At 67.6% G+C, this 111,787-nt stretch carries 111 protein-coding genes (2 of these 111 cut by a window edge); 64 read left to right on the top strand and 47 right to left on the bottom strand.

The features are described 5' to 3' along the window. Positions 1–1,331, bottom strand: partial view of an MFS transporter gene (locus C1924_RS05310; RefSeq protein ID WP_108764353.1) — the 5' portion only. The gene continues 157 nt to the left of window position 1, outside the view; only the first 1,331 of its 1,488 coding nucleotides appear in the window; its start codon is at positions 1,329–1,331; its stop codon lies off the left edge, out of view. Then, positions 1,328–3,535: a Six-hairpin glycosidase-like protein gene (locus C1924_RS05305; RefSeq protein ID WP_108764352.1), complete on the bottom strand. Its 2,208-nt coding sequence runs from the start codon at positions 3,533–3,535 to the stop codon at positions 1,328–1,330. The genes C1924_RS05310 and C1924_RS05305 overlap by 4 nt, the downstream gene beginning before the upstream one ends. A 235-nt stretch (positions 3,536–3,770) precedes the next feature. On the opposite strand from C1924_RS05305, the gene C1924_RS05300 reads away from it, so the two are divergent. Next, a complete protein-coding gene (locus C1924_RS05300; protein WP_108764351.1) occupies positions 3,771–5,822 on the top strand; it encodes a glycoside hydrolase family 97 protein in 2,052 nt (683 codons plus the stop codon). A gap of 368 nt (positions 5,823–6,190) precedes the next feature. Continuing rightward, a complete protein-coding gene (locus C1924_RS05295; protein ID WP_174208941.1) occupies positions 6,191–8,956 on the top strand; it encodes a TonB-dependent receptor in 2,766 nt (921 codons plus the stop codon). Between the two features lie 787 nt (positions 8,957–9,743). Here C1924_RS05295 and C1924_RS05290 read toward each other — a convergent pair. Then, the gene (locus C1924_RS05290) at positions 9,744–10,181 is read right to left on the bottom strand and encodes a hypothetical protein (RefSeq protein WP_108764350.1); all 438 of its coding nucleotides are present in this window, start codon (positions 10,179–10,181) and stop codon (positions 9,744–9,746) included. A 153-nt stretch (positions 10,182–10,334) separates the two neighbouring features. After that, complete coding sequence (locus C1924_RS05285) at positions 10,335–11,948, bottom strand: alpha-glucosidase (RefSeq protein WP_108764349.1); 1,614 nt, start codon at positions 11,946–11,948, stop codon at positions 10,335–10,337. Positions 11,949–12,163: 215 nt separating this feature from the next. Between C1924_RS05285 and C1924_RS05280 the strand changes: the two genes are divergently transcribed. After that, positions 12,164–13,162: a polyprenyl synthetase family protein gene (locus C1924_RS05280; protein ID WP_108764348.1), complete on the top strand. Its 999-nt coding sequence runs from the start codon at positions 12,164–12,166 to the stop codon at positions 13,160–13,162. 63 nt (positions 13,163–13,225) lie between these two features. Here the strand turns inward: C1924_RS05280 and C1924_RS05275 are convergent, their stop codons facing one another. Beyond that, positions 13,226–14,011: a dienelactone hydrolase family protein gene (locus C1924_RS05275; protein ID WP_108764347.1), complete on the bottom strand. Its 786-nt coding sequence runs from the start codon at positions 14,009–14,011 to the stop codon at positions 13,226–13,228. A gap of 131 nt (positions 14,012–14,142) precedes the next feature. Here C1924_RS05275 and C1924_RS05270 point away from each other — a divergent pair, with 131 nt between their 5' ends. Continuing rightward, entirely contained in the window at positions 14,143–14,736 is a 594-nt protein-coding gene (locus C1924_RS05270; protein ID WP_108764346.1) for an SMI1/KNR4 family protein, read from the top strand. A 54-nt stretch (positions 14,737–14,790) separates the two neighbouring features. On the opposite strand, the gene C1924_RS05265 is transcribed toward C1924_RS05270, so the two are convergent. The 4 genes from C1924_RS05265 to C1924_RS05250 form a co-directional block, all read right to left on the bottom strand. Continuing rightward, on the bottom strand, positions 14,791–15,324 hold the full coding sequence (locus tag C1924_RS05265; protein ID WP_108764345.1) for a hypothetical protein: 534 nt from the start codon (positions 15,322–15,324) through the stop codon (positions 14,791–14,793). Positions 15,325–15,605: 281 nt separating this feature from the next. Continuing rightward, positions 15,606–17,015, bottom strand: coding sequence for a UDP-N-acetylmuramoyl-L-alanine--D-glutamate ligase (gene murD / locus C1924_RS05260; RefSeq protein WP_108766974.1), 1,410 nt, complete (start codon positions 17,013–17,015; stop codon positions 15,606–15,608). Continuing rightward, a complete protein-coding gene (gene murL / locus C1924_RS05255) occupies positions 16,996–18,348 on the bottom strand; it encodes a UDP-N-acetyl-alpha-D-muramoyl-L-alanyl-L-glutamate epimerase (RefSeq protein ID WP_108764344.1) in 1,353 nt (450 codons plus the stop codon). Before murL ends, murD begins: the two co-directional genes overlap by 20 nt. Positions 18,349–18,434: 86 nt before the next feature. Continuing rightward, on the bottom strand, positions 18,435–21,029 hold the full coding sequence (locus C1924_RS05250) for a bifunctional aspartate kinase/diaminopimelate decarboxylase (RefSeq protein ID WP_108764343.1): 2,595 nt from the start codon (positions 21,027–21,029) through the stop codon (positions 18,435–18,437). 75 nt (positions 21,030–21,104) lie between these two features. Between C1924_RS05250 and C1924_RS05245 the strand changes: the two genes are divergently transcribed. Then, positions 21,105–21,983 (top strand): PhzF family phenazine biosynthesis protein, encoded by an 879-nt coding sequence (locus C1924_RS05245; RefSeq protein WP_108764342.1) that lies wholly within the window; start codon positions 21,105–21,107, stop codon positions 21,981–21,983. Positions 21,984–22,095: 112 nt separating this feature from the next. Next, positions 22,096–22,974 carry a PhzF family phenazine biosynthesis protein gene (locus C1924_RS05240; RefSeq protein WP_108764341.1) on the top strand — a complete coding sequence of 293 codons (879 nt, stop codon included), beginning with the start codon at positions 22,096–22,098 and terminating at the stop codon, positions 22,972–22,974. Between the two features lie 124 nt (positions 22,975–23,098). Here C1924_RS05240 and C1924_RS05235 read toward each other — a convergent pair whose 3' ends face one another. Next, the gene (locus tag C1924_RS05235; RefSeq protein ID WP_108764340.1) at positions 23,099–23,530 is read right to left on the bottom strand and encodes an OsmC family protein; all 432 of its coding nucleotides are present in this window, start codon (positions 23,528–23,530) and stop codon (positions 23,099–23,101) included. Between the two features lie 370 nt (positions 23,531–23,900). On the opposite strand from C1924_RS05235, the gene C1924_RS05230 reads away from it, so the two are divergent. The 4 genes from C1924_RS05230 to C1924_RS05215 all read left to right on the top strand — a co-directional run bounded on the left by C1924_RS05230 (position 23,901) and on the right by C1924_RS05215 (position 26,172). After that, a complete protein-coding gene (locus tag C1924_RS05230) occupies positions 23,901–24,299 on the top strand; it encodes an HU family DNA-binding protein (protein WP_108748848.1) in 399 nt (132 codons plus the stop codon). A gap of 292 nt (positions 24,300–24,591) precedes the next feature. Continuing rightward, positions 24,592–24,900: a DUF3861 family protein gene (locus C1924_RS05225; RefSeq protein ID WP_108764339.1), complete on the top strand. Its 309-nt coding sequence runs from the start codon at positions 24,592–24,594 to the stop codon at positions 24,898–24,900. A 56-nt stretch (positions 24,901–24,956) separates the two neighbouring features. After that, positions 24,957–25,499, top strand: coding sequence for a hypothetical protein (locus C1924_RS05220; RefSeq protein WP_108764338.1), 543 nt, complete (start codon positions 24,957–24,959; stop codon positions 25,497–25,499). A gap of 76 nt (positions 25,500–25,575) precedes the next feature. Continuing rightward, positions 25,576–26,172: a DUF1439 domain-containing protein gene (locus tag C1924_RS05215; protein ID WP_108764337.1), complete on the top strand. Its 597-nt coding sequence runs from the start codon at positions 25,576–25,578 to the stop codon at positions 26,170–26,172. Between the two features lie 74 nt (positions 26,173–26,246). Here C1924_RS05215 and C1924_RS05210 read toward each other — a convergent pair whose 3' ends face one another. Both C1924_RS05210 and C1924_RS05205 read right to left on the bottom strand, forming a co-directional pair. After that, entirely contained in the window at positions 26,247–26,789 is a 543-nt protein-coding gene (locus tag C1924_RS05210; protein ID WP_108764336.1) for a type 1 glutamine amidotransferase domain-containing protein, read from the bottom strand. 164 nt (positions 26,790–26,953) lie between these two features. Further along, a complete protein-coding gene (locus C1924_RS05205) occupies positions 26,954–27,421 on the bottom strand; it encodes an SET domain-containing protein-lysine N-methyltransferase (protein WP_108764335.1) in 468 nt (155 codons plus the stop codon). Between the two features lie 219 nt (positions 27,422–27,640). Here C1924_RS05205 and C1924_RS05200 point away from each other — a divergent pair, with 219 nt between their 5' ends. The 5 genes from C1924_RS05200 to C1924_RS05180 all read left to right on the top strand — a co-directional run bounded on the left by C1924_RS05200 (position 27,641) and on the right by C1924_RS05180 (position 32,943). Next, positions 27,641–28,096, top strand: coding sequence for an SUF system Fe-S cluster assembly regulator (locus C1924_RS05200; protein WP_108764334.1), 456 nt, complete (start codon positions 27,641–27,643; stop codon positions 28,094–28,096). Positions 28,097–28,113: 17 nt separating this feature from the next. Beyond that, positions 28,114–29,589 carry a Fe-S cluster assembly protein SufB gene (gene sufB, locus C1924_RS05195; protein ID WP_079220956.1) on the top strand — a complete coding sequence of 492 codons (1,476 nt, stop codon included), beginning with the start codon at positions 28,114–28,116 and terminating at the stop codon, positions 29,587–29,589. 74 nt (positions 29,590–29,663) lie between these two features. Beyond that, positions 29,664–30,428 carry a Fe-S cluster assembly ATPase SufC gene (gene sufC, locus C1924_RS05190; protein WP_108764333.1) on the top strand — a complete coding sequence of 255 codons (765 nt, stop codon included), beginning with the start codon at positions 29,664–29,666 and terminating at the stop codon, positions 30,426–30,428. Continuing rightward, entirely contained in the window at positions 30,428–31,690 is a 1,263-nt protein-coding gene (gene sufD, locus C1924_RS05185) for a Fe-S cluster assembly protein SufD (protein ID WP_108764332.1), read from the top strand. Before sufC ends, sufD begins: the two co-directional genes overlap by 1 nt. Then, a complete protein-coding gene (locus C1924_RS05180; RefSeq protein WP_108764331.1) occupies positions 31,687–32,943 on the top strand; it encodes a cysteine desulfurase in 1,257 nt (418 codons plus the stop codon). Before sufD ends, C1924_RS05180 begins: the two co-directional genes overlap by 4 nt. Before the next feature lie 80 nt (positions 32,944–33,023). Here the strand turns inward: C1924_RS05180 and C1924_RS05175 are convergent, their stop codons facing one another. Beyond that, a complete protein-coding gene (locus C1924_RS05175) occupies positions 33,024–33,674 on the bottom strand; it encodes a transposase (protein WP_108764330.1) in 651 nt (216 codons plus the stop codon). A 123-nt stretch (positions 33,675–33,797) separates the two neighbouring features. Continuing rightward, complete coding sequence (locus C1924_RS05170) at positions 33,798–34,793, bottom strand: AraC family transcriptional regulator (protein WP_108764329.1); 996 nt, start codon at positions 34,791–34,793, stop codon at positions 33,798–33,800. 100 nt (positions 34,794–34,893) lie between these two features. Between C1924_RS05170 and C1924_RS05165 the strand changes: the two genes are divergently transcribed. Both C1924_RS05165 and C1924_RS05160 read left to right on the top strand, forming a co-directional pair. Then, positions 34,894–36,990 carry a TonB-dependent receptor gene (locus C1924_RS05165; RefSeq protein WP_108764328.1) on the top strand — a complete coding sequence of 699 codons (2,097 nt, stop codon included), beginning with the start codon at positions 34,894–34,896 and terminating at the stop codon, positions 36,988–36,990. A 2-nt stretch (positions 36,991–36,992) separates the two neighbouring features. After that, entirely contained in the window at positions 36,993–38,189 is a 1,197-nt protein-coding gene (locus C1924_RS05160) for an FAD-dependent monooxygenase (RefSeq protein ID WP_108764327.1), read from the top strand. A gap of 12 nt (positions 38,190–38,201) precedes the next feature. Here C1924_RS05160 and C1924_RS05155 read toward each other — a convergent pair whose 3' ends face one another. Beyond that, a complete protein-coding gene (locus tag C1924_RS05155) occupies positions 38,202–38,528 on the bottom strand; it encodes a hypothetical protein (protein ID WP_108764326.1) in 327 nt (108 codons plus the stop codon). A 153-nt stretch (positions 38,529–38,681) separates the two neighbouring features. Here C1924_RS05155 and C1924_RS05150 point away from each other — a divergent pair, with 153 nt between their 5' ends. From C1924_RS05150 to C1924_RS05095, 12 genes are all read left to right on the top strand, one after another. Further along, positions 38,682–39,221, top strand: a complete 540-nt coding sequence (locus tag C1924_RS05150) for a GNAT family N-acetyltransferase (protein ID WP_108764325.1) — start codon at positions 38,682–38,684, stop codon at positions 39,219–39,221. Further along, positions 39,218–39,550, top strand: a complete 333-nt coding sequence (locus tag C1924_RS05145; protein ID WP_079220947.1) for a non-heme iron oxygenase ferredoxin subunit — start codon at positions 39,218–39,220, stop codon at positions 39,548–39,550. Before C1924_RS05150 ends, C1924_RS05145 begins: the two co-directional genes overlap by 4 nt. Before the next feature lie 219 nt (positions 39,551–39,769). After that, a complete protein-coding gene (locus C1924_RS05140) occupies positions 39,770–40,171 on the top strand; it encodes a hypothetical protein (RefSeq protein ID WP_108764324.1) in 402 nt (133 codons plus the stop codon). Between the two features lie 116 nt (positions 40,172–40,287). Further along, positions 40,288–42,612 carry a catecholate siderophore receptor Fiu gene (locus tag C1924_RS05135; protein WP_108764323.1) on the top strand — a complete coding sequence of 775 codons (2,325 nt, stop codon included), beginning with the start codon at positions 40,288–40,290 and terminating at the stop codon, positions 42,610–42,612. A gap of 51 nt (positions 42,613–42,663) precedes the next feature. Beyond that, the gene (locus C1924_RS05130; protein WP_108764322.1) at positions 42,664–43,341 is read left to right on the top strand and encodes a Fe2+-dependent dioxygenase; all 678 of its coding nucleotides are present in this window, start codon (positions 42,664–42,666) and stop codon (positions 43,339–43,341) included. A 176-nt stretch (positions 43,342–43,517) separates the two neighbouring features. Next, complete coding sequence (locus C1924_RS05125; protein ID WP_108766973.1) at positions 43,518–43,919, top strand: hypothetical protein; 402 nt, start codon at positions 43,518–43,520, stop codon at positions 43,917–43,919. Positions 43,920–44,075: 156 nt separating this feature from the next. After that, the gene (locus tag C1924_RS05120) at positions 44,076–46,496 is read left to right on the top strand and encodes a TonB-dependent receptor (protein ID WP_108764321.1); all 2,421 of its coding nucleotides are present in this window, start codon (positions 44,076–44,078) and stop codon (positions 46,494–46,496) included. A 429-nt stretch (positions 46,497–46,925) separates the two neighbouring features. Continuing rightward, positions 46,926–47,564 (top strand): PepSY-associated TM helix domain-containing protein, encoded by a 639-nt coding sequence (locus C1924_RS05115; RefSeq protein WP_108764320.1) that lies wholly within the window; start codon positions 46,926–46,928, stop codon positions 47,562–47,564. 29 nt (positions 47,565–47,593) lie between these two features. Continuing rightward, the gene (locus C1924_RS05110; RefSeq protein ID WP_108764319.1) at positions 47,594–48,112 is read left to right on the top strand and encodes a DUF2271 domain-containing protein; all 519 of its coding nucleotides are present in this window, start codon (positions 47,594–47,596) and stop codon (positions 48,110–48,112) included. Positions 48,113–48,228: 116 nt separating this feature from the next. Then, positions 48,229–49,032, top strand: coding sequence for a DUF4198 domain-containing protein (locus tag C1924_RS05105; RefSeq protein WP_108764318.1), 804 nt, complete (start codon positions 48,229–48,231; stop codon positions 49,030–49,032). Positions 49,033–49,083: 51 nt separating this feature from the next. Further along, positions 49,084–50,055, top strand: a complete 972-nt coding sequence (locus tag C1924_RS05100; protein ID WP_108764317.1) for an FAD:protein FMN transferase — start codon at positions 49,084–49,086, stop codon at positions 50,053–50,055. Continuing rightward, positions 50,052–51,656, top strand: coding sequence for a sulfite reductase subunit alpha (locus C1924_RS05095; RefSeq protein WP_108764316.1), 1,605 nt, complete (start codon positions 50,052–50,054; stop codon positions 51,654–51,656). The genes C1924_RS05100 and C1924_RS05095 overlap by 4 nt, the downstream gene beginning before the upstream one ends. A 75-nt stretch (positions 51,657–51,731) precedes the next feature. On the opposite strand, the gene C1924_RS05090 is transcribed toward C1924_RS05095, so the two are convergent. The 4 genes from C1924_RS05090 to C1924_RS05075 form a co-directional block, all read right to left on the bottom strand. After that, positions 51,732–52,367 (bottom strand): HutD family protein, encoded by a 636-nt coding sequence (locus tag C1924_RS05090; RefSeq protein ID WP_108764315.1) that lies wholly within the window; start codon positions 52,365–52,367, stop codon positions 51,732–51,734. A 34-nt stretch (positions 52,368–52,401) separates the two neighbouring features. Continuing rightward, on the bottom strand, positions 52,402–53,058 hold the full coding sequence (locus C1924_RS05085) for a murein L,D-transpeptidase catalytic domain family protein (RefSeq protein ID WP_254051260.1): 657 nt from the start codon (positions 53,056–53,058) through the stop codon (positions 52,402–52,404). 86 nt (positions 53,059–53,144) lie between these two features. Beyond that, positions 53,145–54,200, bottom strand: coding sequence for a L,D-transpeptidase (locus C1924_RS05080; RefSeq protein ID WP_108764313.1), 1,056 nt, complete (start codon positions 54,198–54,200; stop codon positions 53,145–53,147). Between the two features lie 370 nt (positions 54,201–54,570). Next, the gene (locus C1924_RS05075) at positions 54,571–54,966 is read right to left on the bottom strand and encodes a helix-hairpin-helix domain-containing protein (RefSeq protein ID WP_254051214.1); all 396 of its coding nucleotides are present in this window, start codon (positions 54,964–54,966) and stop codon (positions 54,571–54,573) included. 133 nt (positions 54,967–55,099) lie between these two features. Here C1924_RS05075 and C1924_RS05070 point away from each other — a divergent pair, with 133 nt between their 5' ends. The 4 genes from C1924_RS05070 (at position 55,100) to murU (ending at position 58,728) form a co-directional block, all read left to right on the top strand. After that, positions 55,100–56,593, top strand: a complete 1,494-nt coding sequence (locus C1924_RS05070) for a M20 family metallopeptidase (protein WP_108764311.1) — start codon at positions 55,100–55,102, stop codon at positions 56,591–56,593. Between the two features lie 69 nt (positions 56,594–56,662). Continuing rightward, positions 56,663–56,932 carry a GlsB/YeaQ/YmgE family stress response membrane protein gene (locus C1924_RS05065; RefSeq protein ID WP_108764310.1) on the top strand — a complete coding sequence of 90 codons (270 nt, stop codon included), beginning with the start codon at positions 56,663–56,665 and terminating at the stop codon, positions 56,930–56,932. Between the two features lie 60 nt (positions 56,933–56,992). Then, the gene (locus C1924_RS05060; protein ID WP_108764309.1) at positions 56,993–58,018 is read left to right on the top strand and encodes a phosphotransferase; all 1,026 of its coding nucleotides are present in this window, start codon (positions 56,993–56,995) and stop codon (positions 58,016–58,018) included. Beyond that, positions 58,018–58,728 carry an N-acetylmuramate alpha-1-phosphate uridylyltransferase MurU gene (murU, locus tag C1924_RS05055; RefSeq protein WP_108764308.1) on the top strand — a complete coding sequence of 237 codons (711 nt, stop codon included), beginning with the start codon at positions 58,018–58,020 and terminating at the stop codon, positions 58,726–58,728. Before C1924_RS05060 ends, murU begins: the two co-directional genes overlap by 1 nt. 770 nt (positions 58,729–59,498) lie before the next feature. On the opposite strand, the gene hda is transcribed toward murU, so the two are convergent. The 3 genes from hda to C1924_RS05035 are packed head-to-tail and all read right to left on the bottom strand — an operon-like array spanning position 59,499 to position 62,502. Then, positions 59,499–60,206: a DnaA regulatory inactivator Hda gene (hda, locus tag C1924_RS05045; protein ID WP_108766972.1), complete on the bottom strand. Its 708-nt coding sequence runs from the start codon at positions 60,204–60,206 to the stop codon at positions 59,499–59,501. Beyond that, positions 60,206–61,378, bottom strand: coding sequence for an AI-2E family transporter (locus C1924_RS05040; protein ID WP_108764307.1), 1,173 nt, complete (start codon positions 61,376–61,378; stop codon positions 60,206–60,208). Before C1924_RS05040 ends, hda begins: the two co-directional genes overlap by 1 nt. After that, positions 61,375–62,502, bottom strand: a complete 1,128-nt coding sequence (locus C1924_RS05035) for a DUF2066 domain-containing protein (protein ID WP_254051213.1) — start codon at positions 62,500–62,502, stop codon at positions 61,375–61,377. The genes C1924_RS05040 and C1924_RS05035 overlap by 4 nt, the downstream gene beginning before the upstream one ends. A gap of 112 nt (positions 62,503–62,614) precedes the next feature. On the opposite strand from C1924_RS05035, the gene purM reads away from it, so the two are divergent. The 5 genes from purM (at position 62,615) to C1924_RS05010 (ending at position 66,428) form a co-directional block, all read left to right on the top strand. Further along, entirely contained in the window at positions 62,615–63,673 is a 1,059-nt protein-coding gene (purM, locus tag C1924_RS05030; RefSeq protein ID WP_108764305.1) for a phosphoribosylformylglycinamidine cyclo-ligase, read from the top strand. A 21-nt stretch (positions 63,674–63,694) separates the two neighbouring features. Further along, the gene (locus C1924_RS05025) at positions 63,695–64,186 is read left to right on the top strand and encodes a hypothetical protein (RefSeq protein ID WP_108764304.1); all 492 of its coding nucleotides are present in this window, start codon (positions 63,695–63,697) and stop codon (positions 64,184–64,186) included. Between the two features lie 22 nt (positions 64,187–64,208). Further along, positions 64,209–64,862 (top strand): phosphoribosylglycinamide formyltransferase, encoded by a 654-nt coding sequence (gene purN, locus C1924_RS05020; protein ID WP_108764303.1) that lies wholly within the window; start codon positions 64,209–64,211, stop codon positions 64,860–64,862. Between the two features lie 67 nt (positions 64,863–64,929). Next, the gene (locus C1924_RS05015) at positions 64,930–65,742 is read left to right on the top strand and encodes a DUF3108 domain-containing protein (protein ID WP_108764302.1); all 813 of its coding nucleotides are present in this window, start codon (positions 64,930–64,932) and stop codon (positions 65,740–65,742) included. A gap of 2 nt (positions 65,743–65,744) precedes the next feature. Then, complete coding sequence (locus C1924_RS05010) at positions 65,745–66,428, top strand: DUF3108 domain-containing protein (protein ID WP_108764301.1); 684 nt, start codon at positions 65,745–65,747, stop codon at positions 66,426–66,428. 131 nt (positions 66,429–66,559) lie between these two features. Here C1924_RS05010 and C1924_RS05005 read toward each other — a convergent pair whose 3' ends face one another. Genes C1924_RS05005 through C1924_RS04995 form a run of 3 tightly spaced genes read right to left on the bottom strand, consistent with a single transcriptional unit; the run spans position 66,560 to position 68,397 of the window. Continuing rightward, positions 66,560–66,877, bottom strand: a complete 318-nt coding sequence (locus C1924_RS05005) for a hypothetical protein (RefSeq protein WP_108764300.1) — start codon at positions 66,875–66,877, stop codon at positions 66,560–66,562. Then, positions 66,874–68,145 (bottom strand): UDP-N-acetylglucosamine 1-carboxyvinyltransferase, encoded by a 1,272-nt coding sequence (gene murA, locus C1924_RS05000; RefSeq protein WP_108764299.1) that lies wholly within the window; start codon positions 68,143–68,145, stop codon positions 66,874–66,876. The genes C1924_RS05005 and murA overlap by 4 nt, the downstream gene beginning before the upstream one ends. Positions 68,146–68,166: 21 nt before the next feature. After that, positions 68,167–68,397: a BolA family protein gene (locus C1924_RS04995; protein WP_021202589.1), complete on the bottom strand. Its 231-nt coding sequence runs from the start codon at positions 68,395–68,397 to the stop codon at positions 68,167–68,169. A gap of 54 nt (positions 68,398–68,451) precedes the next feature. Here C1924_RS04995 and C1924_RS04990 point away from each other — a divergent pair, with 54 nt between their 5' ends. From C1924_RS04990 to C1924_RS04910, 17 genes are all read left to right on the top strand, one after another. Then, positions 68,452–69,453, top strand: a complete 1,002-nt coding sequence (locus C1924_RS04990) for a KpsF/GutQ family sugar-phosphate isomerase (RefSeq protein WP_108764298.1) — start codon at positions 68,452–68,454, stop codon at positions 69,451–69,453. Between the two features lie 65 nt (positions 69,454–69,518). Further along, positions 69,519–70,067: an HAD hydrolase family protein gene (locus C1924_RS04985; protein ID WP_108764297.1), complete on the top strand. Its 549-nt coding sequence runs from the start codon at positions 69,519–69,521 to the stop codon at positions 70,065–70,067. Beyond that, a complete protein-coding gene (gene lptC / locus C1924_RS04980) occupies positions 70,064–70,639 on the top strand; it encodes an LPS export ABC transporter periplasmic protein LptC (RefSeq protein ID WP_108764296.1) in 576 nt (191 codons plus the stop codon). Before C1924_RS04985 ends, lptC begins: the two co-directional genes overlap by 4 nt. A gap of 103 nt (positions 70,640–70,742) precedes the next feature. Beyond that, complete coding sequence (lptA, locus tag C1924_RS04975) at positions 70,743–71,261, top strand: lipopolysaccharide transport periplasmic protein LptA (protein WP_108764295.1); 519 nt, start codon at positions 70,743–70,745, stop codon at positions 71,259–71,261. Then, positions 71,261–71,980, top strand: coding sequence for an LPS export ABC transporter ATP-binding protein (gene lptB, locus C1924_RS04970; protein ID WP_108764294.1), 720 nt, complete (start codon positions 71,261–71,263; stop codon positions 71,978–71,980). The genes lptA and lptB overlap by 1 nt, the downstream gene beginning before the upstream one ends. Positions 71,981–72,020: 40 nt before the next feature. Next, entirely contained in the window at positions 72,021–73,451 is a 1,431-nt protein-coding gene (locus tag C1924_RS04965; RefSeq protein WP_108764293.1) for an RNA polymerase factor sigma-54, read from the top strand. A 58-nt stretch (positions 73,452–73,509) separates the two neighbouring features. Further along, complete coding sequence (gene raiA, locus C1924_RS04960) at positions 73,510–73,827, top strand: ribosome-associated translation inhibitor RaiA (RefSeq protein WP_079220898.1); 318 nt, start codon at positions 73,510–73,512, stop codon at positions 73,825–73,827. 21 nt (positions 73,828–73,848) lie between these two features. Continuing rightward, on the top strand, positions 73,849–74,301 hold the full coding sequence (locus tag C1924_RS04955) for a PTS sugar transporter subunit IIA (protein WP_108764292.1): 453 nt from the start codon (positions 73,849–73,851) through the stop codon (positions 74,299–74,301). After that, entirely contained in the window at positions 74,298–75,248 is a 951-nt protein-coding gene (gene hprK / locus C1924_RS04950; protein WP_108764291.1) for an HPr(Ser) kinase/phosphatase, read from the top strand. Before C1924_RS04955 ends, hprK begins: the two co-directional genes overlap by 4 nt. A gap of 23 nt (positions 75,249–75,271) precedes the next feature. After that, positions 75,272–76,156: an RNase adapter RapZ gene (gene rapZ / locus C1924_RS04945; protein WP_174208940.1), complete on the top strand. Its 885-nt coding sequence runs from the start codon at positions 75,272–75,274 to the stop codon at positions 76,154–76,156. A gap of 373 nt (positions 76,157–76,529) precedes the next feature. Then, positions 76,530–76,922 (top strand): PTS fructose subfamily transporter subunit IIA, encoded by a 393-nt coding sequence (locus tag C1924_RS04940; protein ID WP_010483657.1) that lies wholly within the window; start codon positions 76,530–76,532, stop codon positions 76,920–76,922. After that, positions 76,915–77,184: an HPr family phosphocarrier protein gene (locus C1924_RS04935; protein WP_108764290.1), complete on the top strand. Its 270-nt coding sequence runs from the start codon at positions 76,915–76,917 to the stop codon at positions 77,182–77,184. The genes C1924_RS04940 and C1924_RS04935 overlap by 8 nt, the downstream gene beginning before the upstream one ends. A 2-nt stretch (positions 77,185–77,186) precedes the next feature. Next, positions 77,187–78,956, top strand: coding sequence for a phosphoenolpyruvate--protein phosphotransferase (ptsP, locus tag C1924_RS04930; protein WP_108764289.1), 1,770 nt, complete (start codon positions 77,187–77,189; stop codon positions 78,954–78,956). Positions 78,957–79,133: 177 nt separating this feature from the next. Continuing rightward, a complete protein-coding gene (mgtE, locus tag C1924_RS04925; protein WP_108764288.1) occupies positions 79,134–80,495 on the top strand; it encodes a magnesium transporter in 1,362 nt (453 codons plus the stop codon). A 70-nt stretch (positions 80,496–80,565) separates the two neighbouring features. Beyond that, positions 80,566–80,832 carry a hypothetical protein gene (locus tag C1924_RS04920; protein WP_108764287.1) on the top strand — a complete coding sequence of 89 codons (267 nt, stop codon included), beginning with the start codon at positions 80,566–80,568 and terminating at the stop codon, positions 80,830–80,832. 70 nt (positions 80,833–80,902) lie between these two features. Further along, complete coding sequence (locus tag C1924_RS04915; protein WP_108764286.1) at positions 80,903–81,700, top strand: prolyl oligopeptidase family serine peptidase; 798 nt, start codon at positions 80,903–80,905, stop codon at positions 81,698–81,700. Between the two features lie 185 nt (positions 81,701–81,885). Next, positions 81,886–82,377: a transposase gene (locus C1924_RS04910; RefSeq protein WP_108764285.1), complete on the top strand. Its 492-nt coding sequence runs from the start codon at positions 81,886–81,888 to the stop codon at positions 82,375–82,377. A 35-nt stretch (positions 82,378–82,412) separates the two neighbouring features. Here the strand turns inward: C1924_RS04910 and C1924_RS04905 are convergent, their stop codons facing one another. Genes C1924_RS04905 through C1924_RS04895 form a run of 3 tightly spaced genes read right to left on the bottom strand, consistent with a single transcriptional unit; the run spans position 82,413 to position 84,433 of the window. Next, entirely contained in the window at positions 82,413–83,363 is a 951-nt protein-coding gene (locus tag C1924_RS04905) for an aspartate carbamoyltransferase catalytic subunit (protein ID WP_108764284.1), read from the bottom strand. A gap of 16 nt (positions 83,364–83,379) precedes the next feature. Next, the gene (gene ruvX / locus C1924_RS04900; protein WP_108764283.1) at positions 83,380–83,874 is read right to left on the bottom strand and encodes a Holliday junction resolvase RuvX; all 495 of its coding nucleotides are present in this window, start codon (positions 83,872–83,874) and stop codon (positions 83,380–83,382) included. Further along, on the bottom strand, positions 83,867–84,433 hold the full coding sequence (locus tag C1924_RS04895) for a YqgE/AlgH family protein (RefSeq protein WP_108764282.1): 567 nt from the start codon (positions 84,431–84,433) through the stop codon (positions 83,867–83,869). Before C1924_RS04895 ends, ruvX begins: the two co-directional genes overlap by 8 nt. Before the next feature lie 78 nt (positions 84,434–84,511). Between C1924_RS04895 and C1924_RS04890 the strand changes: the two genes are divergently transcribed. Further along, a complete protein-coding gene (locus C1924_RS04890) occupies positions 84,512–85,057 on the top strand; it encodes a DNA-3-methyladenine glycosylase I (RefSeq protein ID WP_108764281.1) in 546 nt (181 codons plus the stop codon). Positions 85,058–85,119: 62 nt separating this feature from the next. Here C1924_RS04890 and C1924_RS04885 read toward each other — a convergent pair whose 3' ends face one another. Beyond that, entirely contained in the window at positions 85,120–85,827 is a 708-nt protein-coding gene (locus C1924_RS04885) for a YitT family protein (RefSeq protein WP_108764280.1), read from the bottom strand. 328 nt (positions 85,828–86,155) lie between these two features. Then, positions 86,156–86,368, bottom strand: coding sequence for a DUF4287 domain-containing protein (locus C1924_RS04880; protein WP_108764279.1), 213 nt, complete (start codon positions 86,366–86,368; stop codon positions 86,156–86,158). Positions 86,369–86,704: 336 nt separating this feature from the next. Between C1924_RS04880 and C1924_RS04875 the strand changes: the two genes are divergently transcribed. Beyond that, positions 86,705–87,601, top strand: a complete 897-nt coding sequence (locus C1924_RS04875; RefSeq protein ID WP_108764278.1) for a LysR family transcriptional regulator — start codon at positions 86,705–86,707, stop codon at positions 87,599–87,601. A 71-nt stretch (positions 87,602–87,672) separates the two neighbouring features. Here the strand turns inward: C1924_RS04875 and C1924_RS04870 are convergent, their stop codons facing one another. The 5 genes from C1924_RS04870 to C1924_RS04850 form a co-directional block, all read right to left on the bottom strand. After that, the gene (locus tag C1924_RS04870; protein ID WP_108764277.1) at positions 87,673–88,656 is read right to left on the bottom strand and encodes an aldo/keto reductase; all 984 of its coding nucleotides are present in this window, start codon (positions 88,654–88,656) and stop codon (positions 87,673–87,675) included. 91 nt (positions 88,657–88,747) lie between these two features. Beyond that, a complete protein-coding gene (locus C1924_RS04865) occupies positions 88,748–89,326 on the bottom strand; it encodes a hypothetical protein (RefSeq protein WP_159094754.1) in 579 nt (192 codons plus the stop codon). Between the two features lie 159 nt (positions 89,327–89,485). Then, a complete protein-coding gene (locus tag C1924_RS04860; protein WP_159094753.1) occupies positions 89,486–90,235 on the bottom strand; it encodes a PIN domain-containing protein in 750 nt (249 codons plus the stop codon). After that, the gene (locus C1924_RS04855) at positions 90,180–91,322 is read right to left on the bottom strand and encodes a PilT/PilU family type 4a pilus ATPase (protein WP_108764274.1); all 1,143 of its coding nucleotides are present in this window, start codon (positions 91,320–91,322) and stop codon (positions 90,180–90,182) included. Before C1924_RS04855 ends, C1924_RS04860 begins: the two co-directional genes overlap by 56 nt. A gap of 95 nt (positions 91,323–91,417) precedes the next feature. Further along, complete coding sequence (locus C1924_RS04850) at positions 91,418–92,455, bottom strand: type IV pilus twitching motility protein PilT (protein WP_004147099.1); 1,038 nt, start codon at positions 92,453–92,455, stop codon at positions 91,418–91,420. Between the two features lie 87 nt (positions 92,456–92,542). Between C1924_RS04850 and C1924_RS04845 the strand changes: the two genes are divergently transcribed. Together C1924_RS04845 and proC are read left to right on the top strand one after the other, a co-directional pair. Beyond that, positions 92,543–93,220 carry a YggS family pyridoxal phosphate-dependent enzyme gene (locus C1924_RS04845; protein WP_108764273.1) on the top strand — a complete coding sequence of 226 codons (678 nt, stop codon included), beginning with the start codon at positions 92,543–92,545 and terminating at the stop codon, positions 93,218–93,220. Positions 93,221–93,235: 15 nt separating this feature from the next. After that, the gene (gene proC / locus C1924_RS04840) at positions 93,236–94,057 is read left to right on the top strand and encodes a pyrroline-5-carboxylate reductase (protein WP_108764272.1); all 822 of its coding nucleotides are present in this window, start codon (positions 93,236–93,238) and stop codon (positions 94,055–94,057) included. 129 nt (positions 94,058–94,186) lie between these two features. Here the strand turns inward: proC and C1924_RS04835 are convergent, their stop codons facing one another. Then, positions 94,187–95,059: a LysR family transcriptional regulator gene (locus tag C1924_RS04835; protein ID WP_108764271.1), complete on the bottom strand. Its 873-nt coding sequence runs from the start codon at positions 95,057–95,059 to the stop codon at positions 94,187–94,189. A gap of 95 nt (positions 95,060–95,154) precedes the next feature. Between C1924_RS04835 and C1924_RS04830 the strand changes: the two genes are divergently transcribed. Further along, entirely contained in the window at positions 95,155–95,757 is a 603-nt protein-coding gene (locus C1924_RS04830; RefSeq protein WP_108764270.1) for a short chain dehydrogenase, read from the top strand. 85 nt (positions 95,758–95,842) lie between these two features. Here C1924_RS04830 and soxR read toward each other — a convergent pair whose 3' ends face one another. Further along, positions 95,843–96,277 carry a redox-sensitive transcriptional activator SoxR gene (gene soxR / locus C1924_RS04825; protein ID WP_108764269.1) on the bottom strand — a complete coding sequence of 145 codons (435 nt, stop codon included), beginning with the start codon at positions 96,275–96,277 and terminating at the stop codon, positions 95,843–95,845. 29 nt (positions 96,278–96,306) lie between these two features. Here soxR and C1924_RS04820 point away from each other — a divergent pair, with 29 nt between their 5' ends. After that, positions 96,307–97,728 carry an MFS transporter gene (locus C1924_RS04820; RefSeq protein ID WP_108764268.1) on the top strand — a complete coding sequence of 474 codons (1,422 nt, stop codon included), beginning with the start codon at positions 96,307–96,309 and terminating at the stop codon, positions 97,726–97,728. 93 nt (positions 97,729–97,821) lie between these two features. Here C1924_RS04820 and C1924_RS04815 read toward each other — a convergent pair whose 3' ends face one another. Together C1924_RS04815 and C1924_RS04810 are read right to left on the bottom strand one after the other, a co-directional pair. Further along, positions 97,822–99,843, bottom strand: a complete 2,022-nt coding sequence (locus C1924_RS04815) for an alpha/beta fold hydrolase (protein WP_108764267.1) — start codon at positions 99,841–99,843, stop codon at positions 97,822–97,824. After that, positions 99,840–100,817: a DUF4105 domain-containing protein gene (locus C1924_RS04810; protein WP_108764266.1), complete on the bottom strand. Its 978-nt coding sequence runs from the start codon at positions 100,815–100,817 to the stop codon at positions 99,840–99,842. The genes C1924_RS04815 and C1924_RS04810 overlap by 4 nt, the downstream gene beginning before the upstream one ends. Before the next feature lie 171 nt (positions 100,818–100,988). Between C1924_RS04810 and C1924_RS04805 the strand changes: the two genes are divergently transcribed. After that, entirely contained in the window at positions 100,989–101,393 is a 405-nt protein-coding gene (locus tag C1924_RS04805; protein WP_108764265.1) for a GFA family protein, read from the top strand. A 748-nt stretch (positions 101,394–102,141) separates the two neighbouring features. On the opposite strand, the gene C1924_RS04800 is transcribed toward C1924_RS04805, so the two are convergent. From C1924_RS04800 to C1924_RS04780, 6 genes are all read right to left on the bottom strand, one after another. After that, entirely contained in the window at positions 102,142–103,029 is an 888-nt protein-coding gene (locus C1924_RS04800) for a LysR family transcriptional regulator (RefSeq protein ID WP_108766970.1), read from the bottom strand. Positions 103,030–103,068: 39 nt separating this feature from the next. Then, entirely contained in the window at positions 103,069–103,947 is an 879-nt protein-coding gene (locus C1924_RS04795; protein ID WP_108764264.1) for an SDR family NAD(P)-dependent oxidoreductase, read from the bottom strand. Positions 103,948–104,032: 85 nt separating this feature from the next. Next, positions 104,033–104,200: a hypothetical protein gene (locus C1924_RS20255; protein ID WP_159094752.1), complete on the bottom strand. Its 168-nt coding sequence runs from the start codon at positions 104,198–104,200 to the stop codon at positions 104,033–104,035. A 120-nt stretch (positions 104,201–104,320) separates the two neighbouring features. After that, positions 104,321–107,008 carry a tetratricopeptide repeat protein gene (locus C1924_RS04790; protein ID WP_108764263.1) on the bottom strand — a complete coding sequence of 896 codons (2,688 nt, stop codon included), beginning with the start codon at positions 107,006–107,008 and terminating at the stop codon, positions 104,321–104,323. Next, positions 107,005–107,607 (bottom strand): ECF-type sigma factor, encoded by a 603-nt coding sequence (locus C1924_RS04785; protein ID WP_108764262.1) that lies wholly within the window; start codon positions 107,605–107,607, stop codon positions 107,005–107,007. Before C1924_RS04785 ends, C1924_RS04790 begins: the two co-directional genes overlap by 4 nt. A gap of 101 nt (positions 107,608–107,708) precedes the next feature. Next, positions 107,709–108,572, bottom strand: coding sequence for a DMT family transporter (locus C1924_RS04780; protein ID WP_108764261.1), 864 nt, complete (start codon positions 108,570–108,572; stop codon positions 107,709–107,711). Positions 108,573–108,704: 132 nt separating this feature from the next. Here C1924_RS04780 and C1924_RS04775 point away from each other — a divergent pair, with 132 nt between their 5' ends. Beyond that, on the top strand, positions 108,705–110,084 hold the full coding sequence (locus C1924_RS04775; RefSeq protein ID WP_108764260.1) for a PLP-dependent aminotransferase family protein: 1,380 nt from the start codon (positions 108,705–108,707) through the stop codon (positions 110,082–110,084). A gap of 58 nt (positions 110,085–110,142) precedes the next feature. After that, a complete protein-coding gene (locus C1924_RS04770) occupies positions 110,143–110,817 on the top strand; it encodes a class I SAM-dependent methyltransferase (RefSeq protein ID WP_108764259.1) in 675 nt (224 codons plus the stop codon). 3 nt (positions 110,818–110,820) lie between these two features. On the opposite strand, the gene smqnr is transcribed toward C1924_RS04770, so the two are convergent. Together smqnr and C1924_RS04760 are read right to left on the bottom strand one after the other, a co-directional pair. Continuing rightward, entirely contained in the window at positions 110,821–111,468 is a 648-nt protein-coding gene (gene smqnr / locus C1924_RS04765; RefSeq protein WP_108766969.1) for a SmQnr family pentapeptide repeat protein, read from the bottom strand. Positions 111,469–111,587: 119 nt separating this feature from the next. Further along, a protein-coding gene (locus tag C1924_RS04760; protein WP_108764258.1) for a PepSY-associated TM helix domain-containing protein crosses the window boundary here: on the bottom strand, positions 111,588–111,787 show its 3' end. Its footprint extends 1,306 nt past the window's final position; 200 of the gene's 1,506 nt are visible here — the last part of the coding sequence; the start codon falls outside the window, past its right edge — the gene reads right to left on this strand; the stop codon is at positions 111,588–111,590.

Raw genomic sequence — 111,787 nt, 5'->3', positions numbered from 1 at the left:
ATGAAGAAATTGAAGATGCCCATGTACACGCCCATCTTGGCCGCCGGAACGCTGTCCGACAGCAGGGCGTACGGCAGGGACAGAATCGAGGCCCAGGCGAAGCCGACACCGACCATCGACAGCAGCAGCCAGCGCGGATCGTCGATGAACATCATCGAGATCAGCCCGGCCCCGCCCAGCCACAGGTTGACCAGGTGGCTCCAGCGCAGGCCGAGCGCGCGCACCATGGGCGGGATCAGCAGCGCGGCCAGCGCCGCGAACCCGTTGTAGGCCCCGAACAGCACGCCCACCCAGTTGGCGCCCTCGTTGTAGGCCGCCGACTGCGGATCGGTGGAACCAAAGTGGGTGCCCGCGACCGCGGCAGTGGTGAAGATCCACATGGCGAACAGCGCGAACCACGAGAAGAACTGCACCCAGGCCAGCCGCCGCATGGTGACCGGCATCGCCCGCAGGTCGCCAACGATGGCGGCCAGCATGTGCGGGCCCGGCAGCACGCGGGCCAGCGCCAGCAGCAGGCCGTAGCCCGCGCACAGGCCGGCCAGCACGTACAGCATCCTGTCGCCCTGGCGCCACGCGATCAGCGCCGCCAGCAGCACGCCCAGGCCCAGCCACAGCGCCACCTGGCCCCACGGTGCGGGCCCGGTGACTGCAGCGCCGGCATGGTGCGCGGGCGGCTCGGCATCGTCGAAGGCGGCAAGCTCGGCCGGTGAATACTCGCGCGTGCTGAACACCGTCCAGCTGATCGCCGCCAGCAGGACCACCGCACCGAAGTAGAACGCATAGCGCACCGAGTCGGGCAATTCGCCCGGTGCCGCGGTGTTGCTGACGCCGACGTGGGTGAGGATGAAGGGCAGGAAGCTGGCAACGATGGCGCCGACGCCGATGAAGAAGCTCTGCATCGCATAGCCGGTGGGCCGCTGGCGCGGCGCCAACTGGTCCCCCACGAAGGCGCGGAACGGTTCCATCGACACGTTGATGGAGGCATCGAGCACCCACAGCGTGCCAGCGGCGATCCACAGCGTGGGCGAGTTGGGCATCACCAGCAGGGCCAGCGTGGTCAGCACCGCGCCGATCATGAAGAACGGGCGGCGTCGGCCCCAGCGGGTCCAGGTGCGGTCGGACAGGTAGCCCACCACCGGCTGCACCAGCAGGCCGGTCAGCGGTGCGGCGATCCACAGCCCCGGCACCGCATCCTGCGAGGCCCCCAGGGTCTCGAAGATGCGGCTGGCGTTGGCGTTCTGCAGGGCAAACCCGAACTGGATGCCAAGGAAGCCGAAGCACATGTTCCAGATCTGCCAGAACGACAGCTGCGGCTTGGCGGGACGGTTCATCGTGCACCCTCGATCGCGGCCACGTGCGCCACCTTCAGCGCCTGCACCTGGGCCTGGTTGAGCACGCCATCGCGCCCACCCTTGCCGCCGGTGTAGTGCGCGAAGTGCTGCAATGCGCTCATGTTGAAGCCTTCCTCAAGCGTGACCGTGCAGCGGCCCTTGGGCACGGCGAAGCTGACCGCGGTTGATTCCTGGGCGGCAACGCTGTGCGGCAGGGTGACCGTCTGCCGCTGCGCCGGCTGGCCCGGGCACTGCAGGTTCAACTGCTTCACTGCGGCGGTCACGCCCGTGTTGATCGGTCCGTTCGGGTTGTTGTACTGCAGCCGCAGGCGCACGTGGCCCGCCTTGGCATTGTTGAAACGCCACTGGCGGTCACCGCGCAGCACCTGCTGCGGGCCCACGCAGATCATCGGGCTGTGCAGCGATTCCAGCGTGCCGTCGCGGCGGGTCAGGCTCAGGCAATGCTGCAGGCCGTCGTCGCCCACGCGTGCCACGCTCTTGGCCGGCTGCACGGCCCTGCCGTCCTGCCACAGCACCTGGTCGGCGGCCACGGCCACGGTCCAGCCCTTGCCACTGCGCCGGGCCTGCGGCGCGGCCGGTGTGGCCGGCGCACGCGCGTTGGGATCGGCGCTGGGCGCCGCTGCATGCGGTACGAAAGCGGGGGCTGCGGCATCGGCCGGTACCAGCTGCACCGTCGTCGTCGCACCGCGCGTCTTCACCTTGCCGGCCACCAGCAGGCCTTCGCCCAGCTGCTTCGGGCGCTCCAGCACATAGCGCTTGCCGTTGGCCTCCAGGCTGATGCGGCGCTGCTTGCCGAACAGGTCCGGCACCAGGCTGGCCGGCAGCTTCGGCTGCACGCTGCCATCGTCCTGCAGGCCGAACACCCCCTCGCTCACCATGGCCAGATAGCCCGCCACCGACCACAGCTGGCGCTCGGAATTGACCACCGGCCCGCTCAGTGCGCCCTCGTCCACATGGACGGCCTGGGTGACCAGTTCGTAGTTCTCCATATTGGAACCGGCCAGCGCCGCGCCCTGCATCAGCGAACGGATCTCGGCGGCGATGCGCGGCGCATCATCGACCTTGCGCGCGGCACGCAGCGAATAGGCGCTGACGAACGGCCAGATGGCACGGTTGTGGTAGATCGGCTGCTGCGCTTCCTGCGGCCACACCACCGGGCTGCCGGCCGGCCCCATCGGGTAGGCGGCCAACGCGCGCCGCGCACGCTCGGCCGGCAGGACGTCGGCCAGGATGCCCAGCGACAGGCCCAGCAGATCGACCTTGGCGTATGGCACCGGGTGGGCGGCTTCGCCGATGTAGCTCATGTACTGGCCCATGTCCTCGCGCCAGAAGCGTGCATCGATCTGCAGCGCCAGCGCGTCGGCCCAGGCCTTGTACTGTTCGCTGCGCTCGTCGCCCAGCTGCGCGGCCATCTGCTGGCCCAGGCGCAGTGCCTGGTAATGCAGCACGTTGGTGGACAGCGCGTAGGAATCACCAATGAAACGTACGTTCTCGCGCGTCCAGTCCGGGTAGGTCTGCTCGCGCCAATCGAGGAACGAGGTCTCGCCGCGGTACAGGCCCATCTGCGCGTCGAACACCATCGCGCGGTCCTGCGCCAGAGTGCCCTGCAGCGCCTGCCAGACCTGGTCGGCGAACGCCGGATCATCCAGCAGGTGGCGCGCGGCCAGGAACCACACCACGCGGTCGCTGCTGATCGGCCAGCTGCCGCCGGAACCGGTGTCCTGGGCCACGAACAGGCCGGGGGTGTGGCCGTCACGCGCAGCCGAGAGCTTGAACTGCAGCGACTGGCGGGTGCGCTGCGGGTCCAGCCTGGCCAGGGCCAGATCGGCGGCGAAGCTGACATCGCGGGTCCACACGTAGGGCCAGCGCGCGCCCGTCTGGAAGCATTCACAGGGGACCGGGCGGCCTTCGTCGAACGACGGATCGCGGATCGCATCCACGCGGTCCTGGTCCATCTCCTGCTGGGCCAGTGCGAACAGCGCATCGAACATCACGCTGCCGGTCTGGCTGCGCATGGGCACGGCGGCGATCCGCACCTCGCCCGTCGGCGCGTGCAGCACGAAGCTGCCCTTGGCAGCGGCTTCGGCGCGCGCGTGGCGGCCGTTGAATTCCAGGTCGGCCGCGTGCGCGGTCGTTCCCAGCGCTGCCCCAAGGGCAGCCGTCAGGCAAATGATCTTCAGCATCGAAGCGGCAGACCGGCTTGCGCCCGTCGACCTCCCTCCCTCTCTGCACCGTTGTGGGTCCGCGCCACCGGAACCGGTGCGCGGGCGCGGCCCCTCCCTCAAGGTGCCTTGCCCCATGGTAGACGCGGCGCCAGCGCCTGCGTCCAGTTGCATACGTATTCATGGCCATCACGTGAAGAGCGGGCGCCGTGCTGGCTTATGGTCCGGGTCTGCCAATGGCGCCTTGGGAGGGGAAATGCCGGCTTTTTCTGTTGCAGTCCGTGCGATGATCGCGCCGGTGTTCGGCATGGCCCTGCTGGGCCTGGTGGCGGTGGCCCAGGCCGCGCCGCAGGTGACCCGGGTGGATTCGCCCGGCAAGGTATTGGCCGTCAGCCTGGTGCTTGATGGCGGTACCGCGCGTTACCGGGTGGAGCGCCTGGGCGATACCGTGGTGGACGATTCCACGCTGGGCTTCGTGCTGCGCGACGGTCGCCTGGACCGTGACTTCGTGCAGCTGAGTGAACAGCGGCGCAGCGTGGACGACACCTGGGAACAGCCCTGGGGTGAGCGCCGCGTCACCCGCAACCACTTCAACGAACTGACCGTGCAGCTGGCCGAAAGCACCGGCAGCAAGCGCCGCGTGGACGTGGTGTTCCGGGTGTACGACGACGGCCTGGGCTTCCGCTATGTGTTCCCCGAACAACCGAACCTGCGCGAAGCGATCATCGATGAAGAGCTGACCGAATTCGCCATCGCACCCGATTCCACCGCGTGGTGGATTCCGGCTGGCGAACCGATCCACTACGAGTACCTGTACCAGCGCACGCCGCTGCGCGAAGTGCCGCTGGTGCACACGCCGATGACCCTGCGCAGCGTTGACGGCCTGCACGTGGCCATCCATGAAGCCGCGCTGGTCGACTACGCCGGCATGTGGCTGCGCCGCACCGATGGCCAGCGGCTGCGCGCCCAGCTTTCGCCCTCGGCCGAAGGCTGGAAGGTGCGCCGCGCCCTGCCCTTCGCCACGCCGTGGCGCACGCTGCAGATCGCCGACCGCGCCGGTGGCCTGGTCGAATCGGACCTGATCCTCAACCTCAACGAACCCAATGCACTGGGTGATGTGAGCTGGGTGAAGCCGGCCAAGTACCTGGGTGTGTGGTGGTCGATGCACCTGGACAACGAAAGCTGGGCCACTGGCCCGAAGCACGCTGCCACCACCGCCAAGACGAAGAAGGTGATCGATTTTGCCGCCGCGCACGGCTTCCGCGGCGTGCTGGTGGAAGGCTGGAATCCGGGCTGGGACGGCATGTGGGTGGGCAACGGCTATGACTTCGACTTCACCCGCGCCACGCCGGATTTCGATATCGAAGCGCTGTCCGCCTATGGGCTGAAGAAGGGCGTACACCTCATCGGCCACCACGAAACCGGCTGTGCCATCGAGCACTACGAAGACCAGCTGGGCGCCGCGCTGGACCTGTACGCGCGGCTGGGCGTGGACCAGTTCAAGACCGGCTATGTCTGCGATGACGGCCAGGTCGACCGCCGCAACCCGGCCGGGGGCCCGCTGTGGCGCGAGTGGCATGACGGCCAGTTCATGGCCCGCCACCACCTGAACGTGGTGCAGGAGGCCGCGCGCCGGCACCTGTCGGTCAACCCGCACGAGCCGATCAAGGACACCGGCCTGCGCCGCACCTACCCCAACTGGATTTCGCGCGAAGGCGCGCGCGGCATGGAGTACAACGCCTGGGGCCAGCCGCCGAACCCGCCCGAGCATGAAGTGAATCTGGTGTTCACCCGCATGCTGTCCGGGCCGATGGATTACACACCGGGCATCCTCAGCCTGAAGGGTCGCCACGGCCAGGCCATTCCCAGCACGCTGGCCCGCCAGCTGGCGCTGTACGTGGTGCTGTACAGCCCGATCCAGATGGCCGCCGACCTGCCCGAGCACTACCTGCAGCACCGCGAAGCCTTCCGCTTCATCGAGGATGTGGCGGTGGACTGGGAACAGAGCCGCGTGCTCGATGGCGAAGTAGGCGACTACGTGACCATCGTGCGCCGCGACCGCAACAGCCGCGACTGGTTCCTGGGCAGCATCACCGATGAACACGGCCGCGTGCTGCCGGTATCGCTGGGCTTCCTGGAGCCGGGCGTGCGCTACCGCGCCGAGATCTACCGCGATGGCGAAGGTGCGGATTTCCGCAGCAATCCGTTCGCGTTCAAGCGCGAGACCCGCGAGGTGACCAGCGCCGATTCACTGACCCTGGTGCTGGCACCGGGCGGTGGCCAGGCGATCCGGTTCACCCCGCTCTGAAACGCACGTCGATGGAAACGCAGCCGAGCATCGGCTCGGCTCTACACGGTAGCGCCCGAGCCCACGCTCGGGCGGCGGCCCTCAGCGCCGGGATCCGGGCACTGGAATCTCCGAGGACACGGTAGTGCCGGCCGCTGGCCGGCATCGAACCGCACCGCAGGGTTGCCGGCCAGCGGCCGGCACTACCGGGATCGGCAGACTGGAATCGATTACAACGCTGTGAAAGCCATTGAATACGTATGCAGGGTGATTCCCGCGAAGAAGCCGCTGCCTACCATAGCGGCGACGACAGCGGCCACCGCGTCGCACGTTCCCGGTACCGCCGGGACGACCACAAGATGCTCTACAACATTGCCTGGGAGGGGAAAATGTTGAACCACACGCGCACCGCGCTGAGTCTGGCGCTGGCCGTTGCACTGGTGCCGTCGCTGGCATCTGCGCAATCCACGCAGTCCACCGACACCGCCACCACCACCACCGGCGAGTCCGCCACCAACCTGGACACCGTGCAGGTCACCGGCATCCGCCGCGGCATCGAGAACGCCATTGCAATCAAGCAGGACGCCACCTCGGTGGTCGAAGCGATCTCGGCCGAAGACATCGGCAAGCTGCCCGATGTCAGCATCGCCGAATCGCTGGGCCGCCTGCCCGGCCTGGCCGCCCAGCGCGTCGCCGGCCGTGCCCAGGTCATCAGCGTGCGCGGCCTGTCGCCCGACTTCGCCACCACTCTGCTCAACGGGCGTGAAGTGGTCAGCACCGGCGACAACCGCAGCGTCGAGTTCGACCAGTACCCCTCGGAACTGGTCAACGGCGTGACCGTCTACAAGACCCCGGACGCCGCCCTGGTCGGCCAGGGCCTGTCGGGCACCATCGACATGCAGACCGTGCGTCCGCTCAGCTTCCCCGACCGCGTGATCGCGGTCAGCGGCCGCCTGCAGAAAAGCTCGCTCGGCGAAGCCGCCAATGTCGATGAATTCGGCAACCGCTTCAGCGCCAGCTACATCGACCAGTTCTTCGACAAGACCCTGGGCATCTCCATCGGCTACGCGCACAGCGACAACCCGATCCAGGAAAACCAGGTCGGCCTGTATGAGCCGTGGACCACCGAACAGACCACCAACGGCAACCGTCCGGGCGTGGCTGCGGGCACCTACTTCTCCGACGGCATCAAGGCACTGCGCCGCACCGGCAACAACAAGCGCGACGGCGTGATGGCCACCATCCAGTTCCGGCCGAACAACGCCTGGACCAGCACCTTCGATGCGTTCCACACCGAAGCCGAACAGATCGACACCGCCAACCAGTTCGAGCTCAACCTGAGCAACTACAACGGTGGCTATACCCCGGGCCTGCTGATCAGCAACCCGCAGGTCAATGCCGATGGCACCTTCACCGGCGGCACCGCCAGCGGCGTGTACCCGCTGGTGCGCGGCATGTACAACAAGCGCAAGGACAAGATCGACGCGTTCGGCTGGAACAACGAGTTCACCTTCGGCAGCGTCAAGCTGGTGGCCGATGTGAACTACTCCAAGGCCACCCGCGATGAGCTGAACCTGGAAAACAACCTGCAGCTCACCCCGATGCCGCAGCTGGACACCATCGGCCTGCAGATCCGCCCGAATGGTTTCTCGCAGATCACCCCGGGCCTGGATTATTCCAACCCCGATGCGCTGTTCCTGACCAACACCATCTACGGCTCCGGCTACGGCAAGGTGCCGCAGGTGGAAGACCGCCTGAAGGGTGCCAAGCTGGCCGCTACCGTCGGCTTGCCCGAGGCCATCGCTTCGTGGGCGCCGGATGTGGACATCGGCGTGAACTACGCCGACCGCCGCAAGGTGAAGACCCAGTCCGAAGGCAACATCCTGCTGGGTGCACAGGGCGATGCCAACATCGCCTCGGACCTGCAGTACTCGCCGGTCAACCTGGGCTTTGCCGGCATCGGCAACATCCCGGCCTGGAACGTGCCGGCGGCCGTGGCCCGCTACATGACCTTCGATCCGGTCGACAACCTCGACTACCTGATCCCGAAGTCGTGGGTGGTGCAGGAAAAGATCACCACCGCCTGGGCCCGCCTGAACATCAACACCGACCTGGGTGAGGTGGGCGTGCGCGGCAACATCGGCGTGCAGATGCAGCACACCGACCAGAGCTCCGATTCGCGCTACTGGGACAGCTCGCAGCCGGCCGGCAGCAACATCCAGCCGTATTCCAACGGCAAGACCTACAACGACTGGCTGCCCAGCTTGAACCTGGCCTTCATGTTCCCGCACCAGCAGACGCTGCGCTTCGCCGCCGCCAAGCAGGTCGCGCGCCCGCGCGTGGACCAGATGCGTGCCGGCCTGGAATTCGGCGTGGATACGGCCACCGGCAAGCCGGGCGGCAGCGGCGGCAACCCGCTGCTGGACCCGTGGCGTGCCACCGCGCTGGACCTGTCCTACGAGAAGTACTTCGGTGAAAAGGCTTACGTGGCCGCCGCCGTTTTCTACAAGGATCTGAAGAGCTACGTCTACACCCAGTCGGTGGACGACTATGACTTCACCGATCTGCTGGGCAGCTACGTGCCGCCGCCGGGCATGACCGTGCCGGTGCTGACCACCGGTACGTTCTCGACCCCGGAAAACGGCAAGGGCGGCACGCTGAAGGGCCTGGAACTGACCGCATCGTTCCCGCTGGACATGCTGACCGACAGTCTGCGTGGCTTCGGCGTGCAGGCCAGCGCCACGTTCAACAAGAGCGACATCAAGATCCTCGACCCGGAAAGCGCCTCCAGCGTGGGTTCGGATCCGATCAGCCTGCCCGGCCTGTCCGACCGCGTGTACAACTTCACCGCCTACTTCGAGCGCAACGGCTTTGAAGCGCGCGTGAGCCAGCGCCGTCGTTCGGACTTCATCGGTGAGATCGGCAACTTCAACGGCAACCGCACGCTGCGTTACGTGGTGGGCGAGAACGTGACCGATGCGCAGGTCAGCTACACCTTCAGCGACAGCAGCGCCCTGCGTGGCCTGACCCTGCTGCTGCAGGGAAGCAACCTGACCAACGAGCCGTACCGCACCTATGCCGGCACCAAGGACCGCCCGCTGGAATACATCGAGTGGGGCCGCACCTACGTGCTGGGCGTGAACTACAAGTTCTGACCGCGGCCCGGTAACACCTCGGCAGCTCCGGGCCATGCCCGGCGAGCGGGATCCGTAGTGCCAGGCATGCCTGGCAGCATCACCGGGACCTGGACCGGAAACCCGCTGCGCAGGCAGCGGGTTTTCTTTTGGTCTCCGCCTGGGGTCGGATCCCGTTGCCACGCAACGGGCTCTGACCCCATCTGGATGGTCGGCACCTGACGGATTTCATCCACTCATGGCGTGGATCTACTCGTCTCCGCGCGGGGTCGGATCCCGTTGCCACGCAACGGGCTCTGACCCCATGTGGATGGTCGGCACCTGACGGATTTCATCCACGCATGGCGTGGATCTACCGGTCCCCGCCCGGGGTCGGATCCCGTTGCCACGCAACGGGCATTGACCCCATCTGGATGGTCGGTGCCTGACGGATTTCATCCACGCATGGCGTGGATCTACTCGTCTCCGCGCGGGGTCGGATCCCGTTGCCACGCAACGGGCTCTGAGCCCATCTGGAATGTCGGTGTCCGACGGATTTCATCCACGCATGGCGTGGATCTACCGGTCCCCGCCCGGGGTCGGATCCCGTTGCCACGCAACGGGCTCTGACCCCATGTGGATGGTCGGCACCTGACGGATTTCATCCACGCATGGCGTGGATCTACCAGTCCCCGCCCGGGGGCGGATCCCGTTGCCACGCAACGGGCTCTGACCCCATGTGGATGGTCGGCACCTGACGGATTTCATCCACGCATGGCGTGGATCTACTGGTCACGCCATGCGTGGATGCGGGCCTGCGGACGACCGATCACCTCTGCCGCCGATGAGCAGGCAGGTCAAAGCGCTTTGCCCATATCAACAGCGCTCGATGGTGCAGACCTTCTGACGTGGAAAAGAACCGTATCGCCTGGCGCTCAGCGTCGTAGTACGCAGCGTGCAACTCACCATCGGGGTACACCACCACTGCCGCCGCATGCTGCTGGTGGAACCCCAAGCGCCACCCATCCAGCAGCAGCCCTCCATCCTTCAGCGGCACCGGCACCGCCGACTCATCGAAGTTGCGACGGAAGGCCCCATACTCCGGCCCCAGCAACTGCTTCAGGCCAGGCACCACGTCAGTGCCCTCGAAGGCATCCTCCAATGAGGGCCCCACGATCAAAATGGGCGCGGCGAAGACAGGGTGGGCAACGGACAGGACTGCCGCCAGTGCCAGCAATCGCACCAACAGAATGAAGGAACGCTTCAAAGCTCTTCCATGCAGGGAGGCCCCTCAGTCTCCACGCCCGCTCCCGGCCAGCGCCATTCCAGAACCTGCAAAGTACCCGCCCACGCCCACCCACAAAAAAGGGACGGGGCGCTTCGGCCCCGTCCCCGCAAGTACCGCCACCGGAGAAATCGGTCAGCTGCGTCGTGCGCAATACACCGCGCGCGGCGGCAGCCGCAGTTCATTGCCCTCCACCGTGCCCGCATCCGGGCCCGGCACTGCCACCTGCTGCCAGCGGCCGGCCGGCAGCGGGTGGCTGACCGGTTCGGCCGACAGATTGAAGGCCAGCAGAAGGGTTTCATCTGCAAGCATACGCTGGAAAAGCAGCACCGGCTCAGCACTGTCCAGGAACTGGATGTCCCCTTGCAGCAGGACCGGCTGGGTCCGCCGCCAGGCCAGGAAATCGCGGAAAGCGCTCAGCACCGAACCCGGGTCGGCGTCCTGCACGGCCACGGCGGCCGCGCGGTGTTCGGCCGGGATCGGCAACCAGGGCTTGCCGGTGGTGAAGCCGGCCAGCGGGGCGTCGGTCCAAGGCATCGGCGTGCGGCAACCGTCACGGCCCTTGAAGTTCGGCCAGAAGGTGATGCCGTAGGGGTCCTGCAGGTCCTCGAACGCGACTTCGGCCTCGGCCAGGCCCAGCTCTTCACCCTGGTAGAGGCAGACCGAACCGCGCAGCGAGCACAGCATGGCCACCAGCATGCGGGCCAGGCGCGGGTCGGACGGGCGGCCGCCCCAACGGCTTACCGCCCGTTCCACGTCGTGATTGGACACCGCCCAGCACGGCCAGCCTTCGGTCATCACCGCTTCCAGGCGCGAAACGGTGTCGCGGATGTAGGCCGCGCTGTAGTCGTCCACCAGCAGCTCGAAGCTGTAGCCCATGTGCAGGCGGCCGTCCTGGGTGTACTCGGCAGTGGTGGCCAGCGAGTCCTCCGAGGAGATCTCGCCCAGGCTCACCGCACCGGGGTACTGGTCCAGCAGCGCGCGCAGCTGCTCCAGGAACGGCAGGTTTTCCGGCTGGGTGTTGTTGTAGTAGTGGTACTGGTAGGCGTAGGGGTTGTCGGGGCTGAAGCCGCGGCCGACGCGCTTGTCCGCCGGCTTGGGCGGGTTGTCGCGCAGCTGCGCGTCATGGAAGCAGAAGTTGATGGCGTCCAGGCGGAAGCCATCCACGCCGCGGTCGAGCCAGAACCGCACGTTGTCCAGGGTGGCCTGCTGCACATCCGGGTTGTGGAAGTTCAGGTCCGGCTGGTCGACCAGGAAGTTGTGCAGGTAGTACTGTTCGCGGCGCGGCTCCCACTGCCAGGCACCGCCGCCGAACAGCGACAGCCAGTTGTTGGGCGGGGTGCCGTCTTCGCGCGGGTCGGCCCACACGTACCAGTCGGCCTTCGGGTTGGTCCGGTCCTGGCGGCTTTCGCGGAACCAGGCATGCTCGATCGAGGTGTGGCTGAGCACCTGGTCGATCATCACCTTCAGGCCCAGGCCGTGCGCCTTGGCCAGCAGGCGGTCGAAGTCGTCCAGCGTGCCGAACAGCGGGTCGACGTCGCGATAGTCCGCGATGTCGTAACCGAAATCGGCCATCGGCGATCGGAAGAACGGCGAGATCCAGATCGCATCGGCGCCCAGCGCTGCAATGTGGTCCAGCCGCTGGATGATGCCGGGCAGATCGCCGACCCCGTCGCCGCTGGCGTCGAGGTAGCTGCGCGGGTAGATCTGATAGATGACGGCTCCGCGCCACCATGGATTGTGCGACATCGACAGCCCCCCTCCGGGCATGCGGGACCCACCGGAAGCGGGCCGAAAACCAACAACCGCAAGCTTAGCGGCGGCTTCCAGGGCATGGCGCTGGCTGCATACGTATTCACGCCGCAGGCCCGGCCATGGGCCTGCGGAAAGTCCGGCTCCGTCGCTTTCCGCCCGAATTCACGGCCAGCGCCTATAATCAACGGTGAGCCTGAAAGCCTGATCGCATGACCATCACCGAAGACACCCGTCCCGCCCTGGGCCTGCCCCAGATCCAGTCGCTTGCCGCGGCCGACATGGCCGCCGTCGATGCCCTGATCCGGCACCGGCTGTCTTCGGACGTCGTACTGATCAACCAGATCGCCGACCACATCATTTCGGCCGGCGGCAAGCGCCTGCGTCCGATGCTGGTGATGCTGGCCGGCCATGCGGTCGGCCAGGCCGGCCCGGAGCACCACCAGCTGGCGGCGATCATCGAATTCATCCACACCTCCACCCTGCTGCACGACGACGTGGTGGACGAATCCAGCCTGCGGCGCGGCCGCAGCACGGCCAATGCCCTGTGGGGCAACGCGCCGAGCGTGCTGGTGGGTGACTTCCTGTACTCGCGCAGCTTCCAGCTGATGGTGGAACTGGATCGCATGCCGGTCATGCAGATCCTGGCCGATACCACCAACCGCATCGCCGAAGGCGAAGTGCTGCAGCTGCTGCACGTGCACAACCCGGACACCGACGAAGCGGCCTACCTGCGCGTGATCGAGCGCAAGACGGCCGTGCTGTTCGCCGCCGGCACGCGCCTGGGCGCCCTGGCCAGCGGCGTGGACGCCGCCACCCAGCAGGCGCTGTACGACTACGGCATGAACCTGGGCTATGCGTTCCAGATCGCCGATGACGTGCTCGATTACTCGGCCAACGCCGACGAACTGGGCAAGAACCTGGGCGATGACCTGGCCGAAGGCAAGGCGACGTTGCCGCTGATCCACGCCATGGCCCATTCGGATGACGCGACCCGCGAACGCCTGCGCAGCATCGTGCAGGACGGTGACGCTTCAGCCATGCCGGAAGTGCTGGCCGCCATCCGCGCCACCGGCGGCCTGGACTACAGCCGTCGCCGTGCCGAGGAATACGCCGAAGCCGCCGAGCGCGCGCTCGACGGCCTGGCCGACAACGATGCCGTGGCCGCCCTGCGTGGCCTGGCCCGTTACGCGGTACAGCGTTCGCATTGACCGGTAGTGCCGGCCGCTGGCCGGCATTTCAGAGGTTGCCGACCAACGGTCGGCACCTACCGGTTACCGGAACCGCTCCTCGAAGAACTCATCCAGCGCCTTCCACGCGCGCTTGGCCGCCCGTTCGTTGTACTGGCAGCCCGGCGGGCTGTTGGCATCGCGCTCGGCAAAGCAATGCACCGCGCCGCTGTAGTTGGTGAATTCCCAGTCGACCTTGGCCGCGTTCATTTCGGTCTGGAAACCGGCGATGTCCTCTGCGGTCACGCTCTTGTCGTCGGCCCCGTTGAGCACCAGCACCGAGGGATGGCTGCCACCGGCCTGTGCCGGCAACGGTGACCCCAGCCCGCCGTGCAGGCTGACCACACCCGCCAACGGTGCACCGGCACGCGCCAGTTCCAGCACCGTGGTACCGCCGAAACAGAAGCCCACGGCGCCGATGCGGCTGGCATCCAGCGGTGCCTTGCCGGCCTGGGCCTTGAGCACATTCACCGCCTCCAGCGCCCGCGCACGCAGCAGCGCCCGGTCGTTGCGCAGCTTGGTCGCCACCGGGCCGGCCTCGGCATCGGTCTTGGGCCGCACGCCCTTGCCGTACACATCGGCCACCAGCACCACATAGTCATCGCCGGCCAGCTGCTTGGCCTTCTCGATGGCGGATTCATTGACGCCCTTCCAGTTCGGCACCATCACCAGGCCCGGGCGCTTGTCGTTGTCGCCGTCGTCATAGACCAGCACACCACTGAAAGTCGTGCCCTGGTGCTTCCATTCCACCGGCTGGGTTTTCATCGCCGCCCAAGCCGGCATCGCCGCCAGCCCCAGCACCATCGCTACACCACACCGCCATCGGTTCATGCGCCTGCTCCACTCAAAAAAGGGGACGGAGGGGATTAAGTCGCGGAACACCCTCCCGCGTCGCATTCTGCATTGGCGACGTGACGCAGGTGTGGTTGGATACGACTTGATCCCCTCCGTCCCCTTTTTACATGAACCTTGTTGATCGCTTTCTGTCGGGCCTGATCCCGCGCCTGCCTGCCGAGGACGCAGCGCAATGGGCGCACGTCCACGGCGCCAGTGCCGAGGATCTGCAGCGCCTGCGCGCGCAGTGGCCGCTGGTGCCTGAGAGCCTGCTGTCCTTGCTGTCGCAGGTGGATGGCACCCACTTCCGCGAGTATCCCGGTGGCGAGGTCGTGGTTTACATGCTGGGTTCGGATGTCGAGGACGGCGGCTACCCGTACTACCTGCGCTCGGTCGCGCAGATCTTCGAAGACCAGCAGCAGTGGGACGACAGCATCCGGTCCATCTACGAGGAATGGCTGGACGACGAGCCGGAGATCCTTGGCGACGGCATCGACGCCGATCTGCCGATGAACCGCCGCCTGTGCTTCTCGCACTGCATGAACAATGGAGGCACCTCCATGCTGTATCTGGATTTCGACCCCACGCCGGGCGGCACCGTCGGCCAGGTGGTGCGTTACCTGCATGACCCGGACAGCTATGCGGTCATCGCACCGAGCTTCGATGCGTACCTGCAGCAGCAGATCGATCGCGATTACGCGTTCATCGACGAGGATCAATGAAGGAAGCCGAGCGTGGGCTCGGCAGTAGATCCACGCCATGCGTGGATCGCGGCGTCACCCGCGCTCGATCCAATGCAACATGCCCGGCTCGAAGGCCAGCAGATCCGCCGCTGCCAGGCGCGCGCGCGGCCAGTGGCGTTCCGGCGGCTTCGGCTGCCGGGCGCCCACCGCGCCCTCGTAATCACGCACCAGCAGACCGATGCGCGACGCACCGGCCTGCAACAGGGCATCGATGCGCTGCAACCACTGCCCGGTGTCGCCCAGGGCTTCATCGCGACGCGCCTGCTGATCCTGCGCATGCCGCGCCAACTGCTCGGCCTGCGCGCGGGCGATCTTCGCCTCGCTCCAGCCCTTCTTCCGCCAGCGTTCGGCATCGCCCTTCCACTCCGGCCCGGCCCGCGCCGACGCCAGCGCGGTGCCGCAATCGCAGTGCGCGGCGCTCAGCCACGGCTGCCAGCCGGGCCCGACCGCGGCCTGCAGGCTGGGCGAATCCTGCCCGAACAGCCGGCGGCCGCTGCGGGTGAAGATCGCGGCGGCCGTCTCGTGCGGCAATGAGGTGGGCAGGAACACGGTGATGAAGGTGCACATCGGGCTTCTCGAATCCGTCCGGGAATGCGCCGATCGTAACTCGCCCCTGCAATTCGCTGGGGTCAGAGCCCTTTCCTGCGGAAAGGGATCTACCCCGGCAGTAGAGCCACGCCATGCGTGGATGGCCGTGCACGCGATCCCGCAGGGGTCAGAGCCCTTTCCTGCGGAAAGGGATCCGACCCCTGCAGTAGAGCCACGCCATGCGTGGATGGCCGTGCACACGATCCCGCTGGGGTCAGAGCCCTTTCCTGCGGAAAGGGATCCGACCCCGGGCCGGTGGATCAGCCGATGCCCAGGCCCGGAATCGCGCTGATGCTGTCCGGCTCGAATCCGGCCAGCTCGGCGAAATGGCGGCCGCGGGCCACGTAATCGCGGTAGGCACCAAAACTGGGCGCGCCCGGCGACAGCAGCACCACCCCGCCCTGCGCCCCCAATGCGGCACGCGCAAGCGCCATTGCCTCGGGCAGATCACCCGCCGCATGCAGGCCAAAACGGCCGGCATCGGCCAGCGGCTGCAGCATGGCGTGGATGCGCGGGCCGTTGCTGCCCATGGTCACGATCTCCACCGGCGGTACGTCATGCGCCATGTGCTGCATGAAATCGGTCCAGTCCAGGCCACGATCGTGCCCGCCCACCAGCAGCGCGATGCGCTGGCCGGCGAAGCACTCCAGCGCGGCCAGGCTGGCGTGCGGCGTGGTGCTGATGGAATCGTTGACGTAGGTCAGGCCGGCGGCCGCGCCGATGCGCTGCAGGCGGTTGGGCAGCGGGCGGAAATCCTGCACCGCCGGGGCCAGCGCCACGGCATCCAGCCCCAGTGCTTCCAGTGCCGCCAGTACCGCGCACAGGTTGCCGCGGTTGTGGCGGCCTGGCAGCGGGGTGTTGCGGGTATCGAACACGGGCTGTTCACCACGGTGCACGATGTCTCCGCGCATGTGCCAGCCCTGCGGCTGGTTGAACCAGACCACCTCGCTGTCCGGCAGCGAAAGCGCAGCCAGGTGCAGGTCGATGGCGTTCAGCACGGCAATGCGCGGTGCGGCTTCGGTCACCAGCCGCAGCTTGTCTTCGATGTAGCGCTGCTCGCTGCCGTGCCAGTCCAGGTGTTCGGGGAACAGGTTCAGCACCACCGCCACCTGCGGGCGGGCGCCACTGCGTGCCACTTCACCGGTCTGGTAGCTGGACAGTTCCACCGCCCAGTAGTCCGGCGCGGGCTGCGGGTCCAGCACTTCCAGCAGCGGCAGGCCGATGTTGCCGACCAGGCCGGTGCGATGGCCGGCCGCGCGCAGCAGGTGTGCGACCAGCGCCGTGGTGGTGCTCTTGCCCTTGGTGCCGGTCACGCACACGGTGTCGTGCACGATGCCATCGGCGCCCGCGTGCTCGGCAAACCACAGCGCGGTGCCACCGATGAAGGTGGTGCCCTGCCCCGCCGCCGCCAACGCGATCGGCTGGTAGGGGCTGATGCCGGGCGACTTGATGACGACCTCGAACGCGGCCAGCGCCTCGGCGGTTGCCTCGCCACGCACGTCCAGCACGCCCTGCGTTTCGGCGCGTGCCGCCTCGGCCTCGGCGGCCGGGCAGAACAGGCTCAGGGACAGCGAAGGCAGGCGCGCGCGCAGCACGGCAAACGCCGCGCGGCCTTCACGCCCCCAGCCCCACAGCGCAACGCGCTTTCCCTCAAGCTGCGAAATCTTCACGCACACGTTCCCACAGCGCGGCCGGAATGCGGTGCTCGCCCTGCAGCTGCAGCAGCGGTGCCAGTTCCAGTTCAGCGGCCTCCAGCTGCGGCTGGATCTCGTTGCAGAAGCGCTTCACCAGCACGTCTTCCTTCCATTCCGGGCGCTGCGCCAGGGTGGCCATCGCCGCACGCGATTCGCGCCCTTCGCCCACGCACTCGAACGGCTTGTGATCCTGGAATTCCAGCAGCGCATCGAAGCCACCGGCCTGGCCGGCATCGTCCAGCAGGTTGCGGCCGAAGATGCGCACCAGCCGGGTCTTGGGCATGAACGGGGCCAGCGCCAGGAACACGAAGTGGCACTTCGGGCAGACGCCGCACCAGCGGTTCACCGGGCGCTCGCCCAGGATGTGGAAATTGCGGTTGCAGCTGGAGAAATGCGCGTCGTAGAAATCGCTCTTGGCGAACTGGCGGGCCACCGCCAGCTCCGACATCGGGCGCAGCAGCGAGTAGTACTGCAGATCGGCCGCCACCTGCTTCTGCACGTGGCTTCCAAAGGCCTGCTCGAACGCCCAGCCCTTGGACCACTGGTGGTTCACTTCGCCGGTGCCCGGAATCTGGCTGCCATAGCTGGCCGAACGCTCGTTGGAGAACACCACCTGGTCCACGCCCTGCAGCAGCGCGGCCAGCACCATGATCGCCGAGTTCACGGCCGTCACCGGGATGTGCCCGTTCCACGCGCCCTGGCGGTTCAACTCGAACAGTTCCGGCGCCAGCGCGCGCCCCAGGTTCAGGGTCGGCAGGCCGGTGCGCTCGGCGCAGGCGCGGATCAGCTGCGAGCCGCCAATCCAGGTCACCGTTTCATCCACGCCGGCACGGCGCAGCGCTTCGATGCTGACCAGCGAATCCTTGCCGCCGCCGATGGCCACCAGCGCATGCGGATGCAGGCCCAGCACCGGCGCCTGCACCGTTTCGCCCTGCACCGGCAGGCGGAAGCGCCCGCGCAGGTTCAGGCCGTTGCGGTAGGCGAATTCACCCAGGCCGTTGAGGTAGACCGTTTCCACCAGGGCAGCGGTATCGGCATCGATCGCATAGCTGTCGATGCTGACCGTTTCCGGCACGCCCGCCTTGTAGTAGCTGACGCCGGCAATCAGGTGCAGCAGCTGCAGCGCACGCTGCACCGCCGCCGCACGCGCCTCGTCCAGCACGAACGGCGCGCCGGGCACGGTGATGGTTTCCACCATTTCCGGGCCGTCATCGAAGGCGTAGACCAGCCTGGCCACGCCGGTATCCGCAGCGAATTCGCAGCGGACGAAGCGGAAGCGGGAAACCTGGTGTTTATCGAAAGCAGTCATGGTGGATCCAGTTCAAGCACGGTCAGGCACGGCCCGCGCATGGGCGCGGGGCGTGTCGGTGGGCGGGTGCAGCGCGCGGGTCGCGATCACTCGATCACGTCTTCGCGCGGCATCGCCCGCTGGTTGTAGGTATTGGACATCACATAGCCGTAGGCACCGGCATCGGCGATCAGCATCACGTCGTCCGGTGCGGTGGACACCGGCAGCTTGCGGCGCTTGCCGAACACATCGCTGGATTCGCAGATCGGACCCACCACATCGAATGCCGCCTCGGCATACCCGCCCTGGCGGCTCAGGTTCTCGATGTCATGCCAGGCGTCGTACAGGGCCGGGCGCATCAGCGTGTTCATGCCGGCGTCCAGGCCGACGCGGCGCACGCCGTCCTTTTCCACCACCTGGGTGGCGTGGGTCAGCAGCACGCCCGATTCGGCCACCAGATAGCGACCCGGTTCGATGGCCAGACGGAACGCCGGATGCAGCGCCTTGACCTCCGCCAGGCCCTCGGCCCAGGCATCCAGGTCGAACGGCTCGTCTTCCTCGCTGTACGGAATCGGCAGGCCGCCGCCGATGTCGATGGTCTGCACGCTGCCGATGCGGCGGGCGAATCCGGCCAGCTCATCGCACATCAGGCGCCAGTGCTGTGCGGTTTCCACGCCGCTGCCCAGGTGCGCGTGCAGGCCGACCACGCGGGTGCCCAGCTCGGTGGCCACGCGCACGAACTCATCCACGCGGGCGATCGGCAGGCCGAACTTGGAATCCTTGCCGCCGGTACGCACCTTGGCATGGTGACCTTCGCCACGGCCCAGATCCACGCGCAGCCACAGCTCACGGTTGCGGAACAGGTCCGGCCAGCGCTGCAGCGCATCCACGTTGTCCACGGTGACGGTGACGCCGAGCGCGAACGCGGCCTCGTATTCGCCGCGCGGGCAGAAACTGGGGGTGAACAGCACGCGCTTGGGCGACAGTTCCGGCAGGTGCTGGAACACATGCTTCAGTTCGCCGTGCGAGACGCATTCCAGGCCGAACCCTTCGGCTTCCAGCAACTGCAGGATGGCCGGGTGGCTGTTGGCCTTGATCGCGTAGTAACGCTGGTCGATCGGCTTGATCGCCGCCAGCGCACGCGCACGGGCGCGCACGGTGGGCAGGTGGTAGACGTAGCGCGGCGTACCGGCATCGGCCAGCTGCAGCAGGTGCGCACGCTGGCCACGCCACCACGGCGTACCACGCGGGCGCACGGTACCAGCAATTTCGCGCCAGCGCGGGCCAAACACTTCGGTTTCTTCCACCGGCATCGCGCCGCTGTCGATCAGCTCGGCGTGCAGGATCGGCAGCAGGCCATCGGCATCGGCCTCGTCGATGACGAAGGTCAGGTTCAGGTCGTTGGACGACTGCGAGATCATGTGCACGCGCTCGCGGCCGAAGGTGGCCCACACGTCCGACAGCTTGTGCAGCAGCGAACGCATGCCACGGCCGACCAGGGTGATGGCCGCGCAGGGCACGATCACCTTCACCTTGCAGATCTGCGAAAGATCAGCCGACAGCGCGGCCAGCACATCGGTGTTGACCAGGTTCTCGGACGGGTCCAGCGACACGGTGACGTTGGTTTCGGCCGAACCGATCAGGTCCACCGACAGGCCGTGCTTCTTGAACAGGCCGAACACATCGGCCAGGAAGCCGACCTGCTGCCACATGCCGATGCCTTCCATCGACACCAGCACGATGCCGTTGCGGCGGCTGATCGCCTTCACGCCCGGCACCGGGGCAGCGCTGCCGTCGATGCTGGTGCCCGGCAGTTCCGGGCGCTCGGTATCGAGGATGGCCATCGGCACGCCGGCATCGCGGCACGGCTTGATCGAACGCGGGTGCAGCACCTTGGCGCCGGTGGTGGCGATTTCCTGTGCTTCGTAATAGTCCAGGCGGGTCAGCAGGCGCGCGTCGGGCACGTCCTTGGGATTGGCGCTGAACATGCCCGGCACGTCGGTCCAGATTTCCACGCGGCTGGCGCCCAGCAGCGCACCGAAGTACGCCGCCGAGGTATCCGAACCACCGCGGCCGAGGATGGCGGTACCGCCATCGGCGTGGCGGGAAATGAAGCCCTGGGTGATCAGCAGGCGGGTCGGCTGGGCGCGGAAGCGCTGCATCCAGTCCGCATCGGCACGCCACTGGCAGTTCACCGACAGGCGCTGCGACCACTCGCTCTGGTTCGGCTGCGGCGGCATCGCATCCAGCCACTGGCGGGCGTCCATCCAGCCCATGTCCAGGCCCGAGGCGTGCAGGTAGGCCGCGCCCAGGGTCGAGGACAGCAGTTCGCCCTGGCCCAGCACTTCGGCCTGCCATTCCAGCGGACGGTTGGCCGCGCGCGGGTCATCAAGCAGGCCCTGCAGGGCGGCCAGGCGTTCAGCCAGCACCTCGCGGCCCAGGCCGAGCTCGGCCAGGAAGCCCTCATGGCGTTCCACCAGGGCCGCCACGCGATCGCGGCTGTCCGGTGCGCCATCGGCGATCGCGGTCAGTTCGTTGGTGACCCCGGACAGCGCCGAGACGACCACCAGCACGCGCGAACCGGTCTCTTCCGCGCGTTTTTTAGCCAGTTTCCCGATCGTGTCCCAGCGGTGGCGACGCGACACCGAGGTGCCGCCGAACTTCAGTACGATCCAACGATCGACAAGAGGGGAAACTGACATGGATAGGCTATGTGTAATGTGGGGAAGCCGCCCGAGGGGGCGGAACCTTCGATTCTAAGCCCAATGGACCCGCCGATGGCCGCCTTCCGTTACCTGCAGCTTGATGTCTTCGCCCACCAGCCCGGTACCGGCAACCCGCTGGGCGTGGTGCTGGGCGCCGACGGGCTGTCCGGCGAGCGCATGCAGGCGCTGGCCGCCTGGCTGAACCTGTCCGAGACGGTGTTCTTCCTGCAGCCCAGCGCCCCCGGCGCGGATTACCACATCCGCATCTTTACCCCGGGCAGCGAGCTGCCGTTCGCCGGCCACCCCAGTGTTGGCGCGGCCTGGGCAGCGGTGACCTGCGGCCTGGCCACACCACGCGAGGGCGGCGCGCTGGTCCAACAATGCGCCGCCGGCCTGCTGCCGGTGCGGGTGAGCGGCCCGGCCGATGCACCGACCATCGAACTGGCCAGCCCACCGGCCCGCCACCTGCCCACCGCGCCCGGCCCGGTGCCGGCCCCCCTGCTGGACCTGGCCGCCAGCGGCCACGCACCCGAACTGTGGGACAACGGCCCGCGCTGGTGGCTGCTGCCGCTGCGTGATGCCGCTGCCGTGCGCGGCCTGGCCCCTGACATGGCCGCCCTGCGCGACTGGACCAATGCGACCGGTGCAACCGGCGTGGCGGTGTTCGCCGATGAAGCGGCAGCAGAGCATGCCCGGGTGGTGCGCGCGTTCTGCCCCGGCGACGCGGTGAACGTACCCGAGGACCCGGTGACCGGCAGCGCCAACGCGCTGATTGGCGCCTGGCTGCGTGAACGGGGCGCCCTGCCCGGCGGCAGCGACGCGTATGTGGCCAGCCAAGGCCGCGAAGTCGGCCGCGACGGTCGCGTCCACGTACGGGTGGAAGCCGGAGGCACGGTGTGGATCGGCGGCCAGGTACAGCCGGTCATCGACGGCAGCATCCATTGGAGGTAGCGCCGAGCCAACGCTCGGCTGCTTCTTCTCATGCTCCGACACAGCCGAGCATGGGCTCGGCTCTACAACGGCGCGCTAAGCTGCGCAATATTTGAATCAGGAGTTCCCCCCGATGTCCGCACGCCGTTTCCTGCAACTGGATGTGTTCTCCCCGCGCGCCGGCGCCGGCAACCCGCTGGCCGTGGTGCTGGACGCCGAGGGTCTGGACGACACCACCATGCAGGCCATCGCCCGCTGGACCCGGCTGCCGGAAACCACGTTCGTCTTCGCTCCGCAGAGCGCAGGCAGCAGCTACCGCCTGCGCATGTTCAGCCCGCAGAAAGAGGTGCCCTTCGCGGGCCATCCCAGTGTCGGCACCGCCCATGCGGTGCTGCACGCGGGTCTGGCCAAGGCGGTCGATGGCGTGCTGGTGCAGGACGGCATCGCCGGTGCGCTGCCGCTGCAGGTGATCGGCGAAGGCGCCGGGCAGCGCATCGCCATCCGCACCCCGCGTGCGCAGCTGGCCGAAACCGCACGCGCCGACGACCCGCGCCTGCAGGCGGCATTGAACGGCTGGCCGCTGGGCGAGCTGCCACCGGCACGCATGCAGGGCGGCCGCAGCTGGTGGGTGGTACAGGTCGCCGATGAAGCCGCGCTGCGTGCACTGCAGCCGGACTGGGATGCGGTCGCCACCCTGGCCGAATCGACCGACAGCATGGGGGTGTTCGCCTATGCGTTCAGCGATGGCAGCGAAGGGTTCGATCTGGCCGTGCGCGCCTTCGTCGGCAACGGACGGCGCTTCGAGGATGCCGCGTCCGGTGCGGCCAACGCCGTGCTGGCTGCCTGGCTGGACCTGCGCGGCGCGCTTCCGCGCGGCAGCGAGCCGTATGAAGTCAGCCAGGGCCGCGAGGCCGGCCACGATGCGCGGCTGACCCTGCGCGTGGATGAGGCCGGCGAGGTGTGGTCCGGCGGCCAGGTGCAGACGGTGATTGCCGGGACCATTGATTGGTGATTGCGCTGGGGGGGTAGAGCCGGCCGCTGGCCGGCTGCTACCTGGACCTCTGCATCATTCGGTTGCCGGCCAGCGGTCGGCACTACCTGTTGCCTCGATTGCCGGCCAGCGGCCGGCACTACCCTCAGCCCAGCTCGGCTTCCAGGCTGATCGGCACCGCGCTCAGTGCCTTGGACACCGGGCAGTTCTGCTTGGCGTCATCGGCAATCGCACGGAACTGCGCGGCGTCAATGCCGGGCACCACGGCCTTCACCTTCAGCCGGATCTGCGACAGCTGCGGGCCACCTTCCATCGACAGATCGACCTTGGCTTCGGTATCCAGCGAGGTCGGTGTAAACCCGGCATCGCCCAGCTTGGCCGACAGCGCCATGGTGAAACAGCCGGCGTGCGCAGCGGCGATCAGTTCTTCCGGGTTGGTGCCCTTCTCGTCGCCAAACCGGCTGTTGAAGCCATAGCGGGTCTTGTCCAGCAGCCCGCTCTGCGGCGTGCTCAACTGGCCCTTGCCCGACTTGAGGTCCCCTTCCCAGTGCGCGGTGGCCTGTCGCGAGATTCCCATGTGCTGCTCCTGCGTGGCGGTGATGAACGGTCACCTTCGCACGGAACGCGTTAGCCCTGCGTCGCTCCGCCGCAGGGCGTGCCGCTGTCCCGGGCCTGGCCGGTGGACACTTCCTCGCCAGTGCGCGGCGGATTTTTCCCTTGTTTTCAGGGGTTTCGCGCATTCCATGGCAACGGCGACCGGTATTGCGCAGTGCAGCGCAGCAGCTGTTTCGCCGCTTCCGGACATGTACTGAATCGGCCTGGATATGAAAAAACATGCACTTTCAGCGCTCCGGGCTATTGGCGGCGCTCGAGAGTTGCCCTACATTGCGCTTGCCGACGGGGTTCGGCGCCGACCACACAACCAACCGTTCACGGAACAGGAAACCATGGCAAAGACCGCTAAGAAGGCTGCCCCGAAAAAGGCAGTGAAGAAAGTCGCGACGAAGGCTGCCGCCAAGCCGGCCGCTCCGAAGCCGATCAAGGAAGTGCTGACCAAGTCGGGCCTGGTTGCACACATCGCTGAAGCGTCCGGCGTTGTCGCCAAGGACGTGCGCGCGGTGCTGGCCTCGCTGGAAAGCGCTGTCGCTTCCTCGGTGCACAAGAAGGGCGCTGGCTCCTTCACCCTGCCGGGCCTGCTGAAGATCTCCACCGTCAATGTGCCGGCCAAGCCGAAGCGCAAGGGCATCAACCCGTTCACCAAGGAAGAGCAGTGGTTCGCTGCCAAGCCGGCCACCACCAAGCTGAAGGTGCGCCCGCTGAAGAAGCTCAAGGACGCTGCGCTCTAAGCGCGCGCCCAACAGCAGCTTCCGACGGGACGGCGCAGGCCGTCCCGTTTTTTTTGACCGACTCCCGGATCCACGCCCTGCGTGGATGCGCCGCCCCAGGGGCAATCCGCAACACAGCGTTTCCGCGTCCGCATCATCCCCGGCGACAGCCGCGCCAGCATTGGCTGTGGCCCTGTTTTTCACTGGCGGAAACGGACCGGGTGGAACACTGCGTGCAGCCCCGGCCGTCGCGGCCGGTCACCGCCTTGCCTATGGTGGGCACATCCCCTCACACCCAGGCGAGCGTCCCCTCATGGCCAGCCCCTCCACCCGCTACCGGATCTCGGTGACCCCGATCGAAAAGGACGGGCACCCGTGCACCGGGCGCTGCACCATCGAACTGGAACACCGTGCCAGCCGCGATCTGATGCGCCTGCTGGAAAGCGCGCCGCGTACGGCAGGCCTGAGCGGCGACGAGCGCGCCACGCTGGTGGTCGCCAGCCAGCTGCTGCGCGACATCGTGCAGCGCCACGCCGATACCGATGGCCATGCGCTGGCCGCCGTGGCGTCCCAGGTGCTGCCCGCCCTGGAACTGCTGGAACAGCTGCCCGCCTCGCGCTGATCCCGGCGCTGCCGATACACTGCCGCTTCCCACGTCGCCTCGGGGAGGAGGCAGACATGCGCAGTGCTCTGTTGTTGATGGCGTCATTGACCGTGCTGGGCTGCTCCAACCCAGGTCCGCCCGACACTGCCGCCGCGATGCCGCCCAACGATGGCCCGGCAACCGATGCCGGCCGCGCCCCGGCCGCGACCCGCGAAACACCCGCGCTCGCTGCGTCCGGCATCGACCCGTTGTACGGCGCCGTCGCCGTGGATGCCGAAACACCCTCGCGTCTGCTCAACCGTTATGTGCTGGACCTGCTGAACGGTAACAAGGCCGGTATCGATGCGGCCTGGGCGCTGGCCCCGCCCGACGCACGCCGGGCCGACGATGCGGCGTTGCGCCTGCTGCCGGACGTGCACACCCTGCGCCTTGACGCTCAGACACCCCTGCCCCGTGACCAGCAGCAGCCGCCCCGCCTGCTGGAGGTACCGGTGCGCATCCGCGCCACCACCAGCAAGGGGCAGTTCCGCTACCACGGCTGGTACCGGGTGCAGCCGCGTGCCGATGGCCAGGGCTGGCAGATCCACTCCGCCCAGCTGCAGCCAACGCTGGACTGAACCGCTGCCGCGGCATCCACGCACGATTCAGCGGGCAAAGCTACTCTGTAGCCTTCTTTCATCCCCGGTCACCGCCATGCGCCTGCGTTCCCTGATGACCCGTCTTGCCGCGTCCACCGTACTGATCGCCGCAGCGATCGGCGCGCAGGCGGCGCCTTCGATTTCCGGGCGCGAACTGGCCGTCGGCGCCAGCGATGTGCAGCAGTACCTGGATGGCAGCTTCCCGCGCACCCAGGATGCGCTGGGCGGACTGATCGCGCTGACCATGAGCCACCCGCAGCTGACCCTGCCCGCCGGCGAGCGCCTCAACCTGGGCATGGATCTGGCCTTGGCCACTGCCGGCGGCAACCCGACCAACCTCGGCAAGGTGAAGCTCAGCAGCGGCCTGCGCTACGACGCGCAGACCCAGGGCTTCCACCTGCAGGAACCCACCGTGGATGACTTCACCCCGGCCAGCCAGGGCGGTCGCCTTGATTCGCGTACCCGCGCCCTGCTCAACGCCGCGCTGAGCGACTACGCGCGCCGCGAACCCATCTACAAGCTGGATCCGGCTGTGGCCGGCGTGCTCGGCGCGCTGCAGGTGCAGTCGGCGCAGGTGAAGAACGGCAAGCTGGTGGTCACCTTCAACCAGAATCTGGGCAACCTGGTGCCGGCCGGCCTTCTCGGCAAGTAAGGGTAGTGCCGGCCGCTGGCCGGCAACCCGGTCACCGCATCTGCCGGCCAGCGGCCGGCACTACCGGCATCGCATCACGCGGCCAGCGCGTTCGCCACCGCCTCGCTGAAGGCTGGAATGTCGTCCGGCTTGCGGCTGGTGATCAGGTTGCCATCCACCACCACCTCGGCATCGCGCCAATGTGCGCCAGCATTGGCCAGATCCTGCTGCAGCGATGGCCACGACGTTACCTCCCGCCCCTTCGCCAGCCCGCTGTTGATCAGCAGCCAGGGGCCATGGCAGATGGCAGCCACCGGCTTGCCTGCCCCGGCCAAGCTGCGGATGAAGCCCAGCGCCGCTTCGTCGGTGCGCAGGGTGTCCGGATTGATGACGCCGCCCGGCAGCACGAGGGCATCGAAGCGCCCCGCATCGGCCTCGGCCAGCGGCAGATCCACGGCCACCACACCGCCCCAGTCCTTGTCCTTCCAGCCCTTGATGCTGGCTTCCTTGGCCGGGGAAACGACGGTAACGATGGCGCCCTGCTCTTCCAGCAGGCGCTTGGGTTCGATCAGCTCGGACTGTTCAAAGCCGTGGGTGGCGAGGATGGCGACCTGCTTGCCGCTCAGACGCTGTGCCATGTCGTGTGCTCCGGGAAAGGGAGCGGACAGGGTGGGCCAGCGGCCATTGCACGGCGGTGACCCGGCCGTGCACGGCAGGTGCAGAACCGCAGGGTAGTGCCGGCCGCTGGCCGGCATCGCAGTCACGCCCATGCCGGCCAGCGGCCGGCACTACCCAAAACCGCTCAGCGCTTGGGCTGTAGCATCGTGCCGGTGCACTTGGGCGAACCGCAGCGGCACTCCCAGATCTTCTTCAGCTTGGCCGTGTGGCGCTCGGCCAGCACGATGCCGTAGTTGTAGGTCAGCTCTTCGCCGGCCTGGATGTCACGCAGCGCTTCGATGAAGACCTTGTCGCCGCGGCTGTCGCCGTCCTCGTCTTCCTCGATCACCGCTTCGCAGTTCGGGTCGCAGCTGTGGTTGATCCAGCGTGCGTCGTTGCCCTTGTAGTTGGCGTCGATCACCCAGTCGTCGTTGAGGGTGAACAGGAAGGTATGACCACTTTCCACGTCACCGCTGTCGTCGGCATCGACATCGCCGTGGCTGCGCAGCAGGCCCTTGTACTGGATCACGCGCTCGCCCTGCTTGATCGGGGCGACGGCGAACACGCCGTTGCCATGGATGGCGGACTTGCGGGCTTGGATCTTCTTGGGCATCGGCAAGGGAGGTCTGCAGCGAAAGGAACCCTGATTCTCACCCATTCCGGGTGATTGCGAAAACAACTCCCATGCCCCAGCATGTCGGCCCCGCTGCCCCGGTGTGTTGATCCCGGCCGGCCGATGACCGCCCCCAAGCGCAGCCTGAATGCACGGGTTGGATGCCGGCGAAGAAAAGCGTACAATTTCAGTCCGCTTTAAGAACCACTCGCATCCCCCATGTTGCGCGTCACCAAACTCACCGATTACGCCACCGTCGTGCTGACCGTGCTCGCCGCCCGCCCGGGCGACGTGCTGAGCGCGACCGAGCTGGCCGAATTCACCGGTCTGGAGCCGCCCACCGTCAGCAAGGTGCTCAAGCCGCTGGCCCAGGCCGGCCTGGTTGAAGGCCTGCGCGGTGTCCGCGGCGGCTACCGGCTGACCCGTCCGTCCATCGAGATCTCGCTCTTTGAAGTGGTTGAAGCGATGGAGGGGCCGCTGGCCCTGACCGAATGCAGCCACGACCACCACCAGTGCGGCATGGCGCCCAAGTGCGGCGCGCGCAGCAGCTGGCGGCTGATCAACGACGTGGTCTCCGAGGCCCTGCGCGATGTCACCCTCGCCCAGATCCTGCCCCCCCTTCCCCTTGTCGATGACGAACAGCGCCGCACCATCGCTGTCGACGTCGTCTCCTGATCCGTAGGCAGCCCCCCATGGCCACCGAAACCATCGAAACCGTCGCCCACGACGACACCCCCAACCGCGAGATCCATGAGCAGCTCGGCCGCAAGTATTCGGCTGGCTTCATCACCGAGATCGAATCGGATTCCCTGCCGCCGGGCCTGGACGAGGACACCATCCGCGCCCTGTCGGCGAAGAAGGAAGAGCCGGAGTGGATGACGCAGTGGCGCCTGGACGCCTACCGCCACTTCCTGACCATGCCGATGCCGAACTGGGCCAAGCTGCAGATCGCCCCGATCGACCTGCAGGCGCTCAGCTATTACTCCGCGCCGAAGGGCCCGAAGTACGCCTCGCTGGATGACGTGCCCAAGGAACTGCTCGATACCTACGACAAGCTGGGCGTGCCGCTGCACGAGCGCGCCAAGCTGGCCGGCGTGGCGGTGGACGCGGTGTTCGACTCGGTGTCCGTCGGTACCACCTTCCGCAAGGAACTGGCCGAGAAGGGCATCATCTTCTGCTCGATGTCCGAGGCCATCAAGGAACACCCGGAACTGGTGCGCCAGTACCTGGGCACCGTGGTGCCGGTGGGCGACAACTACTTCGCCGCGCTCAACTCGGCGGTGTTCTCCGATGGCAGCTTCGTGTTCATTCCCAAGGGCGTGCGTTGCCCGATGGAACTGAGCACCTACTTCCGCATCAACGCCGGCCACACCGGCCAGTTCGAGCGCACCCTCATCGTGTGCGAGGACAAGGCCTACGTGTCCTACCTGGAAGGCTGCACCGCGCCGATGCGCGATGAGAACCAGCTGCACGCCGCGGTGGTCGAGCTGGTGGCGCTGGAAGATGCGGAGATCAAGTACTCCACCGTGCAGAACTGGTACCCGGGCGACGAGAACGGCGTCGGCGGCATCTACAACTTCGTCACCAAGCGTGCCGAATGCCGTGGCGCGCGCAGCAAGGTCACCTGGACCCAGGTCGAGACCGGTTCGGCCATCACCTGGAAGTACCCCTCCTGCGTGCTGCTGGGCGACGACTCGGTGGGCGAGTTCCACTCGGTGGCCCTGACCCATCACCGCCAGCAGGCCGACACCGGCACCAAGATGATCCACGTCGGCAAGCGCACCAAGAGCAAGATCGTCAGCAAGGGCATCAGCGCCGGCCGTGGCCAGAACACCTACCGCGGCCTGGTGAAGGTCGACCGCAATGCCGATGGCGCGCGCAACTACACCCAGTGCGATTCGCTGCTGATCGGCAAGCAGTGCGGTGCCCACACCTTCCCCTACATCGAGGTGAAGAACCCGGGCGCCACCGTCGAGCACGAGGCCACCACCTCCAAGATTTCCGACGACCAGCTGTTCTACTGCCGCGCCCGTGGCATCAGCCAGGAAGACGCGGTGTCGATGATCGTCGACGGCTTCTGCAAGCAGGTGTTCCGCGAACTGCCGATGGAATTCGCGGTTGAAGCCAAGAAGCTGCTGGAAGTCTCGCTGGAAGGTTCGGTGGGCTGACCGCCCGCCCCTGCCCCTCGCAAACGCATTCTCTTTATCGGCGGGCCGCGGCCCGCCCCACGGAAATCCCCACCATGCTGAAGATCGAAAACCTCCACGCCCGCATCGGCGACAAGGAAATCCTCAAGGGCCTGTCGCTGGAAGTGAAGCCCGGTCAGGTGCACGCCATCATGGGCCCCAACGGCGCCGGCAAGTCCACCCTGGGCAATGTCCTGGCCGGCCGTGACGGCTATGAAGTGACCGAAGGCAGCGTGCAGTTCGAAGGCAGCGACCTGCTCGACCAGGACCCGGAAGCGCGCGCCGCCGCCGGCCTGTTCCTGGCCTTCCAGTACCCGGTGGAAATCCCGGGCGTGAACAACACCTACTTCCTGCGCGCGGCCCTGAATGCCCAGCGCAAGGCGCGCGGCCAGGATGAACTGGATTCCATGCAGTTCCTGAAGCTGGTGCGGCAGAAGCTGGCCGTGCTGCACCTGAAGGACGAACTGCTGCACCGTGGCGTCAACGAAGGCTTCTCCGGTGGCGAGAAGAAGCGCAACGAGATCTTCCAGCTGGCCGTGCTCGAGCCGAAGCTGGCGATCCTCGACGAAACCGATTCGGGCCTGGACATCGACGCGCTGAAGAGCGTGGCCGACGGCGTCAACGCGCTGCGCGCAGCCGACCGTTCGTTCCTGGTCATCACCCACTACCAGCGCCTGCTGGACTACATCAAGCCGGACGTGGTGCACGTGCTGGCCGATGGCCGCATCGTCAAGACCGGTGGCCCGGAACTGGCCCTGGAGCTGGAAGCGCACGGCTACGATTTCCTCAAGGATCGCGTGGTGCGCGAGGCGGCGGTCTGATGAGCGCCCTGCTCGACTCGATGGCCCAGGCCTTCTGCGGCAGCGATGCGCGCCGCGAAGTGCTCGACACGGTGCTGCGCGATGGCCTGCCGGCCGCCCGCAGCGAAGCCTGGAAGTACACCTCGCTGCGTCAGCTGGAGCGTCGTGCCTTCGCCGCTGCACCGCTGTCGCCGCCGGTGCTGGATGCGGGCGTGCTGGACGACATCCCGGCGCCGCGCCTGGTGTTCGTCAACGGCCGCCTCAGCGACGCACTGAGCGACACCCACGGCCTGCCGGCCGGCGTGCAGCTGGAACCGCTGTCCTCGGCGCTGGCCGCCGGTGAGGATGCCGCGCGTTTCCTCGGCCGCCGCTACGAGCGCAGCGACGAAGTGTTCGCCCGCCTGAATGCCGCGCTGGCCGATGAAGGCGTGGTGCTGCGCGTGGACGAAGGCGTGCAGGTCGAGGCGCCGCTGCAGCTGGTGTTCGCCAGCGTCGCCGGCGAGACCGACCTGGCCTGGCACCACCGCCACCTGATCGAACTGCGTGCCGGCGCCAGCCTGGGCGTGGTCGAGCACCGCTTCAGCGTGGGCGACTCGGCGCACCTGGACAACACCGTGCTGCATGCCCACGTCGCCCGCGATGCCGTGCTCAAGCACGCCCGCGTGCAGGCCGGCAGCGCACGCCAGACCAGCTTCCTGCGTACCGATGCGGTGCTGGCACGCGATGCCCAGTACCACCGCGTCGACCTGGAACTCGGTGCCGCACTCAGCCGCCACGAACTGAACGTGCGCCTGGAAGGTGACAACGCCCAGCTGACCGCCAACGGCGTGCTGCTCGGCAATGGCCGCCGCCACGTCGATACCCGCCTGGGCATCGACCACATCGCGCGCGATACCAGCAGCGAGCTGCTGTGGCGCGGCGTGGCGGCCAACCGCAGCCGCGTGGTGTTCCATGGTGGCATCCAGATCCGCGAAGGCGCCGACGGCACCGACGCGAACCTGTCCAACAAGAACCTGCTGCTGTCGGCCGACGCCGAAATCGACACCCAGCCGGTGCTGGTGATCGACGCCGACGAAGTGAAGGCCGCCCACGGCGCCACCGTCGGCCAGCTCGATGCCAACGCGCTGTTCTACCTGCGTTCGCGCGGCCTGCCGCAGCCGCAGGCACAGGCACTGCTGAGCGCCGCGTTCTGCCACGAGCCGCTGAAGGTGCTGCCCGACGCCCTGCGCGAGCAGCTGGCGCGCCGCCTGGACAAGGCCCTGGCCGAGGCAGGTGTGGCATGAACCTGTCCACGCCGCGCCCGATCGAAACCCCTGCCGGCACGCCGGACTGGGACCGCGTCCGCCTCGACTTCCCGCTGCTGATGCGCGAAGTGCACGGCAAGCCGCTGGTGTATTTCGACAACGCCAACACCGGCCAGAAGCCGGTGCAGGTGATCGGCGCGGTGGACGAGTTCTACCGCCGCTACAACGCCAACGTCAGCCGTGCCGTGCACGCGCTGGGCACCGAGGCCACCGACGCCTACGAGGGCGCGCGCAACAAGCTTGCGCGCTTCCTCAACGTGCGCAGCAACGAGCTGGTGCTGTGCAGCGGCACCACCTTCGCCATCAATCTGGTGGCGTACTCGTGGGCGCTGCCGCGGCTGAAGGCCGGTGATGTCATCCTGGTCTCGCGCATGGAGCACCATGCCAACATCGTGCCGTGGCAGCTGGTTGCCCAGCGCACCGGCGCGACCATCCGCGTTGCCGAGATCACCCCCGATGGCGCGCTGGACCTTGACGCGCTGCGCAAGGCGATGACTCCCGAGGTCAAGCTGCTGGCCGTGGCCCACGTCTCCAACGTGCTGGGCACGGTCAACCCCGTGCGCGAGATCTGCCGTGAAGCGCGCAAGCGCGGCATCGTCACCGTCGTCGATGGTTCGCAGGCCGTGCCGCACCGCAAGGTCGACGTGGCTTCGATCGGCTGCGACTTCTACGCCATCACCGGCCACAAGATGTGCGGTCCGACCGGCACCGGTGTGCTGTGGGCACGTCGCGAGCATCTCGACGCGATGCCGCCGTTCCTCGGCGGTGGCGAGATGATCAAGGAAGTCAGCTTCGACGGCACTGTGTTCAACGACGCCCCGCACAAGTTCGAAGCCGGCACCCCGAACATCGCCGGCTTCATCGGCCTGGGCGTGGCCGTGGATTACCTGCAGGGCCTGGGCCTGGAGCACGTGGAAGCGCGCGAGGCCGAACTGCTGGCGCACTTCACTGAAGAACTGCGCAAGGTCGATGGCCTGCGCATCCTCGGCGAAGCGCCTGAGAAGGCCGCCGTGGTGTCCTTCCTGATCGACGGCGCGCACGCCCACGACCTGGCCACCCTGCTCGACCTGGAAGGCGTGGCCGTGCGTTCGGGCCAGCACTGCGCGCACCCGCTGCTGCAGTACTACGGCGTCGCCGCCACCTGCCGTGCCTCGCTGGCGTTCTACAACACGCACGCCGAGATCGAACGCTTCATGACCGCACTGACCAAGGTGCGCAAGCTGCTGGGCTGAGGCCACGCAGCGGGGCAAGTCGGGGTCAGATCCCTTCGCGCAGCGAGGGGCTCTGACCCCAGTAGAGCCTCAGACCGGGGTCAGATCCCTTTCGCACCGCGAAAGGGCTCTGACCCCAACAGCGTCCCCGCGAACCGCCGCTGCGACTGCACGGCCTTCCGTATCGATGCGAGATCCTGCGCAGGAATACCCTGCTCGATGAACTCCGCATAGCGCCTGCGCCGTTCATCCGCATCGGTGGCAATCAGCTCGAACGCCGAATGCGGCACGAGCAATGCATTCGCCCTGCCCTGCGCATTCGCGCGGTAGCTTGACCAGCGATAGTCCCCGGCATGCGCCACCATTCCCGCCCGTACCGGGTTGAGCTCGATGTAGCGCTGGCAGGCCAGCAGATAGCGATCCGTATCCACCAACGTGGAATGGAAGCGCCCTTCCCACAGGGTTCCCGTGCGCTGCTGCCGTTCGTTCACACGTCGAACGTAGGCACGGTTCACCGCCTGCATCATTCCTGACAAGCCACCGGGCGCATCCGGTGTCACCAGCAGGTGGACGTGGTTGCCCATCAGCACATAGGCGTGGATGCGGCAGTGATGGTCGATCGCACGATCGCGAAGCAGACCCAGATACAGCGCAGGATCAGTGCTGCTGAAGAAGACTGCCTGACGGTTGTTGCCACGTTGGATGACGTGCTGTGGGTAGCCGGGTGCATCGATACGACGCGGGCGAGGCATTGGCGTTTCCGGAAGCGAAGGGGTCAGAGCCCTTTGCTGCGCAAAGGGCTCTGACCCCAGCATCTGCGAGCGCCGCGCGCGCGACAGTCGGGCTACTGCCTGACGCGGGGTAGGTAGATGGGGTCAGAGCCCTTTCGCATTGCGAAAGGGATCTGACCCCGGCTCCGGCCCCGCGCCTTCCCCGCGCTGCCATGCGCGCGGGGTACAGCCCATCTGCGTGCGGAACGCCTTGCTGAAATGACTCAGGCTGGAGAACCCCACCGCCAGTGCGGTGTCGGTAACGCTGCGTCCGCCGTGAAGCATCCTGCCCGCAGCCTGCAGCCGCACTTCGCGCAGGTGGCCATGCACCGACGTTCCCACCAGCGCGCGGAAACCGGCCTGCAGGCGCTTCTCGCCCAGCCCGACCTCGCGCGCCAGCCGCTCCAGCGGCCACTCCTCGCCGAAGCGTGCATCCAGCAGCGCGCGCGCCTGCAGCACCCGCTGCCGCTCGCGCGCGGCAACACGTGCAGGCCCCTGGCCCGCGGCCTGCAGTTGGCCCAGCACGATGGCCAACGCCTCCAGCGCCTTCGCGCGCAGGTACAGCGTGCGCACCACGTCGTCCTCGAAGCGGCAGCCCAGCACATCGGTGGCCACCCGCAGCAGCTCCGGCGGCGCCGGGAAACCGCCCATCAGGCTGTCCGAGCCCGGCACGCTGCAGTCCTGCAGGAAACCGCCCTGCAGGGCCAGCAACGGTCGCCCGCCGGCACGCTCCAGGCCTTCCAGGGTGAAACGGATATCGACCAGGCGGATGGCATTGCCACCGCGCATGCCGAAGCTGCCGGACACCGGTCGCTGCGCGGTCTGCACCACGGCGGTACCGGGCCCAGCCTGCAGTGGCGGGCCGCCATCGAGCGCCATCCACGCCTGACCTTCCAGGAAGATGCCGATGCAGAACATCACCGGCCCCTGCGCGGTCACTTCCAGGTCACGCTGCGGCCGCCCCTGCCAGCAGGCCAAGGTGATGTCGCCCAGATCGTCATGCACCTGCAGCAGCCGCGACCAGTCCTCCGGCAACTGCACCACCGGGGACAGCGGATGGGCGTGCACGGCAGGAAGCGCGGGATCGTGATCGAGGGACATGGTGATTTGTTCCGGAAACCGCGCATCGGGGCGCGCGAACGACAGCAGGAGGACGCTTATTTGGGAATAGTTCCCATTTGCATCCTAGAGACTTCCCCCAATGCCCACAATCCATGCCGTCCGCGCGCCGCTTGCCCTGGCCCTCGGCCTGGCGCTGTCCAGCACCGCCCTCGCCGAGTCCACGACCCTGGATGCACCAGCCACCGACCTGCCCAGTGTCGTAGTCAGCGCCAGCAAGCGCGAACAGTCATTGGCCAGCGTCGATGGCAGCGTCCATGTGGTCGAGCGCAGCCAGCTGCAGGCCGCGCAGGTGCACGACACATTGGATCTGGCCCGCCTGCTGCCCGGTGTGCAGGCCTCCTCCAGCGGCTCGCTGCTGTTCCCGATCTTCAGCGTGCGCGGCATCACCTCGGCGCAGGACTTCTACAACCCGGCCCTCACCGTCTACGTCGATGGCATTCCGCAGCTGCCGGTGTTCGCCAGCCAGGCCCTGCTCGGCGCCGAGCGCGTGGAGCTGCTGAAGGGCCCGCAGGGCACGCTGTACGGCAAGAGCGCGCAGGGGGGCATCATCAACGTCATCAGCGCGCCCGCCGATGACACCGCGCACCTGCGCCTGCGCGCGGGCGTCTCCAGCCGTGGTGGCGAGCTGCTGCAGGTCGATGCCAATGCGCCGTTGAAGGCCGATCTGCTGCAGGCCGACATCGCGCTACTGCACAACGATGCGCCGGGCAACCTGCACAACCCGGTGACCGGCCAGGATCACCAGGGCGGCACCAAAACCGACGCCGGCAAGCTGCGCCTGCGGCTGGCCCCGGGCGGTGCGGCGTGGTCGGCCGACGCGACCTTCGCGCGCGACTGCAGCACCAGCAGCCAGGATGCCTACGTGCCGTTCGATGATCCGGGCGCGCGTGACATCTTCCTGTCGCCGGGCACGCCTGCCGAGTACGCCGGCTTCCACCAGCGCCGTTGCGGCAACAGCAGTTCGCTGGGCGTGCGCATGGACATCGGCCAGTGGCAGCTGAGCGCGACCGGCGGCTGGCAGACCATCGACATCGAGCGCTCGTTCGCCTCCGGCCCGTATTTCTCGGTGCAGCCCGAGCAGTGGCGGCAGAACACGCAGGAACTGCGCCTGGCCTCGCAGGGCACCGACCGCGCGTGGGACGGCGTGTTCGGGCTGTACCGGCAAGACAGCACGCAGGCGCGCGACTACCGCAATTTCCTGCCGATGTACGGCGTCGATGCAGTGCAATCGCATTCGGACAACCACAGCGTTGGCCAGGCCGCCTACGCCGATGTGACCTGGCACATGACGCCGCGCTGGGACCTGTCCGGCGGCCTGCGCGCCTCGCGCGACCGTGCGCGCACGCAGTTCAACGGCTATGCCCTCGACTTCAGCGCGCTGCAGCCGCTGCCGTTTGCCGGCAGCGCACGCACCGAGGGTGACCACGTGCTCGGCCGCGTGGCCCTCGGCTTCCAGGCCAGCGATGCCTGGCGCCTGTACGCGCGGGTGTCGCAGGGCTACAAGCCCGGCGGCTTCAACCTGGCGCCCACCAGCCTGGCCGACGCGGAAGCCTATGGCCGTGAGCGCTCCACCAGCCTGGAGCTGGGCGCGCGCGTGCAGGCCGGCACGGTCAGCGGCAGCGTGGCGCTGTACCAGATCGAGCTGCGCGATGCGCAGCTGTACAGCACCAACGAGGTCGGCTACGGCCACCTGGCCAACGTCGGCGACACCCGCTCGCGTGGCCTGGATGCGGATGTGCAGTGGCAGTTCGTGCCGCAGTGGCGGCTGAGCGCGGCGCTGCAGTTCAACGACGCCACCTTCCGCCGCTACGCCGACCCGATCGGCTGCGGTGACTGCCAGGGCAACGACGTGCCGTTCGCACCGTCGTTCAGCGGTGACCTCGCGCTGGAAGGCACGCTGGACAGCAGCATCGGCCAGTGGCGCCCGCGCCTGGCCGTGCGCCACATGGGCAGCCATTACTTCGATACCGCCAACCTGCTGCACCAGTCGGCCTACAGCGTGGTCGATGCCAGCCTGGCCTGGCAGCCGCGCGCCGGCTGGGAAGTGGCCGTGTACGCGCACAACCTTGGCGACCGCCCCTACCGCACCTACGCCTTCAACGGCGGCCCGCTGGGCTATTACGCGCAGCCGGCGCTGGGCCGCACCGTCGGCATGACCCTCGGCCTGGAGTTCTGAGCATGGCCACACACACCCCACACGCGCTGATCAGCGGCGCCGGTATCGCCGGCCTGGCCGCCGCCTGGTGGCTGCAGCGCATCGGCTGGCGCTGCACGGTGATCGAACAGGCACCCGGCCTGCGCGATGGCGGCCACATGCTGGGGCTGTCCGGCCCCGGCCTGGCCACGGCGCGGCAGATGGACCTGGTCGATGCACTGCAGGCCGTCGCCTTCCCCGACATGGGCCTGCACGTGTACCGCGACCGCAACGACCGCGAGATCCTGCGCATGGATTACCGCACCCTGCTGCGCGACATGCAGTGGATCACCCTGCGCCGCGGCGATCTGGTGCGCACCCTGTACCAGCGCGTAGCCGACACGGTCGAGGTGCGCTTCGGCCAGCGCATCACCGCCGTCGCCCAGGACGCGCATGCCGTGCAGGCCACCCTCGACGACGGCAGCGTGCTGCATGCCGATCTGCTGCTGGCCGCCGATGGCGTGCATTCGTGGCTGCGCCAGCAGCTGTTCGCCGCCGATGCCCAGGCGTTGCAGCCACTGGGCTACCGCTATTCGTCGTATGAGATCGACGACCCGCAGCAGCTGGCCGAGCAGTTCGTCTCCTACCCCGAACCGGCGCTGCAGAGCGAGTACTACGCACTCGGGCACGGCCGGCTGGCCGCGCTGCATGTGTGGCGCAGCGAGGACTGCGGTGAAGTAGCCAGCCCGGCGCGCGTGCCGTTGCTGCAGCAGGTCACCGCACGCAGCAACCGCTTCGTGAGCTACGGCCTGCAGCACGCGGCCAGCGACAGCCCGGTGGTCATCGACGATCTCGCCCTGGTCACCCTGCCGCGCTGGCACACCGGGCGCGTGCTGCTGATGGGCGATGCCGCGCACAGCCTGTCGCTGATCTCCGGCCAGGGCGCCGGCATGGCCCTGGCCTCGGCCAGCGTGCTCGCGCAGGAACTGCAACGGGGGGCGGACCTGCCGCAGGCCGAAGCCATTGCCGCCGCACTGGAACGGCATGACCAGCGCCTGCGGCCGACGGTCCTGCGCCTGCAGCAGCGCAGCCGCCGCCTGGCCCCGGCCTTCGTGCCGGCCAAGGCCTGGTCGTTCCACCTGCGCAACCTGGCCCTGCGGGCAATGCCCGACGCCATGCTGCGCAGGTTCTTCCTCAACGGCCTGAAATCCGAGGCCGAAGCGATGGCGGCACTGGCCTGAATCCAGCTGGGGTCAGATCCCTTTCGCACCGCGAAAGGGCTCTGACCCCATCACGTGCAGAACCCGGCCGCGCGCAATCGTCTTTCCCTCCCACAGCGAGACATCCGCGCCCACGTTCGCCACGGCAAGCGCCTCCTCCGGGGATAGAAACGCAACGGGAAGTTCGTAGCTCTCCCCAAGCACGGCGCGTCCTTCCCGCAGCAGCAGGCGGCAATCAAGTGCACGGCCCGCCACGAACAGCGGGCAGGCGTATACCTGCCCCACGATGTCACCCTGCCTCCCACCCTCGGCGCTCGACAGGAAGCGAACAGAGACAACAGCGTCGAATCGCATGGTCATGCCCTCAAGATCCTCCCTGGATCCACGTTCCCATAGTGCCGCCGTTTTCGCAGGGATGGGGCCAGAGCCCTTTCGCGCTGCGAAAGGGATCCGACCCCGTCCCATTATCCCGCACCATTTTGCGGGCGCCCCTGCCCCACCTAGAATGGCGGCATGAGCACCCTGACTTTCCGTGCCGCCACGTCGGCCGACATCCCCGCCCTGATCACCCTGGTCACCTCGGCCTACCGCGGCGACGCCAGCCGTGCCGGCTGGACCACCGAGGCCGACCTGCTGGACGGCGCGCGCATCGATGCCGAGGGCATCCAGGGCGACCTGGATCGCCCGCGCTCGACCATCCTGCTGGCTGAGCGCGAGGGCCGCATCGTCGCCTGCGCCCACGTTGCCGATGTCGATGGCAAGGGCTACTTCGGCATGTTCTCGGTCGACCCGGCCCAGCAGGGCGGTGGCGTCGGCAAGCAGCTGATGGAGGCGGCCGAAGCCCATGCCGCGCGCGAGTGGAACGTGCCGGTCATGCAGATGACGGTGATCGACGTGCGCGACGAACTGATCGCCTTCTACGAGCGCCGCGGCTACCAGCGCACCGGCATCAAGAAGCCGTTCCCTTATGGCGACGAGCGCTTCGGCATCCCCAAGCGCGACGACCTGCGCTTTGAAATCCTGGAAAAGCCGCTGGCCGGGGCATCGGCATGAGCGAGGCCTGGACCTTCGTCTGCGCCGGCGCCGAGCTGCTGCCGGGTGAAATGAAGAGCGTGTTCGATGAAGTGACCGGCACGCCCATCGTGGTGTTCAACCTCGATGGCGAGCTGTATGCGCTGGAAGACCAGTGCACGCACGAGGAATTCGAGCTGTCCTCGGGCGAGTTCAACACCGCCGAAGGCAGCATCGAGTGCGTGCTGCACGGCGCGCGCTTTGATGTGCGTGATGGCCGCGCCCTGTGTGCCCCGGCCTACACCGCCGCGCCCAAGTTCCCGGTGAAGCGCGAACACGACGCCATCTGGACCCGCGACGACCGCGAGTGACCCGAGCGTGGGCAGGCCCGAGCGCCTGCCCCCGCCCACACCGACCGTTATCCACCGATAGGGTGGATCTACTACAGATTGGCCACCCGCGCCCTCTGAGCGCCCTCCCAGCACCCCTGCTTACCGCTCAGCCGCCACTGCCAAACTCGCAGATGCGAATCATTATCGTTGGTGTTATCCTGCGCGCCTGATTCGTAACGGTTTGTAACGGACCGCACCGTGGCTTCGCCTGCACCCATCGCCGCGTTGTGCCTGCTCGCCCGTCAGGGGTGGCCGCTGCTCGTGGCCGCGCTGCTGGCACTGTGGCTGGGTTGGTCGGCGCTGCAGGAAGGCCGCCGTGTATCCGGGGACGCAACCCTGTCCCCGTCTGCAGCGGCGCTGGATGAACACGCCAGTGGGCGTGCCGGCGAATCGCCACCACCCGAGCCCTTGGCCCCGCGCATCGAATCCGGCCCGGAAGGCAGCCACCACGACAGCCCGCCGCTGCTGAACCGCCTGTGCCTTCTCGTCCCGCTGTCGGGCCCACAGACCCTGCGCCTGCCTGTGCGCGCCGCAGCAGCGGTACGCCTGGCGGTCCGTCTTCAGCCGCCCTCGCATGCACCTCCAGCCCTGCTGAGCTGAGCCGCTGCGCCGGCACCGGCGCAGCCCCCGCGTTTTCGTACCGGATTCCCCCGCGCCAACCGCCCTGCCGACCGCCGCGTCGACGGGGCCTTCCTGCCCCTGGCAAAGCCCATCCCATGACCTCGATCAAGAGCCGCAAGCACGCCTCTCCGCTTCGTTCCCTGCCCCTGGCCACCGCCAGCCTGGCCGCCGGCCTCGGCCTGGCCGCGCTGCCCGCCGTCGCCATGGCAGACGCCACCGACAACGCCCGCACCCTCGACAAGATCGACGTGCATGCCACGCGCGGCTACAAGGCCGACAAGGTGGCCTCGCCGAAGTTCACCCAGCGCCTGCAGGACACCCCGCAGACCATCCAGGTCATCACCAGCGATCTGTTCAACCAGCAGGGCGCCACCACCCTCACCGAGGCACTGCGCAACAGCCCCGGCGTGGGCACCTTCTATGCCGGTGAGAACGGCAACACCACCACCGGCGACGCGCTGTTCATGCGCGGCTTCGACACCTCCAACAGCCTGTACGTGGACGGTGTGCGCGACCTGGGCTCGATCTCGCGCGATGTGTTCAACATCGAACAGGTGGAAGTGACCAAGGGCCCGGCCGGTACCGACAACGGCCGCTCGGCACCGACCGGTGCCATCAACCTGGTCAGCAAGCAGGCCAACCTGCAGGACGCGACCTCGGCCAGCGTTTCGCTCGGCAGCGACCAGCAACGCCGTACCACCGCCGACTGGAACCAGTCGCTGGGTGCCACCAGCGCGCTGCGCATCAACGGCATGTGGCAGGACAGCGACCAGCCCGGCCGCGACCACGTGCAGAACAAGCGCTGGGGCATCGCGCCGTCGCTCGCGTTCGGCCTGGGTACCGCCACCCGCTACTACCTCAACCTGCTGTATGTGAAGCAGGACAACGTGCCCGACGGCGGCGTGCCGACCCTGGGCCTGCCGGGCTGGACCCCGCAGCCGACCCTGGAGGCGCTGGCCGGACACCCGGTCGATCCGGAGAACTTCTACGGCACCCGTGCCGACCACGATGACGTGACCGCGCAGATGGCCACGTTCCGGTTCGAGCACGACTTCAACGACAGCGTGCGCCTGACCAACACCGCGCGCTGGGGCCGCACCGAGCAGGACTATCTGCTCACCGCCTTCATGGGTACCGGTGTGCGTGGTGCGAACGGACGTCCGACCGGCAACATCACCTATACCAACCCGGCCGACCTTGCGACCTACACGATTGCGCGCAGCCTGCCGACCTTCAAGGACCAGCGCAACACGATCCTCACCGACCAGGTGAACCTGCGCGCGGACTTCACCACCGGCGCGGTGGGCCATGCCCTGAGCGCCGGCCTGGAATTCACCCGCGAAGAACTGGACAGCTACGGCCAGGCCGCGACCGGTGGCACCAGCTGGCCGGCCGCCAACCTGTACAACCCGGACTGGAATGTCACTGGCCTGAACTGGGCGCACAACGGCGCCGATGCGCACGGCAAGACCACCACCTCGGCGATCTACCTGTTCGACACCCTCTCCTTCGGCGAGAGCTTCCTGCTGACCGCAGGCGTGCGTGCCGACCATTACAAGACCGAGTACGCCAGCGCCTCGGTGTGTGGCGGCCGTGGCGGCCCGGTGTGTGGCAGCAACCCCACCGGCACCGTGCTGCGCAACCCGACGCTGGACGCGTCCGATACCCTGCTGAACTGGAAGCTGGGCGCGCTGTACAAGGTGGGTGACACGGTCAGCGTGTACACCAACTACGCGCTTTCCCAGCAGCCGCCGGGCGGTGCCAACTTCCAGCTGAGCAGCTCGGCCAGCAGCGCCGACAACCCCAAGCTGGACCCGCAGAAAGCCAAGACCTTCGAGGTGGGCAGCAAGTGGGCCTTCATGGAGGATGCGCTGGCGGTGAACCTGGCGCTGTTCCAGACCGATGTGGAAAACGAAATCAACACCACCGTGCTGGACGATGCCGGCAACCCCACCCAGACCGGCAGCAAGCGGGTGAAGGGTGTTGAGCTGTCCGCCGTGGGCCGCGTGACCGAGAACTGGTCGATCAGCGCTGGCTACAGCCACTTGAACACCGATGTGAAGGATGGTGCCAAGGTGGCCGCCGATGGCACCAACAACCTGGTCTATACCCCGGACGATACGTTCACCGGCTGGACCAGCTACGCGCTGCCGCATGGCATCACCGTGGGCGGCGGCGTGCGCTATGCCGCCGGCATGCACCGCGGCACCGATGGCGCCGTCGGCACGCCGGCATTCACCAAGTCCTACACGGTGTACGACGCCATGGTCTCGTGGGCGGTGAACGATCACGTGTCGCTGCGCTTGAACGGCTACAACCTGTTCGACAAGCAGTACGTGGCCAGCATCAACAAGAGCGGCTACCGTTACACCCCGGGTGCACCGCGCACCTTCCTGCTCAGCGCGGACATCCGCTTCTGATGGCAAGGCGCGGGGGAGCCCGTCTCCCCCGCGCATCACCGAGGAACGCCCATGCTGCTGCACATTCCCAACGTGCTGGCGCCTGAAGAGATCGCCCTGGTCCGCCAGCGCCTGGACGCGGCCGACTGGGCCGATGGCCGCGAGACCGTCGGCGCGCAGGGCGCACAGGTCAAGCACAACGAACAACTGCCTGATGCCTCGCCGCTGAAGGCCGAACTCGGGCAGCGCGTGCTCGCCGCACTGGGTCGCAGCCCGTTGTTCTTCGCTGCCGCACTGCCACTGAAGATTCTGCCACCCCGCTTCAACCGCTACATCGGTGGCGGCACCTACGGCTTCCACGTCGATGGCGCGGTGATGAACCTGGGCCATGGCGAACAGCTGCGTTCGGACATCTCCTGCACCCTGTTCCTGTCCGCGCCGGAGGAGTACGACGGTGGCGAACTGGTGATCAGCGATACCTACGGCGAGCACGAAGTGAAGCTGCCGGCCGGCGACCTCATCGTGTACCCGTCCAGCAGCCTGCACCAGGTCAACCCGGTCACCCGCGGTGCGCGCGTAGCCTCCTTCTTCTGGGTGCAGAGCATGATCCGCGACGATACGCAGCGGCGCCTGCTGTGGGAGATGGACACCTCCATCGAACGCCTGCGGCAGACTGGTGGCGATGCAGGCGCGGTGCTGCAGCTGACCGGCGTGTACCACAACCTGCTGCGGCGCTGGAGCGAAGTCTGAGCGCGGCGTCGAGCCACGACGCAGTTTTGACAATCGTTCTCATTTGCAACTGCTAACAGCTCTCATTACAATCACGCCCCGTTGACGCCGGATGGTCCGGCGTAGCCCAGGGGTAGCCCGCTTTGCGTCGCCCGTTCCGCCCTCGCCCGCTTCGCCTCGTGCAGTTCGGTACCGCCATGCGCGGTCATCGCCCTGCACTGGCCAGCCTGTTGGCGTGGGTGGCGATGCTGGCGTTGCTGCTCGGCACCCTGCCGCTGCTGCCGCATGGGCACGCTGACGCCGCCACACAGGCCTGGCAGCCGCCCTTCGAGGGCCGGGGCGGTGAAGTGCCGGTGGAAGAAGAGGCCCCGGCCAAGCTGCGCCGCTGTGCCTGCACGCCGACCAAGGCCGCCGAAAAAGCACCCTCGCCGCCCCTGCTGCTGGCCAGCCAGTGGCTGCGCAGCGAACTGGATCTGGTTCCCCTCGCCCCGGCCCGCGCCGGGGTCCGTCCGCACTGGCCCTTGGCCGCACCGGACACGCCCTGGGCCGACGCGCCCGGGCGTCGCCAGCAACGCGGCCAGGCGCCCCCGCTGGCCTGATCTCCGGCGCTTCGTGACCGCCCGCGCGGTCGCGCCCGCGCGCCGCTGCCTGCTTCACCCCCGTCTACATCCCTGCCGCCCCTGACCGGGCTCCCTGTGCATGCCGCGCATTCCGCGCCGGCATCGCGCCCTTCTGCATCCGTCGAGGTTACTGCCATGGCCCAGCGCCATCGTGTCCGTTCGCCCCTGTCCCGCCACCTGCTGACCAGCGCCGTGCTGGCTGCATTCGCCAGCCCCGCCTTCGCCAACAGCGCCTCCGCGCCGCAGACCCTGGATACGGTGGTGGTCACCGCATCGGGCTTTGAACAGAAGATCACCGATGCCCCGGCCAGCATTTCGGTCATCACCCAGGAAGAACTGACCACGCGTCCTTACATGACGCTGCTCGATGCGGTGCGCGACCTGGAAGGCGTGGACGTCGGCGAAACCCGCGACAAGACCGGCCAGGGCACCATCTCCATGCGCGGCATGGGTTCGGACTACACCCTGATCCTGGTCAATGGCCGCCGCCAGAACAACCACGGCGACATCTACCCGAACAACTTCGGCGGCAACCAGTTCAACCACATCCCACCGCTGGATGCGATCGAACGCATCGAGGTCATCCGCGGCCCGGCCTCCACCCTGTACGGCGCCGACGCCATGGGCGGCGTCATCAACATCATCACCAAGCGCTCGCTGGACCGCTGGAGCGGATCGGCCACGCTGGGTGGCACCTTTGAAACCGATGACCAGTTCGGTGACGACCGCACCGCCGATGTGTATGTCACCGGGCCGCTGGTGCCCAATGTGCTCAATCTTTCCGCGCGCGCAAGCTGGTACGACCGCGATGCGTCCAACCCGGTGTACAGCCCCGTGCTCGACCCCAGCGGGGTGGCGCACGACCGTTCGCTGGGCTTCGGCGGCGGCGGCAAGACCGTGGACAACACCAACAAGGCCGGCGGCATCAGCCTGGACTGGAACATCAGCGATGCGCAGCGCCTGACCCTGGATTACGACACCTCGCGCCAGGAGTACGACAACGCGATCAAGATCAACGATGCCGGTGAAGAGGAATACCCGGTCGGCACCGTGGACAGCATCAGCAGCATCTGGCGCAGCAGCAACTTCTGCCGTGGCGCCAGTGGCGCCAATGCCAACGCCTGCCGCAGCAACGGCGGTACCTGGTCGCGCCGTGCCGATCCGCGCGTGGGCTACAGCCCCAGCCAGGAATTCACCCGCGATGCGTGGGCCATCACCCACGAAGGCCGCTGGGGCTTCGGCAACAGCCTGGTCTCGCTGTCGCACGTCGCCACCAACAACGAGGGCCGCACCATGCCCTTCACCGTGGCCGAACGCGAACACCTGCTGCAGATGATCGATGCCACCGGCCCGTATGCCGGCATGGCGCTGGCCGATCGCCGCGCCCTGGCCGCGTCGACCTTCCTGCCGCGCCCGGCGCGCACGCTGGAAAGCGCGCAGTACACGCTGGATGCGAAGCTCGACATTCCCTTCCAGGCCGCCGGCCAGCACGTAGCCGTGGTCGGCGCGCAGGTCATCCGCGGCGAGCTGACCGACGGCGTGTTCGGTACCGAGCGTGGCACCCCGGGGCTGACCCAGGACCACAACATGTACTCGCTGTTCGCCGAGGACACCTGGACCGTGCTGGCACCGCTGGCCATCACCTACGGCCTGCGCTACGACGATCACGAAGTGTTTGGCGACCAGCTCAGCCCGCGCCTGTACGGCGTCTACACCGTCAATGACGCCTGGACGGTGAAGGGTGGCATCAGCACCGGCTTCAAGACGCCCAAGACCACCCAGCTGTACGACGGCGTCACCGGCTTCGGTGGCCAGGGCACCTCGCCCATGTTCGGCAACCCCGACCTGAAGCCGGAAACCAGCACCAGCACCGAACTGGCGGTGTACTGGCAGCACCCGGCCGGGCACAGCTTCAACGCCACCGCCTTCCACAACCGCTTCGATGACAAGATCGCTTCGCAGCCCTGCGGCGCGGCACTGACGCTGTCGTGCAGTTCCACCGGTGAGTATGCCGACCTGGGGTATGCCAGCAGCACGCGCACGGTCAATATCGACGAGGTGGTGATCCAGGGCGCCGAAGTGGCCGGCCGCTGGAACATCAGCGACCAGTTCAGCCTGCGCGCGAACTACACCTTCACCGACAGCGAGCAGAAGAGCGGCGCCGAGAAGGGCCGCCCGCTGGGCAACAGCGCGCGGCACATGGCCAACGCCACTTTCGACTGGCGCGCCAGCGAACGCTTCAACGTGTTCCTCACCGCCGAAGCACGTTCCAAGCGCTACGGCGGCATCAGCACCGTGACCGGCGAGGAACGCTACTACAAGGATTACACCGTGCTGCACCTGGGCGCCTCGTTCGAGGCCACCGAATGGCTGACGGTCAATGCCCGCATCAACAACCTGCTGGACCGCGACTTCACCACCTACCAGACCTACTTCACCGATCTGGATGGCGATGGCATCTACACCGATGACACCAACGAAGTGCTGTTCGAGGATGACTACAACAACAAGGACAAGGCACGCAGCGTCTGGGTCAGCCTGAACATCCGCTTCTGATCGTGGCAACCGGTAGTGCCGGCCGCTGGCCGGCATTGCCTGATCCACCCCATCCACCCCATCCACGCACGGCGTGGATCTACCCGCACTCTCCGGTAGGGCCGGCCGCTGGCCGGCATTGCCCTGATCTGGCCCCTCCACCCCATCCACGCACGGCGTGGATCTACCCGCACCCTCCGGTAGTGCCGGCCGCTGGCCGGCATTGCCCTGATCTGGCCCTTCCACCCCATCCACGCACGGCGTGGATCTACCCGCACCCTACGGTAGTGCCGGCCGCTGGCCGGCATTGCCATGATCCGCCCCATCCACGCCATCCAGGCACGGCGTGGATCCACCCCGTCACCCGCACGGGATACACAACGACATCTAATTGCGAGCCATTCTCATTAATGCTGTAATGGCCAGTCTTCACCCTTCCCGAAACACACCGTGAGCCGTCCTGCCTCGTCCGCCGTGCAGCAGCAACAAAGCCGTGGCTTCTGGCTGCGTACGCTGCACCAGTGGCACTGGATCAGCTCGGCGATGTGCCTGATCGGCATGCTGCTGTTCGCTGCCACCGGCCTGACCCTGAACCACGCGGCGAAGATCGAAGCCAAGCCACAGGTGCAGAACCAGCAGCTGGAACTGCCGGCCACGCTGCTCGGCACGCTGGGCGACCGCGAAGAGGGCAACGCGCCGATTCCGCTGCCCGTGCGGCAATGGCTGGATGCGCAGCTGGACATCGGCATCGGTGGCCGCCCGGCCGAATGGTCGCCGGAGGAAATCTACCTGTCGCTGCCGCGCCCCGGTGGCGATGCCTGGCTGAGCATCGACCGCGAAAGCGGTGCGGTGGAATACGAATCGACCTCCCGCGGCGTGGTGTCCTACCTCAACGATCTGCACAAAGGCCGCAACGCCGGCCCGGCGTGGGGCTGGTTCCTGGACCTGTTCGCGGTGGCCTGCCTGGTGTTCTGCATCACCGGCCTGTTCCTGCTGCACCTGCATGCGCGGCAGCGGCGCATGACCTGGCCGCTGGTCGGCCTGGGCCTGATGATCCCGCTGCTGATCGCCCTGCTGCTGATCCACTGACCTCTCACCGTTCCCCTCGGAGCCGCCCCATGCGCGTCACCCTCACCATCGCCCTCAGCGGGCTGCTGGCCACCTCGCCGGCCTACGCCGCCACCCTCGACATCAACGTCGAAGTGCCCAAGCTCAACGTCGCCGAGTACCACCGCCCGTATGTGGCCGTATGGCTGGAAGGCGCCGACCAGAAGGTGGCTGCCAACCTGTCGGTCTGGTACCAGCAGACCGGCAACAGCGAGGGCCATGGCACCAAGTGGCTGCCCGACCTGCGCCAGTGGTGGCGCAAGAGCGGCCGCACCCTGCAGGTGCCGGTGGACGGCGTGACCGGCCCCACCCGTCCGGCCGGCAAGCACGCGCTGTCCTTCACCGACCAGCAGCCGGCACTGAAGCAGCTGGCCCCGGGCAACTACACCCTGGTGGTAGAAGCCGTGCGCGAAGTCGGCGGCCGCGAACTGCTGAAGATCCCCTTCACCTGGCCGGCCACCGCCGCACAGACGGGCAAGGCGCAGGGCGCCACCGAACTGGGCCAGGTCACCCTCGCCGTCAAGCCGTAACTGCCTGAGCCGGGGTCAGAGCCCTTTCCGCTGGAAAGGGATCCGACCCCGGGGTCGGATCCCTTCCGCAGGAAGGGCTCTGACCCCACCCACCCAACGTCCCTGGAGTCTTCCGCATGAAGCGCACGCTCGTCCTAGCCGCCGCCCTGGCCGCTGCCCTTCCGTTCTCGGCCCTAGCCCACAAGGCCTGGCTGCTGCCCTCGCAGACCGTCATCGCCGGCAACGCGCCGTGGATCACCGTCGACGGTGCGGTCTCCAACGACCTGTTCTATTTCAACCACGTGCCACTGCGCCTGGAATCGCTGGTCATCACCGCACCGGACGGCAGCAGCGTGCAGCCGCAGAATGCGGCCACCGGCAAGTTCCGCAGCGTGTTCGACCTCGAGCTGAAGCAGCAGGGCACCTACCGCATCGCCTCGGTCAATGACGGCCTGTTCGCCACCTACGAACAGAACGGCGAACGCAAGCGCTGGCGCGGCACCGCGGCCACCTTCGGCGAGCTGCCCAAGGATGCGAAGAAGCTGGAGGTAAGCCAGTCGGTGGGCCGGGTGGAAACCTTCGTCACCAACGGCGCGCCGAACGACACCGCACTGAAGCCGACCAACCGTGGCATCGAACTGGTGGCGGTGGGCCATCCGAACGATCTGTTCGCGGGCGAAGAAGCGACCTTCCGCGTGCTGGTGGATGGCAAGCCGACCGCCGGCCTGGAATTCGAGATCGTGCGTGGCGCCACCCGCTACCGCAACGCGCAGGACGAGCTGAAGCTGACCAGCGATGCCAAGGGCGAGATCAAGGTGACCTGGGCGGAAGCCGGCATGTACTGGCTGGAAACCGGCACGGAAGACACCAAGACCTCGGTGAAGCAGGCCGCCAAGCGTCGCCTGAGCTACGTCGCCACGCTGGAAGTGCTGCCGCAGTAACGCAGACCGCGCTGCCGGGCCACACCGGCAGCGCACTTGCAATGCCCCGCCATGACCGATTCCCCGCTCGACATCGCCCGCCTCGGCGGCACCACCATGGGCACCACCTGGAGTGTGTCGCTGGTGGCGCCACGCCAGCGCGACCTGCACCCGCTGCACGCCGGCATCCAGGCCCGCCTGGATGAGGTGGTCGCGCAGATGAGTACCTGGGACGCCGGTTCGGACCTGGGGCGCTACAACCGCGCCGCGGCCGGCCAGTGGTGCACGCTGCCCACCGAAACCCGCCATGTGCTGGCCGCTGCGCAGGCCATCGCGGCCGCCAGCGATGGCGCGTTCGATCCAACCGTGGGCCCACTGGTCGCACTGTGGGGCTTTGGCGCGCAGGCCGGCCCGCGGCGTGTGCCTGATACCGCCACCCTGCAGGCCACCCGCGCACGCTGCGGCTGGCAGCGGCTGCAGTGGCGCGATGACGCCCTGCTGCAACCGGGCGGCCTGGAACTCGATCTTTCTGCGATCGCCAAAGGCTTCGGTGTCGACCATGTGGGCGCGTGGCTGCGTGCGCAGGGCATCAGCGCTGCATTGGTTGAAGTGGGCGGCGAACTGGCCGGGTTCGGCCGCAAACCCGATGGCCAGCCGTGGCGCGTGCTGGTCGAATCCGCCCCGGAAGAAGACGCGCGCACGGACACGCCGCCGCGCGTGCTGGCGCTGGACGGCAAGGCCGTGGCCACCTCGGGCGACCGCTGGCACCAGTACCAGGCCGATGGCCAGGCCTACAGCCACAGTCTGGACCCGCGCACTGGCATGCCCGTGCGCCAGGTGGCCGCTGCCGTCACCGTGGTGGCCGACGATGCGATGCACGCCGATGCCTGGGCCACCGTGCTGACAGTGCTTGGCCGCGAAAACGGACTGGCCCTGGCCGAACGCGAAGGCCTTGCCGCACGCTATCTGGAACGCGCCCTCGACGGCGCACACGAACATCTCAGCAGCGCCTTCCAGCGCCTGCTGGATGAGCAGGCCGCATGAGCCGCCGTCCATCACGCGCCTTCCTCGGCAACCTGATCGTGATGGTGCTGCTGGCCGTGGCCGGCTATGCGCTGCTGCGCCTGCATCTGGGCGAAACCTGGTGGCAGGGTGCGCCGCCTGCGCGCCACTGGCAGGGGGCGTTGCTGGCCACGGCGGTGTATGCGCTGGCCTGTACCGCGCTGTGGTGGCGTGGCCGCCCGCGCGATGACGCCGCCGATGGCGATGTCGTTCCGCTGCTGCTGGTGTGGTCCAGCCAGACCGGCTTTGCCCGCGAGCTGGCCGAACGCAGCGCTGAGGCTCTACGCGCCGCCAGCCTGCCGGTACGCGTGCGTGGCCTGCATGAAGTCGACGCCGGCGTGCTGGCACAGAGCCAGCGCGCCCTGTTCATCGCCAGTACCACCGGCGAAGGCGATCCACCGGATCACGCCCTGCCCTTCCTGCGCCGGGTGATGAGCACCTCGCCCTCGCTGGACCACCTGCAGTTCGGCGTACTCGCATTGGGCGACCGCAGCTACGGGCACTTCTGTGCGTTCGGCCACCAGCTCGATGACTGGCTGCGCCAGCACGGCGCACACCCGATGTTCGATGCGATCGAAGTCGACAACGCTGATCCGGCCGCACTGCGGCACTGGCAGCAGCTGCTCGGCCAGATCGGCGGTGGCGCCAGCGAACTGCCCGACTGGAGCCCGGCCGAGTACCAGCCGTGGCCGCTGCTGCAGCGCGAACACCTCAACCCCGGCAGCCTGGGCGGGCCGGTGTACTGGCTGCGCCTGCAGCCACCGCCCGGCAGCGATGCGCAGTGGCAGGCCGGCGACATCGCCGAGATCGGCCCGCAGCATGCAGCGCCCGCCACCCGCGCGTGGCTGCTGGAGCGCGGCTTCGATCCGGACCTGCGACTGGACGAGGGCGATGCGCTGCTGGATCGCGTCATGCGCTCGCACCTGCCCAGCCTCGTTGCGCCGGGCAACCTGCCCGATCTGCTGGATTCGCTGCAGCCGCTGCCCCATCGCGAGTACTCGATTGCGTCGGTGATGGCCGACGGCGCACTGGAGCTGCTGCTGCGCCGCCAGCTGCGTGCCGACGGCACACCCGGCATCGGCAGTGGCTGGCTGTGCGACCACGCCGTGCTGCAGCAGCCGGTGCAGCTGCGCCTGCGCCGCAACCCGAATTTCCATGGCGTGGCAGCCGACGTGCCGCTGCTGCTGATCGGCAACGGCACCGGCATCGCCGGCCTGCGCGCGCACCTGCATGAGCGCGCCCGCAGCGGTGGCCACCGCACCTGGCTGTTGTTCGGCGAACGCTCGGCCGCCCACGATTTCCATTTCGGCGATGAACTGCAGGCCATGCAGGCCGAGGGCACACTGGCGCGGTTGGATGCGGTGTTCAGCCGCGATGGCGGCGCGCATCGCTATGTGCAGGACCGGCTGCTGGCCGAAGCGGCGACGCTGCGGCAGTGGGTGGATGAGGGCGCCACGATCCTGGTCTGCGGCAGCCTGCAGGGCATGGCCCCGGCGGTGGATGCGGTGATCGAACAGGTGCTCGGCGCCGACGGCAAGGAAGCGCTGCTGCTGGCCGGCCGCTACCGGCGCGACGTGTACTGAACGAACCATCGGGGTCGGATCCCTTTCCGCAGGAAAGGGCTCTGACCCCAACCGCAGCCGGGCACGGGCTCGGCTCTACACCACCGCATCCATGTCATGCGTGGACGCCGCCGCCGCACTCACCCGTATCGCCAACAACTCACCGCCGCCCTGCAACGCATGTCGCTGCCGCGCGCCTGCGGCCAACCACGCCGCGTCCCCGGCCTGCATCGGCGGCAGCCCGCTGTCCGCACCGAATGCCGCGTGCCCGGCCAGCAGGTACAGCGCCCAGGCCACGCCCGGTTCGCAGAAGAAGAACATCGACCCCACCAACGGCCGATGCAGCAGCTCGGCCTGCACCTGCCCGCGCTTCCACATCAGGTTGAAATCGTGGGTGGTGCCATCCACCAGCTCGCCATCCAGCGCGTCCTCGCCGGCAAAGCGCACGCGCCCATGCGGCGGCAGCACCTCGGCAACACGGCCATCGGCGAACCGCAGGCGAACGCCGTTGCCCTGCAGCAGCACCAGCTCGCGTTCCACGCCGGGGAAGGCGGAAAACGCGGCATTCTGTTCGATCTCGGCCACCGACAGGCGCAGCGCCCAGTCATCGCCCTGCGCGGGCAGGCGCAGGATCTCCCGGGTCCAGCCCAGTCCGTTGCGCCAGCGTTCGCGGCGGTAGTCCAGGCGGGAAATCACCTGGCTCGGGGTGCGCAGCAGAGCATCTATGTCCATGCGTGCATTGCACCATGCCGCGCACGTCCGCGCATCACCGGGCAGCGACGCCGCCTGCTTCACCACACTGTGGCGACAGCAGCTGCGAATGCTGCAGCCATTGCTGATCGGGGTAGTAGGCAAACACCAACGTGCCGCCACGCAGCGAGTCGATCAGCGGCCGTGACACCGACAGGCGCACCGCCGGGCAACCCAGACTGCGGCCCAGCCGCCCCTGCAGTCGCGCCATGGTCGGGTTCACATAGGGCGCACCGTGGATGACGATGGCCCGATCACGCGCCTTGTCATTGAAGCCCGGTTCCAGGCCGTCCAGCCGCAGCGAATAACCATTGCCGCCCATGTAGGTTTCCTGCGCGGTGAATGCCCCGATGCTGGACATGAAACTGCCGTCGCGGTTGGAGAAGTGCTCGGTGCGGTTGCCACCGCTGTTGCGGCCGTGCGCCACCCATTCCTCGAACAGCAACCGCTGCCGGGCCAGATCAAACACCCACAGCCGCTGTTCGGTGGAGGGCCGCGAGTAATCGATCACGCCCAGCCGTTCGGCCTTGATGCCCAGTTCCGGCCGCTGCAGGGCGCAACGCAGCGCCGTCGCCGCCAGCTTCAGCACGTGGCGGTCGGCATTGGGTGCCGTGCGCGCCAGCAGCGCGGTCAGGTCATCGGTGCTGGCAACGGCCGGCGGAGACCCGGCCATGGCGCCGCCAGCGGCAAGAAGCGCGAGCAGGCCGCAGGCCGCCTGCCAGCGCGTGCGTGAAACAGTCATGGGCACACGTGATCCACTCAGGACTTCTTCGAGGTGGGCGTGGCCGGCTCCGATTCCAAGACCGGCTGCAACCCCGATTCAGCCGCGCTTGGGCGCACCGCCGGCAGCGAAGTCACCAGCAGGGTCGTGCCCGGCACCAGCACCTGGTACAGCTGGCGGGCGAAATCGGCCGGCAGCGCCATCGGCAGCGATGGCGTGGCCAGCAGGTCCGGGGTGGCCTGCGCCCGGTCCTGGCCCAGCAGCGGGTAGGCGGTCCACTGGTGCAGGCGCTGCTGCGCGTCCAGCGGGCTGGGCGTTTCGCTGAAGCCCTGCCCCATCACGAACAGCGTGGTGCCCTGGAACGCCGGCAGTGCATCGGCGCGCAGCGGCGATTCACCGATCATCACGCCATCGCGCAGCACGTACAGGCGCTGGTCGTGCAGGCTGACCAGAATGCCGACCTGACCGCTGGGCGCGGCCGCATCATCCCACCAGGCCTTGGCCGGGCTGGCCCCTTCCGTTTCAGGCAGGGTCTGGCCACGCGCGTTTACCGGCGCCAGCACCGCCGGGTAGGCCAGGGTCATCGGCGCGCTCTTGGCATCGGCCACCACCACCGTGTCGCCGCGCTGGGTCTCGCTGAACAGCTTCTGCGCAAAGGCCTGCGGCAGGCGCACGCAGCCGTGAGAGGCCGGATGCCCGGGCAGGCTGCCGCCGTGCAGGGCGATGCCATCCCAGGTCAGCCGCTGCATGTACGGCATCGGCGCGCTGTTGTAGAGATTGGATTTGTGGTCCTTGTCCTTCTGCAGGATGGTGAACACACCGGTCGGCGTCTCATGCCCGGCCTTGCCCGAGCTGATCGTGCTCAGGCCGATGGCGATACCGTTGCGGTACACATAGGCGCGCTGCTCATCCAGGCTGACCACCAGCACGATCGGTCCGGCCGGCGACACCTCCGGGTGCCACAGGTACTCGCCAGGCTTCAGATCGGTCGGGCCACGCACCTCGGCAGTGGCAGTGGCAGGCGTCGCAGCCTGGGCCATCAGCGGCAGGGCCAGGGCAAGTGCGAGCATCAGGGGAAGACGGGGCAGGCGCATCCAGCAGGTTCCAGTCCGTGGGGAACCCTCAACCTACACCATTGGCGGTGAGGCGCCGGGCCACACCATTCCCGTTCGACAACGTGCCCATGCCAGAAAGAGAAATGCCCGGCGACACAGCCATGTGTCGTACCGGGCACTCGTTACGTCCTTGTCGGCCTGCTGCCACCCCCTCGCATCCTGCGCTGTGGGGGCGGCGTTGCATCCTGCACGCGGCCGCGTTCGTCCTGTTTATATCTCAGCCCCTTCCACAGGTCTGTGATGCCACCATCCTGGTGATTGTTGCCGCATCCCTGCGACGGTCGGTGGGCACGGCCTTCCTGTCCGTGTCCGGTGAACCAGCGTCCTGCCGGTCCCGACGATCCTGCTGTCAACGCCTGGGTACGGAGCGCACCGGTACCGATCCGGGTACCGGATCCGCTGGCAACATCGTGTTGCCGACGGTGATCCGCTGTCGATTCCGTTCGACGATGGCTGTCCCTATGCCCCTCACCTGCGTCAGGTCCTCGACGCGATGAAACGGGCCGTGTCTGCGCCGGTGCTCGACGATTGCCGCTGCCTTTACGGCCCCGACCATCGTCAATCCCTGCTGCAGCGCCTGGGCATCAGCCCGGTTGATGTCGATCGGCTCAGCGGCTTGCGCCCCCACCATCCACATCCCCAGCACCAACGCCCTGAACACGACTGACCAAGGCACGACGTGTAACTCCTTGTGGTTCTGGCCGTCCCGACCGGCAATCCCGTCGGTCGAAACAGTGTCCGTCACCACATGCGTACAGACTATCGGTTCCCGGGATTTCTAAAAGCCAGCCAAATACCCGACGTGTTGTAGGAAAAACCCTACCCCCGCCACAGGCGTAGAATGGCCGTATCACATGCCCATGCAACCGGAGTTTCAGATGGACAGCGCCAAGCTCGGCCAATTCGTCAATGACAAGTGGGACAGCGAGATCGTCCCGCAGTTGGTCGACTACATCCGCATCCCCAACAAGTCGCCCATGTTCGACGCCAACTGGGTGCAGAACGGCTACATGGAACAGGCGGTCACCCTGATGGAAAACTGGGCCAAGGCCCAGCAGCTGCCCGGCCTGAAGGTCGAGGTGGTGCGCCTGGAAGGCCGCACCCCGCTGATTTTCCTGGAAATTCCGGCCACCGGCAGCGAAACCGGCGACGACACCATTCTGCTCTACGGGCACCTGGACAAGCAGCCGGAAATGACCGGCTGGGACGATGATCTGGGCCCGTGGACCCCGGTGCTGCGCGGCGACAAGCTGTACGGCCGTGGCGGCGCCGATGACGGTTACGCCATCTTCGGCTCGCTGGCCGCCGTGCTGGCGCTGCAGGCCCAGGGCCTGCCGCACGCCCGCTGCGTGGTCCTCATCGAAGCCTGTGAGGAATCGGGCAGCTACGACCTGCCCGCCTACGTCGACCATCTGGCCGACCGCATCGGCAAGCCGTCGCTGGTGGTCTGCCTGGACTCGGGCTGCGCCAACTACGACCAGCTGTGGTGCACCACCTCGCTGCGCGGCCTGACCGGTGGCAACTTCACCGTCAAGGTGCTCAACGAAGGCGTGCATTCCGGCGATGCCTCCGGCGTGATCCCGTCCAGCTTCCGCCTGCTGCGCCAGATCCTGTCACGCATCGAGGACCAGGACACCGGCCGCATCCTGATCGAAGGCATGAACGTCGAAATCCCGGCCGAACGCCAGGCCCAGGCCAAGCGTGCCGCTGAAGTGGTCGACACCGAGATCTTCGAGAAATTCCCGATGGTCGACGGCCTGCGCCCGATGAACGAGGACCTGACCGAGCTGGTGCTCAACCGCACCTGGCGCCCGGCGCTGTCGGTCACCGGCGTGGGCGGCATGCCGCCGCTGGAATCGGCCGGCAACGTGCTGCGCCCGCAGACCTCGGTGAAGCTGTCGCTGCGCCTGCCGCCCACCGCTGATGGCAAGGCCTGCGGCGAGCTGCTGAAGGAAGCGCTGCTGCGCGACCCGCCGAACGGCGCACAGGTCACCCTGGACCTGGAAAAGGCCTCCACCGGCTGGAACGCCCCGGCCATGGCGCCGTGGCTGACCCAGGCCATCGACGACGCCAGCCAGGCCTTCTTCGGCAAGCCGGCGATGTACATGGGCGAAGGCGGCTCGATCCCGTTCATGGGCATGCTGGGTGAGAAGTTCCCGGGCGCCCAGTTCATGATCACCGGCGTGCTCGGCCCGCACTCCAACGCGCACGGCCCGAACGAGTTCCTGCACATCCCGATGGGCAAGAAGGTCACGGCCTGCGTGTCCAAGGTCATCAGCGAGCACTACGCCGCCAGCCTGCGTGGCGAGACCAGCGGTTCGCCGGTCGCTGCCGACAGCGGCACCCGCCACGGCGACCACGGCTGCTGCTGATCCGGCACCCGTGACGGACGCAGCCTGGCCTTGCTAGGCTGCGTCCACACTCAAGCGGAATCCGCGCGCATGAATGGTCTGTTCGGCAGCAGCAGCTGGCTGTACATCCTGCTGGTCGGCTTCTTCGTCGGCCTGCTGGGCCGCTTCTTCATGCCCGGCAACAACCGCATGGGCTGCCTGCTGACCATCGTGCTGGGCATCGTCGGTGCGCTGGTGGCCGGTTGGTTCGGCCAGTACATGGGCTGGTACGCCCCCGGCGAACCGGCCGGTTTCCTGGGTGCGGTGGTGGGTGCCGTCGCCGTGCTGGCGCTGATGCGGCTGTTCACCCCACGCCGCTGACCTCGCTCCCCTCTTCTTTTCTCTGAGCTTGGCGCGCCGGTCGCGCCCGGAACCCCCTGCATGACCGACCCCGCCTCCGACCCCCAGCGCAGCGCGCAGCGCCTGCAGTGGGCCCGCATCCAACTGGACGATGCCACCGCCGTGGTCGAGCGCGCCTCGGTCGATGCCGGCCTGCGCAGCTACTGGCGCACCACCAGCCGCAGCGGCAGCCACATCGTGATGGATGCCCCGCCCGGCCTGGAGGATCCGCGGCCATGGCTGCGCATGCGCGGCCTGCTGCATGACCATGGCCTGCGCGTACCGGCGCTGCTGGCGCAGGATCTGGATGCCGGCTTCCTGCTGCTGGAAGACCTCGGCGGCCCGACCCTGGCCAAAATACTGGATGAACGCAACGCCGATGCCTGGTTCGCGCGTTCCATCGACCAGCTGCTGCGGTTGCAGGCCATTGCCGTGCCCGATGATTTCGGCTGCTTCGGCGAAGCCCTGCTGCAGCGTGATGCCGGCCTGTTCGACGAATGGTTCCTGCAGCGCCACCTGGGCATCACCCTGGACGGGGCCGAGGCTGAAAGCCTGCAGCAGGCGCAGAGGCTGCTGATGGACAACGCGCTGTGCCAGGCCCAGCTGATGACCCATCGCGACTACATGCCGCGCAACCTGATGCCGGTCGACGACGGCCCGGCCATCCTCGATTTCCAGGACCTGGTGCGTGGCCCGATCGCCTACGACGCGGTGAGCCTGTTCAAGGACGCGTTCCTGAGCTGGCCGCTGCCGCGCGTGGATGCCTGGCTGGCGCACTACCACCAGCGCGCGCAGGAGGCCGGCCTGCCGGTGCCCGACCGCGCCACCTTCCTGCGGGATGCCGATTGGATGGGCATCCAGCGCCACCTGAAGTGCCTGGGCATCTTCAGCCGCCTGCGTTACCGCGACAACAAGGGCCACTATCTGGACGATGTGCCGCGCTTCATCGGCTACCTGGACGAAGTGCTGCCGCGTTACCCCGAGCTGGCAGCGCTGCAGGCGCTTCTGGACAACCGCATCAAGCCGGCTCTGGCCGAGCTGGCCGCCCCGCTGCGCGTGGTGCGCTGATGAAAGCGTTGATCTTCGCCGCCGGCCTGGGCGAGCGCATGCGCCCGCTGACCCTGCACACCCCCAAGCCGCTGCTGGCCGTGGCCGGCACACCGCTGATCGTCTGGCATCTGCAGCGCCTGGCCGCACTGGGCGTGCGCGAGGTGGTGGTCAATACCGCGTGGCTGGCCGAGCAGTTCCCGGCCATGCTGGGCGATGGCCGCCAGTGGGGGCTGCAGCTGCACTTCGTGCACGAAGGCGCGACCCCGCTGGAAACCGGCGGCGGCATCCTCAACGCGCTGCCGCAGCTGGGCGATGCGCCGTTTCTGGTGGTGAACGGCGATATCTGGACCGACTTCGACTTCGCCACCCTGCCCGCCGAACCGCAGGGCCAGGCGCACCTGGTGATGGTGGACAACCCGCTGCAGCATCTCGACGGCGATTACCGTCTGGATGCGCAGGGCCTGCTGCACCACGACCGCGCAGGACCGTGCCTGACCTACGCCGGCATCGGCATGTACCGGCCGTCGATCGTGGCGGACTGGCGCGCGGTGATCGGCGATGCGCCGGGCAGCGAACGGCAGCCGCCGAGGTTCTCGGTGGTGCCGCTGCAGAAGCATTTCATGGCGCAGGGATTGATCACGGGGCAGCACCATCGCGGGCGCTGGACCGACGTCGGGACGGTGGATCGGCTGCGCGCGCTTGACGCGGAGCTTGCGGCGAACGGCTGAGCCCCTCGTGGCTGGATGCGTGATGCGTTGGGATCACTGACGTCTGGCCGGGCGGATGGATTGCGCAGGGGACGCTGCAAGTCCCCCTCCGGGGCCCGGCCCAGCCGCTGGCGGCTGTGCGTTCGGTCGCTCGCGAAGCAGTGCTTCGCAAGCAAAGCGCCCTCACCCTTGTAAGCTCGTAGGCGCCATCCATGGCGCCTGCGCCCCTGCGCAACCCATCCGCCCGGCCTCGGACAATTTCCGTGGGCATCCAGCCACGGAAAAGAAAAAGAAAAGCAGAAGCGGGTCGCTTCGCTGCGCTTGCTCGTCTGTGTCGACCAACGGTCGACACCCACCACAAGCAAGACACGTCCATGTCCGCGACATCCACGCCGCTCACACCCCGCAAACCCACAGTGCCCCGCTTTCGACAGTTGATCGGGGGCCAGTAGATCCACGCCATGCGTGGATGAAATCCGTCAGATATCGACATACAAAATGGGGTCAGAGCCCGTTGCGCAGCAACGGGATCCGACCCCGTGCCGTTACCCCGTGCCGTTCCGACAGATCGCGGGAACCTGTCGAAGGCGGGGTGGCTCAGGTTGCGGGGGCGTGAGCGCCATGGATGGCGCGACCGAGGCTACAGGGACGTACTTGCGCCGTCCCCCGCAACCTGAGCCGCCCCGCCTCCCCCCAGGAAGCCAGCATTTGACGTTGACGTTGACGTTGCCGGCCAGCGGCCGGCAGGACCGCGGGTGCAGGGCAGCAGCCCTGCAAAGAAAACCCTACCCTCAGTAGCGAGGGCGGCCTTCTTCCAGTACCTGCCGCAGGAACGGCACCGTGATCCGCCGCTTGGCTGCCAGCGACTCGCGGTCCAGCCAGTCCAGCAGCGTGATCAACCCACCCAGCTCGCGCCCGGTGTGCGACAGCAGCCACTCGATGGCCGCCTCGTCGATCGCCAGCCCGCGCCGCAGCGCGCGCTCGCGCAGTACCGCCGCGCGGCCTTCCTCGTCCAGCGGCTGCAGCAGCACCCGCACGCACTGGCCCAGCCGCGAACGCAGGTCCGGCAGCACCAGCCCCAGTTCGCCCGGCGCGTGCTGCGCCGTGTACAGCACCGTCACCCCCGCCGCGCGCGCGCGGTTGTGGAAGTCGAACAACGCAATCTCGTCGTCGCGGTGGCCCGCCACTGCATCCAGACCATCCAGCGCCACCAGCTCGCGCTGCTCCAGCCCGTCCAGTGCCGCTGCCACCCGGCCGACCGCGCCCGCCAGCGGCACATACGTCGGCAGGCGACCCGCCTGCTGGGCGCTGGAACACATCGCCAACGCCTGGTGGGTCTTGCCCGTGCCCGCCGCGCCTTCCAGGTAGACCCAATCGTGGCTGGCGCCCACCGCGATCGCACGCAGCTGCGCCAGCGCGCCGTCCGGCGCGCCGATGAAGGTCTCCAGGCGCTGGTCCCGCGGGTAATGCAGGGCCAGCGGAAGTTGCGGCACACCAATCACTTCGGGTCCGGGCCGTTCTCGTAGGGGTCGAGGATGATATGGGGTGCGTCGATCACGCCATCAAGCACGATCGCCGGCTTCTCGCCGACATACAGCTCGCTCTGGCGGTAGCGCTGGTGCGCATAGCGCAGCAGCACGTTGCTGACCGCCGCCACTGGCAGCGCCAGCAGCATGCCCAGGAAACCGAACAGCTGGCCACCGGCCATCACCGCGAAGATCACCGCCACCGGGTGCAGACCGATCTTGTCGCCGACGATGCGCGGGGTCAGCACGTAGCTTTCCAGCAGCTGCCCCACCGTGAACACCACACCGACCAGGAGCAGCAGCTTCAGGTCGATGCCCTGTGCCTGCACCAGTGCCGCCACCACGGCCATCACGATGCCGGTGGTCGCGCCCAGGTAGGGGATGAAACTGATCAGGCCGGCCACCAGGCCGATCAACAGGCCCAGCTTCAGGCCGACCAGCGACAGACCGGCCGCGTAGATCACGCCCAGCGCCACCATCACCAGGAACTGGCCGCGGATGAACGCACCCAGCACATCGTTGGATTCGCGGGCCAGATTGCTGATCGTGCCGATGTGGTTGCGCGGGATCACCGAGGCCACCCGCTCGACCAGCTTGTCCCAGTCACGCAGGAAGTAGAACGCCAGGATCGGCAGCAGGGCCAGGTTGACCATCCAGGTCACCACCGTGAAGCCCGAACGCGAGACATAGCCCATGAAGGTGGTGGCGAAGCCGCCGGCCTGCTGCCAGTGGCTGCGCACCCACTCGATCAACCGGTCCGAGTCCATCCACTGCATCACTTCCAGGCCGGTTTTCTGCTCGAACCAGGGAATACCGGTCTGCATCAGCCACGCCTGGGCCTGCGGCACCGCGGCCATCAACGTGGTGATCTGGCGCTCGATCATCGGCACCAGCACCAGCAGCAGCGCGGTGACGACCAGCACCATGGCCACGAACACCAGCACCACGCCGGTATTGCGGGAACGCCCGGTGGCTTCGATGCGGTCGACCAGCGGGTCGCCCAGCCAGGCCAGCGCCAGGGCCAGCACGAACGGGGTCAGGATGGGCGCCAGCAGCCACACCACCCAGCCGATCAGCAGGGCGACGGCCACGTATTTCAGCCGTCGCAGGAACTGCGCGATTTCCGCTTCCGGGGATTGGATCATCGCAGTCGGTACTCGTTGCTGACCGGAGCCGGCTGCGGAGCGCCGGTCGTGTCATCGATCGGCGCCGGCAGGGCCGGCAGGGGCGCCGACGGCACCAGTACGCCGTTGTCACCCAGCATCCGGTTGAAGCCGGCCAGGCCGGTGGTCATTTCCAGGTTCAGTTCCAGGCGGTCGCCCGACGCCCGCAGCGGGGTGACGTTGCGCACCACCGGCACCTCGCGCAGGCCCGCGGCCAGGCGCAGGTACTCATCGGTGCTGTTGATGCCGGTCACCACCACGCGGTAGATACCCGCTGCACCGGTCGCCGCGCCGGCCTTGGCGTAGCGCTTGACCAGGGCGTCGGCGGCGCCATCGGCACCGGCGGCCATCGCGCGCATGGCGTTGGCGTCCTTGCTGGTCCACTTGTTCAGTTCGCGGCCGTTGTCGACGAACACCCAGTCCGCCTGCCAGCCACCGTCGGCGCGGTAGAGCTTGCCGATCAGCTGCATCGGCGGCGAGTAACGGGCGGAAGCGCGGGCCACCGCGGCACTGTCCTGGCGCCAGATGGCGCCGGCGAGGGCCTGTTCGGCCGCACCGCCGCTGGGCAGGCCCAGCTTGTAGCCGCGCTCGATGGCACGGTTCAGCAACGGGCGGGCCGCATTGGCCTGCTGCACGCTGACCAGGCGCGGGCCGCTGCCGTCGTCCACGGCCAGCCAGACCACCGGCTTCGGCCGCGGCTGCGGCCACAGCGGCAGGCCCAGGGCCGACACCAGCGCATCGACGTCATCTTCGCGGAATCGGGCCACCAGCAGGGTCCGGTAGCTGGGTGCGCCACTGGCGCCCACGCTCTGGTCCTGCTTGAAGTCGTAGCTGGCCACGTAATCCTTGGCATTGCGCAGGGCCTGCGCCACACCGGGGCGCGCCATTACGCCGCGGTCGCCGGACAGCTTGCCCAGCACCACGCCCAGGGCACGGGCCAGGCCACCGTTGCGGTCAGCCTCGGCCTGGCTGTTGACGGGCACTTCTGCCTCGTAGGCACCACTGGCGGTGGCGACATCTCCCTCGGTGCGAAGGCCGCTCTGGGCCATCGTGGCCACCGGCAGGCACAGCGCGAGGAGCAGGGTGAGAATAAGGCTGCGGCGCATCAGGACATCCATTGGCTCGACGTATCCGGGGGGAATTGTTGCCCGAATACGGACTTTGCGCCAATGCGGCCTGTTAAAATCGCCCGTTCAACCCCTGCCAGCGCCGACGCCCGTGACCAACACCCCGTCTTCCGCCCCCTCCCCCCTCACCTACCGTGACGCGGGCGTCGACATCGACGCCGGCAACGAACTGGTCGAGCGGATCAAGCCCCTGGTCAAGCGCAGCTTCCGCCCGGAAGTGATGGGCGGCCTGGGCGGCTTCGGCGCCCTGTTCGACCTGTCCAACAAGTACCGCGAGCCGGTGCTGGTGTCGGGCACCGACGGCGTGGGCACCAAGCTGAAGCTGGCCCACCAGCTGAACCGCCACGATACGATCGGCATCGATCTGGTCGCGATGTGCGTCAACGATGTGCTGGTGCAGGGCGCCGAGCCGCTGTTCTTCCTGGACTATTTCGCCACCGGCAAGCTGGACATCGACACCGCTGCGGCGGTCGTGGGCGGCATCGCCAACGGCTGCACCGAGGCCGGCTGCGCGCTGATCGGCGGCGAAACCGCTGAAATGCCCGACATGTACGCGCCCGGCGAATACGATCTGGCCGGCTTCACCGTCGCTGCCGTCGAAAAGAGCGAACTGAAGGACGGCGCCAGCGTGGCCGCCGGCGACGTGCTGATCGGCATCGCCTCCTCCGGCCCGCACTCCAACGGCTACTCGCTCGTGCGCCGCATCTACGACCGCGCCGGCCAGCCGGCCGACCTGGAACTGGAAGACGGCGTGAAGCTGGTCGACGCGCTGATGGCGCCGACCCGCCTGTACGTCAAGCCGATCCTGTCGCTGCTGAAGTCGCACGGCGCGGCCATCCACGGCATGGCCCACATCACCGGTGGCGGCCTGACCGAGAACATCATCCGCGTGGTGCCAGAAGGCCTGGGCCTGGACATCCAGGCGTCGGCCTGGCCGCTGCCGCCGGTCTTCCAGTGGCTGCAGAAGGAAGGCGCGGTCGTCGACAGCGAGATGTGGCGCACCTTCAACTGCGGCATCGGCTTCGTGCTGATCGTCGCCCCGGAGCAGGTCGCGGCCGTGTCCGAAGCGGTACAGGCCCAGGGCCTGGATCACTGGCCGATCGGCCAGGTCGTCACCGCCAGCGGCGCAGAACGCGTCCGCATCGCCTGATACCGGTCTACAGGAGCCCGCATGGACGCTACGCCCCCCTCGCCCGCCGCACCGGTGCCGCCCGCGGCCCCGGTTGTGCCGCCGCTGACCGCCCAGGACATCGACCAGCTGCGCCTGCTGTCGATCTTCCACTACGTGGTGGCCGGGCTGGCCGCCGTGTTCGGGCTGATCTTCGTCATGCACATCGTGATGGGCATCGCCATGCTCAGCGGCGCACTGCCGATGAACTCCAACGGCCAGCCCACCCCGCTGCACGAGCAGCAGTTCATGGGCTGGATGTTCATCGTCATGGGCAGTTGCGCGGTGGCCTTCGGTCTGGCCCTGGCCGGCTTCATCGCCTATGCCGGCCGCTGCCTGAAACAGCGCCGGCGCCACCTGCTGTGCATCGTGGTGGCGGCCATCGCCTGCCTGTTCACCCCGTTCGGCACCGTGCTGGGCGTGTTCACCCTGGTCGTGCTGCTGCGGCCGCAGGTGAAGGCCGCCTTTGAAGCCAACATCCCTTCCCGTCACTGAGATCCCCGATGGCCGCCGTCGCATGAGCGCACGCATCGCCGTACTGGCCTCCGGCCGTGGCAGCAACCTGCAGGCCATTCTTGATGCGATCCAGGCCGGGCGCCTGCCGGCCGAGGTAGTGGGCGTGTTCTCCGACCGGCCCGACGCCGCCGCGCTGGACCGGGTCGCGCCCGCCCTGCGCTGGGCGCATGCGCCGAAGACGTTCAGCGACCGCGCCGCCTACGAACAGGCGCTGGGCGATGCCGTACAGGCATCGGCCCCGGACTGGATCGTCTGCGCCGGGTACATGCGCATTCTCGGCGCCGACTTCGTGCAGCGCTTCAACGGCCGCCTGGTCAACATCCATCCTTCGCTGCTGCCACTGCACAAGGGCCTGCACACCCATGCCCGTGCGCTGGAAGCCGGCGATGCCGAGCATGGTGCCAGCGTGCACCTGGTCGTACCCGAACTGGATGCCGGCACCGTGCTGGCCCAGGCACGGGTCCCGGTGCTGCCCAGCGATGACGCCGCCCGCCTGGCCACGCGCGTGCTGGGGGTCGAGCATCCGCTGCTGATCGCCACCCTGCAGCTGCTGTGCGGCGGCCGCCTGGCTGAACGGGAGGGACAGCCGACACTCGACGGTCACCCCCTGTTTAGCCCCTTGGCTCTAGATTCCGCCGGAAACCTGAACCGGTAACGCCCGTGCACACGCCCCGCTGACTGCGGGGCTGGCATCCTGCCCCCTCCTGCGGTTCCTGCCCGCCATGAAGAACACGCCTCCGTTGCGCAAATTCCTGCTGCTGCCGTTCGCCGTGCTCGCCTGTGCGGCCTGGACCCAGACCCCGCCGTCGGCCGACCCTGTACCTGCGGTGCAGGCGCCGGCCGAACCTGCCGTGCCCGCACTGCCGGCGATGGCCTGGGAACCCCCGCCGCTGCAGCCGTTCAGCGCTACCTACCAGGCCTTCTACAAGGGCAAGGAAGCCGGCGATGCGACCATGCAGGTCAGCCATACCGGCGGCAACCAGTGGCGGGTGGACATGCAGGTCGTCGGCCGTCGCGGCTTTGCCAGCGTGCTCGGCCTGAACCTGGAGCAGAGCACCGTGTTCGAGGAACGCAATGGCATCTACGCGCCATTGAGCCAGAGCACCGTGCGCAAGGGCCTGTTCCTGGGCAAGAAGGCGGTGGGCACCTACAACTGGGAAACCGGCACCGCGCAGTGGACCGGCGACGTGAAGAAGGACCGCGCCCAGCCGATCCCGCTGCAGCCCGGCGACCAGAGTGCCCTGCTGCTGAACCTGTCGCTGATGCGCGATGCCCGCCCGGGGGCGGTGATGCACTACCGCTACGTCGAGCTGGGCAAGGTGCGCCAGCACGATTACCAGGCGGCCGCACAGACCGAGAACGTCGCGGTGGGTGACCTGTCCTACAACGCGCTGAAGGTGTACCGCACCAACGGCGGCAACAACGAAACCATTCTCTGGATCGCCAACGGGGTCCCTACCCCGGTGCGCATCCTGCAACGCGAAAACGGCGAAGATCGCGTCGACCTGCGCCTGATCGAATACCAAGGAGTATGAGCATGACGACCCTGACCCGCCCGCTGACCTGGATCGCCGCTGCCGCACTGTCGGTCGCCAGCCTGCCGGCCATGGCCCTGCAGCCGTTCAAGGCGGATTACCTGGCCAGCTACATGGGCATGCAGGCCAACGGCACCATGACCCTGGCCAGCGAAGGCACCGGCAAGTGGCGCTACAACCTGCAGGTGAAGAACCAGCTGGCCGACCTGAGCCAGAGCACGGTGTTCGAGGAAGTGCGTGGCCAGCTGCGCCCGCTCAGCAGCCAGGACCGTTCGGCGCTGCTGGTGAAGAAGCGCAACGTGCAGGCCAACTACAACTGGACCAGCAACCAGGCCACCTGGACCGGCGACATCAAGCCGGACCGCGCCGGCCCCGTTGCGCTGAAGGCTGGCGACATGGATGCGCTGCTGATCAATCTGGCCATCGCCCGCGACCTGGCCGCCGGCAAGCCGCTGACCTACCGCATGGTCGACGAAGGTCGCATCAAGAACATGACCTACAAGGTCGTGGGCAAAGAGGCAGTGACCGTGGGTGGCAAGAGCTACCAGGCCACCAAGGTCTCGCGCGTGGATGGCGACAAGGAGCAGATTGCCTGGATCGTGCCCGAGTTGCCGGTGCCGACCCGCATCCTGCAGCGCGAAGGCGGCCGCGACGCGCTGGACCTGACCATCAAGGCGTTGAACTGACCCGCCAGGGGTCGGATCCCTTTCCACCAGGAAGGGCTCTGACCCCGTCCATGCGGCAACCGGGGTCAGAGCCCTTCCTGGTGGAAGGGATCCGACCCCACAAGAAAACGCCCGCTTGCGCGGGCGTTTTCTTATTTCTTCTCTGCGGCCGCGTCCGGCTTGAACTCGGTGCGGCAGTCGACGCGGATCTGCTGGCCGCTGCTGCGCCAGACGAACGTGCGGCAATGGCGGTTGCCTTCCTGACTGTCATTCACGGCAACGGCATAGAACGACTGGATGATCTCGTCACGGCTGACCGTGCCATCGCCATTCCAGTCCATGTCCTTCTGCTCGATGCCCTTGGTGATGGCCAGGTTGGCGTACCAGGCATAGCCCAGCCATGCCAGCACGATCAATACCAGCGCCAGCAGTGCCTTGCGGCGGGGGCTGAAGCGGCCGCGCAGGATCATGGCACGCGCCGGATGGTGGCACCGAGCGAAGACAGCTTCTCTTCGATGTTCTCGTAGCCACGGTCCAGGTGGTAGATGCGATCGATGGTGGTTTCACCATCGGCCATCAGGCCGGCCAGGATCAGCGACGCCGATGCGCGCAGGTCGGTGGCCATCACCGGCGCACCACTCAGGCGCTCGTGGCCGCGGGCAATGGCGGTGTGGCCTTCCACCTGGATGTCCGCGCCCAGGCGCAGCAGTTCGTTGACGTGCATGAAACGGTTCTCGAAGATCGTTTCATTGATCACACCCACGCCCTCGGCCACGCAGTTGAGCGCCATGAACTGCGCCTGCATGTCGGTGGGGAATGCCGGGTACGGCGCGGTGGTCAGGTTGACCGCCTTCGGACGCTTGCCGTGCATGTCCAGGGTGATGCTGTCTTCGGTGGTCTCGATGGTGGCACCCGCTTCAACCAGCTTGGACAGCACCGCGTCCATGGTGTTGGGACGGGCGCGGTTCACGGTCACCTTGCCGCCGGTCATCGCTGCGGCCACCAGGAAGGTACCGGTCTCGATGCGGTCGGGCAGTACTTCGTGGCGGCCACCGGACAGGCGTTCGACGCCTTCGATGACCAGGCGTGCGGTGCCCAGGCCTTCGATCTTCGCGCCCAGCGCGATCAGGCAGTGCGCCAGATCGGTCACTTCCGGTTCCATCGCGGCGTTGTCGAGGATGGTGGTGCCCTCCGCCAGCACGGCCGCCATCAGCACGTTCTCGGTGCCGGTGACGCTGACCATGTCGAAGGTGAAGTGGCCGCCCTTCAGGCGCTTTGCGGTGGCCTTGATGAAGCCGTTTTCGACCACGATGTCGGCACCCAGCGCCTGCAGGCCCTTGATGTGCTGATCGACCGGGCGCGAACCGATGGCGCAGCCACCCGGCAGCGACACTTCGGCAGCGCCGAAGCGGGCCAGCAGCGGGCCCAGCACCAGGATCGAGGCACGCATGGTCTTGACCAGCTCGTACGGGGCGACGTGCTGGTTGACCGGACGCGGGTCGACCACGATCGCGCTGCCACGCGACAGCGTGCCCTGGTCGATGGTGACGTTGGCGCCCAGTTCGCCCAGCAGCTTCACCGTGGTGACCACATCGTGCAGGTGCGGCACGTTGGTGATCTCCACCGGCGCATCGGCCAGCAGGGTCGCGCAGAGGATGGGAAGGACGGCGTTCTTGGCGCCGGAGATGCTCACTTCACCGTGCAGCGCAGCGCCGCCGGTCACAACGATCTTGGCCATGTATTGGGAATCTTCTGCGGTTCAGCCGGCTTCGGCCGGGGTCACGGTTTTCAGTGCCAGCGCGTGGATCGCGCCGCCCATCAGGTCGCCCAGGGTGGCATAGACCATCCGGTGGCGGGCCAGCGGCATCTTGCCGGCAAAGGCCTCACAGACCACGGTCGCTTCGAAGTGCACGCCATCGTCGCCGCGCACGTCGGCGCGGGCGCCCGGCAGGCCGGTTTCGATCAGGTTGCGGATGGTGTCGGCGTCCAACGGGCTTTCCTAATAAAATGAACCCTCATTCTACTTCCGCTGCGTGGCGTCCGCATGGCCGAGTCCTCCCTGCCCCCCCGTTCCGTCGATCCCGCCGCCCTGGTGGCCAGTGGCCGCCGCGTGTTCGAGATCGAGCAGCAGGCGCTGCAGGCCGTCGCCAGCGGGCTGGGCGAGGCCTTCCAGAAGGCCTGCCAGGCGATCCTGGGCAGCCGCGGCCGGGTGGTTGCCACCGGCATGGGCAAGTCCGGCCATGTCGCCCGCAAGATCGCCGCCACCCTGGCCTCCACCGGCACCCCGGCCTTCTACGTGCACCCCGGCGAGGCCGGGCACGGCGACCTGGGCATGATCACCGAAGACGACGTGGTGCTGGCGCTGTCCTATTCCGGCGAATCGGACGAGCTGCTGATGCTGCTGCCGGTGCTCAAGCGCCAGGGCAACGTATTGATTTCCATGACCGGCCGGCCGCAGTCCAGCCTGGCCCGGGCCGCCGACGTGCACCTGGATGTGAGCGTGCCGGCCGAGGCCTGCCCGCTGGCGCTGGCACCGACCTCCAGCACCACCGCCTCGCTGGCGATGGGCGATGCGCTGGCCGTGGCCCTGCTGGATGCACGCGGCTTCACCGCCGATGATTTCGCCCGCTCGCACCCGGCCGGCAGCCTCGGCCGCCGCCTGCTGCTGCACATCACCGACGTGATGCACAGCGGCGAGGACCTGCCCAGGGTCGATGCCGATGCCAGCCTGAGCCAGGCGCTGGTGGAGATGAGTCGCAAGCGCCTTGGCATGACCGCCGTGGTCGACGCCCAGGGCGTGCTGACCGGGCTGTTCACCGATGGCGACCTGCGCCGTGCGCTGGACACCGAGCTGGACGTGCGTACGGCGAAGATCGCCGACGTAATGACCCGCAACCCGCGCACCATCGGTGCCGACCAGCTGGCGGTGGAAGCGGCACGGTTGATGGAAACCCACAAGATCAACGGCCTGATCGTGGTCGACGGCCAGGGCCGGGCGGTCGGCGCGCTGAACATTCATGACCTGTTGCGGGCCCGGGTGGTTTAACCGGGAGTCGGTAGACCCCATTCAGACTGTAACCCGCACCCGCCCTACTCGAGCCTGATGCCCTGATGCCCTGGTCCCCCCTGCCCGCCTTCCCCGCCCACCTGCATGCCACGGCAGCCGGTATCCGCCTGGCCTGCTTTGACGTGGACGGCACCCTCACCGACGGTCGGCTGTACTACGACAAGGACGGCAACGAGAGCAAGGCGTACTTCGTGCAGGATGGTCTGGGACTGAAACTGCTGCAGCAGCACGGTATCCACCCCGTGCTCATCACCGCGCGCAACAGCCAGTCCGCGCTCAGGCGCGGCGCTGACCTGGGCATCGACACCCAGATCGCGGTGGGCGACAAGCTGGCCAGCGTGCAGGCGCTGTGCGCCCAGCACGGCATCGGCCTGGACCAGGTCGCCTTCATGGGCGACGACCTGCCCGATCTGGCGCCGCTGGGTGCCGTCGGCCTGGCAGTCGCCCCGGCCAACGCCCACCCGTGGATCGCCGAGCGCGTGCACTGGACCACCCGCAGTGAAGGCGGCCGTGGCGCCGCCCGCGAGCTGTGCGACGTGCTGTTGGCCGCGCAGGGCCATCTGGATGCGGTGCTGGCGAGGTTCGGCGCATGAATGCTCCGTCGCTGAACTGGCGTACCGTGCTCGGCGCCGGGCTGCTGCTGGCCGCCCTGCTCAGCAGCTGGGCGGCCCTGCGCAACCGCGACAAGGGGCCGGTGCAGACCGGCCAGGACGTGGGCGTGGATTACATCCTGCACGACTTCCAGATCGTGGCGCTGGACGAACAGGGCAAGGAATCGACCACGCTGCGCGCGCCGCTGCTGGAACGCCAGCGGGGCGACCAGACCATCAACATCACCACGCCGGTGTTCGAGATGCCCGACAAGGACGGCCAGCACTGGACCCTGCGGGCGAAGACCGGCTGGCTCAGCGCCAAGGGCGACGAAATGAAGCTGCGCGGCGATGTCGCCGGTGACAGCCCCGCCGCCCCCGGCGTGGTGCCCACCACCTTCCGCACCGACCACCTGGATGTGTTCCCGAAGGAAAGCCGTGCCCGCACCGATGCCCTGGTCACCATGACCCGCCCGGGCATGGAGCAGTCCGGCGTCGGGTTCGAGGTGGATTCCAAGAACAACACGTATCATTTCCTCAGCCAGTCCAAGGGCCGCTACACGCCCAGGCGCTGATTCCGCCGTCTGCCCGCGACGTCCTGGCGACAGGCGCGAGGCAGCAGCACCCACCCGACCGCGCGGCCTGCGCCGTGCGCCTCCACCGGTAGAACGGACCCCGATGAAGATCTCCCTTGCAGCCGTACTCGCGCTCAGTCTTCTTGTTCCCGCCGCCGCGTTCGCCAAATCCAGCGACCGCAACGAAGACATGCACATCGACGCCGGTGCCCAGGCCGGTTCCCTGACCGGTGATGGCAAAACCACCCTGTCGCAGGGCGTGGTCATCACCCAGGGCACGCTGGACCTGCGCTCGGCGCAGGCCGAGATCTACATGAAGGACGGTGAAGCCGTGCGTGCCGTGTTCACCGGCAAGCAGGCCAAGATGAAGCAGCAGCTGGACGACGGCACCTGGGTCGATGCGGTGGCCGACAACATCGACTACGACGTCAAGAGCGATACCGTCACCCTGACCGGCAACTACAAGGTCACCAGCGCGCGCGGCACCAACGCCGGCCAGCGCATGGTCTACAACATGAAGAGCGGCGAGATGAATTCCGGTGGCGACGGCAGCCGTGTGCGTACCGTCATTCCGCCCAAGAACAAGACGCCTGCTGCGGCGCCGGCCGGGGGCAAGAAGTAATGCTTGTCGCCAAGGGCCTGCGCAAGAAGTACAAGCAGCGCGAAGTCGTCAAGGACTTCGGGCTGACCCTGGATGCCGGTGAAGTGGTCGGCCTGCTCGGCCCCAACGGTGCCGGCAAGACCACCTGTTTCTACATGATCGTGGGTCTGGTGGAAGCCGACGCCGGCAGCATCGTGCTGGACGGCCAGGACATCACTGGCGACCCGATGTACACGCGTGCCAAGCAGGGCGTGGGTTATCTGCCGCAGGAGCCGTCGGTGTTCCGCAAGCTGACCGTGGCCGACAACCTGCGCCTGGTGCTTGAACTGCGCGACGACCTGGATTCGGCCGGCCGCGAACGCGAACTCAACGGCCTGCTGGACGAACTGCAGCTGGGCCACGTGGCCGACCAGCTCGGCGCCAGCCTGTCCGGCGGTGAACGCCGCCGCTGCGAGATCGCCCGCGCACTGGCCGCCAAGCCCCGCCTGATCCTGCTGGATGAACCCTTTGCCGGCGTCGATCCGATCTCGGTCGGCGAGATCCAGCGCATCGTCACCCATCTCAAGCAGCGCGGCATCGGTGTGCTCATCACCGACCACAACGTGCGCGAAACCTTGGGAATCTGCGACCGCGCGTATATCCTCGCAGAGGGCACCGTACTGGCCCAGGGCTCGCCGGAAGCGATCCTGGACAACGCCGACGTCCGTCGCGTCTACCTTGGAGATTCCTTCAAGCTGTGACCGTGGCCGCCGGGCCCATCCCCTCCGTTTCGGCATAGGCATGAAGACTCGGCTGCAGACATCGTTGGGACAGCAGCTGGTGCTGACACCACAGCTGCAGCAGGCGATCAAGCTGCTGCAGATGTCCACCACCGAGCTGGAGCTGGAAATTGCCCAGGCGGTGGAAAGCAACCCCCTGCTGGACTGGGCCGACAGCAGCGATGCCGGTGCCGGCAGCGACAGCGCCGATGACGGCGGTGCCGATAGCGACGCGCCGCCGGAACCGGCCGCGCCCAGCGGCGACGACTGGGCCCCCGCCGAGCTGGACTGGAACAACCCCGGCAGCAGCGGCAGTTTCGACGACGATGAAGACACCGGCAGCGCCGCAGAGCGCGTGGCCGAGGTCGAGACCCTGGCCGACCACCTGCTGTGGCAGCTGCACCTGTCGCACCTGTCGATGCGCGACCGCAGCATCGGTGCGGCGCTGATCGATGCGCTGGAAGAAGACGGCTACCTGCGCGAGCCGCTGGCGACAATCGCCGAAACCCTGCTGCCGGCCATCCATGCCGGCGAGGACGAGATCCTCACCGTGCTGCACCAGGTGCAGCGCTTCGACCCGGTGGGCGTGGCGGCACGTTGCCTGGGCGAATGCCTGCAGCTGCAGCTGGACGTGCTGCCTGCCGGGACCGCCGGCGTGGCGCTGGCCCGGCTGATCGCCGCCGGCCCGCTGGAGCGGCTGCCGCGCAGCGGCGTGGCCGGCCTGGCCCACGAACTGAAGCAGCCACTGGCCGAGGTCGAAACCGCGGTCGCCCTGCTGCGCTCGCTGGATCCGCGTCCCGGCACCCAGATCGCACCGCTGGCACAGGACACCTATGTCGTGCCGGACGTGGTGGTGTGGCGGCAGAACGGCCTGTGGCGCGCCGCACTGGCGGCCCATGCCGGTCCGAAGGTGGTCATCCACCGCGGCTACGAACAGATGATCCGCCGCTGCGGCGACGCCGACGCCGGCTACCTGCGTGCCCAGCTGCAGGAGGCACGCTGGCTGCTCAAGGGCCTGCAGGCGCGCGGCGAGACCCTGCTGCGCGTGGTGCGCTGCCTGATCCAGCAGCAGGCCGGCTTCCTCGAATTCGGTGAACAGGCGCTGCGCCCGCTCACCCTGCGCGAGATCGCCGCCGAACTGGGCCTGCACGAATCCACCGTCTCACGCGCGATCGCACGAAAGCACGTACGCACGCCGCGCGGCACCCTGCCGCTGCGCGCGTTCTTCGCTTCAGGCATCGACACCGAAGGCGGTGGCGAAGCATCCAGTACCGCCATCCAGGCGATGATCCGACGCCTGATCGATGACGAAAACCCACGCAAGCCGCTTTCTGACGCCAAGCTGGCTGACCTGCTCAAAACGTCGGGAATCCCAGTAGCGCGGCGCACCGTGGCGAAGTATCGTGAGGCCATGAACATCTCCGCCTCGCACGAAAGGGTCAGAATCGCTTGACGCGCCGCCGCGCCCGGCGGAGAGGTTCATTGGCACATCCGAACACAGGAGAAACCCGATGCGCATCGAAACGTTTGGCAAAGATGTCGAAGTCACCCCGGCCCTGCAGTCGTATGTTGAAGAAAAGCTGGCCCGGGTCGGAAAGCACTTCGACCAGCACTGCGAAGCGCGGGTAACCCTCAAGCTGCAGAAGACCGAACACCACGTCGACGCCAGCCTCAATATTCCCGGCCAGACGCTGCACGCCGAAGCCGGCGGCCAGACCATGTATGCCGCCATCGACGTCCTGGCGGACAAGCTTGACCGTCTGGTCATCAAGCACAAGGAGAAAAAACAGCAGCACGCACCACTGCCGGTGGGCGACAATGGCGGCTGATCGCCACCGTTCCCCGCAGACATGCCCCTGACTGACCTCCTGGCGGCCGTGCAGACCCAGCTCTGCACGGCCACCGACCGCGACAGCGTCCTGCAGGCCGCCGCCGGGTTGCTGGCCTGCCGCCAGGCCAACGCCGAACAGATCTACCTCAACCTGTGCCAGCGCGAAGCCCTGGGCAGTACCGCGATCGGTTTCGGCATCGCCATTCCCCACGGCCGGGCCCCTGCCCTGGACCGTCCCCGCGGCGCCCTGCTGCGGTTGCAGACCCCGGTTGATTTCGGCGGCGATGAACCGGTGGACCTGGTGTTCGCCATGGCCGTCCCCGCCCATTACACGCACCAGCACCTGATGCTGCTGTCCGAACTGGCCGAACTGTTCTCGACGCCCTCGATCCGCGACGCCCTGCGCGCGGCAGGGGATGCACGGGCACTTCGTGAGGCCCTGGACCTCCCCCCACCGGCGAGCGCCGCATGAATACCAGCATCACCGCACGCGAACTGTTCGACCAGCAGCGCGAGCGGCTGGGCCTGCGCTGGGCCGCCGGCAAGGCAGGCGAGAAACGTGAACTGGAAGCGGGCAATACCGTCTCCCGTCGCCCCTCGCTGGCCGGCTATCTCAATGCGATCTACCCCAACAAGGTGCAGATCCTCGGTACCGAAGAACTGTCCTGGCTGGACGCGCTGGAACCGCGCCAGCGCTGGGAAACGATCGAGAAGATCATGCAGTCGCACCCGCTGGCGCTGGTGCTGACCCGCAACCAGCCCTGCCCGGAAGACCTGCGCGCGGCCGCCGATGAATCCGGCACGCCGCTGTGGCTTTCGCCCAAGCGCGGCCACGAACTGCTCAACCACCTCTCCTACCATCTGGCGCGCACGCTGGCGCCGCGGGTGATCCTGCATGGCGTGTTCATGGAGATCTACTCCATCGGCGTGCTCATCACCGGCGAGGCCGGATCCGGCAAGAGCGAGCTGGCGCTGGAACTGCTCAGCCGCGGCCACCGCCTGGTGGCCGACGATGCCCCCGAGTTCACCCAGATCGCCCCCGACGTGCTCGACGGCACCTGCCCCGAGCTGCTGCAGGACCTGCTGGAAGTCCGTGGCCTGGGCGTGCTGAACGTGCGCGAGATGTTCGGTGATACGGCGGTAAAGAAGAACAAGTACCTTCGGCTGATCGTCCATCTGACCAAGCCGATGACCGAACCCACCCCGCACGGCTACGAGCGCCTGACCGGCGATTCAGGCACCCGCCACGTGCTGGACCTGGACGTGCCGCTGATCACCCTGCCAGTGATGCCCGGCCGCAACCTGGCCGTGCTGACCGAAGCGGCCACCCGCCTGCACATTCTACGTACCAAGGGTATCGACCCGGCGGCGATGTTCATCGCCCGCCACAGCAACCTGCTGGAACGGCGAACACCCTGAGCCCCACCATCAAGAGCCCGTCCATGAGTACCGTCACCCCCACCGCCCCGACCCTGATCATCGTCAGTGGCCTGTCCGGCTCGGGTAAATCCGTCGCCCTGAAGACCTTCGAGGATCAGGACTACTACTGTTCGGACAACCTGCCGATCCAGCTGCTGCCGGATTTCGTGCGCAGCGTGCTGGACAACCATGACGGCGGCGCGCCGCGCCGGCTGGCGGTGGGCATCGACGTGCGCGGCCAGGACGACCTGAGCCAGCTGGCCAACTGGCGCAAGCTGGCCACCGATGCCGGCGTGGAAGCGAAGGTGCTGTACTTCGAAGCCAGCGATGAAACGATGCTCAAGCGCTATGCCGACACCCGTCGCCGGCACCCGCTGAGCCAGCTGGGCCTGTCCCTGCCGGAGGCCATCGCCCGCGAGCGCGAACTGATCGCACCGCTGCGCCGCGAGGCCGACGTGGTGATCGACACCAGCGCACTGAACGTGCACCAGCTGCGCCGCCGCATCATCACCGAGTTCGCGATGGGCCACGCCACGCGCCTGTCGCTGCTGTTCGAGTCGTTCGCCTACAAGCGCGGCGTGCCGGCAGAGGCCGACTTCGTGTTCGATGCACGCGTGCTGCCCAATCCGCACTGGGACCCTGACCTGCGCGCACTCAGCGGCCGCGAACCGGGCGTGCGCGATTATCTGGAAGCGCAGCCGGACGTGCAGCGCTATCTGGCGCAGCTGATGGATTTCCTCGATACCTGGCTGCCCAAGCTGGGCGATGGCACGCGCAGCTACGTGACCGTGGCCTTCGGCTGCACCGGCGGCAAGCACCGTTCGGTGTACCTGGCCGAGCGCATGGCACGCCACGCCCGCGAGATGGGTTGGGATGACGTGGCGACGTACCACCGCGAACAGGATTGAGGGCAACCGGGCTGCGCCCGGCGCCCCCCAATGCAACATCAACGGCAAGAGCTGGTTTACGTGGTATGGCGGGGCGGGTCAGCAATCGGGGGACGCTGCAAGTACATCCCTGTAGGCTCGGTCGCCGCATCCATGCGGCTCACGCCCCCGCTTGCTGACCCGCCCCGCCTCCGACAAATTCCCGGCCCCTGGTAGGTGTCGACCTTGGTCGACACAGTAGATCCACGCCATGCGTGGATGGGATAGGAACAGGGTGCGGTCAGAGCCCTTTTTCCATGAAAAAGGGATCCGACCCCGGGATCGCTGAATACGGGACACAGTGCCCCTCTCCTGCTGCTATCGCCAATTCACCTTGACCTGTTAACGTGCAGTAATGACCTGTGGCATTCTCCTCGTAACACATCCTGGAGTCGGCACTGCCCTGCTTGACGTGGCAACCCGGCTCCTGCGGCAATTGCCGCTGAAAACCGAAGCTTTCGAGGTACCGTTCGACGCAGACCTGGATGCTCTTCTTCCCCTCGCTTCGGCTGCTTTGCGCCGGGTCGATGGAGGCGAAGGCGTGCTGATCCTGACCGACCTGTACGGCGCCAGCCCCGCCAACCTTGCCGGGCAGCTGGCCCGGTTGGGCACCCCGGTTCGCCGGGTGTCGGCGCTGAGTCTGCCGATGTTGCTGCGGGTGATGAATTATCCGGAACAGGGACTGGATCAACTGCCCGCCACAGCCGCGGCGGGCACCCGTAATGGAGCGATAGTCGACGATGCTTGAACGAGAACTCACCGTGAGCAACCGCCTGGGCCTGCATGCCCGGGCCACCGCCAAGCTGGTGCAGACCCTGGCCCCGTTCCGCTGCAACGTGACCATGGCCGCCAAAGGCCGTGAGATCAACGCCAAGAGCATCATGGGCGTGATGCTGCTGGCCGCCGGCCAAGGCACGCCGGTCACCATCCGCATCAACGGCGAGGATGAAGCCGTGGCGATGGACGCGGTGGTCGACCTGTTCGAGCGCCGCTTCGACGAGGACAGCTGAGCGTGCCGCGCGCACGTGCCGGCCAACCTGCCACCGGCCAACGGCCGGTACAGCTGCTGGCCGGCCACGGCGCCGCACGTGGTTCGGCGATGGGACGGGCGCGGGTGCGCCTGCCACACGCACTGGAAGTGGCCGAACAGCGCGTCGCGCCACAGCAGGTGGAGGCCGAGCTGGCCCGCCTGCATCGCGCGCTGGATGCAGCGCGCGCGGAAATGCACGAACTGCGGCAACGCCTGCACGGCGCGCTGAGCCACGACGTCGGCGAGTTCCTCGACCTGCATGCCCTGCTGCTGGACGACCCCGAGCTGCTGTATGGCCTGGACGAACTGATCCGCAGCGGCCCGTACAGCGCCGGCTATGCGCTGCGCCTGCAGCGCGACCGCCTGGCCAAGGTCTTCGATGGCATGGACGATGCCTACCTGAAGAGCCGCATGGACGACCTGGACCATGTGATCGGGCGCATCCACGCCTTCCTGCAGCCCGATCGCCCGCCAGTGGTGAAAGGCCTGGCCGGGGAGATCCTGGTCTGCGACAACATCGCCCCTTCCGAACTGGCACAGCTGCAGGCCCAGGGTGTGGTGGGCATCGTCACCGCCGCCGGCAGCGCGTTGTCGCACAGCGCGATCCTGGCCCGCAGCCTGCACCTGCCGCTGATCGTGAACGTCCCGCAGGTGCTCAGCCGCATCGCCGACGGAGACGTGCTCATCATCGACGGCGCCGACGGCAGCATCACCGTCAACCCGCAGGCCGACAACCTGCGCGACTATCGCGTGCGGCTGAAGGAACATGCCCGCGAGCAGCGTGAGCTGGGCCGGCTGCGCAGCAAACCCAGCCGTACCCGCGACCAGGTCGACATCGCCCTGTTGGCCAACGCCGAGTCGCTGGAGGACGTGACCCAGGCCCATGCGCTGGGCGCGCAGGGGCTGGGCCTGTACCGCACCGAATTCCTGTTCCTGCAGCGCAACGAACTGCCGGACGAAGAAGAACAGTTCCAGACCTACCGCGACGCTGCCCTGGGCATGAGCGGGCGACCGGTCACCATCCGCACCCTCGACCTGGGCGCGGACAAGGCCGACCGCACCGGCCTGACCCTGAGCAATGAAGAGAACCCGGCGCTGGGCCTGCGTGGCGTGCGGTTGTCGCTGGCGCGGCCGAAGGTGTCCGACACCCAGCTGCGCGCGATCCTGCGTGCCTCGGCCTACGGTCGGCTGCGCGTGCTGGTGCCGATGGTCAGCACCCGCGAAGAACTGCTGGCGGTGCGCCGCCGCATGCTCAAGCTGACCGAACAGCTGCGCAGCGAAGGCCACATGGTGGCCGAGCACGTGCCGCTGGGCGCGATGATCGAAGTGCCCGCCGCCGCGTTGGCGCTCGAAAGCTTCATCGACCTGGTCGACTTCCTGTCGATCGGCACCAACGACCTGGTGCAGTACCTGCTGGCCGCCGACCGCAACAACGAGGCGCTGGGCGAGCTGTATTCGCCGCTGCACCCGGCGGTGCTGCGCCTGCTGCAGATGGTCATCGATACCGGCGCGCGCCACCGCATCCCGGTGGCGGTGTGTGGCGAGATCGCCGGCGATGCGCGGATGGCGCCGTTGCTGCTGGCGCTGGGCCTGACCGAATTCAGCCTGCACCCGGGCACGCTGCTGGAAGTCCGGCGCGCGATCCGCGACGCCGACCTGGGCGCGTTGCGCGCACGCGCACCGAAGCTGCTGGCCGCACGCGATCGGCGCGGCATCGAGCGCTGGCTGGCGCTGGTGGCCGACGCAGTCTGACCATCAACGGTAGCGCCGGCCGCTGGCCGGCCACATTACAGCTGCCGGCCAGCGGCCAGCACTGCCTGCCCGGCGGGGTATGCGTTGAAACATCGGCTTGCGATAATGACGCGCTGAACACCCCTGTTGCCGCATCCTTGCCGGGATCGCGGCTTTTCTCTTCCCGCGGGAGCTGCGATGGCTGAAGCTGTACGCCACGACAAGACTGCGCGCCAGCTGCGGCTGTTGTCCGATGCACTGGACAGTGGCCGGCTGGGTCCGGTGCGGCGTCTGGTCAATACCCTGGCGCCGGCCGAGATCGGCAACCTGCTCGAATCGCTGCCGCCCGGCAAGCGCGAAGTGGTGTGGGGACTGGTCGATCCCGAGGACGACGGCGAGGTGCTGGTCCACGTCGGCGAGGAAGTGCGCGAAAGCCTGCTCGCGGACATGGACCCGGACGAAATCATCGCCGCGGTCGAAGACCTGGACATCGATGACCTGGCCGACCTGGTCGAAGACCTGCCCGATACGGTCATCGACGAGGTCCTCAAGTCGATGGACCGCGAGAACCGCGAGCGCCTGGAACAGGTGCTGTCCTACCCCGAAGACAGCGCTGGCCGACTGATGAACCCGGACGTGGTGACCGTGCGCGCCGACGTCAACGTCGACGTGGTGCTGCGCTACCTGCGCCTGCGCGGCGAGCTGCCCGACCATACCGATCACCTGTTCGTGGTCAGCCGCCGCCACCAGTATCTCGGCCGCGTGTCGCTGGCCGCGCTGGTCACCCACGAAGACACCACGCCGATCAACCGCCTGATCGACGACGAACAACCGGCCATCGACGTCGGCGAGAGCGACCAGGAAGTGGCGCGGCAGTTCTCCGACCATGACTGGGTGTCGGCCCCCGTGGTGGACGACAACAACATCCTGCTTGGCCGCATCACCATCGATGACGTGGTGGACATCATCCGTTCGCAGGCCGAACACCAGGCGCTGGGCGCCGCCGGTCTGGACGAGGAAGAGGATCTGTTCTCGCCGATCAAGCGCGCCGTGCGCGGCCGCGTGGTCTGGCTGGGCATCAACCTGTGCACCGCCTTCCTCGCTGCCAGCGTGATCGGCCAGTTTGAACTGACCCTGCAGAAGGTGGTGGCACTGGCGGTACTCATGCCCATCGTCGCCGGCGTCGGCGGCAACGCGGCAGTGCAGGTGCTGACCCTGATGGTGCGCGGCATCGCGCTGGGCCAGGTGGGCCAGAGCAATGCGCGCATCCTGCTGTGGAAGGAAGCCCGGGTGGCCCTGATCAACGGCACGTTGATCGGCCTGCTGGTCGGCATCATCGCGTTCCTGTGGTTCCACAGCGCCCTGCTGTCGCTGGTGATCACCCTGGCGCTGATCATCAACTTCCTCGCCGCGGCACTGGCCGGCGTGCTGCTGCCGCTGCTGCTCAAGCGCATGAACGTGGACCCGGCCGTGGCCGGCACCGTGGTGGTGACCGCCGTGACCGATGTGATGGGCTTCTTCAGCTTCCTCGGCCTGGCCACGCTCATCCTGCTGCACTGACCCTTCTACGGGGTCAGATCCCTGCGCAGCAGGGCCCTGACCCCAGCCGCATTACATCCAGGACGCCTGCATGGCCACCACGATCGACAACTACTTCCAGCCCGGCTGGCGCGAACAGATGCACACCTGTGCCGCCTGCGAATGGAAAGGCAGCTCGCGCGCCATGGTGATGGAGCTGGACGAGGACGCCACCGAGTACGACTGCCCGGTGTGCGAGAACCCGCTGCTGGTGGTGCTGCACCCGGATATGGCGCAGGTGCAGGCGGCCGCCGCCGAAGGCAATGCCGAAGCGCAGGAACAACTGGACATCATCGCCAGTTTCCCGCGCCCGCAGTGACGCGCTGCACGATGCCCGGCATGCGCCAAGGGACTACCATGAAAACGCTTTCAACCCTGGGGGAAACGTCATGGTCCGTCCGTTGCTGCGCTGGCTGCCGCTGCTGTCCCTGCTGATGCTGGCCGCCTGTGCCAGCACGCCCGACAGCGCACGTGGCCGTTTTGAATCCCGCGCGGTGAAGGTGGATGGGCAGACCGCCTACTACCAGGTCTTCATTCCGGCAGCGGCGGCACGTACGCCCGGCACGCTGCCGGTGGTGCTGTTCCTGCATGGCTCCGGCGAACGCGGTGGCGACGGCGTCAAGCAGACCCAGGCCGGGCTCGGCCCCTACCTGCGCCAGCACGCGGCCGACTTCCCCGCGCTTGCGGTGTTCCCGCAGGTGCCCGGCGAAGAGGAATGGAGCGGCCACAACAACCGCGTGGCGCTGGCCGCACTGAATGCCGCCATCGCCGAATTCGGCGCCGACCCGTCGCGGCAGTACCTGACCGGCATGTCGATGGGCGGCTACGGCAGCTGGAACATCGCCCTGGATGAACCGCAGCGCTTTGCCGCGATCGTACCGGTGTGCGGCGCGGTGCTCGCCCCACGCGCCGTGCGCCCTACCCTGTTCGTCGAACAGGTCGCCCATGAAGCCGATCCCTACGCCGCCATCGCCCAGCGCCTGCGGCAGACGCCCATCTGGATCTTCCACGGCGCGCAGGATGACGTGGTTCCGCCGGATGATGACCGCCGCCTGCATGCCGCCTTCCAGGCGGCCAGCGCGCGCGACGTGCGCTACACCGAATACCCCGACGGCAACCACAACGCCTGGGACGCGACCTACGCCGACCCGGCGATGTGGGCGTGGCTGTTCGCGCAGAAGCGCTGACGGCCGCGCCACCTCCTGGCTGACCCACACACTGCCTTGGTAGATGCCAGCCTTGGTTGGCACGCGCGCGCCTTGGTTGCTCCACACACCGCCTTGGTAGATGCCAACCTTGGTTGGCACTGGCCTACCAGAAACAGCGTTGTTCCCTGATATTGCCGACAGACAGGCCCGGCCATGCTTGTCCCATGCAGAACGTTCGCCTTCTTATCGGCCGCCATTCAAGCGTCGGCTTCTTCTATCTCCTCACCACCGTTGTAGATGGCCGCGCACCGGTATTCGCCGACGACGCCACTGCAGCGGTCGCCATCCACGAGTTCCAGAAGCTCGATCAGGAAGGCTTCACCCGCTCCGTTGCCTACGTGGTGATGCCCGACCACATCCACTGGCTGGTCGAACTACGTGCAGGAACGCTGGAGAACGTGATGAAGCGCTTCAAGTCGCGTACGGCCCAGCGAGTAAACCAATTGCTGGGGCGGATCGGTCGCGTGTGGCAAGCCTGCTATCACGATCACGCGATCCGTTCTGATGAATCGCTTTTCCGGCATGCGATGTACGTGATGGGAAATCCGATCAGAGCAGGATTGACCACGCAGCTTGGCGAGTATCCACACGCGTGGTGCGAGTGGGAGCTTGCAGGTTCATGCGACCGGCAGACACCGGTTGTCACGCACGAGTAGTGCCAACCAAGGTTGGCATCTACCAGAGCATTGCATCAACCCAGCAGGGTTTCCAGCACGGCCATGCGCACGGCGACGCCGTTGGCGACCTGGCGCAGCACCCACGACTGCGGGCCGTCGGCCACATCGTCGGTCACTTCCACGCCGCGGTTGATCGGGCCCGGGTGCAGCACGGCTGCATCCTTGCCGGCGCGGGACAGGCGTTCGGCATTCAGGCCGTACTGGGCGTGGTACTGCTCCAGCGACGGCACCAGGCCTTCTTCCATGCGCTCGCGCTGCAGGCGCAGCATCATCAGCGCATCCACGCCTTCCAGCATTGCGTCGAAGTCCTCGCCGACCACGCAGCCCTTCAGGGTCTCATCGTCCGGCAGCAGCGACTGCGGGCCGCACACGCGGATCTCGCCCACGCCCAGCGTGCGCAGGGCATGCAGATCGGTGCGGGCCACGCGCGAATGCTTCACGTCGCCGACGATCACGACCTTCAGTTTCGAGAAATCCGGGCCCTTGGCCTGGCGCAGGGTCAACATGTCCAGCAGGCCCTGGGTCGGGTGCGAGCTGCGGCCGTCGCCGGCGTTGACCAGGGCGGTGCCCTCGCCCGCCGCTGCAGCCAATGCCGCCACCGCACCGTCATCGGGGTGACGCACGACGAAGCCGCGCACGCCCATCGCTTCCAGGTTCTTCAACGTGTCGCAGGCAGTTTCGCCCTTGCGCGTGGACGACGTGGAGGCATCGAAGTTCAGCACGTCCGCGCCCAGGCGCTGTGCAGCCAGCTGGAACGAGCTGCGCGTGCGCGTGGACGGTTCAAAGAACAGCGTGCAGACGGCCGACCCGGCCAGCACCTGGCGCTTGTTGCCGACGCGGCCGACGGCGGCATCGCGGATCTGCCCTGCCCGGTCGAGCAGCTGCAGCAGGGTTTCGCGTGGCAGGCCCTCAAGGGTCAGCAGGTGGCGCAGGCGTCCGGAAGCATCGAGTTGCTGGGCAGTCATGGCGGGAGTCGTGCAGTCAGGGAATGGGGGTGGCGTCGTCGGGGGACGACAGCCAGCGGTCGATGATCACCGCTGCGGCCACGGCGTCGAGGGCGGCCGCATCGCGGCGGCGTTTGCGCCCTTCGGCGCGCTCGACAGCGAAGCGGCGAGCGGCCTCGACCGAGCTGGAACGCTCGTCGATCATCGCCACCGGCAGTTTGAAACGTTCCCGCAGCTGGCGGGCAAAGCCCTGCGCGCGCTTGCGGTTGGGCTGGTCCTGGCCGTCAAGGGTGAGCGGATCACCCACTACCAGGCCGTCGGGCTTCCATTCCTTCAACAGGCGTTCAATCGCCGCCCAGTCCGGGCCATTGCCGTGCACATCGACCACCGCCACCGCGCGCGCATGCGCAGCGAAGGCACTGCCGATGGCCACGCCGATGCGACGCGAGCCGACATCGAAGCCGAGAACGGTGCCATCACGGCGGATGGCCGGGGGGGCAGGCGCCGGTGCGGGGGCGGCCGGCTCAGACATGGCCGCTGTAGTCGGTCAGCCGGAACAGGTCCACGCCGATGCGCGACGCTGCGCCCTGCCAGCGCTGCTCAAGCGGCAGCTGGAACAGCAGTTCAGCATCGGCCGGCACGGTCAGCCAACTGTTCTCGGACAGTTCGCTTTCCAGTTGACCCGCGCCCCAGCCGGCACAGCCCAGGGTGACCACCGCGTTGGCCGGGCCTTCGCCGCGGGCCATCGCTTCAAGGATGTCGCGCGAGGTGGTCAGGTACAGGCCCTCGCCCACGCGCAGGCTCGAATCCCAGGCACGTGCGTCGTCATGGATGACGAAGCCGCGCTCGGGATGCACCGGGCCGCCGTTGAGCACCATGCGCGCCTGCAGTTCGCCATCACCGGTGGTGATGTCCATCTGCGAAAGCACTTCGCCCAGCGTGTATTCGGACGGCTGGTTGACCAGCACGCCCATGGCCCCGTTTTCGTCGTGCTGGCAGATCAGCGCCACGCTGCGGGCAAAGGTGGCGTCGATCAGCGACGGCAGCGCGACGAGCAGGTGATCGGCAAGAGAGGTAGGCGTTGCAGACATGGGGCCATTCTAGCCGGTGGGCGCGCCCGGCGCCTGCACGCCGCGCATAATGGGTCGCCCGCCTGCCAGGAGAACACCTTGTCCGGATACTGCCGCATCGCCCCGGGCCACCCGGTGCATGAGTTCTACCACGCCCATGAATACGGCTTTCCGCAGCGCGAGGAAAGCGAGCTGTTCGAGCGACTGGTGCTGGAAATCAACCAGGCCGGGCTGAGCTGGGAGACCATCCTGAAGAAGCGCGAGGGCTTCCGCGCGGCCTACGATGGTTTCGATGTGGACCGCGTGGCGGCCTATGCCGAGCAGGACATCGAGCGCCTGTTGTCCGACCCCGGCATCATCCGCAACCGGCTGAAGGTGCTGGCGGCGATCCACAACGCGCAGGTGATCCAGCAGCTGCGGGCCAGCCATGGCAGCTTCGCCGCGTGGCTGGACGCGCAGCACCCGCGCAGCAAGGCCGACTGGGTGAAGCTGTTCAAGAAGACGTTCCGCTTCACCGGTGGCGAGATCACCGGCGAGTTCCTGATGAGCCTGGGCTACCTGCCCGGCGCGCATGCCGAGGATTGCCCGGTGCATGCGCAGCTGCTGAAGCTGGCCCCGCCGTGGGTGCAGGCCGGCACCCGGTAGTGCCGGCCGCTGGCCGGCACCCGGTAGTGCCGGCCGCTGGCCGGCAAACGCGGCGCGTGCGATCACACGCCCATGTAACGGCCCGGCCGGTGGTTGAACATCAGCACCAGGCTGAGCACCACCGCGCCGATTGCCGAGTACATCACCTTCGACGGCGACAGCACGAAGAACGCGGCCACCATCAGGCAGGCATCGAAGGACATCTGCACTTTGCCGGCGCTCCAGCCACGGGTGCGCTGCAGGTACACCGCCAGAATGCCGATGCCACCCAGACTGGCGCGGTGGCGGATGAAGAACAGGATGCCCAGGCCGGACAGGGCCCCGCCAACCAATGCCGAGTACAGCGGTTCGATATGCGAGAAATCGGCCCAGCGCGGCAGGATGTCGGTGAGCACGCCGCATGCGGTGACTGCCGCAAAGGTCTTGAGGGTGAATTCCCAGCCCATGCGGCGTACGGCCACCCAGTAGAACGGCAGGTTGACCAGCACGAACACCAGGCCGAAATTCCAGCCCATGGCGTAGTGCAGCAGGAAGGCCGCGCCGGCCATGCCGCCGATCATCAGCCCGCCCTTGGCGAAGATGGCCAGGCCCAGCGAGGCCACCAGCATGGCCAGCACCATGCCCTGCACGTCCTCGGCAACGGAGTGGCGCAGCGCTTTGTCGTCGGCGGGGGTGCCGGCGCTGTCGGGCGGCGGGGTCAACGGACCGGCGGTGACCAGGTGGCCGTCAGCGTCGTCGCACGGCGCGGGGCCATGGGAATGCAGGGACATGGGTGTGGGGGTGCAGCAGTGGGGACGCGTATTAGACACGATCCGGGTGACAGTTGCAGATGAAATCGTTCAGTTGGAGTGCCAGCGAACGGCGCAGCCCCTCGTGGCTGGGCGCATTGGCAGCAACAGCCGCGCTTGGCCGGGCGGGATGGGTGCGCGGGGGACGCCGTCAACCCGTCCCTGGGGGCTTGGCCGCGGCATCCATGCCGCGGACACCCCCGCGAACCCACCCCGCCCGGCCTCTGACAGTTTCCGGGTGCGTCCAGCCACGTAACAGAAAAAAGAAGAGCAAGAGCAGGAGCGGGTCGCTTCGCTTTGAAGCGGTGGGTCAGCGTTGGGCGTTGAGGTGATGGGCGACCAGGGCGTTGGCGTGGCCATGGCCCAGGCCGTGTTCGGCTTTCAGGTAGCTGACCAGTTCCATGTGTTTCAGGCCCGGCTTCTTCGCCAGCAGGCCCAGCCAGTGCGCCACCGGCTGGCCGTAGGTCTTCTCGATGGAGGGGAAATACGAGGCCGGCCCTTTCGGCCCGGTGTCAGTGCTCATGTGCAGCTCCCGTTGAACGTCATCCATTCGACGAACCACAGACGCAGAAATCGACATCCCACATGTCCACACAGAATGGGGTCGGAGCCCGTTGCGCAGCAACGGGATCCGACCCCGAGCCGTTCCGGCAGCGCGCGGGAAACTGTCGAAGGCGGGGTGGGTCCGGTTGAGGGGGGTGAGCGGCATGGATGCCGCGAACAAGCCCCCATAAATGGGTTTACGGCGTCCCCCTCAACCGGACCCACCCCCGCCAACCCACGGATAGCCAGCTTTTGACGTTGACGTTGACGTGGATTCGGCAGGTGCCGGGCGCAGCCCGGCCGTATCATCCCCCGCATGCCCCGCGAAAACCTCAACGACCTGCAGGCCTTCGTCCACGTTGCCCGGCAGGGCAGTTTCACCAAGGCTGCCGCCCAGCTGGGCGTCTCCCAGTCCGCCCTCAGCCACGCCATGCGCGGCCTGGAAGAACGCCTCGGCGTACGCCTGCTCACCCGCACCACGCGCAGCGTGTCCACCACCGAAGCCGGCGCACGCCTGCTCGATACGCTCGCCCCGCGCCTGGCGGAGATCGAGAGCGAACTGGCCGCGCTGGCCGAGTACCGGGAGCGCCCCGCCGGCACCATCCGCATCAATGCCACGGGCCACGCCGCCGAATACCTGGCCTGGCCACGGCTGGCGCCACTGCTGCAGCGCTACCCTGATCTGAACGTCGAACTGACTGCCGACTACGCGCTGGCCGACATCGTCGCCGAACGGTATGACATCGGCATCCGCCTGGGCGAACGCCTGGCCCGCGACATGGTGGCCGTGCCGATCAGCCCGCCACTGCGCATGCGCGTGGTCGGTGCACCCAGCTACTTCCGCCAGCACACCGCACCGCGGCATCCGCAGGATCTGGCCGCGCACAACTGCGTCACCCTGCGCCTGCCCACCCACGGTGGACTGATGCCGTGGGATTTCGGCCAGGATGGCAACGAGCTGAGCGTGCGCGTCAGCGGGCAATGGACCTTCAACACCATGGGCATGACCCGCGAAGCCGCGCTGGCCGGCAGCGGCCTGGCCTGGCTGCCTGAGGACCAGGTGCTGGCACTGCTGGAAGCCGGGCGCCTGCAATCGGTGCTGGACGATTGGTGCCCCACCTTCGATGGCTACTACGCGTATTACCCGTCGCGCCGCCATGTCAGCGTAGCGATGCGCACGGTGCTGGATGCACTGCGCGGACCGATGGGGTGAAAAGCTAAGGAGTGCGGACCAACGGTCCGCACCCACTACCAGCGGTCCGCACCCACATGGGGCAGATCAGATCAGCCCTTGGCCTGCGCCGCTCGCTGCGCGTTGTAGCGCTCGCCGACGATCGACACTTCTTCCAGCACCTGGGCAATGCGCTGCAGTTCGTCCGCAGACAACACCAGCTCCGTCGCGGCCAGGTTTTCCTCCAGGCGGTGGACCTTGGTGGTACCCGGAATCGGTACGATCCACGGCGCCTGCGCCAGCAGCCACGCCAGGGCCACCTGTGCCGGGGTCGCACCGCGGGCCGCGGCGATCGTGCCGATGCGATCCACCAGCGCCTGGTTCGCGCGACGGGCTTCCACTTCAAAGCGCGGTACGGTGTTGCGGAAATCGTTGTCGCTGAAGGTCGTATCGGCGGTGATGGTTCCGGTCAGGAAGCCACGGCCGAGCGGGCTGAACGGCACGAAGCCGATACCCAGTTCCTGCAGGGTCGGCAGCAGCTCGCGTTCCGGTTCGCGCCACCACAGGGAATATTCGCTCTGCACGGCAGCCACCGGCTGCACCGCATGCGCGCGGCGCACGGTGGCCGCGCTCGCCTCGGACAGGCCGAAGTGACCGACCTTGCCTTCCGCGATCAGGTCACGCACGGTGCCGGCCACATCTTCGATCGGCACGTTCGGGTCTACCCGGTGCTGGTAGAACAGATCGATATGGTCGGTGCGCAGGCGCTTGAGGCTGGCCTCGGCCACTGCGCGGATGTTTTCCGGGCGGCTGTCCAGACCGGTATCGGTGCGCGCGTCCTTGAAGCCGAACTTGGTGGCGATGACCAGCCTGTCGCGGAACGGTGCCAGCGCCTGGCCCACCAGTTCCTCGTTGGTGTACGGGCCATAGACCTCGGCCGTATCGAAGAAGGTCACGCCGCGCTCGACCGCCGCGTGCAGCAGGGCGATGCCCTGGCTCTGCTCGACCGGCGGGCCATAGCTGTGGCTCAGGCCCATGCAGCCCAGGCCCAGGGCGGAAACCTTCAGGCCACTGCGGCCGAGTTCACGTGTCTGCATCGTCATGCTCCAAAGGGGGAACGACGACGATACGCCCCTCCCTTGGCAGGATTGAACGACCTGGATGGCAGTCGGTCATGACTGGATTTCATCAATCCATATCGCCCACCGCGAAACCCAGCACCGCCAACAGCAGCAGCGCGCCGCCGGCCAGCGTCAGCAGAATGTGCCAGACACCGAAACGATCCATGCGCTGCATGTCCGCCCGCTCATCGCGGTGGTAGCTCCGCAGCAGGCTGTTGACCGGCAGCAGCGGCACGAAGCTGAATATCGCGATCAATGCGGCACCGTTGGGCAGGCGTCCGGCGAGGTTGAGCAGGAAGAACAGCGCGCCCAACAGACCCGGTGCAAACGCCAGCTGCCGACGCCGCGACTGCGCTACGTCGCGCAGATCACTGAAGCAGATGAACGACCACAGGGGTGAGAACAGCGCACGTGCCCACGGCCACTGCGTGCCGCCGGTTTCGCGCTTGATGGCCCGCCAGTTCTGCCAGAACCAGTACACCGGGTACAGGCCCATCGTCGCCATCGACAGCGCGGCGATCTTCATCGTCGAGGGCGAGTAGTAGACCGCCGCGGTGGGAGCGGCAAAGCTGATCGGCGCCACCGGCAGCGCCGGAGGACGCGCAGGCGCCACCGCCGGCGCTCGATACGGATCGTGCAATTCCATGTGCAACCCTTGTGTTGTCGCGCCAGCACGGTGCCGGCTCCCCCTGTACCGCGATCGCGGTGACCGCGCGACTATCGCAGAGCGGATGCGTAGAGTCGAGCTTGCTCGACTGCCAGGACCAGGAGCCGTCCTGCACGCCCGACGCAACGCGGGACGGAATCAGGCAGGCAGCGGGTAGCGCACCTTGTTGCCGTCCAGCACGATCCAGTTGTTCTGTTGAAGCTGCTGCACCAGCGCGTTGACTTCCGTTGCTGCCAAGGTCTTCTGGAACAGATTGCTGATGGAATTGTGCAGTGCCACCGTCGAACCGGGGCGCGCTTTGTCCTGGCGCACCAGCCAGTCGCGCAGATGCATCAAGCGTGCATCCGGCGCGACGGTTTTCGCGGCCGGCGCTGCTGCTGCGGCAGCCTTCGGCCGTGCCGCACGGAACATCGGCAGATCGGCCACCGACGCGCAGCGGCCTGCCTGCAGGCCGCGCGACTTCAAGTGCGCCACCAGCGGATCAAACCCGGTGTCCCTGGAAATGATGTGGAAGTACGCCTTTGGATCGACCGCCGCCAGTTCGCCGATATAGAACGCGATGTGGAAATCCAGCGCGTTGGGACCACTGCCATGGCAGCGTATGTACCGCCCCTGGCTGCCCAGCGCTTGGATGGCTTCTGCCACATCCATGCTGATGCGCGCCTGCGATGCACCGACAAACACCATCACCGTGAACCCGGGTGCCGCCAGTTCCTTCAGTGAGGGTGGTTGAACGTTCTCGTAGTCGATCAGTACAACATTGCGGGCAAGCGGCATGTCCATATGCAATCCCCTGTTGCAGGCGGCGCCCGGTTCCGGGCTGTCGTGGCGGTCAGCGGACCTCGGAAATCTCCACGCCATCCAGGCCCTGGGACAGGGTCCGGGCATCGCCGCCCTGGCTCAGCTTGATGCGCAGGCGGACTTCGTTCTGCGAATCGGCGTAACGCAGTGCGTCCTCGTAGCTGATCTCGCCGGCCTGGTACAGCTCGAACAGGCTCTGGTCGAAGGTCTTCATGCCCAGCTGCACCGATTCCTTCATCAGCTCCTTGAGCTTGTGGATCTCGCCTTCGCGGATGTAATCCTGCACCAGCGGCGTGCCCAGCAGGATTTCCATCGCCACCTTGCGTGAACGGCCGTCCGGCGAGGGAATCAGCTGCTGCGCGACCACGCCCTTGAGGTTCAGCGAAAGGTCCATCAGCAGCTGGTTGCGGCGGTCTTCCGGGAAGAAGTTGATGATGCGGTCCATCGCCTGGTTGGCGTTGTTGGCATGCAGCGTGCACAGCACCAGATGGCCGGTTTCGGCGAAGGCGATGGCGTGGTCCATGCCCTCGCGGGTACGCACCTCGCCAATCATGATCACGTCCGGCGCTTGGCGCAGCGTGTTCTTCAGCGCCGCTTCCCAGCTGTCGGTATCAATGCCGACTTCACGCTGGGTGATGATGCAGCCCTCGTGCTTGTGCACGAACTCGATGGGGTCTTCGATGGTGATGATATGGCCGGTCGAGTTCTGGTTGCGGTAGCCGATCATCGCCGCCAGCGAAGTCGACTTGCCGGTGCCGGTTGCACCGACGAAGAGGATGATGCCGCGCTTGGTCATCGCCAGCGTCTTGATGATCGGCGGCAGGCTCAGTTCTTCCACGGTCGGAATGCGCGTCTCGATCCGGCGCAGCACCATGCCGACCTGGTTGCGCTGGTAGAAGCAGCTCACGCGGAAACGGCCGACACCCGACAGGCCGATGGCGAAGTTGCATTCGTGGGTCTTCTCGAATTCCTCGCGCTGGGCCGGGGTCATCACGTTGAGGACCAGATCGCGGCTCTGCTGCGGGGTCAGTGGCGTCTGCGTGATCGGCGAAATCTTGCCGTTGACCTTGATCGCCGGCGGCATGCCGGCGGTGATGAACAGGTCCGAAGCGCGCTGGTGCGCCATCAGCTTGAGGAACGAAGTGAAATCGATGGTGCTGGCGGTGCTGTTCATGGCGGGCTCCCAATGGGCATGTGCCAGAGATCGGTCGGTGGACAGGACATCACGGGGCGGCGGTGCTTTGCATGCCGCCCCGACGTTGCCTCGCCTTACTCGAACAGACGCTTGTCCTTGGCGTACTCACGCGCCTGGTTGCGGGTGATCAGGCTGCGCTTGACCAGATCCTGCAGGTGCTGGTCCAGGGTCATCATTCCGTACTGCTGGCCGGTCTGGATGGCCGAGTACATCTGCGCCACCTTGTCTTCGCGGATCAGGTTGCGGATGGCCGGGGTGCCGACCATGATTTCCCACGCTGCGGTACGGCCGCCGCCCACCTTCTTCAGCAGCGCCTGCGAGATGACCGCGCGCAGCGATTCGGACAGCATCGAGCGCACCATCGGCTTTTCGCCGGCCGGGAACACGTCGATGATACGGTCGATGGTCTTGGCCGCCGAGCTGGTGTGCAGGGTGCCGAACACCAGGTGGCCGGTTTCCGCGGCGGTCAGCGCCAGGCGGATGGTTTCCAGGTCGCGCAGTTCGCCCACCAGGATGATGTCCGGATCCTCACGCAGCGCCGAGCGCAGTGCTTCGTTGAAGCCATGCGTATCACGGTGCACTTCGCGCTGGTTGATCAGGCACTTCTGCGAGGTGTGCACGAATTCGATCGGATCCTCGACGGTGAGGATGTGGCCGTATTCGTTCTTGTTGATGTAGTCGATCATCGCCGCCAGCGTGGTCGACTTGCCCGAACCGGTCGGGCCGGTCACCAGGATCAGGCCCTGCGGCTGCTGGATCACCTCGCGGAACAGCGGCGGGCAGGCCAGGTCTTCCAGGGTCAGCACCTCGGAAGGAATGGTACGGAACACCGCACCGGCGCCGCGGTTCTGGTTGAAGGCATTGACGCGGAAGCGCGCCAGCGACGGGATCTCGAACGAGAAGTCGACTTCGAGGAACTCCTCGTAATCGCGCCGCTGCTTGTCGGACATGATGTCGTACACCAGCGCATGGACCTGCTTGTGGTCCAGGGCCGGGATGTTGATCCGGCGAACATCGCCGTCCACGCGGATCATCGGCGGCAGGCCTGCAGACAGATGCAGGTCGGACGCTTTGTTCTTTACGGAAAACGCCAACAGCTCGGCGATATCCATGAGCGGCTACTCCCCAATAACGGCTTCGACTGGAAGGATCTTTCCCCTGGCGGCAGTATAGCCTCCTGTCACACTGGAACGCGTTACGTGGCCACTGCCCTGCCCGAGATCCTGAGCAATCTGCACAACGCCGCCGAGGCCGCCGGGCGGCCACCGCCGCGCCTGCTGGCGGTCTCCAAGACCCAACCGGCCGAGGCCGTGGCCGCCCTGGCCGCGCAGGGCCAGCGGGCCTTCGGCGAAAATTACGTGCAGGAAGCCCTGGCCAAGATGCAGGCGCTGCAGGCACTGGGGCTGGAATGGCACCTCATCGGCCACCTGCAGTCCAACAAGGCCGAGGCCGTAGCCAGCCAATTCGACTGGGTGCAGAGCGTGGACCGCCCCAAGCTGGTAACCGCCCTGGCCCGTCACCGCCCGGCCGGGCGCGCGCCGCTGAACGTGCTCATCCAGGTCAACATCGACGATGAGTCCAGCAAGCACGGCTGTGCGCCGCAGGACGTGGACGCACTGGCTGCGGCCATCAGCGCCGAACCTGCGCTGTGCCTGCGCGGGTTGATGGCCATTCCTGCGCCATGGCCCGAGCCGGAGCGCCGCCGGGATGCGTTCGAGCGCATGCGCACACTTTTCCAGACGCTGGCCGCGCGGAATCCGCAGGTGGACACCCTGTCGATGGGCATGAGCAGCGACTACGCCGAGGCAATCGCCGAAGGTGCCACCCTGGTGCGCATCGGCACCGCCCTGTTCGGCGCGCGCCCGCGCCCGGCCTGAACCAAGGAACTCCACATGACAGTTGAATCGATCACCTTCATCGGCGGCGGCAACATGGCCCGCAGCCTGATTGCCGGGCTGGTCCGCCAGGGCGTGCCGGCCACGCAGATCCACGTGGCCGAGCCGGTGGCGGCCCTGCGCGAGGCACTGGCCGCTGATTTTGGCGTGCAGACCCACGACAACGCCGCCGGTGCCGCTGCACACGGCCAGACATGGCTGCTGGCGGTGAAGCCGCAGGTCCTGCGCGAGGTCTGCCACTCATTGCAGACCCTGGCCCAGGCACAGGCACCGCTGGTGGTGTCGATTGCCGCCGGCATCACCAGCGCGCAGCTGCAGCGCTGGCTGGGCGGTGCGCTGCCGGTGGTGCGCGCGATGCCCAACACCCCTGCCCTGCTGGGCGCCGGCGTGACCGGCCTGTATGCCACGCCGGCCGTGGATGCGCAGCAGCATGCGCAGGCCGAACGCGTGCTGGCCAGCGCCGGTCGCACGGTGTGGATCGATGACGAGGCCCTGATGGATTCGGTCACCGCCGTGTCCGGCAGCGGCCCGGCCTACGTATTCCTGCTGGCCGAAGCGATGGAAGCAGCCGGCATTGCCCAGGGCCTGCCGGCCGAGGCGGCACGCACGCTGGTGGTGCAGACCCTGCTGGGCGCATCGCGGATGCTGGATGAAGCCGGTGAAAGCCCGGCCGAACTGCGGCGCCGGGTCACCTCGCCCAACGGCACGACCCAGGCGGCCATCGAAAGCTTCCAGGCCGATGGCTTCGAGGCGCTGGTGGCCAAGGCCCTGCGCGCGGCGCAGCAGCGTGGGCGGGCGTTGTCGGCGGCGAATGATTGATCCGCCCCCCCGTAGATCCACGCCATGCGTGGATGGAGCCTTCCCGGTGCACCGACGCACCGGCATCGACGCATGGCGTCGAGTGTCCGGGGTCAGATCCCTTTGCGCCAGCAAAGGGATCTGACCCCATCAAACCACGTGCTGCAGCACATACTCCACGAAGCACTGCAGCCGTGGGCGCGGCCGCCGGTCGGGCAGGTAGATCAGGTGCATCGGCCTTGGCTCCGGCACGTAATCGCGCAACAGCGGCTTCAGGCGCCCGGCCGCGATGTCGGCGGCCAGCAGCGCGGTCGGCTGCAGGATCAGTCCCGCGCCGGCCACCGCCGCTTCGCGCAGCGCATAGCCATCATTGCTGGCCAGCCGCGCCTCCCAATCCACCTGTTCACCATTGGCCAGCTGCCAGCCATGGCCGCCGCGCCAGGCCAGATGGCTCAGGCAGTCGTGCCCGGCCAGGTCAGCCGGCGTGCGCGGCGTGCCGCGCCGGCGCAGGTAGGCCGGTGATGCACACAGACTCATCGCATAGGGCGGCAAGGGGCGCGCCACCAGTTCCTGCGACGGCAGCGGTCCAACCCGTATCGCCGCATCGAAGCCATCTTCGATGAGGTCTACCCGGCGATTGCTCAGATCCAGTTCGATATCCAGCAGCGGCTGCGCGCGCAGCAGGCCCGACAGCAGCGGTGCCAGCACGCAGCTGCCCCAGGTGGTAGGCGCACTGATGCGCAGCAGGCCCTGTGGCTGACGTTGCAGCCCGGCGACATCGGCCTCTGCCTGCTGCACCTGGTCCAGCACCTGCCGGCAGCCGGCCAGATACGCCGCGCCCGCTTCGGTCAATCGCTGGTGGCGGGTGTTCCGCTGCAGCAGCGCGGTACCCAGGTGCGCTTCAAGCTGCTGGATGTACTTGCCGACCATCACCGCAGAGACCTGCAATGGCACGGCGGCCGCCGCGAAGCTGCCCTGCTCGGCCACGGCCACGAATGCCTGCATGCAGCGGAAGGTATCCATTGCTAACCCCTGCTTAGGAATATGCGAATCATACGCCGCTTACCAAACCCGCACGGGCGGCGCAGACTGGGCTTCTTCCCCATGAGGACGCTTCGATGAAGATCCTGCTTGTCGGTGCCAGCGGCACCCTCGGCCAAGCGGTCGCCCGCCACCTTGGCCAGCACCACGAGATCCTTGCCGCCGGCCGCCGCAGCGGTGCGCTGCGCGTGGACCTGGCCGACGATGCCAGCGTGTCAGCGCTGTTCGCCCAGACCGGCCCGGTCGATGCGGTGATTTCCACGACGGGCAACGTGCATTTCGGCCCGCTGCAGACCATGACCGCCGCGCAGTTCAACAGCGGCCTGCAGGACAAGCTGCTCGGCCAGGTGCGGTTGGCGCTGGCGGCGCAGCATCATCTGCAGCCGGGTGGGTCCATCACCCTTACCACCGGCATCATCAGCGCGCAGCCGATCCGCGACGGCGTGAACGCCACCGCAGTCAACCAGGCGCTGGAAGGTTTCGTGCGCGCGGCCGCGCTGGAGCTGCTGCCGCGCGGCCTGCGCATCAATGCGGTCAGCCCGAACGTGCTGGCCGAATCGCTGGAGGCCTATGGCCCCTATTTCCCAGGCTTTGAAGCGGTCACCGCAGCGCGCGCGGCGCTCGCCTTCCAGCGCGCGGTGGAAGGCATCCAGAGCGGCGAGACACTCACCGTCTGGTAGAAAAAAGGGGACGGAGGGGATCACGTCGTTTCTTCCTTTCCGCCGGGCATGGCCCGGCGCTACCGGAGGCCCCGCCCCCTTTTTGTCAGCCCCAGCGCATCGGCCCGTCGCCGCGTTCGCCCAGTACGTCATCGGGGTTGGCCAGCCGGCAGCGTTTCAGCGACAGGCAGCCGCAGCCGATGCAGCCGGTCAGTTCGTCGCGCAGCAGCTGCAGCATGTGGATGCGCTCATCCAGTTCCTGCTGCCAGCGCGCGGACAACCGCGCCCAGTCGGCTTTGGTGGGCGCGCGTCCCTGCGGCAGGGTGTCGAACGCGCGTGCTACCGCCTCCAGGGGCATGCCCACCCGCTGCGCTACACGGATCACCGCCAGGCGACGCAGGACCTCGCGCGCGTAGCGCCGTTGATTGCCCGCCGTGCGCAGGCTGCTGATCAGCCCTTTGCGCTCGTAGAAGTGCAGGGCCGATACCGCGACGCCGCTGCGGCGGGCCACGTCGCCCACACTCAGTTCCCGTTCCTGCATCGCTTGACCTCAACCTTGGTTCAGGTGTCATGCTGCGGTCTTCGCCGCCGGATGACAAGCGCGGCCCGAGCCACTGGGTTCTCATGAATACCCCCACCGCGACACCGGCGACGGCGACGTCCGCTCACGATTCCATCCTCTCCCCCGCCCACCGCAGCACCACCATCGGCATGGTCGTGCTGGTGGCACTGCTCGCCTTCGAGGCGCTGGCCGTGGCCGCCGCCATGCCCACCGTGGCCGAGGCACTGGATGGCCTGCGCCTGTATGCGCTTGCCTTCGGCGGCACCCTGGCCACCAGCGTGATCGGCATGACCGTGGCCGGGCGCTGGACCGACCGCAGTGGTCCGGCGCGGCCGCTGTGGTGGGGCCTGGCCTGCTTCGTGCTGGGTCTGCTGCTGGCCGGGCTGGCCAACCGCATGGGCCTGCTGGTGGCCGGGCGGCTGCTGCAGGGCCTGGGCAGCGGCGCGATCTCGGTCGCGCTGTACGTGATGGTCGGCCGCAACTACCCGGAGACACTGCGACCGAAGGTGTTCGCCGCGTTCTCGGCTGGCTGGGTGGTGCCGTCCATGGTGGGTCCCGCACTGAGCGGCATGATCGTGCAGCACATGGGCTGGCGGTGGGTGTTCCTGATCGTGCCCCTGCTGGCGATACCGGCGGCGATGATGCTGCGCCCTGCGCTTGCCCGGCAGGTGCCCGTTGAAACCAGCGGTGAGGATGATGGCGGCGACGTCGTGCGCTGGGCCGCCGGTGCTTCGCTGGCGGCGCTGCTGCTCTACTTCGGCGGCCAGCAGCAGGGCGTGCTGGCGCTGGCCTGCATGAGCGTGGCCGTAGCGGGGCTGCTGCTGTGCGGGCACCGGCTGCTGCCACCGGGCACGCTGCGCCTCCAGCGCGGCCTGCCCAGCGTCATCGCGCTGCGGGGTGTGGCCGCGGCTGCATTCTTCGCCTGCGAAGCCTACCTGCCCCTGCTGCTGCAACGCGAGCGCGGGCTGTCACCCAGCTGGGCCGGCGCGGTGCTGAGCCTGGGCGCGCTGGGCTGGTTCAGTGGCTCCTGGCTGCAGGGCCACCAGCAGCGCGGCTGGTCGCGGCAGCAGCTGCTGTGCGTGGGCACGATGCTGATGACCGTCGGCATCAGCGCCACCCTGGCCGTGTTGTTCAAGGCGGTGCCGTTGCCGATAGCGCTGGTGGGCTGGACGGTCACCGGCTTCGGGATGGGCATGATCTACGCCAGCCTGTCGGTGCTCACCCTGTCGCTGTCCGCACCGCAGGAGCAGGGCCGCAACAGTTCGGCCCTGCAGCTGAGTGAAGCACTGTGCGTTGCCACGGCGTTGGCACTGTCCGGTGCGCTGTTTGCGTTGTTCATCGAACGGGCACCGCACACCGGCTATGTGCTGTGCCTGGCTATCACCGTGGGCCTGGCCGTGCTGGCCACGGTGGTGGCACGGCGGGTGTAGGCGTCGTTTGGGGTCAGAGCCCTTTCCTGTGGAAAAGGATCTGACCCCGGGGTCGGATCCGTTTTCGCAGAAAACGGCTCCGACCCCAGCGTGTCACGGCCGGGTTCCCGTCCCCACCTCGTCGATGTCACGGTGCAGGATCCGCCTTACTTCCAGCACCGCCTGCGGGCTTTCCTGCACGCTGTGCCCGGAAATGATCACCTTCTCCGACTGCGCGCCCGGCAAGTGCGCGCTCCAGTAAGGCACCAGGCCGTCATCTGATTTTTCCAGCGGAAGTTCCGGTTTGCGCTGGGCGATGATGGAGTTGTATTTCAGGCCCGGCTCGATCGGCAGCTGGGCGGCGGCCCTCACGAAGGGATCGCTGGCCTTGAGGTTGTCGATGCTGTTGGGAATCTTCGGCTTGGCCATGCCATCCACCTGCTGCTCAGCCTGCGCCAGCGCCAGGAACACATCCTCGAACTTGCCCAGCAGGGTCAGCGGCAGGCGCACCAGCCGCCCGATCAGGCGGCCGACCTTGTTGCCGGCAATATCGGTGCCCTGGTGCGGGGCGGCAATGAAGATCGCGCGCTCCACGTCCGGCTGCGCCTTGAAATGCAGCAGCGGCCCCAGCTTGCTCTGCACGCGCTTCAGGCGCTCACCCTTCAGATCGTAGTTGGCCAGCAGGTCGTTCCACAGCACATCGCCCGAATCACTCACCAGCAGCCGCGCCAGCACGCCGCCCATGCTATGGCCGATGTAGACCATGTCCTTCGATGCGCGCGTGCTGCCGCTGGGATCGAAATGCTTCAACGTATCGTTGAACGCGTTGGCGATCTCGTAGCGGTTCAGCGCAATGGGCGCGTTGGTCGGGTAATAGACCTGCCACACCTGGAACTGCCGGCGCAGCTCGGGGTCGCCCATGATCTCGTTGGCCAGGTTCACCCATGCTTCCGGGCTGCTGGCCAACCCGTGCAGCATGAAGATGATGCGGCGGTTCGGGTCCCACGGCTGCATCAGGTAGATGTGCGGCTCGCCGATGCCTTCGCTCAAACCGAACAAGGTGCGCAGCGACTGCGTTGCGAAGCCACTCTGTGCCAGCCACAGGCCATAGGCCGCGGTGAAGTTGCCGGCCAGCGGCACCGGTTCGCCATGCAGGGTGATGCGTTCGGTGGCTTCCGGCGAATAGGCATCGAGTTCAACCCGCCGCGTGCGCATCACATCGTCCAGGCTGTCACCCTCGAAACGCAGCAGGGCGGTGACATTGATCGAGGACATCTCGCTGAACTCGGGCACGCTGTCGTCATGCCGTTGGCGGCGGCCGCGCGCAGCGTCACCCTCGCCCTGCGCGGTCTCGGCCTTGGGGCCATCGGCGGCCACCGCTGGCACCACCAGCTTAGGCGGGTCCATCACCATCACCAGTTCGGCACCGAAGCCATCGCGACGGTAAGTACTGCGCAGCCCGACGAAACTGACCGAACTGGCCGGCACCAGCTGCGACGGGATGCTCTTCAATGCCAGCTGCTGGTAGTTGGCAGCCAGCGTCCAACTGCCGGCAGACATGGGCCGGGTGTAATCCTCACCGGCCAGCGCTGCCGCGCGCGCACGCGCGAACAGCACCACAGCGGCCTTCTCCGCAGCGTAGTTGTAGTAATCACGCACCTGCGTCTGCCGGTCCTCGAAGGCGCGATCGGAGGGCGAGCGCCCGCTGAAGAACAGGTACGCATAGCCATAGCGCGCAGCTTCCAGCCAAGCATCGAGCGCGGCATCGCTCATCGGCGGCTCGCCGGCGGCGTGCTTCTTCGGGGTCAACGCCAGCGCGGCTTTCACCCAGAGTTCGGACAGCGTCGACAGCCGCTGCTCGACATTCAGGTCGTCGGTCATCAGCAGGGTGCTGCGGCAGACCAGGAAATCCTTCTCGCACTGCGATTCATCCAGGCCGGCGGCACTGAGCGTCTCGCGCGAAGCGGGGCTGAGCTTGCCGGTGTTGAGCACATCGGCGCGCTTGTTCACCAGCGAATCGCCGGAGGCCACCTGCTTGACCGTGACCATCGCGCAGCCGCTGCTTCCCAGCAGGACGCACGCCGCCAACAGCGCCGGCAGCACGCGCTGCCAGCGGATCGGGAAAACGAAGGTCATGGCTGCGGGTCCTGCCCGGTGCCGGGAATGCCGCGGCGGATCACGGTGGAATAGTCCTCACCCGGCGCCATCTGCAAGGCGCGTTCGGTGATGCGGCCCTTGGCGTGCAGTTCGGCGTAGGGCACATCCGGCGCGAGGGCGCCCACCTCCTGTGCGTACTCGGCCAGGTAGCCGGACAACAGCAGGCGGTAGTCCAGCGGCAGGCCGGGCGCGATGTGGCGGGCCAGATCGAAGACGATCGTGGTGCAGTTGCTGGTGGCCGTGTTGTAGAAGGCCGGTGCGGCATCCAGCTGCCTGGCCTCATCGAGGTAGGCGGCAAACAGCGCCTTGAGCTGGCCGCGGTCCAGGCCATGCAGGCGGTACAGGTAGACATCCTCGCCACGCGTATTGGTGCGCGTGCGCAGGATGTCGGTCTCTTCCGATGCCACCAGGGTCATCTCGAAGCGCCGGAAAAAGCCGCCCAGCGCCGAGAAGGATTCGCCGCGTTCCTTGCGGATTTCCAGCGAGAACACCAGATGGCGGCCATCGTCGAACCCGAACGACACCAGCGTGTGGGCGATGGCCGGGCCCATCCAGTACGACAGCGCCAGGTCGGCCGAGCGCAACTGGTCGAGATCGTATTCGCGGCGCACCCAGCGCGCGTCGTAGTCGGTCTCGCTGCGCCAGGTGAAGTCGCGCACATTGTCCAGCACGACATGCCGGCCATCGAAGGATTCGACATGCAGGCGCTGGGCCACGTCGTCGGCCCAGTCCCGATCCTGGCGTGGGGTGAGCAGCAGCCACCACAGGCCAGCCAGCGCCACCGAGCCAAGGTAGAAACCGGTCCAGCGCCGGGAAATCCGGCCACGGGCCACGGCCACCGCGGCGTACAGCGCCGCCAGCAGCCACAGCACGGCCACGCTGCCCGACAGCCATCCAGGGCCCGGCAGCTGGTAGGCGAACATGCCGGCCACCCACAGCGCCAGCAGCGCCATGGCACATCCTGTCATCCAACGTGCTGCGGCTCTCACTGGCATCCTGTCGCGTCTGGGGGCGACATAGTTAGCCACATGCAGGCTGACGCTGGCACCACCCACCCATTCAGAAACGGGCGCCGGCCGCGCGGGCGGCGCATACTGGCCGCGTCACCGCAGCCAGGAACCGCAATGGGAATCACCTCCGTAGCCGGCGTCACGGTTCAGCCCCAGCACCGCGCCACCTGCCATTGCGGCACGGTCGAACTGCTGCTGGAGCTGCCCGAGGGCATTGTCGACCCGCGCCGCTGCGACTGCTCCATGTGCCGCCGCCGTGGTGCCATCGCCGCCAGTGTCAGCCGGCAGGGGCTGCAGGTCGTGCGCGGGCAGGACCACCTGCGCCTCTACCAGTTCAACACCCACGTGGCCGAGCACTACTTCTGCGGAATCTGCGGCATCTACACCCATCACCGGCGTCGCTCCAACCCGGACCAGTACGGCTACAACGTCGCCTGCCTGGAAGGCATCGATCCGTTCGCGCTGGGCATCATCCCGGTTAACGACGGGGTCAACCACCCGGCCGATCGCACCGGCTAATGGCGCGTACGGCGCATCGCCGGCGCGACCTTCTGCCACGGCGCCATGCCACTGCGCCCTGCCCGCGCCGGACGCTTCAGCCAAGGCCTGCGCGGCGGCAGCGGTCGGTCATCGGCTATCGGCTGGGGCAGCGGGCGGCGGCTGGGCCAGAGTTGATCAAGCAACCACATGGCAGATCTCCGTGGGGGACGGGAAAATCGACTCTAGGCCTGCATGAGCATAGGCCGCGTGAGTCCGTGGCGACACGACGATGACAGCGATCCAACGCCGCCGTGACAGGTGCACCGCCCGCCGCCCGCCCCCCGCAAGAGGTGCGCTCTGCCTGAGCGGAGCGGCGACCCTCTCACTCCCACGCAGGTGCGTGGATGGGCGGCGGGCGATGCGGGTTGGCGTACCGGCAAACTCTGGATCGGACCGGCGGATCGCGGTGATCCCCACGCATCACCCACCACGGACCAGCGGGCCGCGTCGCCCGAAAGATGCCCTTCCTGGACTTCTTCCGGACACGCGCCAGAGTTGTTTGTGGGACGCCAATCCCAACCAGCCGTTGCGGCTGGCGAAGGCATGCTGACCGCATGCACAGACGAAGGCTGTAGGGCTTGTCCGCAGCCATCGATCAGAGAACTACGGATCGCCACGGTGGCGGGCGGAAACCCTTGCGCGGTGGTGTTCGTGCAGTGCCGCAGCAGCACCGGCCGACCGGCGCTTCACGCGACGCGCGCGAGGCGATGATGTGTGTTGATGTTGATCACGACAGACCCTGCTGGGCCGCAAGCGCCAGGAAGTGCTGTAGCACCGGCCCGGGCACACCCGGCCGCGTGCAGAACTGCAGTTCAAAGTGGGCGCCGGCCCCTTCAATCATGCGGTACACCACTTCCTGCGGACGGAAGCTGGCCATGCTGGCCGGCACGATCGCCACGCCCGCCTCCACCGCCACCAGAGACAGCACCGCGTGCATGCCCTGCGCTTCCTGCACCACCCGTGGCGTGAAGCCCGCGCGGGTGCACAGCCCCAGCACCTGGGCATGGAAGCCGATGCCCTCGCCTGCCGGCCAGGAGACGAATGGTTCGTCGGACAGCATCGCAACGCCAAGCGGTTGGCATGCGGCCAGGGCATGCGCACGCGGCACGGCAATGGCCAAGCGATCATGATCAAACGCCTGCAGCGTCAGTTCACTTGACGGAATCGGTGGAATCAGCACGCCCAGGTCGATGCGTTCCTCGCGCAGCCATTGCTGCTGCTGCCGCGAGGTGGCTTCCTGCAGGTGCAGCTGCACCTGTGGAAACTGCAGGCGGAACTGCCGGATCAGGCCCGGAAGGCGGCCGTACAGGGCGCTGCCCACATAGCCCACGCGCAGACTGCCGATCTGCCCGGCCGCCGCTTCGCGGGTCCGCTGCAGTGCCTGTTCCGCCTGCTGCAGGGTGGCGCGCGCTTCACCCAGCAGCATCTGCCCGGCGGCGGTCAGCCCCAGCGTGCGGTTGCCGCGCGCGATGAGGCGGGTGCCCACCTCGTCCTCCAGTCGCCGCATCGCGGCCGTCAGCGGTGGCTGCGACATGTGCAGGCGCGCGGCGGCGCGATGGAAATGCAGTTCTTCAGCCACCGCCACGAACTGGCGGAGCAGGCGCAGATCGATCATGGCGGCACGCACGGCAGGGGGGCTGCCTAGGGTACGCGCTCAGCCGCGGGCGTCGACACTCGGCTGTGCGATCACCGGCCACTGCAGGGCCACCGATTCGATGCTGTCAGCCGCCACCGCACGCAGGTCGCGCGGGTAGCCGACGTGTTCTGCATCCTGCAGGCGCAACGCGTGGAACTGCCCATTGCTGGCACGCAGCACCCAACCCCCTTCGCGGCAGCGCACCGAGGCCAGGAAGGCGACACCGCTGGCAACGGCATCCGGGTGCAGCTCGTCCGGCTCGCCCTCAATACCCCACATGCGGGTCTTGGCCACCGGCGAAACGGCATTGACCACGATGCCGTGCTCGGCACCCTCCAGCGCCAGCACGTTGGCCAGCCCCAATACCGCCATCTTCGCCATCGCATAGCCGGCCAGGCCCTTCTGTGCGTACTGCGGGTACAACGCACGGTCGGACGTCGTCACCACGATGCGGCCGCCACCGGCCTCGCGCATCGCCGGCCAGGCGGCCTGGGCCAGCCACAGCGGCGTCTTGGCAGCCACGCGCATCATCTGTTCCAGGGCTTCGTCATCCACTGCTTCAAGCAGCTCGTAGGCCACCCAGCCCGCGTTGTGCACCATGAAATCGATGCGGCCATGCCGGTGCAGCAGCTCGCGCACCAGCGCGTGGCAGCCGAGGCGCTCATCAATGGCCCCCGAAGCGCCCTCCACAGACAGACCCTGCGCCCGCAGCGCGGCCACGGCGGCGCTGATGCGGTCCGGATCGCTGCCGCGACCATCCAGGCCGGCGCCCACGTCATGCATCACCACGTGTGCGCCGCGCTGTGCCAGCAGACGGCTGTACGCCAGGCCAAGACCGCCTGCAGCACCGGTCACCAGGCCGACCTGGCCCGCGAAGGAAATGGGGGAAGGTTTCATCCACCGCAGCATGGGCGATGGGCCCGCGCGGCGGCCAATACCGATTTCACCCGTGCACGATAGCTGTTGCGTATCACCCACGGGCTCAGACTTCCGAATCGCTGCGGCTGATGCGCGAAACGCGCCAACCGCCATGCGAAGTGAAACGTCCGCTGTCCCCCCATACCGCGAAGCGCAGCCCGACCACCGATGAGCGCAGGCGCGAGCAATGCCACTCCCGCGCCTTGCTGTAGGCCTTGGCAAAGCGGTGCATCACTCCTCCCCGCGGTTTGTACGGGCGGCGCGCCGGCCGATCATTGCTCATCTTGCGTTCCCCTGTTGTCCATGCAGTGCGGATGCCTGTCATGGAACAACCGGAGAAAACGCAGGGAAGCTATCGCGCCCGGGCGACGCTGCTGTTATCCAACCGCCCCTCCAGGGCGGCCGCGCGCAACAGGAACTCGGATTGCGGCGACAACCCGACCAGTTGCGGGCGGGCGCGCCGCAGCTGGGCTGACGCCGCTGCCGCATCGCCGTCGGCCAGCAGGCTTTCCGCATAAGGAATGCGCCACTTTGCCGTGGCCGTGGAATCGGCACCGTAGAAGCGCTCGAAGGTGGCCACCACTGTCGCCCAGCGCGCGGCCGCATCGCCATCGCCACTGCGCTGGGCCAGCAGCGCCGCCTGCATCTGCTGGCGCAGTGCCAGACTTGGTACCGGCGCGGGATTGCGCCGATCAAACGCGGCCATTGCCTCGCGTGCCTCGGCAATGCGCCCGGCGCGGGTCAGCCACTCCAGCTCCACCAGTTCCAGCGTTACCAGCTGCTGTGAATCGGCTGCCAGGGTGCGTCGCCACACCACGCCGACCTCACGCAGCAGCGGCTCGGCGTCATCGGTACGTCCAGCCCGCATCAGCAGCCGTGCCAGCACCATCTGCACATCCAGGCTGCGCGGATGCTGGTTGCCCAGCAGACGCTGGTGCAGGGCCAGCGTCTGCCGGTAGCCGCGCTCGGCCATTGCGAGGTCGCCGCGCGCCTCCTCCATGATGGCCCGGCCGTAGATCATGCCGGCGTACGCCAGGCTGTCGGCACCATCCACGCGTACGCTGGTGGCGATGGCCGCATCGAAGTGCTGCTGCGACTCGCCATAGCGGCCAAGATCGAGGTACTGGCCAGCCAGCGCCGCTTCGGCCGCGGCGGTATAGCTGCTGCCGGTGCCGAACAGCTGGCGGGTGATGGCGAAGGTCTCTTCGGCCAGTCGCATCGCCTCGTCTGCGCGCCCCTGCGCCAGCAGCGTGTAGACCAGCGAACGCAGCACGCGCAGGCGGGCCGGCCCGTGCAGGGGCGACGCACCGCCACCGATGGCGGCAGCTTCGCGCAACGTCCTTTCGGACAGCGCCAGCTTGCCCTGCGACCGGTACAGAGTGCCCAGATTGGACAGCGTGGTCATCAGGCCGGCATCGGATGCCACGCCGATGCTGCGCCGGGCCAGAGCCAGCGCTTCGGCATAGGCGGCAGCAGCCTCATCGAAATGCTCGCGGCTGGCGTGGGCGCGCCCCACCGTATTGAGCAGGTCGATGCGCACGCTGATGTCATCGTCGCCTTCCAGCAGCGCCAGACCCCGGCGTGCGCCCTGCAGGGCGGCATCCTGCTGGCCATCCTCCACCTGCAGCAGAGCACGGGCAGCCTCCGCTGCGGCAATCTCGCGCGACGGCGCACCGGCATCACGCAGGCCCAGCACAGCGCTCTGCAGCAGCGCGCCGGCTTCGCGCGGCTGCCCCAGGTTGCGGTAGGCGCGCCCGAGCGCGGCCTGCAGGCGCGCCCGCACCAGCGGCGAGGCGGACAGATCCTGCTCGATCCGCAGCGCGCCCAGATCAAGCACCTCGCGTGCCGTCATCGGACGGTCACTGCGGATGCCCGGCTCTGCCGAATCGAAGGCGGCCACCAGCAGATCGGCAATACCGGAGGCGGCCGCCGCGTTTTCTTCAGCGCGGGCGCGTGCATCGCCAATGCGCTGCACGAATCCCACCGCCACCAGCAGCGCACAGGCAGCCAGTGCCGAGGCACGCCACTGCCGGCGCAGGAACAGGCGTGCGCGGTGCACACGGCTGGGGCGCCGCGCACGCACCGGGCGGTGCTGCTGGAAACGGATCACGTCTTCGGCCAGCGCATCCACCGATGCGTAACGGTCGGCAGCAACCGGAGCGCGTGCGTGCTCTGCCACGGCAATCAGGTCGTCATGCAGGCGCACGGCCGGCCCACCCAGCGCCAGCAGCTCATCGAGCATCACCCCGAGGCTGTAGATGTCATCGGCCACCGCCGCCGGGCGCCCCGAGCGCCGTTCCGGGCTGGTATAGCGTGGCGTGGCGTAGGCGGCCGACTCGCTGCTGCCATCATCCATCAACCGCGCGATGCCGAAATCCAGCAGCACCGGTTCGTCACCACCCCGCACCAGCACGTTGGCCGGCTTGATGTCACAGTGGATCACGCCCTGCGCATGCGCAGCCTGCACTGCACGGCACACCTTGCAGAACAGGCCCAGTACCCCGGTCAGGGTGATGTCGGCTGCGCGGCAGGCTTCGTCCAGGCGCTGCCCGTCGATGAACTCCATCACCAGGTAAGGCTGATCGGCGCCTGCGCGGCCGACGTCATACAGGCGGGCAATATTGGGATGCTGCAGGTCGGCCAGGATCTGGCTCTCCGCCTGCAGCCGCTGCGCCAGTGCGGGATCGAAACTGCGGCGCATCACCTTGATCGCCACCTGCCGGCGGTACAGCTGGTCCGCGCGCTCGGCCAGGAACACCCGGCCCATGCCGCCCGCCGCAAGCAGGCGCACCAGCCGCCAAGGGCCGATCAGCTCCCCCACATGGATGCCATCAGCATCCAGCGAGGCAAGCACCGTATCGATCGAACGCTGCATGCCGCCCAGCGCCTGGGTCTGCGCGCGCAGCAGGGCCAGCGTCTCGTGCACCAGCACGGCATCGCCGGTCATGGCCTGCAGTTCGCTCTCCCACTGTGGCTCGGGCAGTTCGCAGACCACATCGAACAGCGCACGGACTGCGCCCCAGTCCACTGCGTCGTTCATGCGCCGGCATCTCCCGTGGGTGTGCCACCGAGGTAGCGCTTGAGCCAGGCCTTGGCAAAGCGCAGGTCGCGGTCAACCGTCGGCACCGACACGCCCTGCGCTGCGGCAATTTCTTCCCGCCGCATGCCACCGAAGTACATCCACTCGACCGTGGAACTGGCGCGCGCATCCACTTCGGCCAGGGCCAGCAGCGCGGCATCCAGCGCCAGCACGTCCACGGCGTCGCTGTCATCCACACCTTCGCGGTCGGCATGGTCCAGGGTCAGATGCATCTGGTCACCGCCGCGCTTGGCCGCGCCCATCGCGCGGGCATGGTCGACCATCACGCTACGCATCTTCAGTGCGGCCAGGGCAAGGAAATGAACGCGATCGTTGTAGGCCATGCCGGGGTCGAGCATGCGCATCAGCGCCTCGTTCACCAGCATGGTGGGCTGCAACAGGCCAGGCGCATCGCCACTCAGCCGCACCGCCGCCATGCCGCGCAGTTGTGCGTACAGCATCTGCAGCAGACGATCGCGGGCAGACAGGTCGTTGCCCGCGCTCCAGCGCCGCAGCAGCGTGGTGGCACCCTCGTCAGCAGGCGATCCGGAACCCGTCATCTACATCGCGATCCATGCTGTGGCAGAGACCGCATTATTGCCCAAGGCAGGCCCCCAGCGAAAACGCGTGCCGGCACACAGCGTGACAGCGGACGGCAGCGTCAGCGGCTGAAGCGGCGCGCCCCTGCCACGCAGGCCACTGCCGCCAGCGTCACCAGCACCATGCCGGTGCTGACGGTTTCATGCAGCAACCCCGCCGCCAGTGCCAGCCCGAAGAACGGCTGCAGCAACTGCAGCTGGCCCACTGCCGCAATCCCGCCTTGGGCCAGCCCCCGGTACCAGAACAGGAAGCCGACCAGCATGCTGAACACTGCCACATAGCCCAGCGCCCACCACGCGCTTGCCCCGATGGCCGCCACCGCCGCCGGGCGCAGCATCACCGTCAGCGGCAGCATCACCGGCAGGGCCAGCAGCAGCGCCCAGCTGATGACCTGCCAACCGCCCAGATGCCGCGCCAGGCGCCCGCCCTCGGCGTAGCCCAGGCCGCACACCACGATGGCCACCAGCATCAACAGATCGGCCTGCAGCGACCCTTCGATACCGTTGCGTGCCGCGTAACCCACCACACAGGCGCTGCCCAGCACCGAGAACAGCCAGAACGCCGGTCGCGGCCGCTCACCGCCGCGCAGCACGCCGAACAGCGCGGTACTGAGCGGCAACAGGCCGACGAAGACAATGGTGTGCGCTGACGACGCCTGGCGCAGGGCCAGCGCGGTCAGCAGCGGAAAACCCACCACCACGCCTAGGCTGACCATCGCCAGGCCAGGCAGGTCCGCGCGCGCCGGCCGTGGCTGCCGCAATGCCAGCAGCAGGGCCAAGCCGAGCAGCGCGGCAATGCTGGCGCGCGCGGCGGTGACGAAGCCCGCATCCAGTTCCAGCACCGCCAGGCGAGTGGCCGGCAGCGATCCGGCGAAGATAACCACACCGATGAAGCCGTTGATCCACCCGCTTGCCGACCGTTCCACGCTGATATCCGTTGCAAAGGGCCACGCAAGGCCCGGGCAGCCATTGGGCCATCGCCGCGCCGTGTCACCCAGCTACAATCCAGTACAGTCGCAAGTAACTGTACTGGTCACACTTCCCACACAGTTCCCGCCATGTCCCGATCCCCCAGCCGTATCGACAGCGTCATCCAGGCCGTGCGCACGCGCATCGCAGCCCGCCTGGACGGCCCCGGCGCACGCCTGCCCTCGGTGCGCGCACAGGCGGCGGCCATGGGGGTGTCGGTGTCTACGGTGGTGGAGGCCTACGAGCGGTTGGCGGCAGAGGGCGTGATCGCCGCGCGCGCCGGTTCCGGCTTCTATGTGGCCGGTCCGCTGCCGCCTCTGGCACTGGCGGCGATCGAACCGCGCCTGGATCGCGTGGTGGATCCGCTGTGGGTATCGCGGCAATCGCTGGAAACCCCGGCCGAGCACCTCAAACCCGGCTGCGGCTGGATGCCGAGCGACTGGCTCTACCAGGACGGCCTGCGCCGTGGACTGCGGCGCATGGCACGCGCCGAAGCATCGGCGCTGACCGATTACGCCAGCCCGCTCGGGCTGCCTGCGCTGCGCCAAGCACTGCAGCGGCGTGCCGCCGGCCTCGGTATCGAGGCACCGCTGGACCAGATACTGCTGGCCGAATCGGGCACGCATGCGGTGGATCTGGTCTGCCGCCTGCTGCTGAAACCGGGCGACAGCGTGCTGGTCGATGACCCCAGCTACTTCAACTACCACGCACTCTTGAAGGCGCACCAGGTGCAGGCCATCGGTGTGCCTTACACGCACAACGGGCCGGATCTGTATGCCTTCGCCGAGGCCCTGCAGGCACATGCGCCACGGCTGTACATCACAAACTCCGGCCTGCACAACCCGACCGGCGCGGTGCTGTCGGCCGCCACCGCGCACCGGCTGCTGGGCCTGGCCGAGCGCAGCGGGCTGACCATCGTCGAGGACGATATCTTCGCCGACTTCGAGCTGCGCCCCGCCCCGCGCCTGGCCGCACTGGATGGGCTGTCGCGGGTGATCCACGTGGGCAGTTTCTCCAAGACCATTTCAGCGGCTTCGCGGTGTGGCTACATCGCCGCGCGTGCGGACTGGATCGATGCACTGGTCGACCTGAAGCTGGCCACCAGCTTCGGCGGCGGCCATCTGGCCGCGCACTTCATGCAGATCGCGTTGACCGACAGCGGTTACCGGCGCCACATGCAGGCCATCCGTGCACGCCTGGCCGAAGCCCGCAAGCACACTCTGCGGCAGGTGCAGCGGCTGGGCATCACGCCGTGGCTGGTGCCCGAAGCCGGGCTGTTCCTGTGGTGCCAGCTGCCCGATGGCCGCGATGCCGCCGCGCTGGCCCGCCAGTGCCTGCGCGAAGGCGTTGTGCTGGCGCCGGGCAATGCCTTCAGTCAGTCGCAGCGCGTGGCCGACTATGTGCGTTTCAACGTGTCGCAGTGCCAGGACCCGCGCATCTGGCGGGTGCTCGCGCGGGCGCTGCGCTGAGGCGCGCTTGACGGGCGCGCTACAGTGGAATGTCACCGCTGCCGCAGGAACGCACGCCATGTCGACCTTCGAAGACCCGCAGGCCGTCGCCCGCTACGCCGAGGGCCCGCTGCGGCAGGTGCCGGGCTTTCTCGCCCTGCAGCAGATGAGCCAGCTGCTGCTGGCCGAGCGCGTGCCGCTTGAAGGGCGCGTGCTGGTGCTGGGCGCCGGTGGCGGGCTGGAGCTGAAGGCCTTCGCCGAGGCGCATCCGGGCTGGCGCTTGCTGGGCGTGGATCCGGCCGCGCCGATGCTGGCGCTTGCGGAACAGACGCTGGGCCCGCTGATGCCGCAGGTGGAGCTGCTTGCAGGCTACATCGACGATGTGCCGGACGTTCGTTTTGACGGTGCCAGCTGCCTGCTGACCCTGCACTTCCTCGATGCCGCCCAGCGCCTGCACACGCTGCGCGAGCTGCACCGTCGCCTGCGTCCGGGTGCACCGCTGGTGGTGGCCCACCACAGCGTACCGGCCGACGATGCGGGCAAGCGTCGCTGGCTGCAGCGCTACGTCGCCTTTGCCGAGGCGTCCGGTGTGGCGCACGCCGATGCCCAGCGCACCATCGAGGTCATGATCGAGCGGTTGCCCCTGCAGTCCCCCGAACAGGAGGTCGCGCTGCTGCAGCAGTCCGGCTTCGAGGGCGTGGAGCTGTTCTACGCCGGCTTCAGTTTCAAGGGGTGGGTGGCGTACGCCGGTTAGCGCCTACGGCACCACGGTGATGCCGATGCGCTGCATCAATAGCGCCACCTGCTGCACATCCAGTCGTGCACCGCGCAGGTTGACCACGCGAAGATCGAGGTCACCCAGCTCCGATCCGGTCAGGTCACAGTCGGTGAAGTTGGCACTGCTCCAGTCGATGCCTTCAAACTGACCGGCCGACAGATCCGATCCAGCAAAACTTGCGCCGCTGAGGTTCGCGCCATCCCAACGGTTCTCCCACAGCTCGCACTTCTCCAGCGTCACCCGCGAGAAATTGGCATAGCGCAGGTTCGATTTCTTGATGAAGGCACTGCAGAACCAGGTCCGCGTGGTGATCTGGTTCATGAAGCTGGCATTGCTGAAATCGGCGCCCTGTGCACGGCACTCGCTGATTTCCAGGCCCAGCGCCTTGATGAAATTGAAATGACACATGCTGATGTCGCAGCCGCGGAAGCTGGCTTCCTTCAGCGTGGCGCCATTGAAGCGGCAGCCCGTGCGGCTTTCGGCATCGTAGAAGCTGCAGTTCACGAACTCGGTGGCGGTGAGGTCGGCACCGGAAAAATCACATTCGTGGAACTGCTGGTCGACCACTTTCTGGCCGGTGTACTGGTCAGCGGCGATGCGCAGCTTGTGGTGCACGTTGAGGGGCATCTGGATTTCCAGGTCATGGTTGCCCTCCATGATGCCGGGCACGCGTGGGCTTTCAATATACGTGCCGCATCGGAATTCACCCGAAGTCCAGTCGAAGTGTGTACAACGCACCACAGACCTCAGTGCCGGCGGCGCCGGACCTTCATCCGCAGCCGACGGTAGCCGATCACCACGCCCGTAACACACAACCCGCTGCCCGCCACGCTCAGCAACAGCAGTACACCCAGCCGCGTATTCTCCTGCCGCAGCATGCCTGGCAGATCCCAGCTGTGCAGGAAATAGAACAGCCAGCGGCCAACCCGCTCGCGATGGCCCAGGG

It is taken from the genome of Stenotrophomonas sp. ESTM1D_MKCIP4_1, assembly GCF_003086895.1.
Taxonomy (GTDB): domain Bacteria; phylum Pseudomonadota; class Gammaproteobacteria; order Xanthomonadales; family Xanthomonadaceae; genus Stenotrophomonas.
The sequence above is the reverse complement of the archived record's forward strand: the minus strand, read 5'-3'. Positions and strand labels throughout refer to the sequence as shown.

Bases quoted from the DNA above. Each gene is read 5' to 3' on its own strand.
- C1924_RS05305 (WP_108764352.1), bottom strand. From the start codon at position 3,535: ATGCTGAAGATCATTTGCCTGACGGCTGCCCTTGGGGCAGCGCTGGGA.
- C1924_RS05300 (WP_108764351.1), top strand. From the start codon at position 3,771: ATGCCGGCTTTTTCTGTTGCAGTCCGTGCGATGATCGCGCCGGTGTTC.
- C1924_RS05295 (WP_174208941.1), top strand. From the start codon at position 6,191: ATGTTGAACCACACGCGCACCGCGCTGAGTCTGGCGCTGGCCGTTGCA.
- C1924_RS05285 (WP_108764349.1), bottom strand. From the start codon at position 11,948: ATGTCGCACAATCCATGGTGGCGCGGAGCCGTCATCTATCAGATCTAC.
- C1924_RS05280 (WP_108764348.1), top strand. From the start codon at position 12,164: ATGACCATCACCGAAGACACCCGTCCCGCCCTGGGCCTGCCCCAGATC.
- C1924_RS05275 (WP_108764347.1), bottom strand. From the start codon at position 14,011: ATGAACCGATGGCGGTGTGGTGTAGCGATGGTGCTGGGGCTGGCGGCG.
- C1924_RS05270 (WP_108764346.1), top strand. From the start codon at position 14,143: ATGAACCTTGTTGATCGCTTTCTGTCGGGCCTGATCCCGCGCCTGCCT.
- C1924_RS05265 (WP_108764345.1), bottom strand. From the start codon at position 15,324: ATGTGCACCTTCATCACCGTGTTCCTGCCCACCTCATTGCCGCACGAG.
- murL (WP_108764344.1), bottom strand. From the start codon at position 18,348: ATGACTGCTTTCGATAAACACCAGGTTTCCCGCTTCCGCTTCGTCCGC.
- C1924_RS05250 (WP_108764343.1), bottom strand. From the start codon at position 21,029: ATGTCAGTTTCCCCTCTTGTCGATCGTTGGATCGTACTGAAGTTCGGC.
- C1924_RS05245 (WP_108764342.1), top strand. From the start codon at position 21,105: ATGGCCGCCTTCCGTTACCTGCAGCTTGATGTCTTCGCCCACCAGCCC.
- C1924_RS05240 (WP_108764341.1), top strand. From the start codon at position 22,096: ATGTCCGCACGCCGTTTCCTGCAACTGGATGTGTTCTCCCCGCGCGCC.
- C1924_RS05235 (WP_108764340.1), bottom strand. From the start codon at position 23,530: ATGGGAATCTCGCGACAGGCCACCGCGCACTGGGAAGGGGACCTCAAG.
- C1924_RS05230 (WP_108748848.1), top strand. From the start codon at position 23,901: ATGGCAAAGACCGCTAAGAAGGCTGCCCCGAAAAAGGCAGTGAAGAAA.
- C1924_RS05225 (WP_108764339.1), top strand. From the start codon at position 24,592: ATGGCCAGCCCCTCCACCCGCTACCGGATCTCGGTGACCCCGATCGAA.
- C1924_RS05220 (WP_108764338.1), top strand. From the start codon at position 24,957: ATGCGCAGTGCTCTGTTGTTGATGGCGTCATTGACCGTGCTGGGCTGC.
- C1924_RS05215 (WP_108764337.1), top strand. From the start codon at position 25,576: ATGCGCCTGCGTTCCCTGATGACCCGTCTTGCCGCGTCCACCGTACTG.
- C1924_RS05210 (WP_108764336.1), bottom strand. From the start codon at position 26,789: ATGGCACAGCGTCTGAGCGGCAAGCAGGTCGCCATCCTCGCCACCCAC.
- C1924_RS05205 (WP_108764335.1), bottom strand. From the start codon at position 27,421: ATGCCCAAGAAGATCCAAGCCCGCAAGTCCGCCATCCATGGCAACGGC.
- C1924_RS05200 (WP_108764334.1), top strand. From the start codon at position 27,641: ATGTTGCGCGTCACCAAACTCACCGATTACGCCACCGTCGTGCTGACC.
- sufB (WP_079220956.1), top strand. From the start codon at position 28,114: ATGGCCACCGAAACCATCGAAACCGTCGCCCACGACGACACCCCCAAC.
- sufC (WP_108764333.1), top strand. From the start codon at position 29,664: ATGCTGAAGATCGAAAACCTCCACGCCCGCATCGGCGACAAGGAAATC.
- sufD (WP_108764332.1), top strand. From the start codon at position 30,428: ATGAGCGCCCTGCTCGACTCGATGGCCCAGGCCTTCTGCGGCAGCGAT.
- C1924_RS05180 (WP_108764331.1), top strand. From the start codon at position 31,687: ATGAACCTGTCCACGCCGCGCCCGATCGAAACCCCTGCCGGCACGCCG.
- C1924_RS05175 (WP_108764330.1), bottom strand. From the start codon at position 33,674: ATGCCTCGCCCGCGTCGTATCGATGCACCCGGCTACCCACAGCACGTC.
- C1924_RS05170 (WP_108764329.1), bottom strand. From the start codon at position 34,793: ATGTCCCTCGATCACGATCCCGCGCTTCCTGCCGTGCACGCCCATCCG.
- C1924_RS05165 (WP_108764328.1), top strand. From the start codon at position 34,894: ATGCCCACAATCCATGCCGTCCGCGCGCCGCTTGCCCTGGCCCTCGGC.
- C1924_RS05160 (WP_108764327.1), top strand. From the start codon at position 36,993: ATGGCCACACACACCCCACACGCGCTGATCAGCGGCGCCGGTATCGCC.
- C1924_RS05155 (WP_108764326.1), bottom strand. From the start codon at position 38,528: ATGACCATGCGATTCGACGCTGTTGTCTCTGTTCGCTTCCTGTCGAGC.
- C1924_RS05150 (WP_108764325.1), top strand. From the start codon at position 38,682: ATGAGCACCCTGACTTTCCGTGCCGCCACGTCGGCCGACATCCCCGCC.
- C1924_RS05145 (WP_079220947.1), top strand. From the start codon at position 39,218: ATGAGCGAGGCCTGGACCTTCGTCTGCGCCGGCGCCGAGCTGCTGCCG.
- C1924_RS05135 (WP_108764323.1), top strand. From the start codon at position 40,288: ATGACCTCGATCAAGAGCCGCAAGCACGCCTCTCCGCTTCGTTCCCTG.
- C1924_RS05130 (WP_108764322.1), top strand. From the start codon at position 42,664: ATGCTGCTGCACATTCCCAACGTGCTGGCGCCTGAAGAGATCGCCCTG.
- C1924_RS05125 (WP_108766973.1), top strand. From the start codon at position 43,518: ATGCGCGGTCATCGCCCTGCACTGGCCAGCCTGTTGGCGTGGGTGGCG.
- C1924_RS05120 (WP_108764321.1), top strand. From the start codon at position 44,076: ATGGCCCAGCGCCATCGTGTCCGTTCGCCCCTGTCCCGCCACCTGCTG.
- C1924_RS05110 (WP_108764319.1), top strand. From the start codon at position 47,594: ATGCGCGTCACCCTCACCATCGCCCTCAGCGGGCTGCTGGCCACCTCG.
- C1924_RS05105 (WP_108764318.1), top strand. From the start codon at position 48,229: ATGAAGCGCACGCTCGTCCTAGCCGCCGCCCTGGCCGCTGCCCTTCCG.
- C1924_RS05100 (WP_108764317.1), top strand. From the start codon at position 49,084: ATGACCGATTCCCCGCTCGACATCGCCCGCCTCGGCGGCACCACCATG.
- C1924_RS05095 (WP_108764316.1), top strand. From the start codon at position 50,052: ATGAGCCGCCGTCCATCACGCGCCTTCCTCGGCAACCTGATCGTGATG.
- C1924_RS05090 (WP_108764315.1), bottom strand. From the start codon at position 52,367: ATGGACATAGATGCTCTGCTGCGCACCCCGAGCCAGGTGATTTCCCGC.
- C1924_RS05085 (WP_254051260.1), bottom strand. From the start codon at position 53,058: ATGGCCGGGTCTCCGCCGGCCGTTGCCAGCACCGATGACCTGACCGCG.
- C1924_RS05080 (WP_108764313.1), bottom strand. From the start codon at position 54,200: ATGCGCCTGCCCCGTCTTCCCCTGATGCTCGCACTTGCCCTGGCCCTG.
- C1924_RS05070 (WP_108764311.1), top strand. From the start codon at position 55,100: ATGGACAGCGCCAAGCTCGGCCAATTCGTCAATGACAAGTGGGACAGC.
- C1924_RS05065 (WP_108764310.1), top strand. From the start codon at position 56,663: ATGAATGGTCTGTTCGGCAGCAGCAGCTGGCTGTACATCCTGCTGGTC.
- C1924_RS05060 (WP_108764309.1), top strand. From the start codon at position 56,993: ATGACCGACCCCGCCTCCGACCCCCAGCGCAGCGCGCAGCGCCTGCAG.
- murU (WP_108764308.1), top strand. From the start codon at position 58,018: ATGAAAGCGTTGATCTTCGCCGCCGGCCTGGGCGAGCGCATGCGCCCG.
- C1924_RS05040 (WP_108764307.1), bottom strand. From the start codon at position 61,378: ATGATCCAATCCCCGGAAGCGGAAATCGCGCAGTTCCTGCGACGGCTG.
- C1924_RS05035 (WP_254051213.1), bottom strand. From the start codon at position 62,502: ATGCGCCGCAGCCTTATTCTCACCCTGCTCCTCGCGCTGTGCCTGCCG.
- C1924_RS05025 (WP_108764304.1), top strand. From the start codon at position 63,695: ATGGACGCTACGCCCCCCTCGCCCGCCGCACCGGTGCCGCCCGCGGCC.
- purN (WP_108764303.1), top strand. From the start codon at position 64,209: ATGAGCGCACGCATCGCCGTACTGGCCTCCGGCCGTGGCAGCAACCTG.
- C1924_RS05015 (WP_108764302.1), top strand. From the start codon at position 64,930: ATGAAGAACACGCCTCCGTTGCGCAAATTCCTGCTGCTGCCGTTCGCC.
- C1924_RS05010 (WP_108764301.1), top strand. From the start codon at position 65,745: ATGACGACCCTGACCCGCCCGCTGACCTGGATCGCCGCTGCCGCACTG.
- C1924_RS05005 (WP_108764300.1), bottom strand. From the start codon at position 66,877: ATGATCCTGCGCGGCCGCTTCAGCCCCCGCCGCAAGGCACTGCTGGCG.
- murA (WP_108764299.1), bottom strand. From the start codon at position 68,145: ATGGCCAAGATCGTTGTGACCGGCGGCGCTGCGCTGCACGGTGAAGTG.
- C1924_RS04990 (WP_108764298.1), top strand. From the start codon at position 68,452: ATGGCCGAGTCCTCCCTGCCCCCCCGTTCCGTCGATCCCGCCGCCCTG.
- C1924_RS04985 (WP_108764297.1), top strand. From the start codon at position 69,519: ATGCCCTGGTCCCCCCTGCCCGCCTTCCCCGCCCACCTGCATGCCACG.
- lptC (WP_108764296.1), top strand. From the start codon at position 70,064: ATGAATGCTCCGTCGCTGAACTGGCGTACCGTGCTCGGCGCCGGGCTG.
- lptA (WP_108764295.1), top strand. From the start codon at position 70,743: ATGAAGATCTCCCTTGCAGCCGTACTCGCGCTCAGTCTTCTTGTTCCC.
- lptB (WP_108764294.1), top strand. From the start codon at position 71,261: ATGCTTGTCGCCAAGGGCCTGCGCAAGAAGTACAAGCAGCGCGAAGTC.
- C1924_RS04965 (WP_108764293.1), top strand. From the start codon at position 72,021: ATGAAGACTCGGCTGCAGACATCGTTGGGACAGCAGCTGGTGCTGACA.
- raiA (WP_079220898.1), top strand. From the start codon at position 73,510: ATGCGCATCGAAACGTTTGGCAAAGATGTCGAAGTCACCCCGGCCCTG.
- C1924_RS04955 (WP_108764292.1), top strand. From the start codon at position 73,849: ATGCCCCTGACTGACCTCCTGGCGGCCGTGCAGACCCAGCTCTGCACG.
- hprK (WP_108764291.1), top strand. From the start codon at position 74,298: ATGAATACCAGCATCACCGCACGCGAACTGTTCGACCAGCAGCGCGAG.
- rapZ (WP_174208940.1), top strand. From the start codon at position 75,272: ATGAGTACCGTCACCCCCACCGCCCCGACCCTGATCATCGTCAGTGGC.
- C1924_RS04940 (WP_010483657.1), top strand. From the start codon at position 76,530: ATGACCTGTGGCATTCTCCTCGTAACACATCCTGGAGTCGGCACTGCC.
- C1924_RS04935 (WP_108764290.1), top strand. From the start codon at position 76,915: ATGCTTGAACGAGAACTCACCGTGAGCAACCGCCTGGGCCTGCATGCC.
- mgtE (WP_108764288.1), top strand. From the start codon at position 79,134: ATGGCTGAAGCTGTACGCCACGACAAGACTGCGCGCCAGCTGCGGCTG.
- C1924_RS04920 (WP_108764287.1), top strand. From the start codon at position 80,566: ATGGCCACCACGATCGACAACTACTTCCAGCCCGGCTGGCGCGAACAG.
- C1924_RS04915 (WP_108764286.1), top strand. From the start codon at position 80,903: ATGGTCCGTCCGTTGCTGCGCTGGCTGCCGCTGCTGTCCCTGCTGATG.
- C1924_RS04910 (WP_108764285.1), top strand. From the start codon at position 81,886: ATGCAGAACGTTCGCCTTCTTATCGGCCGCCATTCAAGCGTCGGCTTC.
- C1924_RS04905 (WP_108764284.1), bottom strand. From the start codon at position 83,363: ATGACTGCCCAGCAACTCGATGCTTCCGGACGCCTGCGCCACCTGCTG.
- ruvX (WP_108764283.1), bottom strand. From the start codon at position 83,874: ATGTCTGAGCCGGCCGCCCCCGCACCGGCGCCTGCCCCCCCGGCCATC.
- C1924_RS04895 (WP_108764282.1), bottom strand. From the start codon at position 84,433: ATGTCTGCAACGCCTACCTCTCTTGCCGATCACCTGCTCGTCGCGCTG.
- C1924_RS04885 (WP_108764280.1), bottom strand. From the start codon at position 85,827: ATGTCCCTGCATTCCCATGGCCCCGCGCCGTGCGACGACGCTGACGGC.
- C1924_RS04880 (WP_108764279.1), bottom strand. From the start codon at position 86,368: ATGAGCACTGACACCGGGCCGAAAGGGCCGGCCTCGTATTTCCCCTCC.
- C1924_RS04875 (WP_108764278.1), top strand. From the start codon at position 86,705: ATGCCCCGCGAAAACCTCAACGACCTGCAGGCCTTCGTCCACGTTGCC.
- C1924_RS04870 (WP_108764277.1), bottom strand. From the start codon at position 88,656: ATGCAGACACGTGAACTCGGCCGCAGTGGCCTGAAGGTTTCCGCCCTG.
- C1924_RS04865 (WP_159094754.1), bottom strand. From the start codon at position 89,326: ATGGAATTGCACGATCCGTATCGAGCGCCGGCGGTGGCGCCTGCGCGT.
- C1924_RS04860 (WP_159094753.1), bottom strand. From the start codon at position 90,235: ATGCCCGGACCCTGTCCCAGGGCCTGGATGGCGTGGAGATTTCCGAGG.
- C1924_RS04855 (WP_108764274.1), bottom strand. From the start codon at position 91,322: ATGAACAGCACCGCCAGCACCATCGATTTCACTTCGTTCCTCAAGCTG.
- C1924_RS04850 (WP_004147099.1), bottom strand. From the start codon at position 92,455: ATGGATATCGCCGAGCTGTTGGCGTTTTCCGTAAAGAACAAAGCGTCC.
- proC (WP_108764272.1), top strand. From the start codon at position 93,236: ATGACAGTTGAATCGATCACCTTCATCGGCGGCGGCAACATGGCCCGC.
- C1924_RS04835 (WP_108764271.1), bottom strand. From the start codon at position 95,059: ATGGATACCTTCCGCTGCATGCAGGCATTCGTGGCCGTGGCCGAGCAG.
- C1924_RS04830 (WP_108764270.1), top strand. From the start codon at position 95,155: ATGAAGATCCTGCTTGTCGGTGCCAGCGGCACCCTCGGCCAAGCGGTC.
- soxR (WP_108764269.1), bottom strand. From the start codon at position 96,277: ATGCAGGAACGGGAACTGAGTGTGGGCGACGTGGCCCGCCGCAGCGGC.
- C1924_RS04820 (WP_108764268.1), top strand. From the start codon at position 96,307: ATGCTGCGGTCTTCGCCGCCGGATGACAAGCGCGGCCCGAGCCACTGG.
- C1924_RS04815 (WP_108764267.1), bottom strand. From the start codon at position 99,843: ATGACCTTCGTTTTCCCGATCCGCTGGCAGCGCGTGCTGCCGGCGCTG.
- C1924_RS04810 (WP_108764266.1), bottom strand. From the start codon at position 100,817: ATGGCGCTGCTGGCGCTGTGGGTGGCCGGCATGTTCGCCTACCAGCTG.
- C1924_RS04805 (WP_108764265.1), top strand. From the start codon at position 100,989: ATGGGAATCACCTCCGTAGCCGGCGTCACGGTTCAGCCCCAGCACCGC.
- C1924_RS04800 (WP_108766970.1), bottom strand. From the start codon at position 103,029: ATGATCGATCTGCGCCTGCTCCGCCAGTTCGTGGCGGTGGCTGAAGAA.
- C1924_RS04795 (WP_108764264.1), bottom strand. From the start codon at position 103,947: ATGAAACCTTCCCCCATTTCCTTCGCGGGCCAGGTCGGCCTGGTGACC.
- C1924_RS20255 (WP_159094752.1), bottom strand. From the start codon at position 104,200: ATGCACCGCTTTGCCAAGGCCTACAGCAAGGCGCGGGAGTGGCATTGC.
- C1924_RS04790 (WP_108764263.1), bottom strand. From the start codon at position 107,008: ATGAACGACGCAGTGGACTGGGGCGCAGTCCGTGCGCTGTTCGATGTG.
- C1924_RS04785 (WP_108764262.1), bottom strand. From the start codon at position 107,607: ATGACGGGTTCCGGATCGCCTGCTGACGAGGGTGCCACCACGCTGCTG.
- C1924_RS04775 (WP_108764260.1), top strand. From the start codon at position 108,705: ATGTCCCGATCCCCCAGCCGTATCGACAGCGTCATCCAGGCCGTGCGC.
- C1924_RS04770 (WP_108764259.1), top strand. From the start codon at position 110,143: ATGTCGACCTTCGAAGACCCGCAGGCCGTCGCCCGCTACGCCGAGGGC.
- smqnr (WP_108766969.1), bottom strand. From the start codon at position 111,468: ATGCCCCTCAACGTGCACCACAAGCTGCGCATCGCCGCTGACCAGTAC.